Genomic DNA, 115,343 nt, shown 5'->3' with positions numbered 1-115,343 from the left:
CTTTTGAATTAACCGCAGAAGGTTCAGACCCTGATGGAGATGCTATCACCTACTGTTGGGAACAGTATAACCTTGGGCCTAACGATGTTGGCCTGGGCAACCCTCAGGGGGACAGCCCGCTCTTCCGGTCCTTCTCTCCCGTAGAATCCCCAACCCGGGTTTTCCCAAGGCTCAATAAAATCATCAGTAACAACTTCGACAACACCGAAATCCTGCCTGATTACGGGCGTAACCTGACCTTCCGCTGCACCGTTCGGGACAACAACCCTCAGGGCGGAAATGCCGTATGGGATGCCGTAGCCTTCAAATCGGACGAAACCTCCGGGCCATTCCGCGTTCAGATTCCTAACTCCGATACAGTAGTCTGGACCGTAGGCGATTATCAGGAAGTACGCTGGGATGTAGCCAATACCGACAACAACCGGGTGCGCTGCTACCACGTCGATATCAAACTATCCGTAGACGGCGGGCAGACCTATCCTTTCACTTTACTGGCAGGCACACCTAATGATGGCAGCGCATTCGTCACCGTACCTGATGCCGTATCTGATGATGCCCGCATCCGGGTACAGGCAGCTGACAATATCTTCTTTGATATCTCTAATGCCGATTTTGAAATTGTCCCGGCTACCGAGCCCGGCTTTGCGATGACGCTTAACCCTGAATCGCTCACCCCTATTTGCTTGCCGGGAGTAACCAATATTGACATTAGCACTTCTGCTATTCTTGGTTTTGAGCAGCCCGTTACGCTATCCGTAGTTGGTGACCTGCCTGCTAGTGCTACCGTAAGTTTTGGTGAGAATCCTGTTGCCCCCGGCGCTTCTACTACGTTGTCCATCGACTGGGGTACTTTCGTTGAAGATACTTTTGCCCTGGAAATCATTGGAGTTACGGACAGTCTGCCCCCTGCTGTAAGATTCCTGAATTTATCAACCATCTCCAATGACTTCTCAGAGCTGGAGCTTCTGTCCCCGGCAAGTGGCACCGCAGATATCGTTTTGTCTACACCATTCAGTTGGAGTGCAGTCCCGGATGCCGACCGCTATGATTTCGAGATTGCCACGAGCCCTGCATTTGGTGACGCCGTCATCTACAGCGAAATGGACATCCTGGAGCCTACCGATTTTGTACCTGACGATATTATTTTTGAAAACAATGACTTCTTCTACTGGCGTATCCGTCCGGTAAGCGAGGAGTGTGGCCCCAGCGAATGGCTCGATCCTTTTGTCTTTCGTACAGCCAGCATTTCCTGTGAAGACTACGCGGCTTCAGACCTGCCGATTAACATCAGCTCTAATGCCAATGTAAAAATCTCACGGTTGGATATCATCGAAAACGGGACCATCAGCGATATCAACCTTTCTGATGTGGAGATTTCCTATCAGCCGGTCAATAACCTGAAAGTATCGCTGATCAGCCCGGAAAGCACGGAGGTCCTCCTCTTTGATCAGAACTGCCTGAGTACGGGACTGATCCGCCTTGGCTTTGACGACGAAGCGCCCTTTGGCATCAACTGCCCTCCACTAACGGGGCAGATTGCTCAGCCGGAAGGCAGCCTCTCCGACTTTGACGGACAAGGCACTGCCGGCGAATGGCAACTAAAAGTAGAAGCTGTTGGCAGCGGCGGCGGTGGCGCTATCGAAAGCTGGTCTATCGAATTCTGTGCCACAACGGAACCTGCTAAGCCGAGCCTGCTGACCAATGAACCGCTCAACGTACCTCCGGGGGGTGGCAATACCGTTACCACCGAACAACTCAGCGCTACAGATGGCAGTTATGGCCCGGCGCAGCTGAAGTACCGAATCATCACCCTGCCAGCGCATGGCCAACTGTTCCGGGGCGGCGTAGAGCTTGCCATTAATGACCACTTCACCCAGGAGACCATCGAGTCGCTCAACCTGGTCTATGTACATGACGGTAGCGATACCCCGGCTGATGCATTCCTGTTTACACTGGAAAATCCGGATGGTGGCTTTATCGGTGCCGAGACGTTCAATATCATCGTTGATGAAGATGCCGTAGTGAATACACAGAACGAAGGCATTGGCAACAACCTGTCGCTCTTCCCAAACCCTACCCGTGACGAGGTGACGCTTCAGCTCGACCGCCCGGTAGAACAGCAGGCTGAGGTGATGCTCTTCAACCTGCAGGGCCAACTGCTGCAGCAGGTACGCTTCCCAAGTGGCGCCCGTCAGATGCGCCTGGAAACTGCAGACCTGCCCGGTGGCATCTATGCCGTAAGCCTGCGCACAGCTAACGGCCAGCTGACGAAGAAACTGATTATCCGCAGATAATCCATTTGAAAGGTTGACGCCTTGATTTGGAAAATGGTGAAGGGCAATCCCGGCGGGGTTGCCCTTCGCTGTTTTCAGACCCCGCGCTTATTGCCGTAGATGAAGATGTGCAAGCGGCTGGTAAAGTTAAAGCCATGAGTTTTGCAAGCCTCCACCAGCCATGCCTGCTTATCTGCCAGGCTTTCCGGATTGGTGCCTTCCGGCATCAGGTAAACCCGGGATGGCAGGATGGCGTACCGGTCCGTCAGGTCGAGGACTTCCTGTAATTCCGATGGATTGGCAACAACAAACTTGAAGTGGGCTTTGTCGCTTTGGGCAAAGTAGCGGTAGGCCTTAGGGCGCTCCCGCAGTTTTTGGCTATTGTTGGAATTGGACAGTTTTGGGGAGACGTTATACTGATGAATCGCCGCTTCGAAGCCCGGCTCCGGCAGCAGGGTACCATTCGTTTCTACCTCAAACCAATAGTCGCTGCCCAATGCCTGCATAAGTGCGGCCAGCCCGGGCTGCTGCAGCATGGGCTCCCCTCCCGTAAGGATGACATTTTTGCAGGGGTACTGCTGTATGGCGGCAACGACTTCCTCCAGAGGCAGCTCAGCGAGAACCTCCGTTTTTTTAAACTTGCGGTAGCCAGGCCGGGTGTCATTATCGTGGGTAAAACGCGTGCCCTCCCAATTCCAGGTATAGTCGGTATCGCACCAGCTACAGTGCAGGTTGCATAGCGAAGTGCGGACAAAGATGCTGGGTTGCCCCAGGTTTTTGCCTTCCCCCTGAATAGAATAGAAAATTTCCGGTGCCTGGTCCGGTTTTGCAATCTTAATCATCATATCCAATCAGTTCAGTGCCAGTCCTTTTCGGTTGAACAGCCAGTGCTGAAAGCCCCCTCGTGCAACCAGGAAGACCAACATCGCCAGCCAAAGTCCGTGATTGCCCATACTCCGGGCAGCCGTATACGCCAGCAAAAAGGTAACAAACGCCAGCAGCATACTGTTCCGCATGGCTTTCGAAGCCGTAAGGCCGATATAGACGCCGTCCCAGATGTAGCTTGGCGTGCCCAATAGCGGGAGGAGCACCATCCAAAACAAAAAAGGCTGAGCGGCCTGAATCACATCTGGCTGATTGGTAAACAAGCGGAGCAATGCGTTGCCGCCCAGCCCGTAGCCCAGGCTAAACAGCGCAGCCAGCCCCATCCCCCACGCGAAAGACAGCCCGATGGCCCGACGGGTACGCTGCGCGTCTGAAGCGCCTTTGTACTTGCCCACCAGGCTCTCGGAAGCATACGCAAAGCCGTCCACCCCGTAGGACATCCAGTTGAGGTACTGGAGCAGAATGGTATTTACCGCCAGCATCAGCTCTCCCTGCCCGGAGGATTGGGCATAGAAAAACCCAAATACCCCCGTCAGGCACAGGGTGCGCAGAAAGATATCAGCATTGATGCGCAGAAAACCCAGTAGTTTCTCCCATTCACTGATGGCGCGCAACCGGAAGTGTTTCAACAGGTGGCCGTAGCGATAAAAAACCAGCACCAATGCAACCAGCAGGCCAATATACTGTGCGATGAGGGTGCCATAAGCCACTCCGGCAACGCCCATACTCTGATATTCTACAAAGTAAATACTCAGCAAAATATTGGCGACGTTGATGATGATGGTCAGCACCAGCGGGTAGATGGCATTCTGCAGGCCAAAAAACCAGCCCATTAGCGCATAGAGGCCCAGCGTAGCCGGGGCCGCCCAAATCCGGATAAAAAAGTAGTCTCGGACGAGCCCTGCCTGACGGGCTTCCGTATTCATCAGGGCGATACCGGCTTCTCCGAGCGGTTGCTGCAGCAGCAAGAGCAGCGCAGCCACGCCAAACACGATCAGCAGCGCACGCCCAAGGGTATGCGCCACCACTTCATCAGACTGCTGCCCGTAGGCCTGAGCAGTAAGACCGGTGGTGCCCATACGCAAAAAGCCAAAGTTCCAGTAGATGAAATTGAACAGCATCGCCCCGATGCCTACCGCACCAATGTGCAGTTCTGACATACGCCCCATCAGTGCTGTATCTACGCTGCTCAGGAGGGGCACCGAAATATTACTGATGATATTGGGAATAGCCAGCCGAAGGATCTCACGGTTCATAAAGGCAAAATTGAGCTGCAAACATACACATTCTACGTCTGAGCTTCACCTAAGATATTCTGGCAGACTTCCTTACCTTTACAGCCGAAAACCCGCTGGTTTTATGAAAGTAGGTATTCTGTTTGGTGGCCCTTCCCGCGAGCGCAACCGTTCGCTTCCGAACGCAAGGGCAGCCTTTGCCCTGTTAGACCGGGCCCTGTTCGAACCCATACCACTCCTGGTAGATGCACGTGGCCGGCTCTATCTGATGCACCCTGCTGCCCTCGAGGCGGCCGACATACAAGACCTGCTTTCTGCCAATCCGGACAAAGCCAATGGCTTTGTCCGGGCGCAGGAATCATTGCCTGACACACAGGAAGGTAGCCACCTGAGGCACCTCGACCGCCCTCTGGAATGGCCGGATTTGGCGTCCTGCATCGACTTTGCCTGGATTGCGATGCAGGGTACTTTTGCAGAAGACGGACAGCTCCAGGAAAAGCTGGAAGAACTGGGCGTACCCTACAGCGGCTTTGCGCCTGCAGTTTGCCGCTACACAGCCGACCCGGGCCGGCTGCGGGATTTACTCGACCTCCACGACTTTTCCACAACGCCGGCCATCACCCTGACGCGTGAAGACTGGACGAATTCACCTCCTCAGGCCTTGCACCAACGCGTCAGAGAGCAACTCCGGTTTCCCGTCCGGGTAAGCCCCGGGGATATCCCAACGGCTTGCGGGCAGACCGAGCTGGAACACCCCGATGATCTGGAGCGGTTCGAGCTGGCAGTCAACCGGGCTTTCTTTGAGGACATCCTGCCCATAGCCGAGTGGCAGGACCGCAGCACCTTTGAACAGCAGGAAACCATTCAACTGCTGGGAGATTTAGAAGACGGGCTGGGTTTCCCCATTGAGGTGCAAACAGAAGCAGGAACGATTCTGATCCTGGCTCCCGATCAGCTCCTTGAATATTTTAATGAAGCAGCCGCCCTGCAAGCAGTCACCGCTTTCCGGTTGCGGAGCAAGCTGGAAGGCCTGCAGGAAAAAGTTTTGATCAAGCAAGTGCCCGAAGAGGTCCCCTTTAGCTGTACGGTAGTGGCCACCCCTGATGCAGGACTATTGGCACTGCCACCGCAGATTCCGCACGCTTATACCAATGTACGTTTTCTGGACCACATCAGCAACCTGTCCATTGAGATTTTCCAGCGGCTACAGCTACGGGCTTTCGCCCAAATCAGTGGGTACAGCCTCTCGAACGGGCAGTTTGTGATTGACCGCATCACCAGTCAGCCCGACGCCACGATGGGGGCTCCGATCTGGGGCAGTTTCGGGCAAATAGGCCTCACGCCCAGTCAGGCGCTGACTCTTTTAATCCAAGCTTCTCTGAAAAGTACGCCCGCTGCAGGTCATCAACTGGGCCAGCAGCTTCAGCAGCAGCTGTCCATGAGTCGGGCCCGGGAAGAAAAAGGCATCGCTCTTATCTGCGGAGGGTTTGGCTACGGTGGCGGGCTTTCCCTGGAGAGCGCCCGGGAAGTATTCCAGTGGTTGGATGGTATGCAAGGGTATCGACCTCTTCCCATTTGGGAGACGACTTCCGAAACGGGTACCCGGTATTTCCGTTTGCCCGCAGAGGTATTCCTGTCGGCCTCAATGCCCGAGCTTCACCATTTGTGCAGCAGTACTTCTGTCCCACAGCAATACGATGAAGCGCTGGAAACCCTAAGCCAGCAATACGGCAGCAGAGCCTACCCTAAAATACCCGAGCCCTGCCCCGTCAGTAGCTGGCCCGCACTGGCCCAATACGTCTGGCTGACCCTTCAGCAGCCCCCGTCAGCCACGCAGTCATTGCATACACAACTGCAAAGGCTGGGGCTCCCCCACAACAGCGCAACGGATCAGGTCGTCCGGCTCTGCGCCGATAAATACCAGCTTTTGCAGACCCTGGGGCGGAATGGGGTCGCCGTACCTTATCAGTTGAAACTGACTAAACCGGACTATAATGAGAATGCAGCAGGGGCCCTGAGCCGGTTGGAAAACCAGGTGGGTTACCCCATGGTGGTCCGCCCTCTGTATGGGCATTACAGCTCCGGTGTGCAATTATTGAATTCCCGCTCAGAACTACAAGCTTATACCCGCCTGCTTTTCCGCCCCGGCAGTGAAGAAGGCCGGGAAGCCAAACGGATATTGGGCCTCCCTCCGGGAGCCATTTTCCCACAAAACACAGCTCTGGTAGCTGCCCCGCAAATTACCCGTAAAGCTGGGTATCGCCTACTGGAAATCAGCGCACATGTTTACCCGGTCGCTAAGCAAAACGGGGCGGTGCAATACCAATGGCTGCCCATATCCGAAGTCAGGCCCAACGGTCATATCCTACGCCCCGGCGAAAAGTATGAACAAGCCATAAAATACAGCAGTACGCCCGCTCGTTTCGCCTCCGACGAAGGCGTTGCGTGGAGCATTCAGCAGCAACTGGAAAAAGCGGTACGCCTGCTCGACCTGAAAAGCCCGGCCAATCTCGATGCTTTTGTACATTTGCAGGAAGGTAAAGCACCGGAGGTTTATATTTTTGACATCAACCTCCAGCCACCGGTCACAAAGCACAGCCTGCTGGGTGTACAGATCGCAGCAGCGGGACACACGCCGGCGGTGCTTCTGGAAGCGGTGATAACAGGTGCGCTGCAATCATCTGAAACCGATAACCAAAACATACCGGCTGAAGCCGAAGCCTCAGCCCAACCTACTTACAATACGACCACTATGAATGAGGATACCCCTTCTGCCACTCCGGAACCCTCGAACAGTAAGCGTTCTGATGCTGGCCAGCCGAATCCTTTGGCAGAACAGGTAATGGCCAGGGCTAAAATCTACCTAAAGGAAGCCTGGCAATTTCTAAAATCACCGGTCTTTCTGCGCAATTTTGCCGGTATCCTGCTCATGGTATTTGGGTCCGTCTATATCGTGCGGTGGTCCCTCAAAATTTATACCCGCCACGGCGAGTCCATACAAGTCCCTGACTATACCGGTATGGATATGCGGGACGCGGTGCGCAAAGCCGAAAAGCAGAACTTCACGATTGTAGCCATCGATTCCTTTTTCGACAGCAACAAACGCCCCAACACCATTTATCAGCAAGAGCCTATGCCCAATCAGCGGGCCAAGGAAGGGCGCACCATCTACGTCAGCAAGTACCGGGCGCAGGCCGACTCCGTGCTGCTGCCTACGCTCATGCGGGCAGGCTACAACTTCGATCAGTACCGCACGAAGCTGCGCCGTATTGATGTAAGCACCCGGATTCAGGAGCGGATCTTTGACAACAAACAGGAGGAAAATACCGTACTTTACTTTTTCCATAATGGCCGTAAAATCACGGATGACATGCTGCGCCGGGGCGTAAAAGTACCACGGGGCTCTACCCTGGAATTTGTGATTACCGAGCGGATTACCAATGAGGTAGCGCTGCCCGACCTGATCTGTAAGCGCTTTGACGAAGCGAAGTTCCTGCTGACCAGTTCTAACCTCTCCCTTGGGCAGACCTTCGGAGCAGAAGGGGCGGAAGGCAGTGCGTTTATTTACCAGCAAGAGCCGGAGTTTGTGCCCGGAAGGATGGTCATCAAAGGGGCTTCTATTGACCTGTACCTGACCACCACCCGACCGGACGGCTGCCCCGAATCCGTAGGCGTACCCGGAGAGAGCGAAGAAGACTTTTAATAAAAACCAATGCATACCATGAACCTGACACGCATCACTTTTCTACTGGCTTTGGCCGCCACTTTATTCACGGCTTGTACCAATGAGCAGGAAGTTAAATTTGAAGAGTCGAAAAAACAATACGATGAGGTGCGAGCCTCGCTGAAGTACTACCGCAACAGCTTCGATCAGACCCAGCAAGAGTACATGGTGCTCCGCGAGCAGTACGACGGGCAGCCCAACAAAATCAGGAAAGACTCCCTGCATACGCAACTGCGCGAAAACCACGACAAGCTCCTGGCCAAACACGAGACCTTTTTCGGGCATCAGGCCGAAGTCCTGAAAAAGCATGACGATCTGCTCAAGCGCCTGAAAGTGGAAGGCTACCCGGTAGAAAACCGTATTGCCGACTTTGAGGAAATGAATACGGACCTGCAAAAACTCATCGGGGAATACGAATTCATGAACAATGAGCAAAACCTGATGATTGACGAGCAGCGTGGTATGTTGCGGACCATCAAAACGCCCAATTTGCCCACACGCCCCGTTCAATAACAACAGTAAAGCCCGACTATGCAGTTTTCCATACGGATTGCCCGCCGCTACCTGCTTGCCAAAAAGTCCACAAACGCCATCAATATCATTACCGGTATTGCCATATTTGGTATTGCGGTGGGGTCAGCAGCGCTTATCCTGGTGCTTTCCGTATTCAACGGGTTTGAGGACCTCATTGCGACGATGTACAGCAACTTCAACCCCGATGTGAAGATCACGCCTGCGCAGGGCAAAACTTTCAACGCGGATACGGTCATGCTGGAAGAACTGCTGGCCCTGGAAGCAGTAGCCGCGGTAACCACCTCTTTGGAAGAAGTGGCTTTCTTTGAGTACAAAGACAATCAGGACTTCGGTACACTCAAAGGCTTAGCCCCTGGCTATGAGCAGGTAGTGGGCATTGATACGACCGTGCGGGAGGGCACCTACCTGCTCAAGGACGGTCAAAAGGAGCTGGCTATTCTCGGCTTAGGCATGCGCGACAAACTCAACGTCAATATTGGCGACCCCTTCACAGAGCTCGGTGTGTACATGCCCCGCCGCAGTCAAAGCCGGGGGTTGTTCAGCCGGCAGCTACAGCCTTTCCGCCGCCGGTACATTTATCCGGGCGGCACCTTTGTCATACAGCATGAATTCAACAACGAGTACGTACTCGCTCCTATCAGCTTTGCGCGAAGCCTGCTGGAGTCGGACTCCAATGAGGTCAGTGCCATAGAGCTGCGACTGGAAGCAGGGGTGGACTCCCGCGATGCCGTAACACAGATCGCCGCTCTCCTTGGCGAAGGCTATGACGTTAAAGACCGCTTTGAACAGGAAGCCGCCTTCCTCAAATTGATGCAGATAGAAAAATGGCTCAGCTACGCGATTGCCAGCCTTATGCTGTTGCTGGTCTCCTTCAACATGATTGGTGCCCTGTGGATGATCGTGCTGGAAAAACAGCCGGATATTGCCATCTTGCGCTCCATGGGCGCCTTGAAAACCACCATACGCGATATCTTCCTGGCCGAGGGTGTACTCCTGAGCCTGATGGGCCTGGTCATTGGCATTGTGCTGGCCTTAGGGTTGTACGCAGCGCAGAAGTACATCGGACTGATTACCGTGCCCGGCAACTTCATTGTTGAAGCCTACCCCATCAGTCTGCGGTTCGTAGATTTTGTTTCGGTAGCCATCACGGTACTGACCATCGGGCTGCTAGCTGCAATCCCGCCTGCCTTGCGTGCGATGCGGGTTTCTGCTCTCATCAGGGAGGAATAAACCTGTTCTTCTGTAAGCGGCTTGTCCAAATCAGGTTCTCCCCTCAACCAGAGAATCGAAATTTTGTCTTATGTTCGTTTCCGGATTTAGGAATGATTACGAACTTGGTTAAGAAAAAACGACCACATGAGGCAACTGTTACTACCCTTCGCTTTACTCCTGCTGGGAGCCCACCTTCTTTCTGCACAAACTACCTACCACCGGGTACGCATTGACCTCTCCCGCCACAGCATTCAGGAAGTGGGCGCACTCGGCCTGGAGACCGACCACGGCATCATCCGCCCGGGCGCATTCCTGGTCAATGACTTCTCTGAGCGGGAAGTACAACTCCTGGAAGCCGCAGGTATCCCACACCAAATCGCCATTGAAGACGTAGGCACTTACTATCGGCAGCAGCCTCAGCAACTTGGCCTGCGCAACGGTGACTGCGCAACGGATGACCCTTTTGCGGACATCGCTACGCCTGAAAATTATGTGGACGGCACTATGGGAGGCTATTTCACTTACGAAGAAATGCTGGCGGAGTTTGAACGGATGCACGATCAGTTCCCTGACCTCATCACGCCCGTTTCGCCTATCGACACCTTCACTACTTTTGAAGGGCGCCCGATCTACTGGCTCCGGGTTTCGGACAACGCTGCCACGGATGAGCCCGCAGAGCCCCGCGTACTGTACACGGCCCTGCATCATGCCCGTGAACCGAACAGCCTCTCTCAGATCATTTTCTACCTTTGGCACCTGCTCGAAAACTATGATTCTGACCCTCAGGTCCAATTTCTGGTGAATGAAACCGCCATGTATTTCATCCCCTGCCTCAACCCGGACGGCTATGTCTACAATGAGCAAATCACGCCCGAAGGAGGCGGGCTTTGGCGTAAAAACCGCCGCCCCTTTGGTGGCAATGTGTTCGGAGTTGACCTCAACCGTAACTATGGCTTCGAGTGGGGTTTTGACAACAGCGGCTCCTCCCCCGACCCCAACAGTCAGGTGTTCCGGGGCGATGCTCCTTTCTCCGAGCCCGAAACACAGGCAGCAAAAGCCTTTTGCGAACAGCACAACTTCCAGATCATCCTCAATTACCATACTTTTGGCAACCTGCTCATCCACCCTTGGGGCTACAATGATATCCCTACAAGCGAGGATGCCCTTTTCAAAGGCATGGGCAACGTCATGAACCGGTACAACAACTACAAACTTGGCACTGGCACCGAAACGGTGGGCTATGTCGTCAACGGTGGCAGCGATGACTGGATGTACGGCGAAATGGAAACCAAAGACAAGGCGTACTCCTACACGCCGGAAGTCGGGCCGGGCACCTTTGGGTTCTGGCCCCCCGCCTCGGCTATTGACCGCCTGAATAAAGGAGTGCTGTGGCAAAACCTGGCTATGGCAAATTTGGTGCATTATTATCTGGAAGTCCGGGACGAAACCCCGGAAGCCCTCAGCAGTTTGCAGGGTACCATCCCGCTGGAAATACAGCGGTTTGGGCTGGAGGATGGCAGCGCCACCCTGAGCGTTACCGCCGGTAGCTCTAATGTAGTAGTGGCTTCGGCCCCGCAGGTGCTTACACTTGATCTGTTGGAAAGCACGGGCTACTCCTTCGACTATATGGTGATGCCGGGATCAGCCATTATTGAAGAAGTGCGCTTCGCTATTGCATTGGATTATGGCGGATACGTTTACCGCGACACCCTGGAAAAAACCTACCTCAATGGCGAAACCAATACAGTCTTCGCAGACCCTATGGACAGCCCGTCCAACTGGACAACCAGCGGCTCCTGGGCGCTGACCACAGAGGCTTTTGTCTCCGCCCCCAATTCCTTCACCGACAGCCCTTTCAGCAATTACCCTGCCGGAACAACCAACCTGCTGACGCTGAATGAAAACCTGGCCCTGAATGAAGAAGCCGGAAAAGCTTTCCTGCGCTTTCAGGCCCGATGGGCAACCGAAGAGGACTACGACTACGCTCAAGTGCAGCTTTCTACAAATGCCGGCAATAGCTGGATCCCACTCTGTGGCCGCTATACCGTGACCGGCAACGGGGGCTTTCAGCCCGCAGAGCCGCTCTATCAGGGCATTCAAAATGAGTGGGTACAGGAAGAAATTGACCTGACCGAATACCTTGGCGAGTCGGTCTCCATCCGCTTTCTGATGGCATCTGACAACTTCATACAGCTCGATGGCTTTTATGTGGATGACCTGGAAGTGGAAACGCTGGATTCTATCATGGTGAATGCCTCAAGCTTCCAACCAACGGCGCCTGCGTTGCGAGCCTTTCCCAATCCTGTTCGGGAAGAGCTGACGGTGCAAGTGCAGGGCCTGTCAGAAGGCATAAGCACGCAACTGGTACTCCGTAATGCCCTTGGGCAAACCGTATACCGCAGAGCACTCCCTCCTGCGCAAAAGCAGACGCTTGCTTTGGACATGAAGCCTTACGAAACCGGGCTCTATATCCTTTCATTAGAGTCTGGAAATACCGTACTTCAAAGACAGAAAGTCATTAAATAACAGGTGAGGGTAAAAACCACGATTCACGGAACAACCCCTACACCCCAAGATACTTTTTCCTTACGCCTCTTCTACTTTTACAGCAGACGTTTTACATGCTGTTCTGCCGGACCATAGAGCCTGATTTTTCAGAAAAACAAACCGGTAGGCAACAGCAAAACCTGAAAGCTAAAAGTAAAAGAGTGATGAGCAATAATGCAATAGGTCAATTAGAGTCTCTGCAGGCGCGTCGGACCCTTCTATGCTTCTTTTGGTTACTCAACCTACTGCCCTTGCAGGCACAGGAGGTCTTGCACTTTAAGGCTGGAGAGAATGCCAGGCTACCCGAAGCCCGGGTGTGGCTGCCAGATGGCTTTGAGGAAAACCCAGGTCCTTACCCGGTGATGGTTGTGCTAAACAGCAACCGTTACGCAGCGCTCACTTACCATTTAGCGACAGAGCTGGCGCATTCGGGGCAGGGGTTGCCATTGGTCGTGATTGGACTCGATGTGCCAGATAACAACTACTGGAGCGTTAGTGCGTGGCCCTACCGTGCAGGGCAGGGCCCTGAGCAAGCCATGGGCGATACGACTCTAAGCTTTCTGGAACACCGCCTTTTCCCGATTTTGGAACAGCAATACGGCCCCCGGCTTGCGCCCTACCGCATCCTGGCCGGCCACGGAGATGCCGGATACTTCACCCTCTCAACGATGATGCTGCGCCCCCATCTTTTTGATGCCTACCTGGCTGCGGCACCGACGATCCACCGGTTGGTTAATCCGGAGCGGGCTTACCGTACTTTTCTGGTAGGGGAGACGGATTTTGATGGCTTTCTCTACCTGACTAACGGCTTTGGCGATCAGCCCGATATGATGGAGACCCTCAAGCTGGCTCGTTTACTCAAAGCCCACTCTATTGAACGCCCTATGGCCTATCATACTGAAATGATTGAAGAAGAAACCAATGCCGGTATTATGCAGCGTACGCTTTACCAAGGTCTTCAAACCTTATTCGGGGACCTGAGCCTGCCCACCATGCTCCCCAACGGAGGCCCTGAGGCCTGGTGGGAGCGCAAGCAGGAACTCATCAGAAAATACGGTTACGACCCCCTTCAACTAACCATTTCCCCAAGATCAATAGCTCAGGAGATCGCTCCGCTAAAAAAGCAAACAGCGGCAGTCATCACCGCCACTTTGCAGTTGCTGCAGTCTGACACCACCGGCCGCTTCTACCATCACGCCACCGAGGTTTATAATGTCTGCGCAGCCTGGCAAAGCACAGGGCATGCGGATGCTGCCTCCGCCCTTGCTCAGGCAGCCCTTACTTATTATCCGGAAAGCCAGGCATTACAATCCGTAGCCCGCAATCAGAAACCGGACAGCCTCCCGCCTGCCGCCAACGCTTACGGCAAAAGCCAAGATCTGGAACGGGGCCTTGCTATCTACTTGAGCTTTGATACACCAATGCGCCACCCCGCCATACGGTCTGATAACGGCGCTCTTACAGTGGCCGGAATTAAGGGGGAAGCTCTTCAGTTTGACGGGCAGGAGCATTATCTGGAACTGGGCTTGCCCGCGCTCGACAGGCACAAGGGCTCCGTAAGCTTTTCGGCATGGATTAAGGTCGATGAGCTGCGCCGTTTTGACCGGCTCCTGGGCAAATCCATGGATGGAGTCAATAAGCCCGTCTGGCAGTTTGGCCTAGGCCCGCTGGGCGATCTGCAGTGGGGTTTCTCTACTTACACCAATGGCTGGAAAGACTATTGGATCAATCATGCTCTGCCGGAAGACGAGTGGGCACATCTGGTTGCGGTAGCCGACCAAAGCCTGGGGCAATGTACCTACTATGTCAATGGCGAGCAGGTAGGACAGGTGGAGGACCTTTGGCCTTTTCCTGCCTCACAGCAACCTGTACTGCTGGGATGTAATTTTGCTCGCCGCAATTTTTTCAAAGGAGCAATGGATGAGGTGCGGCTATACTACCGGGCGCTATCGCCTGCTGAAGCTCAGGCGCTGGCCTCAATCAAAGACTAAACGAAACGTATGTTTTCCCTTGATGGTGTGCCCATCCGGCTCAATAGCAGTAAAAGCAAGGGTATGCACGCCTGGCTGGAGCTGATCCGGGAGGGGAGCTTTCCAGAGATGGGCACAATCCCTGGCTTTCATCCAGTGTGTATATTCTTCCGGATATTGCTCCAGCATGTGCAAAACGAGTGGGTCTTTTTCCACCGTTCGCTTCATAGGTACCGACGCCCCATCATCAATCTGGCAGGTCACTACCGCTTCATAGCTGGCGGCATAAATATTGGCAACCACCTCCTGCCCATCCGTACAGGCCGCAAGCGGACCTGAAATGGGCGCCCGTACCCCCACCTGCTCATGTGCGGGCTGGCCTGCCGCCTGAAAGCGATAGGTGTAAGCCGCCCCATCGAAATCGAAAATCCAGAAGCCATTGGGTGTCCCATCCATGCCTAAGCGAACGGGCAGCCCTGTCCAGTCTCGGGGCCCTTTCCACCAGGCCCCGCAGGCCGCCCCGCAGACCAGATGCTTAAAGGCTCCATCGCCCGACCAGCCGCCTTCGCGCAAGTCAACGTGCTCTACAAAATGGGTATGAGCAGCCAGCGCCAGCACTTGCTCGCGGTGGTCCAGAATATCAAACAGATCGTCCCGGTTTTGAATATTGCGGTAAGTATCAGCGGGCAGGATATCGGTATAGATAGGAATATGCATGAGCAGCACCACCAGCTTGTCCTCAGGAACAGTCTCCAGGTCATTGCGGAGCCATCGGAGTTGTTGCTGCGAGAGGTAACCCTGGGTAATACCGAAAGTATCGTACTCGGTGTCCCAGCCGGTGTAGCCGATATCATCGAGCACCACAAAGTGTACCTGTCCGTAGTCGAAGGCATAGTAGGTAGGCACAAAATAACGCTGAAAGGTCTCCCGGCTAAATGCCGGGTCTGAAGCCCGCAGGTTGATATCGTGGTTGCCGCAGACCGTGTAGTAAGGCTTTCCAATCCCGGCAAGGGCGTCCCGAATCTCCGGATAGAGGGCAAGCCCGTCCCAGGCAATGTCCCCAAGCGGTACAAAAAAGTCCATGGGCTGATGGAGGAGATGCTTTACCATAAGCTGCCGGAAAAACCCTACTTCCTCCTCCGTCTTAGGCTGAATATCGCCAAAAAAGACTGCCCGGAACTGCTCCTGCTGCCGGCCCGGCAGCAATTCAAAATCAACGGTTTCGGGCAGGGGCGCAGGCTCAAAGCCCTCGTATTCCAGCTCGGCATTATTGGGGCTGCCCTCTGCCCGGATAAAATGGAAAAACTGTGGCTGATTGTGGGCATTGAGCGGCAGCTCGTACCCGGCGGGCTTGGTGATAAAAATGACACCTTCAGCTTTGGGCCTTGGCAAGGTGTAATACCCATCCGCATCCGTTTGCACCACTACTTTGCCATCGGAAACGCCTACGCCGGCGATACCTTTTTGGAGATCGTATTGCTGTACATATACCCTGCCTGTTATGGTCGCTTGCTCCATATTCTGATGTTTCGGTATTGATCAGGGCAACGCAAAGATGGGTATTAAGTTGAAACTTCTGGCTTGTGAGGAAATTAAGTAACGGTTAACTTTTGCTTAAAATACCTTCTCATATAGCTCCCGTTCCCTGGATTCCACCGGATGACGGGATTCCAGTATCTCAAAAACATTACCCCTGATGGTTTGCGCCATATCCCCGGTAGGCAAATCATTGCAGTCGAGCCCAAAAGGGTCCTCTATTTCCTCTCCCAGGAGCTCCACGCCCAATAAGGCAAAGAAAATGAACATAGACAGAGGGATGCTCATCAGGTGGAAGGTATTGACCAGCGCAAAGGGGAGCAAGACAGCATAGGCGGTGATGAAGATTTTCAGGTAGACCGCGTAGGAAAACGGAATGGGCGTTTTCTTAATCCGCTCACAGGCCCCCAGGATATCGAGCAGGCTCTGATGCTGGGCTTTAATATTGATGTAATCACCCTCGTTGATTTCTCCATTGCGGTGGGCTTCCGCCAGGCGCTGGAAGATTTGCAGGGCAATATGATTGGGCACATGTGCTTTGGCGGCATATTCTGCCCGGTCTTCATCCGTCAGATAGATCAGCTGGTCCAGTTTGGTCCCTTCCCGCAAATGTTCCACCAGGGCCAGGCAGAAATTAGAGATGTGCTTGCCCATAACCCGGCGGATGTCGGTATTGTCCTGCGGGAACATACTATGCACGTAGATCGCCAGGTTGCGGGTATTATTCACCAGAGCGCCCCATTGCTTACGGGCTTCCCACCAGCGGTCGTAGGCGGAGTTTGTCCGAAAAACCAACAAAATACTGAGTATCACCCCAAGGAGAGAAAACACAGAAGTATTGAGGTCCACATACCGCCCAAGGTCGAGCCACTCGATCGTCAGGCAAACTATAGCGGCATAAACGCCAATAAACACAACACTGCGCATAATGCGGACCATCGTCCAGCTTTTGGCCAGGTGGCGCAGGTCACCAAACCAGTTGTCATTCGTTTTGTAATAAATCATAGCGGTGTGAGGCTTTTGCAAAAAGTTTTGAAGCCTCAAAAGATACCGTTACGATCCCATTTGACCAAATCCACGCGCCATAAGGGCCGCACAAAGCGGGATCAGCAACAGCAGGGCCAGCTCCAGGCGGAGCATAAGCCGGATGCGGCGGGGCACGTCTATCCAGTCTTCTGCTGCACCTTTCCGGTGCCTGAAGAAGAAGATCGTCGGCCAGACCGACAATATCGCCATGCCGGTAAAGAGCCCCAGTTTGAGGTGGAAAATCCAGTTTTTGGAATAATAGTCAGCCGGTTTACCGACGCCAAACCAAAGCAGCAGGCCGATGCCTACAATCGCTAAAGCACTCAGCCCGTATACGCTATCGAGTACAAACAATTGCTGCACCACCCGCCGCTGCAGGCGTGGGCGGATCAGCCAGGCTTCCCCAACGATTGCACAGACCATCGTCAGGATACTCATAAAGTGAAAGTAGCGGGTAAGGGCTTCGGCAATCATGGTCATCATTTTATAGATGAGAATGAAACACCAATGGGCCGGAAGTGTTAACTCCTCACGCTGATTTTGTAATTTCCCCCACAAAACCGGAATATGCCCGCTCGTATTTTTTCCATCCCCTTTGCATTTGGAGCTATTTTGCTCCTTTTTCTGGCCTGGGAGTTTGATTCCGGCTACAGCATTTATATCGTGCCCTTGGTGGTTGCGCTGGCATTCATCTACATCCTCAGCCCGCAGATCAACTGGTGGTGGTGGACGCGCCGGCCACCGGACATGCTCCCTAAGCTCCGTATGCTCCCTGAGCGCCATTTGCCTTACTATCAGCGCCTGGCTGATCCTGAAAAGCTACGCTTCCGCCGCCGGGTGCGCCTCTATATGGAAGCCAACGACTTCATGGCCAGGGGCATGGAGACCGCCACAGAAGACCTCAAAGCGGTGGCAGCTATCTGCGCCGTACAAATCACCTTCGGCAAGAAGGACTTCCTGCTGCCCAAATTCGAGCACCTCATCTTTTTCCCACAGCCCTTTCCTTCTCCACAGTACCCCAAAAACTACCACGCTTCCGAAATCTACGAAGAAGACGGTGCCATCCTCTTCTCTGCCGAGCAACTGATGAAAGGCTTTCTGGAACCGCACAATTTTTACAACATCGGGCTGCACGAATACGCCAAGGTCTTTGAGCGCTCTTACCCTGAGTCCAACTTCCCGGCCCTCTCCGAAGACCACTGGCTCGAGCTGCAGCAAATCAGCGGCTTTAGCCAGGCCTCGATCCAACAGTGGATCAACCTCGACCCCATTCCGCTCCGCCCGGTGAGCATTGCCCACTTCTTCACCTGGCCCGCCGCTTTTCAGGCACAGCTGCCGGAGCTGTATGCCGCCTATGCCCGGTTGTTTAATCAGTCGCCGGGGAAGGCGGGTACGCCGGTGTTAGGGGAGTTGGGGTAGAGTGCGTTATTGAGCGTTGCGGCTTTGCTTGGTTGGCTATCTTCTTATTTTAGGAGAGGCCCCCTTTTTACTCAACAGGCCGAACCACCAACCGCTCCCCCACAGCCGTTGGCAGCTTAAGCAAAGCGCTACCCTGCTCTACTCCGTTCACCTGACAACCCTTGTAAAAAGGCGTTTGTACATACAGGGGCTTGCCGAATTTACTTTCAATCCCGATACGCTCCACTTTCCCGTTTACTACACTGCCATCAATGACGAAGCCGCCCGCCGTGTGCAAGCCTTCGAACTCAAAGCTCCTCCATTTGGCAGGCAGGTACGGGAGGATATGAAGGACCGAATCGCGCTGTTGAAAGAAGAGGTTGTGGATGGCATCAAGCACGCCAAAGCCTCCGTCCAACTGCATCACTTCATTATGTGCTTCCATAAAACCCACGCCGTTCCAGTCGATGGGCGTGGATGCATTGGCGCGCAAGTCAGGCCCAATGCCGGGTTGGATGAGCGACACGCCTTTGTGGTTGGCATCGTGCAGAGTGCCTCTGCCCAGGTTGGTGAAGTTGTCTTCCCAGTAGTGCAGCCACGCTATGGCTCCATCGGGATTGCCCAGGCGCGCATGAAGGGTAGCCGCCCAGGGCACACACCAACCGGACCATCTCCCCGGCCCTTCCGCTATCCACTGATTGATGGAGTGCCGCACAATGGAGGAATGTGCTTCGTCAAATGGGTCAAAGGACTGGAATGGATAAATGCCGGCCAGGTGGGAATGGTGGCGGTGGCTTTCAATCAGGTCCATTCCTTCCCAAAGGGCAATGCGCTTGCTCTTGTGTTCCGGGTGCTCCAGTCCCTTTGGCCCTTCGATGAGGGCATAATCCGGAAGCTTGCCGAGGACGGCTTCCCAACGTTCATCGACAGGCTGATTGAGGATTTTGCTTGCCTGAATCAGGTTTTTCGCGGTCATCTTGTAAGCGGCCAGTTGGAAGGATGCGTTCCGGCCCCAGGCATCGGGCCTGGCGCCCTTGAATTCCGGGCTTACGGAAACGGGCAGGCTTAGGGTGCCGTCCGCTGCTTTTTCGGTCATGGCATAGTAGCCCTCAAAGGTGCCTTGCATCAGTGGGAAAGCCACTTCTTTCAGTAAGCGCTCGTCCAGGGTGTGCTGATACTGCAGCCACGCCAGTTGTGCCATCCATGCAGCGCAGGCCTGATCTATCATGCCGGTCCAGAAGTTGCCCACCACATGCCCGCGGTTGTCGACAGCATGGGGCATGAGCAAGGCTTTATCATTTTCATAAAAGTAGCTGCCGGCTGCTTCCAAAGTAGGCATCCATTGTTTGAGCATCGCCCAAAGCGGGGTCAAATGCTCGAATTTCCCGGAAGCTAAGACCGGCCAGTAGATCATTTCGATATTGATATTGAAGTGGTAGTCGTTGCTCCACGGAGGTATGCGTTGCGTTTCCATGAAAGCGGCCTGTAAAGTAGCGGGCACTCCGTGCGGCGGGTGCACACTTCCCATTTTGTAAAGCCCGTAATCGTAAGCCTCCTGTAGTTTTGGATCCGGGATGGTCACCTTTGGCAGGCTTTTGGAGAAGGCCGTCCACCAATCCGTAGATTGTTCGTCCAGTTTTTTCAGGTCGATATCCTGAAAGGATGCGATCAGAGCAGACTCAGCGCGCGCGCCCAGTGCTGTTGTGAGGACCAGATGGTCTTCATTTTTCTGAAAGGCGACCGAAAGAGAAGGGTCTTCCGGCAGGGACTGCGTGAACCCCGCAATGGATTGCCCGGCATCAGAAAACCGGGTGGGCAGTTCTACGCCAATCGCAGCAAGTTCTGTTTTGACCTGCTGATGGTCGTAACTCGCTATCAGTTTCACGTCAACATCTGCCAGCAGTGCCGCTTCCATCCTGATCCAGGTGACTTCTCCTGGCACCGCCTGCCCGATATCCATCGTTCTTAGCGTGCCGTCCGGCGCCTTTATCACCACCTGCAGCTTACCGGTATGGAGGTTCAGCGTGCCGGTTTGAAGCACAAAGCCCTCGGGGAAATGCAATTCCAACCGGCCTCCACCTAACTGATAGGGACGGTCAGGCAAGCCTTCCTGTTTTTCGTTTTTGAAAATGCGTTTCAGGGAATCCTGCTGCCCGCTTTCCAAAAGCCGCTTTACGGTTCTGAAGTTGGTGGTGGCACCAAAAGGCTTCCCTCCTCTATGATCCCAGAACCCCGCCCGGCTCACGGTTACATTCAGTTGATGGTCCTGCCCCCAAACCATTAGCCCCTGAATGCCATTGCCGATCAGAATGCCCGTATGTGTCCTTGGGAGGGGAAACGTCCAGGTTAGTGTTTTTTCAGAGGCAGAAGACGCCAGCGGTACCAAAAAGAACAGTAGGATGAATAGCGAAAGGGATACTTGAAAGTTCTTCATAAGGAGGACGGGTTGTAGTCAACAAACGGATGCTCTCTTTATGGTAGCCTGAGATAAAAAGATGTAACGATAATTCTTTCTCCTCCCAGCCAGGGAAAGGACATCAGCTGATACCCGCTCCAAAACAAGCCTAAGCCGGGGCATGGAACTGCCTCAACTGAGCGCCGCGCAAGAGGCGTTGCACCCTACTTCAAATCATGCAAGTTCAAAATCTCCTATACTCCCCTCGGTCACGAGAGGTGAAATTTTGACGACTTTATTTTTGTGCCCTGCAAGGCAAAAAGCACAGGCATAGCCTAGCTACGGCGAGCATTTTTAACGCCGCAGGGTGCAAAAAGAAAAAGTCAAAAATCACTTATTATGCCCGAGGGGAGTATAAATTATGCTTCTTTGATCCCGGCCTGACGGCCTATTCCAGCATCAATTACACCAGCACTGCTGTACTTTTACTTTACTATAGGTTTTTCCTATTTTAGTGTCCAAACCAAGTACTAACTCCATGAAACAACTCTACCCCATAGTACTGCTATTGTTTTTCATCCCCCTGCAGCCGCATGCTCAGGTATATCTGGGCGATGACACCAATTTTTTCAATAAAAAAGCCCGGCTCTACCAGCGCTGGCTCGATGCCAAAGGCTACGGGCAAGTACTAAAAGTAGACGAAGCCAAACTGGCAAAAAACGGCATGGAACTGGAGCTCTGGCTCAGCCTGCGCACTACCGACCCCGACGAAGGCGCTGCCCTTTGGAACGAACTGCAACAAACCTTGACGGAGCAGGAAGGCGGCAAGTCTCGGGATGAAACCCTTTACTACACCTTCGTCCGTTTTATGGAAATCCCGCCTGCGCAGGGCAATGTGCAGGTGTACCTCCCGGCGAAATCTGGCAGCGGCTACAACCCCTGCTTCTACCATTGGATATGGGAGGAAGACAACGCCATACAGACGAAAAGCCGTATCAACGCCTGCAAAGCACAGACGCTCAATATCCCGGTAGAGCTGCCTGGGGTGGAGCAGGCTGTGGGGACATCCGAAGTAGCCATCCACCAACAGCGCAGCCGCCAAGCCGTATTTGATGCCGTACTGCGCTACGCCCGGCAGCGGTACGAACAGCCCCGGGAAGGCTGCGAAAACCGGACCCCCGAGGTGGAAGAAACCGACTTCAATAACGAATATATCCTTACATTCCACGTCTCCGATCTCTGCCGCGAAGTATTGAAAGATGAAGAACAGTCTCTCTGGTGCGATTTCGTAGAGCTGTGGTGGGGCGACTGCAACGATATGCGCCGCGAGCGACTGGAGTTCACCTTCCACTACACGCCCACCGATGATGGCTACCTGCTCACCGGCAGCCTGACCGGCAAGTTTGGCTCCGGTGTGTATAAACCCCGCACGAGCGGCTACATGGATATGGAGCCCGACTTTGAAGAAGATTTCCTTATCCCCTACGTCAACCGCTTTCAGCAAGACCTGAAGCGCTATCTCGAACGCCCCTGATCATGGACCAAACCAAATCCTCCATCCGGCAGCTCATCACGCAGGGCAAGCTCGAAGCTGCCAATGCTGCTGCCCTCGCATACGCCGAATACTCCGGGCTGAGCGATATTGCCAACGCTCTGACCGTGCTCGGCAGTCGCGCCCGGGATCACCACGAGAAGTGGAATGCCGGCCTGATTTCCTACGAGGAGTACTCCCGCGCCCACGCCCAAATCACGCACAGCCTCACCGACTGGCTCAGCCGCCTGCCGGATGAGCCCACAACGGGCAAAAAGCGCCGCCGCCTGCTTACGGAGGCGACTTTTAAGAAGCGCCTGTTCTACCTGCTTTGCCTAATCAAAGTAGCCGTCATACTGCGCCTGACCTACCACTGGAGCACCGGCGGTTTTAGCAACGACCAATTTCAAGGTACGGTAGCTTTGCTGGCCCCTGCCCTGGCCGCCTACATCTCCGTGATGGTAGCCGACTACCTGCGGCAGCACCACAAAGAGCCGGAGCCGCCACGGTATATATCGGGCCCGCTCGTCACTTTCTCCTATTTTTTGATGCCCCTATACGGGCTGCTGCTGTTCCTCTTCATTGAGCTGAAGGCCAAGTCTATTTTCTCCTTCGCGGAGATGAATACCTGGCTGGCACTGGTGGAAAGTGTGCTGGGGGCCTATGTGGGGCAGATTGTGTTTGCGTTTTTTCGGAAGGGGGAGTGAGGGTTTGTTTGTTGCCGCTTTTTTGAATTTTTTCAAAGTATAATTCTGATATTTCCACCCCCTGTATCCCCCGGCAGCGGGGGACAGGCGCTGCGCTTGAGGCAGGGGCGTTGGAGCGGGGCACAAGGTTTTCACCCTTCGTACACGCAGCGCAACGCTTCCCTGGCTTCATGTCCAAAAGCGAAGGACCTAACCTTACTCCCCGCCCCCAGCATCACGGGCAGCGCGTCTCCCCCGTGCCCCGCCGCTGTAGCCAGCTATGGGGTAAGCGATGCCCTAATGATATCATAAGGCACAGAGAAAAAGCAGCAGTAGAACCTTCATCGTCCATGGATTACCAATACTACTGCTGCAAGCAGTTAAAACTACCGTTTTTGCCCGGTTATCGGGACAGGACAGGCATCTGTTCAGCAAAGCCATCCGGCCTTTGGTGAGCTATGGGCAAGGCGGAAGCCGACGTTGTTGTTACGGTTCGTCGGGTTCCAGTTGTTGCGATTGGCGGCACGGCAGTTCTGCGGATTGTTGTTCCAACTGCCACCGCGATTCACGCGGTTAGAGCCCTACGACACCTGACCTTCAAGAGTTGAAATTACACTTTTTCGGAAAGCCCTGCTATCTGAATAATCGATAAATGCTAAAAGGGGAAGCATTTTCCTTTGGCAAGTTTTGTCACCCCATATTCCTAACCCTTTGGCCAGATATATTTTTCCAGCTTTTTCTATAAACCGAAGCTTACTTTTTCGAAGTAAACGGACATGGTATGGAAATAATCGATAGCCAAGTAGCGGTAATCCCTGGTTTGTCTTATTGAGCTGCATAGGCTTGAGAACAATCTGTAATTGCTCATTGCAAAAGGTGGTTATCGATGCATGGGCATCAAGTAACTTTGCCTTGTCTGAATCCCAGAGTACCATATCGTCCATATAGCGGATATAAGCCTTAATACGAAGCCTCTCTTTGATGTAATGATCTAAGCCGGATAAGTAATGATTAGCAAAATACTGACTCGTTAGATTTCCGATGGGTAAACCGCAGCCTGAAGAGGCCTCATAGCTATCTATAATCTGATAGAGAATAGACAATAGCCTTTCTTCCTTAAAGAGTCGCGCCAATTGCTTTTTCAACACAGTATGCTGGATACTCGCAAAAAACTTACGGACATCAAGCTTCAGGTACCACTCATATTCCCGGTTATACACTTTGGCACGATCTAAGGCTGCATAAGTTCCCTTCCCCTTACGGCTGGCATAGCTATCAAAAATTTGTGCCCGATCAAAGTACGCATGACAGCTATTCATCAGTGCATGATGCAGCACCTGCTCGCGAAATGCACTGGCACAGATTTCCCGCTTTTTGGGTTCAAAAACAAAAAAATAGCGGTAATCACCTACCTCAACTATTCCGTTTTCTATAGCTTTTTTTAATGACCATAGGTGTTCTTCCAATCTAGACTGGTAATCGAGTACTGACGCTGAATAACGCTTTCCTTTACTCGCTTTCCAAAAAGCAAGCCGAAGATTATCCATATCTGATATTACTGCCAGTAAATTATTTACCCTTCTCATCTGACAGAGATTTGCGAAAACGTTCGGCGTACTTCCCGACTTTCTTATCCCCTACGCCCGCTACCGATTGCATAGCCGCATCTGATAGTTCTTCCATCTTCGACAATGCAGACAACTGCTTATCTGTAAATACTGCAAATGCCGGTACGCTATCCTCTTCTGCTATTTGCTTTCTTATTTTCCGCAGTATAGAAAAGCGTTCAAATACTTCTGGTGGCAACTCGCTTTTATAATCTTTACGAGACCGCTTTCCTCTTTTTCCAGCAAGAGCGCCTCCTTGTATGTACCGGATACAAAAGCTCCAATAAGTATCCGCTGGCCCAGAAACCAGTTGTTGTTCTACTTGTAAAATTTTATGCCCCCGCAGAAAAGCATTCATTTCTTCATTTGCTGATTCTCCTCCCACCACCGGTACACTAAACACCTTAATCTGCATCTCTATAATTTTTTTCGGGGGGCTTACGCCCCCTCACTTGCTAATCTTACAGCGCTCCTCAGCTGCACGCCCTACGCAAGGGCGCTACCGCCGCCCAGCTCCGGTTGTTGCCGCTGCATCACGTTTGCTCACCAAAGGCATGGAAGGGCTAGCGTGAACTATGGGCAAGGCGGAAGCCGACGCCGCCGTCACGGCGCGCCGGGCCCCAGTAGTCGCGATAGGCGGCACGGCAGCCCTGCGGACGGTTGTCCCAACCGCCACCGCGAAACACGCGGGGAGAGCCCGTACTGGGACCTCTCGGGTTACGACTGGGACTATTTTGGTAATAATCACTGTCGTACCAGTCCCAGCACCATTCCCAAACGTTGCCGGTTAAATCTGAAAAGCCTAGTGTACCTTGCTCAAACATCCCAACCGGAGCCGTACCTGCATATCCGTCCTCATATCCTTCCCAAATAGTCCAGCCGGAATTCTCCTTTTTGGCGCTTTCATCTGCAATATTCCCATTAGGTTTTCCATTGCCCCATGCATATTTGTAATCTTTTCCTCGGCTACGCGCCGCAAACTCCCACTCCGCCTCCGTCGGCAGGCGGTAGCCATCAGCGTTCCAGTCCGCGCTCACGCTCGTGCCATTTATACGGTACACGGGTTGCAGCCCCACTTCTTTGCTCTTCCAGTTGCAGTAGGCTACTGCATCATGCCAAGCCACATTGATCACAGGCCGCTTGCCACGGCCCCAGCCTTCATCACCCGGCTTATCCCGGTTGGTCGCTTCGCAAAACTGATCGTACTCTTCAAAGGTCACCTCAAACCGGTGCAGGTAAAAGTCATCCACCGTGACCGCATGAGGTGTTTCATTGCTGCCTGCATCACTATCCGAACTACCCATCTGAAAAGTGCCCCCCTCCACAAAAATCATATCCGGAAGGTCCGGCCGAGGCTTTATGATCTGTGCCTCTGCCTGCGCCCGGTAGCGGCCATCCGGGTAGGCTTGCAGGTAAAAAGCGTAAGCCTCCTTTGTCTTTAAGCGCTGCGCCTGTGCCCAGAGCTGCTCCTCTTCGGCATCCGTATTGCTGCCACTGCCCTGACAAGCTGAGCGGTGCACAAACACAAAGTCCCCACCCGCCTCGTGCCGGCTGGTAAAGGAGCCGCCCTCAGGTGTGGGGAAAGAGATGCCGCCCAGGTAATAACGCAGATCGCGGGAGGTCACCAGGCCGGTGCGGGCACCGTTGCGCAGGGCTTCCAGCCACTTTTTGGCGAAGAGGGAATTGGCTGGGGTACGCTGTTTCCGGCTACCGGAGGAAAAGTACAGACGGCTATCGTACTGCAGGGCCATCTGCGCTTTTTGCTGGCAGTCGCCTGCGCCTTCCCAGGGCAGCGCATCGGGTGCGCCTTTGTAGCGGTCGCCAAAGGCACCAGAGTAGCAGGCATCAAGGGCGAGGAGGACGTGCTCGGCAGGGTTTTTCGTGATGTAGCTGCCGAGGTCATCATAGCTGAGCCAGGTATCGCCATAGTAATCTTGGCTTGGTATTTTCCCATCCGCTGGCACGAGGTAGCCGCGGTCGGCCGCCTTGTCAAAGTGGCCGTGCATGGAGAAGAAGAACAGGACCTGATCGTTCTTACCGTATTTACGGCTGTTGATCTCGGCGATCTTCCGGAGTATGTCAGCTTTGTCTACTTCCCGGTGGTACTGTACGGTGAAGTTGTAGTCGCTTTCCAATACCTGCCCGATATTGCGGGCTTCACGTCCAGTCTCCGGCAAGTCTTCCCAACCGGGCTGGAAGTCGGTGACGTAGAAGAAGTGGGCGTAGCTTTTGCCTGTGGGCTGAGCGTGCAGGCTCGTGGCAAGGCCTATAGAAAAGAGGGCAAAAAATAAGGTTCGCAGATGGGGCATCATATCGTTAAATGGGTACTTGAGGTGTAAATATACAGATTTGCATTGTCAGTAGGCTGATTTCCAGGCTAAAGGTTGGGGTGACAGGCGCTTTTAGGAATTGACCTTGGGCTTTTCAAAGTGTTTTTCCACCCCCTGTATCCCCCGGCAGCGGGGGACAGAGCGCTGCCCTTAAAGCGGGGCCATTCTAGCTGGACGCGGTAGTTTCACGCATCATGCACACCATGCAGAGCAACGCTACCCCTAGCTACGTGACCGAAGGGCAGGACGAAGTGTGAAATCCCAATAAGCTCTTAATCCTTCTCAAACAACCCATCAAAGCGCAGTCCGCTATTGCCCTGTCCGCGGCCATTCTGCTTGCGGAAGCCGCTCCAAAGCGCGACCCGCCCATTGTGCCAGCGGGTACGCTGCCAGGTGCGGGAAACACGCACACCAGCCTTGGGCACCTCCTCCTCAGGGACAAAGAAAGGTTCATAACCGGGTTTATCCAGCCCGTAGCGCAGCAGGCTCGTGCGGGGGCGGATTCGCTCGATAGGCAGCCCAGGATATACCCGCGGCATAGCGGCGCGCTGCAACCGGATCGCACCGCCCCCATTCGGGACAAGCGTAGCTTTAAACGGTATCCAGTGTTCCGGCACCTCGGTGGCCAGCCGGTAGCGGACCAGGGCATCATTGTCCAGAGGCGGGGCAGGGGGCGTGCCGCCTGTTACCTCCTCTGATAAGGCTTGCAGGTAGGTGGCGGTATTGAGCGCACTGACATTGCCTTCCCGCCGGCCATCAATACCATCTGATATGTAATACTCAATTCCCCAAACCATATTGGCCATCTCGTCGCGGGCCAGGTAGATTTCTTCCTGTGCCTGACTTTCTTTCAAATCGACCACCCCAGGAGGCAACAGCAGGTATTGGTCGTAGCGGCTGCCAGGGTCATTGATCCCGGTGAGCCCAAAGTAATTCCAATGAGGGCTCCCCGCCGCATCACGGTAGTGGGCAGCTTCTGACCACTGCCCGAATACATCCCGGACTTCCAGTCCTTCCACCTCCAGCAAGCCGCCGGCAGGCACCCGTAGCGGCAGCATAAACCAGTCATTGCTGTACATCAGCCCAAATTCCATCAATGCCAGCCGCCCAGACTGTGTTGCACTCGCTTCCAGGGCAAGGAGGTTGACCTTACCGTCTTCCATTTCCCACCAACGGGCGGCGGGCATACCGGGGTATTCCACTTCCGTGGGGATCAAATGCCGGATATGGGGCTCCTGAACTTCATCCCGGCTGCCCCGGCCGGATTCTGCCACTTCAAAACTGTACCAGTCGAGGCGGCCCTCGTAGTACTCCTGTGCACCCAATTGCATTGGAGCTCCATTTCGGCCTTTGAGGTAGGCCTGAAAACGGTACTCCATACGCTCGGGGCGCCAGGCGTCCTTCGTCTCGTCTACAGGCTGATTGTACTGCTCGTCAAACCAGGCTATCCACTGCTCGCCAACCTCATCTGCCTGTGGATGAGACCCCGTCAGGAAGTCCGAAAGGGATTGCCCGGCACGCAGCTTATTGTACAACGCCCCTCCATCGATTGCACCCGTTTGCACTGCAGCGTGTACCCAGGTTTGCAGCCCCCGGTTGCTCAGCTGATGGGCATGCGCCATCCGGTCTTCCGGTGTAGCAGAGGCAGGGAGTTGAAATTGCAAAGCCGGCTGCTGCCGCAGCGACTCTAGCACAGCTGCGGCAGCATTGCCCAATGCCTGCTTCAGCATGCGCTGCAGTTGCCGCCCCATCTCAATGCGCAGGGGAATGCCCGGCTGTATCGCTACGCGCCCCACCTCTGCTTCCATCGGCTGCTCATTGGTATAATTCACCGGAGCATTCTCATCTGCCGATAGCTGCCGGAAAGGGTATTGCTGCCACTTGACGCGCACTTCTGCCGGGGACCCATTATCTGTACCTTCAAATTCTCCGGTTTGCCACTGCCGGCACAGTATCCAGTAGGGATCGTAAAGCTGATTGCCCAGGTTTTCTTCAAACTGCTCGCTGCGTGCGCGGGTTTCCAGCCGGTTCCAAAGTATTGAGTTTGCCATAATGATTCGGGTTATTCAATGGTGTTGCCAAGGTCCAGTCCTGCTAAGTCATCATCAGAAATATCAGTTGGGGGCTCAGCCACAATACGCTGTTCGCCCGGTGGCGGGCCGAACAGCAGTCCATCGTACCGAAGTTCGCCCTCCTCTTCTGTAACGGCCACCTCGCCCAGCGCTAAAGGCAACAACTGATCGAGAAAGCTGGCCCTGATTATATCAGGGTCTACTGCGCGGATTTTGGACAAGTGTAAATTGTCAAGGACCGCCCCCTGCAAAGTGGGCCAGTCCCAGGCAGCGCCAGCCCGGGGTGTCATAGCCAGCAGTACAGCGTTAGGCGCTTCGGTATCAGGCTGATCGTATTGCAATGCAATACCGGCATTGACTTCCGGGTCGGGTACCAATTCCTGCCAGTCGTCTACCAACAGGCCGGAGAAGGTACCGTTGCTGAAGCTGAAATCTTTTTGAAGCTCCAGGGCCATCGCCATCGTATCGCCGTGCGGCACAAAGTCACCGTATTCCCAGCCTACCCAGGGGCCCGGCTTCCCTTCCAGCAGTGGTAATTGTAGTAAGGCAAACCCATCACCTTCTTTTGTACCTCCAAAGAGGTCCGTCAGCATATTGCAACGGTAGTAGATATCCGTTTGAGGGCGCAGGGGGGCTTGCGTTTGCAGCCAGCGCTCTATGGCAAAACCATCAGCGGAGGCTTTCAGCTCCGGATCATTCATAGATTGCTGCAGCACCTCCGGGTCGGGTAGCCGAAAATCGGGGTATATCCGGTAGAATCGGCCAAACAGCAGCTCGGTGATGGCTTCCAGCAGTGCGACCTCGCCGGCTGCGTCCTGACCGGGCGGGGGCTGCCGCATCAGCGCAGACAAAAGCGCAGCACTTCCGCTTGCCCATTGTTCGCGGGCTTGTGCCATCCGCTGCCGGGCATCCTCGTGGATATTGCGGCAGCGCCGGATTTCCTGCTCCAGGGTTAGCTTGTCCAGGCGTTCAATGGCAGGGGGCACGGCTTTTACCCAGCCCAAGCCAGCGTAGAAGAAGGTATCTTCCCGTATGCTGCGCAAGCGCTGCTCCAGTTGCGGGTGGCTTTCATTGCCAGACAGGCTGTCTGCCAGCCCCTGCGCCGTATTGAGTGCATTACCGAGGGTGGCCTCCATGTCTTCCATTTTCAGTACCACATTACGCAGCTGACGGCGCAGGAACTCCGGTGCCCAAAGCTGCCCTGCGGCATCAGCCGACTCCTCGTTCGCCCTCAGAAAATCTTCCGGGCGCAGGCTGCGGGTTTCCATCAGTAATTTGCCCAGCCCTGCCGCCAAAGGCTCCATAGCAAATAGAGTATAATCATCAGCTCCGAAGCCGGTGCGGTCCTGCTCCAAAATCTGAATGCGGGTAGTTAGTGGCAGATTTTGCTGTTGGCGTAAGACCCGCTCAATACGGTACTGCAATTCGCTGGTGTCCGGATTTTCACGCTGCATGTGCATCATGTACACCAGATCGATGGGCTCAATGCCCAGATGGCGCAAGGGCAGGGTGGCCGTCTCAAAAACCGGACTGCCGTCTTCTGCCATGCCCGTTTGCCAGCGCACCCGCACTTTAATGAAACTAAGGTCTGGAAGCTGATCGAAAAGCCAGCGGTTGAGCTTGGGGCTCGTCAGCGCACGGGGCGAAAGCGGTGCACCACCGGTGACAGGCAGCGGGCGGTCATGCAGCAGCACGCCCATGCGGAAAGTCAGGGGCAGGCTACTGCGCGGCTGATCGGCAATCTCAGGGCGGGTAGGCTGCTCTCCGTCTGTCATAGCGTCAAGGGCGGCTTTTGCCCGGTCTACCTGCCCATCTACCAGTTGGTATACGCCTTCGGCAGCGAGTAAGTCCTTGACACTGTCCAGTTGATCGGCCAAATCGGTAATAAAGGCTGCTAAATCGGCTTCCGCAGCATCCGCTACAATCGAACGCCAGCTTTCTGCCTCATCCTCAATCAGCGCGACGGCATCGATTACCCGTTGTGACTGATCTTCTTCTGTATCCGGAGCGCTATTTTGACCGGCAGCAACCACAGGGATGACCTCAAACCGGTACTTGTCACGCAAATCCTGAATGAAGGGTGCCAAGGTTGGTACCCCACCCCTACGGAATTCCTGCATGCTGCGCTCCAGGCGGTAGCCCAGCAAGGCAGACAAATCCTGCCCGTTGCGGACCCCTTCCAGCAGGAAGAGGGCGTTTTTCATCCTGCCGGAACTCAGCCCGACAGCAAAAAGGCCATCGCCAGTACCACTTGAGCGGCTGTTTTGGTAGCCACTTCTCAAGACCGCAGCGGTAGTTGCATGACGGAGGGAAGGGGCAGGGATATACTCGGGTAGTGCGGCTCTTGTCTCTCGTTGCAAATTCTCCAGATACCCCCAGGCACCAATATAAAGGCCCGTGCTGCCCGCGCCGGTACGGATTTCCTGCAAGCGCCGGGCGGCATAACTGCTCAGCCAGGCATCAAGGCGGTAAGTGCAGCAGTCGAGGTGCTCCTGTACCATACGCCGGAGGTAAGGTGCCGGCCAGTCTTTGATCTCCCTAAGCAGGTCTATAGCGCCGGGACCTGTTGATGCCGGCTGCTGAAGGCGGCGGCGCAGCAGATGGTACAAGACCGCATGTGGGGGCTCATCCCCCGGTGGGTCGCCGCTATTTGACTCCTCTGCCAGCCATTGCAGGTAATTCTGGGTACTGCCGGGCAGTGGCGGTATCACGCCACCCTCCATCCCGATCAGCACATCCTCGTCGACCGCTTCCACCAGTTGACCGTCTTCGTTGGTTTCCCAAAGCAGGGGCCGGGCCTGAGTTTCGAAAAGCAGCCCGTTAAGGCGTTCCACCTCTGGCAGATTGTTGGCATTCAGCTGGTCGGATATGCTACTGCCCGCCCGTGCTGCCCGCGGGTCCCCTTCCGGTACCTGAAAAATATTGCGCAGGGCTTCATCGCCCGCTACTTCGGGCCGCAGGGCAAAGCGCTGCCGGTAGGATACGCTCGTGGGGTGCAATTGCAAAATGGACAAAAGCTGTAGCTGAGCCTTACGGGGACTGATACCCCGCTTGATGTGCGCTACCTCGTCCAATTGGTCCGTATACCATTTGTGCAACGGCCACAGGATCTGATCCCAGAGCTGCTGCTGCAGGCTACCTTCAGGATCAGGATGGTCGGTATTGAAAGTGGAAAATGGCAGGGCCGGTAGTATGCCGTAGGGCTGATCATCGATTTGTAAAGCCGGCAAGTGCCCCCGCCCGCTAACCCAGGCCGTGAAGTGCTCGCGGAGGTCTGCCTTCAGCCCGGCATCAAGGCTGGGCTGCCAAAAGTCTAATGCCTGCCCGAGGGTTACATCAAACAAAAGCTCGTGGACCTTTCGGGCATCCGTGATACTGCTCAAACTACTATGGCCTAGATCCGAAAATGTACCGGGCGGCAATCCCAGTGCCCGGGCCAGTTGTGCAGCATCACTACCTGAAGGATTGTCTGTCAGGAGGTTATCCTCTTCCGGGCCCCGGTCTTCGGGGCTGAGTTCTGCATCAGCTCCCCGGGTATTATTGGTTGGGGTACCCACTGCAGCCAGGTCCATACCGCCTACTTTGTAACGGTGGTTTTCCAGCAAGCGCTCCAGTACAGCTGCCCCTTCTTCCGGAGTTTCTCCGGAGCGCCAGCCCAGCACCGTCAGGGAGTCGATGCGGTCATCCACTGCCCATGCCTCCAGTGGAATACGCAGGCCCATGCCCACTTCCACCGCCTTAGGGAAATCGGTCATCCACTTCAAATCTTCCGGGATCCGCCGCCCTTCCGGAGAATCTTCAAACTCTGCCGTACTGCCAGGGTCGAGACCCAGCCGCAGTGCCCCCTCTGCGTCTTTGCTTATGAGGTTGCCCTCAAAATGCCGCTGCGTTTCGTTTCTTTTCAGACTAACGATAAAGCGGTCGGGCAGCACATAGGTACGTGGTGCGCTCGACCAGCTATCGGCCATCGTATCCAGGTCGGGCAATTGGGGAGGCGACTGGGGAAAACCGGCTGCATCAATGCCTCCGGTTGGCTGCGTTTCGCGCAGGATGTACCGGGCACGCACCGGGCCGTAGTCTTCTGCCAAAGACCGCCAGGCACCAGCCTTTTGTTCTTCCCGGTTTGTTGCGTCGGCTGCTGCCCAGAGTAGATTCCAGTATTCAACCGCAGCGGCTAGTTCATCTTCGGTAAGGCGGTCTTCGTGGGTGTGCACGAAAATGTCGTCAGGATAAATACGCACCCATAACTCAACCGGGGGATCGTCAGCCCGGGGCGCAGGCATGTTGCCACTGCCCAACGCATTGACCATTGGCGCAGTCGCGAAGCGGGTTTGCAGCTTGACCGGCAACAGGGCAATAGGCTGCCTGCCCTCCAGAGTGGAAAGGGCGGCATTCAGGTTATTCGGGTTGGTTTCAGGCATCGGTGTTGGGGAGTTTGATCATATCGGTAGCATGGACCGCTGCCCGAAATGGTAGTTGTAGCAATATGCCCGCCATATGGGCGGCGTTGTAACCCCAGGTGTAATTTTGGGCGGCACCGGACTCGGCGGGTATCGACCGGTCAGGCTGACTGTCCACCCGCAAAAACTCGCGTGGAGCCACGCTAAAATGCGGCCAGGCCAGGTCATTCCATTCTTCAATCGTACCGAAAGCACTGCTTTCCTCCTCTTTGCTGATATCCAGCCCGAAGCGGGGCTCTCCGGGGCGTTCCTGTACGACAAAAAACCAGCCGGGGTCGGTCTCACTGCCCATGGCTTCGACCACCGTAATGGGGAAGCCAAAGAAAGAAATTTCCGGGTCGATCTTAGCCTGAAAAATCGGCATACGGCGATTGCTGAAGTCGGTCTCCGTAGTCAGGCCCCGGGGCGCTTTGACATTCTTCGCCTTTTGCATATAAACTAAGGCATTGGGGAATTTTTTGAGCAACTCGCTGCGCATAACAAAAACCACGTGGGGGTTTTCCGGGTCAGGAGGCGGGATGTCCCGGTCAGGAGGGCTATTCTGCCCCAACGGCTGATCCATTTTAGTGAGCAGTTGGATATCCGGGGGCGGGAAGGTCGTCGCAAGGTTGTCCGTATCGTCCCAAAAACTACGGAAGTAGCTGCCCCGCTGATCAGTAGGGAACTCCCGCCATAGCAATTCCCGCGCCATCTCGTGGTTTAACCCTAAGAGGTAAGCTTCGATGAAGCGCTGATTGACCTCAAGCAGGGAAAAGGTGTCCATTGGGATGCGTTGTACATTGGGCAGCATCAACTCGGACGAAATAGTAGCCAGGGCTTCGTAGGTGGCTTCCCGAAACTCAGGGTAGGCGATCAGGGAGCGTGTACGGGTAGCGGAAGCAGGTAGGGTTGCGTCGGTACTGACTTGCAGAGATTGCCGCAACCGCTGATTCAGCCCCTGATAGGCTGCCATGAATTTTTGGATCTGTGCCCGGACCTGCCCGGGCGTGGTGGTGGGAAAGGCCGGCACCCCTGCTACGGCCACCTCTACGAGCCGGAAAGTATCCGCTCCCCATTGGAGTTCCTCCCAGTTGGTAGTCACCTGATTGTTATTGGTCGTAGTAGTAGCAGATTCCTCATTGACCTGCAGAGAGATTTCCACCATAGGGTCTTTGGCTACACTTTCAATACTAGCCCGCCGAAGCAGCGGGCTGTTTGCGCGGGCCACCTTCCGGTAATCCTGCCGCAGGGTAGAAGTAGGAAGGTGCAAGCGGGACAAGCGCAGGATTTCCTGTTCCAGGTCGGCAATATCATTTTTGAGGTTTTGAATCTCTTCTCGTTTGGCCTCTTCGTCATTTTGTAAGCGGGCCAGGTCGTTGTTTAGAATGGCTCGTTCGTTCTGGGCCGCGGTGCGGTCATTTATTTTATTCTCACGGGTCGTTTCTTTTTGGCTTTTTTCCTGTTCAAAACCCCCACGTTCCGTTTCGAGTGTGCTGCGTTGCGTGTCCAGGTCGTTGCGTTGCGTGACGCGTTGATCACGCTGCGCACTCTTCGTGTTCAGCTGAGCGGTAATGGTTGCTACCTCACTACTGTTACTTGCATTAGCCAGGTCTTGCTCAAGCGTGGCAATGTCGGTATTCAGCGTTTCGATTTCGGTATTCAGCGTTTCAATGGCGGTGGTTTTCTCAGCGATTTCGGTACCCAGGTCGGCAATTTGGCCCTGCAGCGTAGCAATTTCCTGGTCCAGGGTATTGATTTCGGTGTTCAGCCCGGCAATCTGTTCTTCCTTGGCGCTGATCTCCGTTTCCTTGCTTTCAATTTGCCCCTCAATAGCAGACAACTCACCCTCTGCTGTATGCTTATCGGTTATTTTTTGAGCTCGTGCTTCCCGCTCTCCATTGAGCTGATTTGACAACGCTCCAGTTTGAATGACCCGTTTGCGGACCACCTGCTCCACCGCTTGCGTACTAGCATTGCTTTCCGGAAAGAGGGAACGGCTGTGCATGGAAGAGGAGAAGGCAGAGTACGTGGCTTCGTCCATACCATCAAAGAAAGAGTGCTGCAACTGCCGGGCGGCCTGAGCCGAAAAGCGGGCCAGTCGAATCTGTTGCCGGGCCGCTAAGATCTCAGCCGCCTGCTCCCAGGCGCGGTCCATATAAACATCCTGGTTTTTGCGGACCACCAGCGTACCGAAGCCTGCTGCCACCCGGTTGCGCGGATCGAGGTTGAGCTCCCTAAACCAGGGTTTGCTCCCTCCGGTTTCCACCCGGGTCTTACCAGCGTGCCACTGCCCGTAGAGAGGCGGCAGGACAAAAGGGTCATCTTCGGCTCCGTTGATGTCCAGGGAAGGATCAATAAGTGGCCCCGGGGCACCACCGGGCTCCTGTGGGTCATTCAGGTTAAGAATCTGTTGCAATTGATCCAGAAAGTCCTGAGCAGCATCCTGTCCAAGGAAGTCCACCCGGTTATCATCTGCATTGATGATTTGCAGGGCACCTTCTACAGGCAGGGTCCCCTGCTGCCCCGTGTAGTTTAGTCCGTACCCCACCTGCTGCATATCCACAGGGCGGCGGCCAACGGGGTCTTCCATCACGCGGGGTTCCATACGACGGACCAGGTACTCAAAGTCGGCCTGATCGCTGGTTTGGAAATCCCATTCAAAATAGACGGGCCAGAGCTGTTGGTATTCATCGTTTTGGTGAGCACCCCAGGCAGGTTGCTGTATGTCTTCGCTCAGGATACGGTCTTCCGGTGCACCCAGGCCCGCCAGCCTGCCCTGCTCAAACGCCGGCAACAAGAAGGCGGTATACCGGGTATTGGCTTTAAGGCGGCGCGGGCAAATGAGGCGGGAGGACGCTAAATTGGGGTTCTCCCGGACCAGTTCCTGCAAAGCTGCTGTTTCGCCACCGGCAGGGAGGGAGCGGTTCGCCTGTACATGCGCCCAGGCCCAGGTTTCTGCTGCTGCTGGAAAAGCCACCGGCAAACGCCCGTTGGTAATTGTAGGCAGAGGCGCACCGGGCAGAAAGCGGCGCTCAAATTCGGCTTCCTCCAGGACCACCAGTACCAGCCAGGGGCGGAGCTTGCCTTGCTGTTCCCGGGCGGGCGTATACCGCCAGGGGAAGTCCTCTTCGTAAAATTCGATATATGGGAAGTAGTTGGGCTCAAAGTTGCCAACGTTGGGCCGGGGCTCGGTACGGACAATGGCTTCAGCTTTGATGCCTGTAACATCACCGGGACCTACCAGCTGCACTTTTTTGTAAACCGGTTTGCCCGGGTGCTGCGGGTCTTCCGTCACGTTTGTGATGGGCTGCATAAGGCTGCCGCCCACCGGAAGCCCGTCCACACGCAAGCTTACGTCTACTGTAGCCCGCCCCGTTTGACCGGCAGTGCCCCCTAGTGCATCTGGTTCGTTAATATCTTTGCTGATGCCCTGCCGCACCCAGGGCAAAAAGGTGTATTGCGCGATGCTCATAGTGTTGCTGTTTCGGTAGCTGGCGCTATGCGCATACGCCGGGCCAACTGTGGTTTAAGAGATTGAAGGGTGCGCAGTACCTGCAGAGCCTCCGCTTCTGATTCGTACTGCAGCAGCTGGCCATTCAACGTGACTGTTTTAAGGTGGTTTTGGTCAACGATACTGTAGACCACAGGGCGCGTCTGCACCGCCTGCCGGACTTCCTGCTGCTTAAACCGCTGCCGCCGCCCCATGGAAGAGCGGCTCACGGCGTTCCCGTTGACGAAAACATCATAGTCGGTCTGCTCCATGCTCGCTACCGCCCGGTCGGCCGGACGCAGGAAAAAGTCGGGCCCGTCGATGACCAGCTGCTCGAACCGGTAGCTGCGCTGTACGCCCCCATCAGGCTGCTGTGTCGTAGCCAGGCCGGTGCTCCCTTGCACACTTTTGCCAGACTGCATCCGCTCAAAAGCCTTACGGCTTAGTCGCTGACTGTCGGACATGCGTATAAATTCAGCGGGTGCAAAGAAATCCTTCGTCGCCGCGGCGCCTGTGTATTGCTCAATCGCAAAACGGAAAGCCACGTAGTCGTTGGGGCGCTCGCTACCTATTTTATCAAAACGCATGCCCAGCGGCAGTCGGTCCTGACGGATCGTCAACTGGCCGGCAGGGTGTACGATCAATGCTTCTTCGGGCAGCTCCCGTAGGGTCACCTGCAAGGCTTTGGCCGGGGGCAGGGCTGCTTCCCAGTTTCGGGTATCGCGCAGGGCTTCCAGTAAAAGGGGGAGTGCCGGGCGGGGTGGCAGGATCTCTTTCTTGCGCTTTCCAAAGCGCTTATTCACCCGCACCTTGATCTTAATAAACAGGATTTTGAAGCTGGCTGTACCCTTGAGGTGCCAGGGCGTCGGGCCTGACAGGGAACCCCGCAGATGAATGCCCAGCAGCTCGCTGCTGCCCAGCATAACGGAAAGCCCAGCCCCGACTTCCACAATAAAGTAGAACGGGCTAAAGCGGAACAAGGCATCCAAATAGAGGTACCCAACGACTTTGAACTTACTCACTTTGAAGTAGAAATCAACGCTGGCGCCAAACTGTACCGTATTGGAGGTCACGGCAAAATACGCCTGTATCGTCAGCCGTGGATTGTCGGTAGGCAGCAGATTGATCGTAAGGCGCTTGAGGTTGCCACTAATGGCACGCAGGGGCGGTGGTTTGAATGCCGGGTGGAAGCCCCCAACGGTAAAGAGGAAGTTCGGGGCATTGCCCCAGTTGAGGGCGAAATACATCTCCCCTTCTATACGGTACTGCGCCAGATTAGACTCAAAAATCGCGGCGAAGAAGAACATCTCCCCCTTTTCAAAATCCACCCCGCCAATAAAGTTGGCCTGCAGGTTGATGATCGGCGCATTCTTATCCGGCAGCTGCACCCGCACCACGCCGATGATGGCTAACTGAACCGGGTCCGGTACTTGGATAATAAGCCCCAGCTCTACCGCGATCAGGGTAGGCGTACCCCAGCCGATGATCGCCATCAGGCCGAAAGTGTAGCGCCCTTCCGCGACTGGGAAGAATTGATTCAGGTCGGCAATAATGCGTGGGGCTTCGGCGATAGGGTCGTCGGGGAACATCACCGCATCAATGGCATTAGTCCGTACGCCAGCTGCCAAAGCATCCAGGTTCATGCCCCGGTTGATGGCGATCAGGCCGCCGACACCATTGAGGGTGAAGCCGAAACCCAGTTGTATGGGTTTGAACTCTGCGGTAATCAGTAAGAGGAAGGAAAAGCCCGGGCTACCGTCCGGTTTTTTAGTTTGAAGGATGCCAATCGCTTTGACAGCGACCATCTGCTTGATCACCAACTCTGCCACACCGGCATATTCTCCCTTTTCGAAATCCAGGAAAAGATAACCTCCGCCTTTTATCGTAGGGGTTTCCAGGGAAAGCCCAATACCTTTAGGTGGTTTGAAATCCATGCCAAAATCCAGGACTCCCAGATTGCCGCCAGTAGCCTGATAGTTGATCAGCGCTTTGATGCCCATTTCCTGGACTACTGCGGTAAAGGGGCCCAGCAGCAATTGAACATCGGTACTGAGCGGAATCTCAAAAGCCGGTGGGCTGCCAGCCTCCAGTTTAGGTTTGAGCCCGAGGCTGATCCCCTGTATTTCTAAAGCGCCCAGTTCAATATGTGCCGGGATTTTCACTTCCAGCCCTGCGCTGCCCCGGAAGTAAATGCCCTGCAAACTCGACCACCCGATGGTCAAGTCGAAGAGCGCTGCGATCCCGTCTTTGGGCATCAGGTTATTGAGAAAGCCATCACTGCCTGCACTGACAATCAGAATACGCCCTTCCTGCAGGTGAATTTCCGTGAGGAACTCCAGTGCATTGCCTGTCGCAACCTGTAAGCCTGCTTTCACAGAAAAGGCTTGCAGGTCGAGCCGGTTGCCCTCAGCAGTCCCCAGGAGCGTCAGCCGGTCGGAAGGCCGGGATGCCCGCAAACCTGCCAGCACTTTGCCGGCTATTGCCACATCGGTTTGCTTCAGCGTAGCTCCATTTGGCGCCACCTCCATCTGAAAACCACCCTCCAGCGCTACCGTAGCCTGGAGAATAAGCTCCAGCAAAAGGGAAGCCGTTTGCGTAAGCTTGACGGCCTGCTCAGCGGTGGCCTCGCCCTGTGGTGTGGCCAGGATACCATCCTGCCCTAACCGGGAAAGCTCGAAGCCAAAATTGGTGGCTACACCCCCCGTGCCTGCTGCCCAGAGGGGGACATACAGCTTTTCGCCATTCTCCCTCAGCTCCGCATCAGCAGGCGGAAAGCCTCTGGAACGCTGTGTATTCAGCCATTCGCCCAGATGGTAGAAAAGAAACGGATACTGCTCCGCAAAAGCCGCAGTACCCCAGCCATGACCTGCCTCGGCAAAAACAGCGGCAGGATCAGTGAAGAACCGGGGCAGGCTGTCCCAGTCGATGGGTGCTGCACCATACACAGGCTCCTCCTCAAAAAAACGATGCTCCTCGTCCAGCTCGAAGCGGATCCAGCCCAACAAACTGGCCAGCTGATAAAATCCGGGCCAGTTGGCACGCAGGTAGTCCGCGAGCAGGTAGTCATTAAAGCGCCGGGCGAAAGCCGGCGCATCGTCAATCAGGCTGCTCAGGTCAAGGCTTTGGGCGTCCTCCACCCATTGCCGGAGCGCCTGAAGCTGTGCAGGCAATTCGAGGTCGGTAAAGTTAGCAGGAAAAACAGGCAGCTGATCTCTGATTGCATTGACCGGCCCGTCGGGGTACATGCGTTGCAGTACGCCTTGGTACTGACCGGGGTCGTATACTTTTCCAAGCTCCTGAGCAAGCTGCAGCAGCGTGGAAGGTTGATTATTGGTAGCGGCAGGCATAGCAGATGGGGGTCAGAAGGAATGAACAGATAATGCTTCAACAATCCACTGCGCTTCTGTAGCTATGCCGACAGGCAAAGAACTGCCTGTTTCAGGCTTTCGGTTTTGGGACATCGTTGGGGTTTTAGGTGTTGTTCGGTTAGTGCACAAAGTACACTTTATTGATTTCCGCTCATCAATTTATGTTTTATTTTGCTTAAATTCAATAAGCAGCCATATATATTTTGTTTTTCACTAAACCAAGATGGATGTTTTGGTTTAACGGAGGTAGAAACGGAGGCAGCCCGGAAAGCACCCAGGCCTTCAGGGGTCTTTAAAGGGAGAGTCTTCACGCTGTTCCAGCAGGAGCAGCCGGGCAAATACGATACTGGCCCCGAGTACCACAAGTGCCAGGGCAATCAGCCCCTCGTAGATTTCCTGCAAGATGAAGAAATCATAAATACCATGAATCACCAGAGGGACGAATAGAGCCAGGAGCAGCCGCTTCCTGCGGACTTTGGGGTCTGCTTCAAATTTAGCTTTCCCAAAGTAATACCCCATGATAACGGCAAAGGCAGCGTGAGCCGGCACAGCGGTAAAGGCACGCAGGATGACCGTTTCCAATCCGTACTGCAGGGCGTACATCAGGTTTTCGAGCGTAGCAAAGCCCATACCGATCATTACGGCATAGACGATACCGTCCATCGGTTCATTAAAGAAGCGGGACCGGTAAGGGTAGATATAAAGGCAAAGGTATTTGACCAGCTCTTCGGTCAGTGCTACTACTATGAAGGAGGAGAATAGCGTAAACAGGATACCTTCTCCCTGCAGCCAGGGTGAATAGGTAGCCCAGGTTTCCAGTTTGATGACCCCCAGGGTGGCCAGTGCGCCCAACCAGAAAGTCGCAAAAAGCGGGAAGGGTTGTTCCCGCTCATATTTATCCATACGATAGATGTACCAGCAGATAAACAGCCCTGGTGCAATAGCGGCCAGAAAAAGGAGCACATCCCACATTCCCATCAGCTCCCGGCTTTCGCTTCGCAAAAGGCTGTAAACTGCCGCACATACCGTTGCGTGGCTTTGCGGGCTTCAAACTGCCCCATGTGCCCGGCTTTCTCCAGAATATGTATGGAAGCCACCTCTGGCAGATGTGTTTGGGCCAGGTTCTTTTCCGCAGGGATAGAACTATCCAATTTGCCCACAATAAAAAGCACCGGCACCTGAATACCGCGCAGGGTATTGGTTTCGTCCTGCCGGTTCATCATGGCTTGTTGGGCAGCGATGATGCCTGAACTGGGGAACTTGGCCGCCCGATAGATCAGTTTTTCCAGCAAAAAGGCATTACTGCGCACAAAATTATCAGCAAACAGCCCGGGAATGAGCTGCTTGACAAAAAGGATATGCCCCTGCCGCTGAATGAATTCAACGCTCTTCTGGCGTATTGCTTTTTTATCGGGCTCATCTGCATAAGGATGAGAATGGAAGAGCCCCAAACCGAGCAGGGCCTCCGGGAATAACCGGGCAAAAGCAAGCCCCACATAGCCGCCCATCGAGTGGCCGATGAGCACTACCGGGCCTGTATTGAGGAACTGCAGGAGCGCATGCACCCGCTGCGCCATGCCTTCTATGGTGACGCCTTCCACCACCTCGGACGCACCGAAGCCGGGAAGATCCAGGACAATGACCTGAAAGGGCTCTTCACGCAGATCGTGCTGAAATTCTTCCCAAATCTTATGGTCTTCACAGAAGCCATGCAGCAATACTACTGTCGTGCCTTTGCCTTCTGCATGATAGGCCAATTCCTTTCCTTCGTACTGGAGTTTTTTCATACCTAATGAGTTGTAGGGCTGTTTGCGTCACCCTGGTCTTGTTGGATTACCGCTTTTCAGCTGTGTAAACCGATTATCATAAGCCCCGGCTAAAATACTCCAATCGTAGCGGGCTACAAAATCAGATAGCATCGTTGGGGCCTTGTTCTGGCTTTCCAGCAGCAGGGTTTTGGTTTTTTGGTACAGCTCTTCTGTGGTGTTGTAGAGATATTGTTGGCATTCTTTCGGTAAGTGCTCCGGGAAAGCCAGCCGTTTGGGCAGGATGGGATAGCAGCCGGCATAGATGGCCTCCACTACGCTGCCACCGAAGAAATCCTGGCAGCTGGTAACAGGCAGGATGTCAGCTTGGCGCAATAACCGGGCATAAGCCTGCCGGTCTTCGGCATACCCCCAGTGCAGGATGTGCTCAGCCAGGCGCTCTTTCGCTTCCGCAAAAACGGGTGGCGCGCCACGGTAGTTTGCGCCAAGCACGATGAGTCGAAAGGGGATGCCTTCAGCTTGCAAGCGAAAGAGTAGCTGAAAAAAAGCCCCCGGGTCTTTATCATACTCCCAGCGGTGGTTCCAGAGCACGACAGGCGGCCCGGGCACTTGGCGGGCATCAGCTTTTAGGGACTGAAGTGGCATACCGAGGTGCAAGACCTCACTCTTGCGCTCTATCTCTGGCAAATGCGCCAGGCCGCGGGTATCCGGAAAGGCACGCAGGAAGCCCGGTAGCGCCTCCAGGAAAGCCCTGCGGTGGTAGTAAGAATTAAAAAAAACTGCATCTGCAGCTAGTGCCGAAGTAAAATTGAGATAGGCATAGTGCCGGTCGCGCTGTTGGTCCACATCCTCATCGGTAGGCGACCAGGGGTAAGTGAGCTGGTTTTCGTGAAAATAAAGCCCCACCGGCACCCTGTGCACTAAGTCGCGCACCTGCCCCAAAAACCCCGCAAGGTCCAGCATATCAGTAGCCAGAATGAGGTCCGGGCGCGCCCCCTGCTCCCGAAACCGGGCTGCCAGCTCTGGTGCGCCCCCGAACATACGCCACTTCCAGTGCCGGCCCGGCAGCGTCATCAGCGTTATTTCGTGGGCACTATGCGCCTGATAACCCTCCGCCCATTGCCGGTGACTGCCCGAGAAAAAAGGTTCGAAAAGAAAAATTTTCATGTTAACAGGTTGCTAAATCTAACATTGGCATTAGGTGCCGAAGCGGAGTTTACTATATTTACTCCATATTGACCGGAACATACCGGAAAACTACAAAATTAACCATGCCTGGTTTCTCAGATTTAAAAAAAGGACTGTCTAGCATCGAATCGCTGGAGCGCGAGCTCAACCTCAAGCAGCTACAGATCAACCGATTGCTGAACATTACCCAAGCCATCAACAACAATGTGTCGGCTGAGGGGCTGTTCAATATGTACCGGTCCTTCCTGAGCTGGGAAATCGGGGTAAAAAAGATGGCGCTCTTCGTGCAGGATGAGGAGGGCGGAAAATGGAAGTGCACGGCCAGTATCGGCATCGAGGAAGAGATCCCCACGGCTGAAGTCAGCAAGCAGTTTTACAAATACACCCGCCTGATCAGCGTAGATGAAGCCGAGCACCCTTTTATCCGCCGGTTTGATGTGGTCATCCCCGTCCGGCACAAGGAGAAGTCTATTGCCTACGTGTTCATCGGCGGCTTTAATGAAGAGGATGATATGTACAATAAGGTGCAGTTCATCACCACCATTACCAATATCGTTGCGGTAGCCATTGAGAACAAGCGGCTCTTCAAGCGGCAACTGGAACAGGAGCGCCTGAAGCGTGAAATGGAGTTGGCCGGCGAGATGCAGCGCATGTTGATCCCCAAGCAACTGCCTTACACCAGCTGCTATCAGCTCGACAGCATCTACAAACCGCACTATGGGGTGGGTGGCGACTACTTCGACTTCATGGAGTTCGATAACGGGCGCATCATCTTTTGTATTGGGGATATTTCCGGTAAAGGCGTGGCTGCGGCCCTTCTGATGGCCAACTTCCAGGCCAATTTTCATACCCTGATCAAGAAGCAGGCGGACCTGGGCGAGTTTGTACAAGACCTCAACCACTCGGTCAACCTGATCACCAAGGGGGAGCGGTTCATCACGTTCTTCATTGCTGCCTATGATATGAAGACTCAGACCCTGAGCTACGTCAATGCCGGGCACAACCCTCCCGTGCTGGTCAATGACGGTCAGGTTCAGCTGCTCGACCGGGGCTGTACGATCCTGGGCTCTTTCCCGAAACTACCGGAACTGGAAGTCGGGGAAGTCAACCTCGATGGGGAAGCCATTGTCCTCACCTTCACGGATGGGCTGACCGACCTCCAAAATGAGAAAGAAGAATACCTGAACGAGCAACAGCTCTACCGTTTTGTCCGCTCCAACTACAAGCTTACCGCAACAGACTTCAACAAAAAGCTAATGGGCTACCTGGAGGCTTTCAAAGGCGAGAACATCTACCCGGACGACTTCACGGTGCTCACCTGCAAAATATTCACGCCCGGCCATAGTCAGGGATAAGCGCTTAATCCACTTCCTCATAATCGATGTACTCATCGTCGTTATCGTCCTTTCGGGGCTTCTTTTGGTGATCGTCGTACCGGATTTGGTCACGATCATTGCTTTGCCCACCGCCGATGGCGTTAGAGCCGAAGAAATACTTGTAAGCGGCATAGATGATCAAACCGGTGAAGAGAAGCTTGAGCATGGTAAAAACGTTGATCCCTGAAATCGCTGTAGCGTATTGAACCTTTAGCATTTTCAGGTTTATGAATGTGCAATAATACGCCTTAGTTCGGACTCAGCCGAAAAAGAAGGCGTAAATCGGGCAACAAGCCACAAGTATTCAAATGGTATTGCTGCCCTGCACTACCAAGATTTTTTTACTTTTGCAGTTCTTCATGCCGGAGCCCGGGCCAAAGTTACCTTAGCCCAACGCACTCGCAAAAAAAAGAATAATCTAAATGGGATCAACAAACCGCTTACACACTATCGCTGGCTGGCTGGTATTTGCTATCACGCTAACGGTCTACTTCTTTTCTGCCGAGCGTACAGGCAGCCTCTGGGATTGTGGGGAATTTATCCTCGGAGCCTATAAGCTACAGGTCGTCCACCCACCGGGTGCTCCTTTCTTTATCCTCGTTGGCCGGCTGTTCACCTGGTTCGCAGAGCTCCTTTCTGACAACCCCGCAGATATTGCCTTTGCCGTCAACCTGATGTCGAGTATCTCCACTGCTTTTGCAGCTACCTTTGTGTGCTGGACCACCATCATCCTCGGGAAAATGGCTTTGGTAGGCCGGGAAGACACCCCTGACAACGGGCAGAATATCGCACTGGCTGGTGCGGGCATCGTAGCAGGCCTTACTACCGCCTTTGCGACTTCCATCTGGTTTTCGGCTGTAGAGGGAGAAGTGTATGCTATGTCTACGTTCTTCACGACCCTCACTCTGTGGTCTATGATGAAGTGGTACAATCTGCCAGACACCCCTTCCGCTGACCGATGGCTGTTGTTCACTGTTTATGCGGCGGGGCTTTCAACCGGCGTCCACCTGTTGAGTTTGCTGACTTTCCCAGCTCTGGCTTTGTTCTACTATTTCAAAAAATACAATGAGTATACCTGGAAAGGCATTTTCATTGCAGCAGCGGTAGGTGTCGCGATCATCGTTGCGGTACAAAACTTTGTGATCGTTGGTATTCCGGGGCTCTGGTCTACGTTTGAGCTCTTGATGGTCAACGGTTTGGGGCTACCTTTCCACTCGGGGATCATCCCGACGTTCATCGTTGTGGCCGCCATTATTGTTTTGTTGCTGATGTATGTGCACGGCAAGATTTCCTCACCGGTACCGATGTACGTCCTGGCCGGTGTATTCCTGCTCATTGGGCTGTACGCCGAGGATACGGTTGGTGGTGGCCGGCTGATCCGGATGGTGGCACGAGCAGCCGTGATCGGTGGGCTGGGCTACTTCATGAGCGCTATTCTCAATCGCTACCGCCGCGAGGCGCAGCTCTTCGCTATTGGTGCAGCGCTGGTGATTGTCGCCTTTTCTACCATCGGCCTGGTGGTTATCCGGGCTAATGCAGGCCCGCCCATCAATATGAACGCCCCTACCGATGCGATGCGCCTGCTGCCTTACCTCAACCGGGAGCAGTACGGTGAGCGTGCGCTGTTGCATGGCCCGCACTTTGATGCGCGCCCGATGAAAACAGAGATTGAGGATCGCTACGGCCGTAAAGGCGACCGGTACGAGATTGTAGATCAAAAGATTTCTTACGTCTACCGGGATCAGGATAAGATGCTTTTCCCACGTATGGGCGACTACAGTCAGGGCCGCCCACGGCTTTACAAACAGTGGGTGGGCATGGACCCCAATAAACCGCTGCCTCCGGGCCGCCCGAATCAGGCCGACAACATCAGCTTCCTGGTGAATTATCAGCTGGGGTGGATGTACTGGCGCTACTTTATGTGGAACTTCTCCGGGCGGCAGAACGGCGAGCAGGGCTACTACCCCTGGGATAAATCGGCCGGCCACTGGATATCTGGCATTAAAGCGCTGGACGAAGCCCGCCTGGGCAATCAGGATAAACTGCCGGAAGCCGAACGGAACGCAGAAGGGCGGAATGTTTACTATATGCTGCCTTTCCTCTTTGGCCTTATTGGGCTCTTCTTCCACTTCCGCAGGCGCTCCAACGACGCGACCGGGCTACTAGCCCTGTTCATCATCACCGGTATCGGGATCATCATCTATTCCAATCAGCCTCCGAACGAGCCCCGTGAACGGGATTATGTACTGGTCGGCTCCTTCTTCACCTACGCCATCTGGATTGGCATGGCGGTACTGGCGCTTTACGAACTGCTGAAAAAACGTGCTGGTCTTGCCGGCCCTGTATCCGCAGCGGTAGCCACAGCGGTTATTCTCATCGCACCGGCTCTCATGGGCACTCAGAACTACGACGATCAGAGCCGTCTTCATCATACTGGTGCCCGGGACTATGCCAACAACTTCCTGCAAAGTGTGGAAGAAAATGCCATTATTTTCACCTACGGCGACAACGATACCTACCCGCTTTGGTACGCACAGGAGGTGGAAGGCATCCGCACGGATGTGCGGGTGGTCAACCTGAGCCTGATCGCCGTAGACTGGTACATTGATCTGCTGCGCCGCAAGGTGAACGACTCGCCACCAATCAAGATGACGATTCCGAGCGAAGCCCTGAGGGGCAACATGCGGAATCAGGTCTTTTACTACAATACAACTGGAAACGACCGGCCCAAGACACTACAGAACCTTCTGGAATTCCTTGGCAGTGACCACCCCATTACCCTGCCCTTCTCTTCGGGTGCCCGTGAGGTAGAGAGCTACTTCGACACCAAGCAGGTGTACATCCCGGTCAACAAGCAGGAGATCCTGTCCAAGGGAGTAGTCAGTGAAAAAGACACGGCAAACATCGTGGATGCCATTCCGCTCAACCTGCAGTCCAAAGACTATCTGATCAAAGACGAGCTGGCTATTCTTGATGTGATCGGTAGCAACCTCTGGGACCGCCCGGTCTACTTTGCTGTGACCGCCCGTCAGGAGAAGCTCTTCGGCCTTGATGACTATATGCAACTGGAAGGCCTGGCTCTCCGAATCGTACCTGTCAAGTCGAGCAGCGAGACCCAATACGGCATCATTGGCAGTGGCCGGGTAGACGGAGAGAAAGTCTATGAGAACGTCATGAACGATTTTATGTGGGGCAACTTTGACCAAGAAAAGCTCTTTGTGGACCGCAGCTACGCGCCAAGTGTGCAGAGCCATCAATTGAGTATGCGCCGGGCTGCTTTACAGCTGCAACAAAGCGGGCAGACGGACAAAGCTGTAGCACTTATCGATAAGTACTTTGAAGTCTTCCCGGATATGAACTTCCCATATGATTACCGGGCGTACTACATGATTAGTGTGTACCTGGAAGCCGGTGCCTATGACAAGGCCAAGCCGCATCTTCAGATTCTGGCCGAACGTACCGCCGACGAGCTGGATTATTACAATTCTCTTGATCCGGATATCCTGGAGAGCAGCTATCAAACAGAATACATGCTGGCGATGCGCACGATGGAGGACCTCATCCGCGCCGCACAGCAAAACAATGACGAGGCATTTGCTCAAGAGCTACAGCGCTTGTTTGAGCCGTTCCAGATGAATATGCCTAATAATATGATGCAACCAGGAAATGGAGGACGCTAAAAAAACAATCGCCATCGGGTGCGATCATGCCGGCTACCCTTACAAAGACCGGATCATTGCTTTCCTTGAATCGGAAGGCTGGACGGTCCGGGATTTTGGCACGGATTCACCGGATTCCGTTGACTATCCTGACTTTGTGCACCCAACCGCTGAGATGGTGGAATCGGGCGAAGCACAACTGGGGATTGTCCTCTGCGGCAGTGGCAATGGTGTGGCGATAACCGCCAATAAGCATCAGGGCATTCGGGCAGCGCTTTGCTGGCTTCCGGAGCTGGCGAGCCTGGCCCGGGAGCACAACAACGCAAACATGCTTGCGCTGCCCGTCCGCTTTATTGAAGAAGCTATGGCGGTTGAAATCACCAAAGCCTTTCTTTCGGCTTCGTTCGAAGGCGGCCGTCATGCCAGGCGGGTTGGTAAAATAGCTTGCGGATAGATTGTTAGAGCTCTCCAAACCAGGGTTATCCTGACCTGGAAGACTGAACTATAAAAGCCCCACCTGCAGTTAAGCAAGTGGGGCTTTTTGCTTTTTAGCGAAGGGGGATAAGAGTCTGGAATGGCTCCAAAATAAAGAAAGGACGGAAGGTTAACCTCCGCCCAGTCTTTGTGTGGCACTTGCTCTTACCCCCCGATAACAAGCAAGCACGCACTTCTTGAACGCCCTACAGGGCGCATAAACATTAAAAGGTCCTATTGCGCGAGCAACGGATCAACTACCCCCCAGTATTGACCACGCTGCTCACAACAATAGACCTTTGCAAGCTACACAAGGCAGCCTGCATCGGCTTTTATCCAGGTGCACGAAGCGGGGGCGCAACACCTGTTGTTCACACACGGTGCCATTCATTTGAAGCAACCGTGCAAACGATGTCTTAGTAAATAAAGAAGTTGGTATGTAGATAGGGTGTACAGCCCGAATCGTTCAGGCGCACCTCTCTTTTGAATAGCTCTTTCAGAACTGGCAAAAATCGTTTCGTTCTGATAACGCAATATTAGAAAATTTCCTAATAAAGGTCAATTTCTGCCTTGGTTTGTTACTCTCTTTTGCTCTTTCTGTCTACTTGTACGCCCCTAAAACAGTAAGGTTACGTCAAATTGTCAGTTTTTTTCGCCTGGCACAGCATTTGAGAGAGTTGTTATATCCAGCATCGACGTAAGGTGCTGTATACCTGTTAGTTATTTGGATACACTCGCAATCAAAAAAAACATAAAAAATTCCTGACCAATGCAGAAAGGTAACATATCTGTACAAACGGAAAACATCTTTCCGATCATCAAAAAGTTCCTGTACTCTGACCATGAGATCTTCCTGCGGGAACTCGTTTCGAATGCGGTAGACGCCACCAATAAGCTCCGCACCTTCGCCAAGCGGGGCGATGTCAAAGGTGATATTGGCGACACCACCATTGAAATCCTGCTGGATGCAGAGGCCAAGACCCTGACCATCCGGGATAAAGGTATTGGAATGACAGCAGATGAGGTCGAAAAGTACCTCAATCAGGTCGCTTTCTCCAGTGCTTCAGAATTCCTGGAAAAATACAAGGATGAAGCCTCTATTATCGGTCATTTCGGACTGGGCTTTTACTCTGCTTTCATGGTAGCTTCCAAAGTAGAAGTCAAGACCCTGTCTTATCAGGAAGGGGCGCAGGGCGTCACCTGGACCTGTGAGGGCAACCCGGAGTACACGCTGGAAGAAAATGACAAGGACTTCCGGGGTACCGATGTAATCCTCCACATCAGCGACGAGGAGAAGGAGTTCCAGGAAAACCACCGCATACAGCAGTTGCTGGATAAGTACTGCAAATTCCTCCCGGTTGAGATCAAGTTTGGCACCCGCACCGAAACGGTGACCGAAGGTGAAGGCGAGGATGCAGAGGAGCAAGAGGTGGAAGTGGACAACATCATCAACAACCCTGATCCCGCATGGCGTAAGCAACCTGCAGAACTGAAGGACGAGGATTACAAAGCTTTTTACAATGAGCTTTACCCCTTCAGTACGCCACCGATGTTCTGGATCCACCTGAATATCGACTTCCCCTTCAACCTCACTGGTATCCTCTACTTCCCCAAGCTGGGCAACAACTTTGAAGCACAAAAGAACAAAATACAGTTGTACAGCAATCAGGTATACGTCACCGATGAGGTGAAAGAAATCGTGCCTGAATTCCTGACTATGCTGCACGGTGTGATTGACTCGCCCGATATTCCATTGAATGTATCGCGCAGCTACCTGCAAAGCGACTCCAACGTCAAGAAAATCACGGGCTACATCACCAAGAAAGTTGCAGATAAGCTTTCAGACCTCTACAAAGAAGACCGGGAAAACTTCGTCAGCAAATGGGACGATCTGGGCGTATTCATCAAGTACGGTATGATTTCCGATGAGAAATTCTACGACCGTGCCCTGCCTTTCACGCTGTTGAAAAGCCTGGACGGCAGCTTTACGCCCGTCGAGGAGTACAAAGAGCAGGTAAAAGTACAGCAAACCGATAAGTACGACAAAGTGGTGATGCTCTACACCCACGCCCCTGATCATCACAACAGCTTCACGGAATCTGCCAAAGCCAAAGGCTATGACGTATTGGTCTTTGACAACGTCATCGACAACCACTTCATGCAGCATCTGGAACAGAAACTGGGTGATATCACTTTTGTCCGGGTGGATTCTGATACCGTGGACAACCTGGTGCAGAAGGATGAGAAAACCGAATCGGTCCTAAGCGAAGAGGAGCAGAACACCGTGAAGGGTGTCTTTGAAAAGATCGTCACAGGCCCGGGCAATACGGTAGTGGCCAAAGCCCTGTCTCCGGAGGATCACCCCGTGACCATCACCCGCCCGGAATTCATGCGCCGGATGAAGGAAATGCAGAACTTGCAAGGGATGAGTTTTGGCGACTTCCCGGACAGTGTAAATGTGGTGGTCAACACCAATCATCCACTCGTTGCTCAACAGCTGCTCAAGGAAACGGACGAAGGCAAGCAACAGGAGGTAGCCGACTACCTTTACAAACTGGCGATGCTCAACCAGCAAATGCTGAAAGGGGCTGACCTGACTGCTTTCATCAACAAGAGCCTCAACTTCCTGAAGTAAATCCTGCCTTAGGCGGGAAGAACAGAAAGCCCTCAGCCCGGACAATGTCCGGTCACTGAGGGCTTTTTATTTTAGCCTCAGGGGTTCAGTTCCATTTCGAGCTGTGCCGCCCGTTCTGCTCTGCTGTCTTGGAATTTGACCTGGTTCAGCACCCTTTCCGCTGCACCAAGTTCGTTATTTTGAATATGGGCTAAGGCCAACAACCAGTAAAGGTCTGCTGCTGCTACGTCAGTCTCCTCAAGTTGATGAAGTAGATGAATGGCGCGTTCGGGCTGCCATTCTCCAAGCAGGGCACTCGCGAGTAGTAAAGAGGCCTGAATATCCTGAGGATAGTCATTCAAGTGCCTTTCCAGAAAGACGATGCTTCCTTCGTAGTCTCCATCCTTGTACAATTTCAGCGCTGCTTGCAATTCCGGCTTACCGGAAAGAGCATTGGCCGCTGCTGCGCCACGCAGATTGAGGTAATCAGGCTGAAGTGGGTCGTAGTAAGCGGCAAATATAGCCTGATGCCTGGTCGCCTCCCGGTACTGCCAGAACGCATAGGTCCCGGCGAGGATGAGCAGAACTGCCGCCGCCCGGTTGAGCCATATCCGGCCAAAGGCCCTTTGCCTCCGGGGCGGCATTTCTTCAATCTCCAATTCTTTAAGCGCAGCCTCATCTTCTGCGGAGAAAGGATGCATAGTGAAACCTTCTACCGCAGCAGCGCACAACGGGCAATCTAACAAATGGGCTTCCACCCCATGCGCCTGCCGGGGGCTGAGTTCGTGGCTTACATACCGCTGAAGCTCCCGTTCTGAAAGACAGGGACGCTCCTTAAAAAATGATTTCATACTCCAGATTTAGGAGCCTTCCAAGCGTTGTGCTCAAAAGGCTAAGACCTCTCCGACTGCAGCTCCTGCAGGATTAAAGACAGCTTGCGCCGCCCGTTCTGTAGATAGCTCTTTACCGCTTTTAAATCATACCCCAGTTTTTCACTGACCTCTTTATAGGTCATTTCTTCCAGGTAAAAAAGCTCGATGCATTGGCGCTGTTTGTTCTCCAGTTGATTCAGCGCCCGGGGCAACAAGTCGGATAAATGAGGGTGTTCTCTATTTATATGTCGCAGCAAACCCTCATTTTCCACAATTTCTCCGGCATTTTTTTCAAAAAAATATTCTTCTCCACTCAAAACGGGCCCTGCGGACTGAGCTCTGTACCTGGAAATGCAAATATTCCGGGCTATTCCGTACAACCATCGGGGAAGCGACTGAATGGGCTTTGAAGCGGGCACATCCATAAGAGCGGCAAAAGTTTCCAGGGTGGCATCCTTGCGGTCGGCGGCCTGCCTGAGGTGCCTGCCGCACATTTTATATACCAAGTGATGGTAGCGGTTAAAGAGCTCCTGAAAACAAGCCTCCTTGCGCTGCTCCTGCCAGGCGGCAAGCAGTTGTTCGTCAGTCCAGTCTGTAAGACTGCGCCGGGCAGATCGGAGGAAGAGCTTCATACTTATGCGGTATATTCTTGCAATATAATGCCGGGAAGCCTGGTATGCAAAAATGAAGAAATAAAGCGCGTTTGGGTCTGACTTGCGAAATGACCAACAGCAACTTGTCGAAGAGGTACTAACCAGGATGCCCAAAGTAGGATCGGTAAATGCGCTTTCGGGGGTAAAACCCCAGGAAAATTGCCGGGTACAGCAAAAGCGTCACTAAAGCATTGGGCCCCCTGAAAGAAATATCATCAATAATACAGGAGGTGTCTTCTGTGATTTTTTCTACGACGTGCCGGTGGTGCCAGTACCGGAGCGGAAAGGGCAGGGTTTCCCCTTCGTCCACAAAGTAGGCTTGGGATTCATCCACCCCATCTGCTGTGATGAGGCTGATCCAATCCGCTTTGATAGGGCTTAGGAAACGGATATGCACACGGTCGCCTTTTTTGGAGCCGGTGAACGCCACAATTTCCATTTTGCCCTGCCTGGGCGCAAGGGCTTCGAAAAGATCCCGGTCGAAGCGGTCCATGATGGCTTTGTAGTTCCCTTTAACCGTGGTTTTGAGCTTCAGATTCATCTCGCAGCTTTAAGAAACTCAACGCCGGGCTTCCGGCTTTGTTTACGGTTGCGGCAACTACAGCTCTGCAAATACCGGCAGGTGATCAGAGGGCAGCAGCAAGATACCGAAGAGTTGAGCTTTCATTTTTCTTTCAAAGGTGAGCGATTCATTAGATTTGCAATATGACCAACCAAAATGAACCTATGCGATTGCTGAGGCCTGTTTTCAACCTCCTGCTTGCCGCTTTGCTTACACCGCTATGGCTATCGGCCCAAAACAACGATGCTGTACCGGTTACTTTGGAAACCCCCTACAACACCGCCCTGGTACATTTGCACTACCTGCAAACCGACTCCTACCAACCGGGTACTGCCGCACGTACGCTTTATGGCGTGGCCGACAGTACCCGAGCCAGCAGGCTAGCCATCCGGCTCAAGCAGGTTTACGACGGGATGGGGCTCTATGTACGCCTAAACCGAATTCCCAGAGACGCCAACTATATGGACTCAACGGTGATGCAGTCCGTTTTTACGCCCTTCCCCAACGAATTGCCGCAAGTGTACCTCGAAAAAGTAGATGGCAAATGGTACTACTCCGAAGAGACGGTCAACCAAATCAACACCTTGCACGAAGAAGTATACCCCTTTGGTACCGACCTTTTGCTACAGCTCATTCCCCGTATTGGCGACCGGGAAGTCCTCGGGATGAAAGCCTGGCAGCTTGTGGGGCTGATCCTGCTGTTGGTGTTGGCCATATTGGTACACCTGGTGCTCAGCCGGTTGCTCAAACCCGTAGTCCGCCAGCTCAGTCATTCCCGGATTTACCCGTCCCTCGTTCCACCAAAACTGATCTGGACGATTGCGCGCCTCATCAGCGTCCTGGTGGTGGTGAGGATGCTCAGGCTGTTTGTGCCGACACTGCAACTGCCCATAGAAGCCGCTAACTTCACCGTCGTCGTCATCAAGCTCATCACCATCATGCTCGTGGTGGGTATTTTATTCCGGGTCCTGGATGTAATCATCCTTTACGCCAACAAGGGCGCACATAAGACCGAGAGCAAAATGGACGAGCAGTTGCTGCCTGTGATTCAGCGCGGGGTGCAATTCCTGATTTTTGCAGGCGCGATCATACAAAGCTTACGTGTATTTCAGGTCGATATCACTACCCTTATCGCCGGCATCTCGATTGGAGGCCTAGCGATCGCTCTCGCGGCACAGGATACGCTGAAGAACCTGTTCGGTTCGCTCACTATTTTTATGGATAAGCCCTTTCAGGTTGGCGACTGGATCAACTTCGCGGGTGTGGATGGCATGGTGGAAGAGGTAGGGTTCCGGTCTACCCGGGTGCGCACCTTTGCCAACTCTCTGGTGTACGTACCCAATGGCAAACTGGCGGATATGGTTGTGAACAACTACGGGCTACGGCATTACCGGCGCTTCAACACCACCCTTTCGCTGACGTATGATACTCCTCCGGAATTAATAGAAAAGTTTGTCGAAGGGCTGAAAGGTATTGTTGCCAATCACCCGCTAACCCGAAAAGACTACTACGAAGTCCACCTGAACGGAATGGGGAGCCATTCTCTGGATATCCTCTTCTATATTTTCTTTGAGGCCCCCACCTGGTCCGAAGAGCTCAAAGGCAGGCACGAAATCCTGCTGGAAGTCCTCAAGCTCGGCAAAGCCCTGGGCGTTCGCTTTGCTTTTCCGACTCAAACGCTACATTTGGAAGAGATGCCCGGCACGATGCCCACAACGCCCCACTACACCACTGACCCCAAGGAGCTCGACCAGCGGCTGCAGGCGTTTATGAAAAAGTAACAAGTCCGTTTTATGGTCAATTGAAAATCCCCCGCCCGGCATACTGCCAGTGCGGGGGATTTTTTATACTGATAAGCGGCTCGAATTAGCCATTCATAGAAGTCAGGAATTCTTCGTTGGAATTCGTATTGACCATATGTTTGCGCAGGAATTCGAACGCCTCGTCCGGCTTCATATCGGCCAGGTGGTTGCGCAGGATAAACATACGCTGCAGGGCATCCTTGTCCAGGAGCAGGTCTTCCCGTCGGGTGCTCGACTTGGTAAGATCGATCGCCGGGTAGAGACGCTTGTTCGCCAGTGAGCGGTCAAGCTGTAGTTCCATGTTACCGGTACCCTTGAATTCTTCGAAGATCACACCGTCCATCTTAGAGCCTGTATCGATCAGGGCAGTTGCCAGGATGGTCAGGGAGCCGCCGTCTTCGATATTACGGGCAGCACCAAAGAATTTCTTCGGCTTATGCAGGGCGTTGGCTTCCACACCACCGGAAAGCACCTTACCACTGGCAGGGGCGACGGTGTTGTAGGCACGGGCCAGACGCGTAATGGAGTCAAGCAGGATGACTACGTCGTGCCCGCTTTCGACCAGGCGCTTCGCTTTTTCCAATACGATATTGGCCACACGCACATGATTGTCTGCAGGCTCATCGAAGGTAGAAGAAACCACCTCCGCATTCACGCTACGCTTCATGTCCGTCACTTCCTCCGGGCGCTCATCGATCAGCAATACGATCATGTAGCACTCCGGGTGGTTCTTGGCAATAGCATTAGCAATATCTTTCAGCAAGAAGGTCTTACCCGTTTTAGGCTGTGCCACGATCAAACCACGCTGCCCTTTACCGAGCGGAGTGAACAGATCGATCATTCGGTTGCCAATATCCTTGCCCGTAGGTGAGCTGGTGAGGGTAAACTTTTCGGTAGGGAAAAGTGGCGTCAGGTAATCAAAAGGCACCCGGTCGCGGATGTCTTGTGGTTCCAGGCCATTAATCCGAGAGACCCGAAGCAGTGCGAAGTACTTTTCACCATCCTTTGGAGGGCGGATCGCGCCCCGAACCGTATCACCGGTACGCAGACCAAATAATTTGATCTGGGAAGGCGAGACGTAAATGTCATCAGGTGAAGTCAGGTAGTTGTAATCCGAAGAGCGTAGGAAACCGTAACCATCCGGCATCATTTCGAGGATCCCCTCCCCTTCAATGATTCCATCTAACTCGATATCAAACGTCTCTTCCGGCTCAGTGTTGGACTCTTTCTCCTTCCGCTTAGACGGCGGAGGGCTTGCTGCACGCTTTTTCTTCTCTTCTTTTCTGTCTCTGTCCCGGTCTCTATCTCTGTCTCTGTCCTGATCCCGGTCTCTGTCTCTGTCTTTGTCTTTGTCTTTATCCTGGTCACGGTCATCCTGCTTTGGAGCAGGGGCCTTTTGCTCCTCACTGACCTTTTCCATGGCTTCCTGAGGTGCCTCTTCTTTAGGCTTTTCTTCCTTTTTCTTATCGGTATTATCGTCATTGGCTACTTTGACGACACGACGAGTAGCACGACGGCGTCCGCCATCTTTTTTGCTATCGTCTTCTCTATCTCTATCCGATCGCTTTGAGCGGCGGTCCCGGTCTGTTTTTGCTTCAGAGGAGCGGCGGCCGGACTTGCTTTCCTTATCCTCATCATTGGAGCCGGTATCGGTATCGGTACTTTCACCGGAAGCAGCCTGATGGTCTAGAATTTTATAGATAAGTTCTTGCTTGTTCAGGCGTTTGTAACCGGAGAGCCCAAGTTTTTCGGCTAACTCCCGGAGCTCAGGAACCAGCATAAAGTTTAACTGTGATATATCTAACATAGTATCGCTGTGTTACTTAGAATTTGATTTGTTGTCGCTAAAGGACGGTTTGTTTGGTTAAATAAAATGAATGAGTTTGGGGAAATAATAAAAGCGGAGGCATGAAAAAATTCTTGCAATTCCATCAATGAATCGTTAGGTAATTAAAACCTGAAAGCCACACCTGAGGTCAGGGGGCTGCCGAAACATTTAAGTATAATGTAAGATGTTTAGGAACATCCAAAACACACGACGTGTCACTTAAAATCTTAACCTTTATAATCTTGTAGGAATAAGCAGGATAGAATTTGTGCGCCTTGAAACGCTCTTACAGAGGTTGTAGTGGCGTGCTTTTGTGCCTTGGTGCAACAAAAATACGTTTATTTTCTGAATTCAAATAGTATCTTTGCAAAAATAAAACTGATTATTCTTCTACAAGTTCAATCGGGAATCGCTGCCCGCCAAAATCTGTAAACGAAAACCGCATCATGCTGGAACTTAACTTTCTGAGAGTCAATACCGAACGCGTAAAAGAAGGCCTTAGGGTCCGTAACTTCTCAGATGAAGCACTATCGATCGTTGATGAAATTATAAATCTTGACGACCGTCGAAAAGCGACTCAGACCCAACTCGACAACAGGCTTGCAGAGCGCAATGCATTATCGAAAGAAATTGGTGAACTCTTCAAATCCGGTAATCGGGAAGCAGCAGAAGTCAAGCGCAACCGCGTCAACGAAATCAAGGAAGAAGCAGCCACCCTGGAAGACGCTCTGAAATCTATTAAGGCAGACCTTGACGAGGCGCTGTACCAGGTACCCAACACCCCGCACCCATCTGTGCCCAAAGGGTCGACTGACGCAGACAACGAGGTTTATAAAGCCTGGCCAGGTGACCTGCCAGAAATGGGCAATGATGCCCTCCCGCACTGGGATCTTGCCAAAAAATACAACCTTTTTGATTTGGAGCTGGGTACCAAAATTACCGGCTCTGGCTTCCCGCTGTACCGGGGTAAAGGCGCCCGCCTGCAGCGCGCGCTGATCAGCTTCTTCCTGGACGAAGCTACCCGCGCCGGGTATGAAGAAATCCTGCCGCCCCTGCTCGTCAATGAAGACTCTGCAAGGGCTACGGGGCAGCTGCCGGACAAAGAAGGGCAGATGTACCACATAGAAAAGGATGGCTTTTACCTCATCCCGACCGGAGAAGTCCCGATCACGAATATATTCCGGGACGAAATCCTTCAGGAAGACGCCTTCCCGGTAAAACTGACTGGGTATACGCCTTGTTTCCGTCGCGAAGCAGGTTCCCATGGTGCGCACGTAAGGGGTCTCAACCGCGTGCATCAGTTCGACAAGGTGGAAATCGTGCGCTATGAGCACCCGGATCATTCTTACGAAGCACTGGAGGAAATACTGCAGCACGTCGGTGGCCTGCTGGATAAGCTGGGACTGCCCTACCGCATCCTCCGGCTTTGCGGAGGGGACCTGGGGTTCACCGCAGCGCTTACCTTTGACTTTGAGGTGTACTCTGCTGCTCAGGAGCGTTGGCTGGAGGTCAGCTCTGTCTCGAACTTCGAGACCTACCAGAGTAACCGCATGAAACTCCGGTTCAAGGATGGGAAGTCTACCCGCCTTGCCCACACCCTCAACGGGTCTGCGCTGGCATTGGCACGTATTTTTGCTGCCCTTTTAGAAAACAATCAAACGGAAAAAGGGATTCTTATTCCCAAGGCACTTCAGAGCTATACGGGCTTTGACCTGATTGATTAAACCAAAAGTAAGATTTGCCCCTGTGCGCAAATCGTAAAACGATGAATCCATGGTCTTTGATATGGGCTATATGATTGTAGCGGGCGTCATGTCTCTGATTGGCATGTTTGTCAGCCAACGATTGAAAAGCAAATTCAATCACTACGGGCAAATTCCGTTGCGCTCCGGTTTGTCCGGCTATCAAATTGCACAACGGATGCTCGACTACTACGGCATTAGCGATGTAAAAATCGTGGAAGGGCAGGGTTTCCTGACTGACCACTACAATCCCGTGAGCAAAACGGTAAGCCTGAGCCCGGATGTATACCGGGGAGGAAGCATTGCGGCAGCTGCTGTGGCAGCGCATGAGTGCGGGCATGCAGTACAGCATGCTAAAGCCTATAATATGCTGCAGGTCCGTTCTGCCCTCGTCCCGGTAGTCAACATTTCTGCCAGGGCGCAACAGTGGCTGCTGATCATTGCTTTCCTGACGCTATCCACGATGCCCTCTATCATGCTGATCACGATTGTGGCATTTGGCATTACCGCTCTGTTCAGTTTTATCACGCTCCCTGTTGAGTTTGATGCCAGCAAACGTGCATTAGCCTGGCTCGAAAGCAGCGGCGTGACCGGAGGGCAAGAGCAGGCCGGAGCCAAAGACGCACTTTGGTGGGCAGCGATGACTTACGTTTCAGCCGCACTGTCCGCACTCGTAATGTTGCTGTACCTCTTCATGCGGTATTCGTCAGCTACGCGGAACTAAGTGCATGCCGGGATAGCTGTTGCTACAGCACCCGGGAAGTGGAATTCCTTATAATTCGCTTGAATTTTATGTATTTTTGCCCTGCCTTTGCTCAAAAAAGTGATTTTCTCTTTGAGCCCGGAGGTAAAAAAATTAATCATCTGCTAAAAACTTACGCTCATGCAACAGGAAGAAGTTGATATTTACATTGATACAGCAGAAGAAGGTATGAAGCACGCCCTGGAGCACTTGCAGAAAGAACTGCTTAAAATCCGTGCGGGTAAAGCTACCCCGGATATGCTCTCGGGTTTGACTGTACCTTATTATGGTTCGCAAACCCCGCTCAGTCAGGTTGCTAACGTAAACGTCTCAGACTCCCGCACGCTCGTTATTCAGCCCTGGGAAAAAACCATGATACAGCCTATCGAAAAGGCGATCATGGAAGCCAACCTGGGCTTCACACCACAAAACGATGGCGAAGTCGTGCGGATCAACGTACCCGCACTTACTGAAGATCGCCGTAAGCAACTGGTCAAACAGGCGAAAGCTGCTGCCGAAGACTCCAAAGTAGGCCTGCGCAGTGCACGCCGCGATGCCATGGAGGAAATCAAAACAGCGGTAAAAGAGGGCTACCCGGAAGATATGGGTAAGCGGATGGAGGAAAAGATAGAAAACATGACCAAGGCCTACTCCGCCAATATCGACAAGATGGTTGAGGGTAAGGAAAAGGACATCATGACCATCTAGCCCCCACCGGCACCGAAAGCACCACCCTGCTATATTGCATTTAATAATCAAGGTTTTGGCTTGGTCTTTCCAACCAAATACCCTACCTTTGTCGCACTTTTGAGAAAAGGTAGAATTTACACAGAAGGATAAAGAAAATACCGCAATGAAGCGTACATATCAACCCTCAAGAAGAAAGCGTAAGAACAAGCACGGTTTCCGTTCACGTATGGCCACAAAAAATGGCCGGAAAGTATTAGCAAGCCGCCGGAAGAAAGGACGGAAGAAGCTAACGGTTTCCAGCGATACACGCCTGAAGTAAGGTTTGCCCGGGGCTGATTTGCCCCATCCCTCTGCGCTTACGCCATGTACCGTATTACCTAAGCGTTTGCGTGCTACTTTAGCCATCGGTCTGCGAATCTCATTTCTGCGATTATGCCTACTCCTGGAAATTCTCATCCGTCCGGATTCGGTTTTCCAGGATTTGCCTAAACCAGAGATCGGGCCCGCTCCAACGGTAAGCGTAGAATTCAAACGAACTCAAGGCATACGCTGCGGTCATAACATAAAAAATGGAGCTAAACAGGAAGTTGCCTGTACTTAGCTCCATTTTTTGTGTTTATGCCCAGCCCTCACGAGCCCATTCCGGACAATGCGCCGCAGCGGCGGCTATTGTATATCGTCCCCTCTCAGTATGCGGTAGCGTTTGCGCGCTTCTACAGCTAGTGTGCTATTGGAGTAGTCGATGAAAAGCGTTTCGTAAAGCGCCTGTGCTTTAGTGGGTTGGCCCAACTGATTCTCATAAAGTTTGGCCAGTTCGAAAAGCGCGTTGTCCGCCCGGATTTCATCCGGATGGTTGTCAACAATCTCCTGCAACAACTCCGCAGTATTTTCGTAATTCCGCTTTTTCTGCTGAATCTTTGCTCTAAGGTACAGCACATCATCCCCTAAGGAATGTTCAGGAAAGCCTGTTTTCAAAGAATCCATTTTCAGGAAAGCCTCCTCAAACCGGTTTTGGAAGACCAGCAGGTCGGCATCGGCGTACAACTTTAGTGCGGTTTCTGTCGTATCCAGCCCCAGGTTGTCCATAATGAAAACGGAGAGGTCCAGGGCATCATTCGCAATCAACTTGGACGTAGAAGACTTCAGGATATCAAACTGTGCCTGCGCCCACTGAAAGTCACCCGCGTAGTAGGACAGGCGGGCATTGCGAAAGCGCGCCTCATGCCCCAACAGGTCTTCCTTAAAGGCTTTGTCCACCTGAGAGTACAGCAGCGTCGCTTCCCAGACCTCCCCCTGCATCAGGTAGTAATCGGCCAGGGCAATTTTCCCTCGTGCCTGAACCTTCGGGTTGACACCAGGGTAGGCAATCATCTGATTGAGCAGGGCGATGGCTTTGTCGAGGTCGTTAATATAAAGCGCCTCAAGCTCAGCGAGCTCCAGGATAATTCTTGCCGTAACCTTTGACTGGCCAAATTCTGTCAGGAAAAACTCATACTCTTTTTCCAGCTCGCGCAGTTCCGCTATGGTATAATCATACCCACTGACGAGCTGCTTGCGCTTGGACTGCAGCGATTGCTGCTTCGCATCCAGGTAATACGGAGACTGCGGCCCTTTTTCGTTCACGATATAATCGTAAGCTTTAATTGCTGCTTCGTAGTCTTTATCATTCGCGGCTATCCCGGCAAGCGCAAAAACCCTGCCGCCATTTTCATTGTACCGGCGGTCGAGGGCACGCATCTGCCGGAGTGCACCACTGTAATCTTTTCGCTGAATGAACACCCAGGACAGCAGCTCCGGGTAGAGCGGGTTGTCAGCATCTTCCTGAATTTTGGCGTAAAGCTGCTTCTGTACCTCCATATAGTCCTCCTCATTGAGGTGACGCTGCAGAATCGACTTCACCCGGGTAATCCGGTTGGGCTCTGCTTCGATGCTAATCAGGTAGTTTTCTATCATCTTGGGGATATCGCCCTTGCGCCGGTAAAGCTCGCCAAGATTATAAGCATAGGGGTCTTGGTTTCTCAGCATTTTCGCTCCCCGCTCGTAGGCCGCAATTGCGAGATCGTATTTGGTAAGCGCCATAAAAGCATTGGCCAGTTTGGTGACCTCAATCGGGTTTTCCGGCAACTTCTCGATGGCCGTTTTGTACATTTCTTCCGCTTCCTCACTTTTGACCTGCCGCTCCAGCAGTTTGCCATAGGTGACGTAAGTCTGCACATTATCCGGGTCCCGGCGGAGGTGTTTTTTGATGGCTTTCTCACTAGCATCGTAATTGTCCATAGCCATGAGAGACTCAATGTACCGGTCAAAGTAGAACCCACTATAATTAGAGGCTTTATAAAGCTGTTCGTACAGCACCGCAGCTTTCTCAAACTCCCCGTCCCGGTAGTATTGGTTGGCCAATTGGCTATCCTGCCCTGCGGCAAACGTTGCAAGGGTGCTCACGAGGAGTAGAGTGCAAAACCATTTCGAGTGCTTCATCATCAATGTATCGTTGTGTCTGTTAGATATCAACGCTTTTCCGGAAGAAAAGGTATCACTTAGTACTCTCAATTAACGGAGTGGCGGCAGGATTGGTTGTGAGGCGTCCGGCGAGAAAATCAAAAACGGCTGATTGCTCCACAGAGCCATCAGCCGTTTTAGAAGAAAACAAATCAATCATGTTTTACTCAAGGCGGAAGCGGACCGGCAGGTTAAACTGCACACGGACCGGACGTCCACGCTGCTTGCCTGGGATCCATTCGATGCCTTGGTCCTTCATCAGGTTGACTACGCGCAGGGCCTCGGAACCGGTTTGAGCACCGGGGTCACGTACAACGCGCGCATCAGTAATAGTGCCGTTCTTCTCTACAACGAACTGTACTACAGCGGTACCTTCCACACCGTTCTCCCGTGCAATAGCCGGGTATTTGATGTTTTTGTAGATGAATTCAAGCATTTTCTTATCCGCACACTGCTTACGCTCTTCCTTGCTCGGCAAGTCTTCACAGCCGGGGAAGCGGGGCATATCTTCCACCACTTTGAAAATTTCCTCCACGGTTGGTTTGGGTGGTGGTGGTGGTGGTGGTGGCGGTGGTGGCGGTGCATCATCAACAACAGGCGCCTCCACGATCGTCTGATCGTCAATTGACTGATCCTCGAAGGTCACTTCTTCGTCTTCGAGAATTTCTTCATCCGGCACCTCTTCAATTACGGGTGGTGGCGGTGGTGGTGGTGGTGGCGGTGGTTCAGCCGTACGAGGAGGTTCTACCTCAATCTCATCCGGCAACTCAAGCGCATCATCCGGAATATAAATTTCCTCTTCATACTGCGTCCAGCCAAAGGCAAGTACAGTGAGACCAACCGCAAGTGCGAGGCCGAGGTTGAAGTAGGTGCCGCTGTACTTAAAAGCATCAGCGCCATCGTACTTGGTTCTGGAGGTAAGCGATGAGCCGGAGTCAGACTGAGCTAACCCTTCTTTCGCACGCTTGGCGTAAGTGTTGCGCATCACTACAATAAATGCAACGATACCCACCAAAATTAACGCCAGGGCGGTGGCTAATCCCCCACCAGTAATTGAAACATCCATACTGACAAGGTTTTATTTTATCAAAAAACTAGACAATAATACACATGCTAGGGAGCCGATAATATTAGCAAGAATATCGTAAAGCTCAAAAAGCCTTCCCGGGAAAAATAAATATTGTACGATTTCCAGGACAAAACCGAACAAGCTGCTGACCCCAATTGCCCATAGGACGGGGTGCTTTTGCAGCCCCCACACTCCTGAACGGGAAAACCCGAAAGCAAGCAAACTGGCCATAATAAAATAAGCAACAGCGTGCGCGAGCTTGTCAGGCTCCAGTAGTGAGGTTAGCTTCGGCGGGGAGACTTGCCCCCCGGTCGAGAAAAAAACAAGCACCCCTGCCCAAATAAGAGCAGGAAACAACATCATTTTGTTGTTGGCTTTATTTGGAAGATGCAGCGCTTTGGATTTTTGGTGTGTGAAGGAAGAAAAAAAATACTTTTTTTTAGCTGACCAGCTTTTTATAAGCCTCGGCATCCATGAGTTCGTCGAGCTCGTCCGGGTTGGTCAATTCGATTTTGATGATCCAGCCCTCTCCGTAGGGGTCTTCATTGACGAGGGTAGGGTTATCGCCATCCGCTTCATCAATTTTGGCGTTAAACTCCAGTATCTTTCCGGAAACCGGCATAAACAGATCAGAAGTGGTCTTAACCGCCTCAACGGTTCCAAAGACTTCGTCCTTGTCCATGGTTTCATCCACGGTTTCAACTTCAACATAAACGAGTTCGTCCAATTCTCTCTGGGCAAAATCCGTAATGCCAACGTAGGCGATGTTACCTTTTTCTACGCGAACCCACTCGTGCTCGTTGGTATATTTGAGCGTATCAGGAAATTCCATATTGCTTTAGGTTATTTTCAATTTAATTGCTCCCCGCCTGTAGGAAATGCTTAGGCTCAGCAGCTGAATGCGGTCAAAAATAAAGGAATTTTGGGAATAAAGGCTTTTATTAGCCGTAAGTTTAAAGGTACCGAAACTGTGCCCAATTAAAAAAGGCAGCTGCCCGGTTGAGCAACTGCCTTTTTTCTTGTGAATTTAAGCTTCTTTTTCCATCTTGGCAAGGGTGCTTTTGACCCATTCTGTCGTTACCGACTTGGGCCGTTCCAGCGGGAAGCCCAATGCACGGGACCAGCAGAGTGCTGACAGTACGCCCAGGGCACGGGAAACGCCGAACAGTACGGTGTAGAAGCTGTACTCTTTCAGCCCGTAGTGCACCAGCAGGGAACCAGAATGCGCATCCACGTTTGGCCAGGGGTTTTTCACCTTGCCCAGGCTTTCCAGGATTGGCGGCACAACGTCAAAGATTTTCCAAACCACCTGTACGACCTCGTCATCCTTGATATAATCCTCTGCAAATCGCTTTTGCGCCATAAAGCGGGGGTCGGGCTGACGCAGTACAGCGTGGCCATAGCCAGGGATCACCTGACCGGAAGACAGGGTGCTGTTGACATAATCAGCAATTTGTTCTTTCGTGGGCGACTTGGTGCCCAGTGCATCCAGCATTTTGAAGATCCAGCGGATTACTTCCTGATTGGCCAGGCCGTGGAGTGGGCCAGCCAGTGCATTCATGCCGCCAGCAAGGGAGTAGTAGGCATCACTCAGGGTAGAGCCTACAAGGTGGGTTGCATGGGCAGAAGCGTTACCACCTTCGTGGTCGGCGTGGATCGTCAGGTACAGGCGCATCAGGTTTTTGAAGTCATTGCCTTCAATACCCAACATGTGCGCGAAGTTGCCAGACCAGTCCTGAGAAATATCGGGAGCAATGTGTTCCCCGTTATGGTAAGTCCGGCGGTAGATGTAAGCCGCGATACGCGGCAGGCGCGCGATCAGGTTCATGGTATCCTCATAGGTTGGATCCCAGTAATCGGCTTTGTTGATGCCCTCGTCGTAGCGGCGGGCAAAGCAGCTTTCGGTTTGCATGGAAGCAATGGCCAGTGAAAACTGCGTCATAGGATGTGTACTGACCGGCATACTGTCCAGCACCTTGAAGGTATGCTCGGGCACGTGGCTGCGGGTCAGCCACTGCTCAGTCAGCCACTTTACTTCTTCCTCGGTCGGGATTTCACCGACCAGCATGAGCCAGAAAAGGCCCTCAGGGCGGGGCTCTTTACCATCGGGGCCTTTGGGAAGAGCTTCCCGTAGTTCAGGGATAGAATAACCACGGAACCGGATACCCTCAATGGGGTCGAGCTGGGAGGTTTCCCAAATCATGGTTTTAATACCGCGGGCACCACCATAAATTTGCTTCAGGGTGACTTCGTCAAATTTCTTGTTGCCATGCTCTTTAAGCATCGCCCGGATTTCAGTCCGTAGCGCGGTTGCTTTTTCGTTGAATTTCGTTTTTAAAGGATCCATTAATGCTTTATAGTTATTATGGTGTCATGTAAAAAGGATGCCGTAATAGTAAAACACAGGACTGCAAATCCTGTTCGTATCCGGCTTTGCGAAAAATAGGGTTTATCGTATTCAGGCTTTTTTACTAAGAGCCTGTTTGGGTGGATTCGTTATACAAACCAGGAAGTTGTCGTCCTGGCTAAACTCTGGTTTGGCCCACTGTCGCCCACTGTTATGATCTCTGCTCCCTGAGCGTATGTCTGGAGCGCGATCCAAAATAGGCGCTAAGAGCGTGTTTAGTGTTACCTATATTTTGCCGTATCGCTAATATTACACTGAAAAGTGTTGAATAGTTGCCCGCAAATAAAAAAAGCGGCCCTTGACGAACCGCTTAATTTTTTTATTCCATCTCCCAAATCGCAAGTTGGATTTCTTCCCGTGTAGCCCCCTGCGCCTTCATCTGCTGAATCAGGCCTGACTCCTGTTTACGGCGCTCTGTGATTTGCGCCCGTAGAATGGGCAATTGCTCCTGATTCAGGAGCCGCCGCAAGGAGACGATCTCGCCCTCACGGATGGCATTTTTCTTTTGCAGGTAAAGCTTGGGGTCAGAAGACTCGAGGTAGGCAATTTCCGCCTTATTGCGCAAGCGGCGCTCAGCTATAGTGTACGCTTCGGTTTCTTGTGCTTCGGTGAGCTGATACGTATCAATAAGGGCTTCCGCTGCTGCATTGACTTGGGCTTTATCTACAGCCTGTGCCTGAAGGTGGATGGATGCGCCCAGGAAGAGTGCAAAAACAACGATATATCTCATAACAGTTTGATTTTGGGCTAAAATACAATTTTTGTCCGTTCTGCAACTGCGTAAGCCCTTTAAAGTGTGTATAACAAATTGCACGGATGCTTGTACATTAACGAATAGCCCCGGCAGATATTCTACAGGTATATGACCGGCAAAAGAAAGGCGTTGACTACTTTTGTGTTTTGGTCATTTGTAAAACCCTAGGTACGCCATGTTGATGATTGAGGACATATTGGTAAGCGACGATGTGGTTACGCAGCAATTTATTTGCAATCTGGACGCCTGTAAAGGTGCCTGCTGTTGGGAAGGGGACTCCGGTGCCCCTCTGGAAGCAGAAGAACTCAGGACCTTAGAGCGTATCTATGATGAGGTACGCCCCTTCCTAAGTCCGGAGGGCAGAGCAGTCATTGAAGCTCATGGCCCGCATGCTTACTACGGCGGCGATGCACAAGAGTTTGGCACGCCACTCGTCGATAATGGCCCCTGTGCTTACATGACTTACGACAACGATGGCGTTGCACAGTGTGGTATTGAACTCGCCTACAAAGCCGGCGCCACTGATTTTAAAAAACCGATCTCCTGCCACCTCTATCCTATCCGCGTAATCAAGCACGAAGCCTCTGGTATGGAGGCCCTGAATTACGACCGTTGGGACATTTGCTCAGCCGCCTGCGAACTGGGCAAAGCTCACCAAGTGCCGGTTTATCGATTCCTCAAAGATGCCATTACCCGAAAGTACGGAGCAGCATTTTTCGAACAATTAGATGCCGCCGCCAGAGAATTGCCGCATCTAAAAAATGAATAGTTTGACAATTCCCTCAAAAATACCTACCTTTACTTCTCATAATAGCACCTTAAAATAGGAAACAGCCACAAAACGCTGTATCTCCACAACATCTAATAGCAGCACTACTACATACCCCCTATTGACTGACGGTACTTCTGGTCTTTCCTAGCCAGAGTTATTTTATATATTTTTATTGTTTGGGTACACGTCATTACTGTTGCTTCTTTTACAATAACATGCTACAGGAGCAATCCGACATATTCCCAAACAGGCACTAGTGGATTATCCCGAAAGTGACTAAGTGTAAAGGTTACAGGCGTGAAACACGCCGCATTATTTCGGACTAGCAGTGCTAAAGAACATGGGGTTAAGATTTGTTACTCTATTCCATAAGATTCACGTCTAACCCCCCTTTTGAAGTTGGTTTTTTGGGCAGCCTCGGAGTTTCATCCGGGGCTGCGCTTTTTTGGTGCCAACCATAAACCAGACCAAGCATTGCAAGCGCATTGAAAGTACCGTGCCAGCGGGGCGTAAGAAAACGGCAATCCAGAAGCTTCCTCGCAAAATGCCCTCAGCTATGCCGCAGTCGGGGGGCGTAGCTTAACTTGCATATTGTCGTTTTTACAAAGCTAAGCTTGACGCTCAATACTTTCAATACTTTATGAAAGTATAGTTTCAATCCCAACTTATCTTCGCCACCAAAACACCTCTCATGCGTTTTACCCTACTGCCGATTGCTCTGCTGTTAACGATACTCCACCTGAATGGACAGCCCTCGCCTCCTCTATTCCCTAACCTGCAAGGCAACGACCTGCTGCAAGCCCTGCAGAACCGGTATACGCCCGGGCAGGTATTGGGGTACGGGCCGGCACGGGACTTGATGTACGGTGAGATCGACAATTTCCAGGATACCGTTTATGGGATTTACTCCGGGCATAAGCTATACCTGCCGCCGGGAGAAGACCCTTCTCAGGCGCTTTATCAGAATGGCAGTGCAGATGGCATCAACTGTGAGCACGTCTGGCCCCGCAGTAAAGGGGCGAAGTCTGGCCATGCCAAGTCCGATATGCACCATCTGTTCCCTACCCGGCTAGCTGTAAATGCATCCCGGGGCAATGCGCCGTTTGCTGAAATTCCGGATGAACTGACCGAGCATTGGTACTTTGAGGACCAAGAGCGCTCCGGCATACCCGAGCGGCTGATCGATGCCTACAGCGAATCCACAGGAGCACAGTTTGAGCCCCGGGAAGACCGCAAAGGTGACATCGCCCGTGCCATGTTCTACTTTTACACCATCTACCGGCAGGAAGCCCTGCAGGCCGATCCGCTATTCTTCCAGATACAGCGGGAAACCCTGCTGCTTTGGCACCAACTCGACCCTGCTGATGAACGCGAAATTGACCGTACCCAGGCCATTGCCCGCTATCAGGATGGCAAGCCCAATCCGTTTGTGTTGGATCCAGGCCTCGCTGAGCGGCTCTATGCTACGGATTGAGGAGGTTAAGAGCCTCATTGCACCGTAGTCCGGCACCGGATGGCCTCAACCTTGCCGGGGCTCATCTCCTCTGCCCGGGGATAACCATGCGACTTCTCCGAAGTCTTGCAGTGCTTACTGGCTTGGCTCAGCGCTTTTTTTCATGCTTTAGAGACCCCTAATTCCCCATGATATTGAAAGAAATACCCAGGAAAAAGCCCATCTCATAAACCGATTTAGTAGGCAGCACTGTAGCGTCGTACACATCTCCGGATTGATAGCCCTGAGCCAGGCGCTCCACTTTACCGCCGGTCAGCCCGGTTGTAAACACCACCCTTTGCCCTTGCCCGAGGATCAGGCTGGGGCCCAAGAAGTAAGTTTGCAGCCCTGCGTTATCCCCTCCTATGCCGATGCCCAGCCCAAAGGTGCCCCCTACAGACACCTGCCGCTGGCTCTGAGGGTAAAAGTGGAAAAAGCTCGAAATAATCGGCAGAAAAGCATCCTGGTCATCCGCAACAATCAGAGAATCCCGGACGCTGTAGGATTGTGGGCGGTCAAAAAAGCGGACGAAGCTCACGCCCACACTGGCATTGACTTTCAGGCCACCGTAAGTGTTCAGTTTGACAGGGCTCAGGGTTTTGGGCCGTACCCCCTGCAGGCGTGCTGAGTCCACCGGGTTAAGCTTGATGCGGAAGGTGGTCAGGTCAGAATCCGGGCTGAAAACAAATTTTTGCTCAAACCGGTGCTCTTTCATCTCTTCGTAGAGGTACCCTAGTTCAGTCAGCTCCTTCAGCTGGAGGCTTTCCAGGCCCGATAGCTCACTGCGGACAACTTTGGCTTTCTCCTCGTAATCCTCAACGCGCAGCGCGGCCGCTTCATAGGCAACTGCCAGCGCAGTGCGGTCCATATCCGGCAGGTCGCCAGCATCAAACAGGGCACTGCGGGAAGCTTCCAGCTTTTGCAACTCCAACTGCAGCCGACTAACCTCTGCTTCATAATCTGTGACTGTGTTCTGCAAGGCATCAGACTGATTTGCGCGTTTTGCAACAGCCCCTATATCCAGTTCTTCGTCACGGCGTACTCCAAGGACCGGCTTCATGTAATCCATCGACAAGGCTTTGATCCGTTTGGGAGACAGGCGGGGGTTCTGCTGGAGTTGCTGTACCTCACTTAATGCGATCTGCTGAAAAGCCTGACTTTCCAGTTCCTCCTTTAGGTAGCCGTTCAGTTCCTGAAGATCTGACTCAATATCTTCCATGGCTTTCAGGTGGCTTGCGAAGCGCCTGGCCATGGCTTTAGTGGAAGCAGAAACATTGGCCTGATCAACCATTCCGCTGCCCTGATTCGCAATTTGAGTACCGTCGAGCCCGAAGCCCGTACCGCCCATGCCACCGGTAAGGTTGCGGAACTGCGCTAATGCCTGTGTATTGTCGCCTGCACCGAAAAAGGGGCTGCCAGAAGCCGGTATATTGAAATCCTCGGTCTCTGTTTCCAGTTCCAGGTCATAGAGGTAGTCGTTATAGTTCAGTACATGCAGCACCACCTGCTGCCCTTTTTTGATGGAAGCCCGCCCAACGGGTTTTCCATTTTGCTGGTAGTAAATGGTATCTTCAAACACATCGTAAAAAATGTGCAGATCCTGAGCGGGCAGCCACAGGGCATTCCCCAAAAGCAACAAAGCAATGCATAACTTCAGTGGGTTCATCGGTAGGTAGATTGATCAATGGAAAAATAAGGCTGCGGGCACTATCGCAGCACCCTCGTCAGGAAAATAATTCCTAAATATAACTATTTGGGAAAGTACCAGTAGGTTACCCCTGAGCAGAAATTTAATTATCGAAGGTAACCATCGGGCGGGTATCAACATTAACAAGATACCTGTTCCTTCTTTCAGAAAGGGCGCAATGGAGCTTTTCTTCACAATATTTAAGGAGATTGTCTAATTTTACCAGAGCATGCTCTACCCAAAGCACATGCCTAAAATAACTAAAACCATGAAAACCCTAATCCTCTGCCTGGCCTTTAGTACCTCCCTTGCCCTTCATCTGTGCGGACAGCCCCGTAATGCGTTCAGCTACATTAGTAAGCCTGCCGAACTGGAGCAGGAGATGGAAGAATTAGTGGGTGAGAAATACGAAAATGCACTGGCCATTTATAACAAACTGGTAGAAACTAAAGGCGACCGCCGGTTTCCGGTCCCTGCTTTCGCAATGACCAAAGCGGCCAACAATGCCGCCTTTCTGGTTTACGGCGGCACTCAAATCGGACTGGAAGAAAAAGCCTATGATATTTGCATGTCTTTGGGAGAAACGCAGGGCGAAGCTGCTATTGCCGGGTTGCTCGGGCACGAGCTCGTCCACTATTATGAAAAACACCAATGGCGGTCGAGCTTTGCCCAGGCTTATACAGAACTTGAGATTGGGCGCCGGCTAAGAGGCATGGTGGACCAGGATAAAGTCAATAACGAAACCCAGGCTGATTACCTCGGCGGCTTTCTGGCCTACTCTGCCGGCTACCCGGTCTTTGATCAACGGGCAGCCCTTCTGGCCAAAATCTACGAAGAATACCCTTTCCCGGAAGTCGATACCACGGGGGCTTACCCGAGCCTGAAAGACCGGCAGGCGCTGGCTAAAAAATCGGAAGAAAAGCTCAAAGAACTCGTCACCATATTTGAAGTCGGCAACCTGCTGGCCGCCATCGGTCGGCACGAAGAGGCGCGGGTCTTCTACAAACACATCCTGATTGACTATCAGGGGCGGGAAATCTACAATAACCTGGGCGTTATTACGGTGCTCGAAGCCCTGGAATACTTCCCCGAATCACAAAGAGCCTACCGGTTGCCCCTGGAGCTAGACCTGACCTTCGGTGCCGGCGGTAGAGATGGCTTCGGCGACAAGATTGAAAAGCGCAACAAACTCCTGCGGGAAGCCATTTCCTACTTCAATAACGCCATTGGGATGGACCCCGACTATGCTCCTGCCTACCTCAACAAAGCCTGTGCCTACTACATGCTGGAAGACAACAACCGGGCAAGGTTTTATGCAGGCGTGGAAGCCCAGCGCAATGCTCAGCAGTACCCGAAAACCATTACCGATGCGAAGGTGCTACTGGCGATGCTGGACGTCAGGGCAGGCGATACCAACAAAGCCATACAACAACTGGAGCAGCTCGAAGCCCCTTCAGCAGTGGCCACCTATAACCTGAACCAAATGAAAGGCACCACAGCAGCAACCCCCAACAAGCCTGATGGCCCCGATGCCTACGATATTGATGGGGTCGAACCCTATAATTTGACTGCTTTTGACCGCCAATACCGGCATCAGCGACGGGAGATTCAACTCTTTGAAGCACTGGATTTCCGAATCTGGTCTAAAGCAACCGTAGAGCAACTTAAAAACTCTACCGTCTATATGGTGAAGTCGCCCAACAACTCCAACCTCTACCTGCACCTCACCACAGCAGGGTATGAAGGGGAACTCTACGATGGCTTCAAAGTCGGTACAAGCCGTTCGGAACTGGTTGAATACTACGGAGAACCCAAAACATCGCTGGAAATGCCCACCGGCGAAATCATGGTTTACGACGAGGTGCTATTATTGCTCAATCAGAAAGGGCAGTTAGCACGCTGGGCCAATTACAAATTCAAATAAGCCTATGCTCAACCGCATTATTCAGCCCCATAGCATCATTATTACGGTGTTAATTTTCCTGTTTATCTGGTTCCTCAACCTGATACGGCTGAACATGCATTACATCGACCCCTTCAACAACGGGCTGAAAAACTATGAGATTACCGACATCGTTTATGCCTACCTGAGAGACTCCACCCGGCAGCAGCCGATCAGCACCCAAGATATGCTACTGGTGCATACCGGTACTCCCGACCGCGAGCGTATTGCGCTGCTGATCGACCGGCTCCGGGAAGCCGGGGCGGCGGCTATTGGTGTGGATGTGCTGTTTGAAAAGCCCAAAACTCCTTACGCAGACTCCCTGTTGCAGGCCGTCATCCAACGGACCCCCAACCTGGTACTTGCCTGTGAAGTCGATCAGATCAATGAACAAGGTACGCGGTTTGAGCGGTGGAAGGGGGTAGACACCCTGTTCGCCAACTACAGCAAGCTCGGGTATGTCAATTTCCCAGCCAATCGCACCCGGGTCATCCGCTTCTTCAGCCCCAGAGAACAGGTCGGGCAGGACACCCTTCCTGCCTTCACCACCGCATTGCTGCAGACCTATGCGCCTAAAAAGGCGGCAGCCCTGCTTGACCGCAAAAAGACCGTAGAGCGCATTTACTATACCGGCCCGCAGTATGCCTTCCCCCGGCAGGAACAAGACCAACTGCTGGATAGCCTCAATATGGACGAAGTGCGCTCCGTTGCGGAAGGGAAAATGGTACTGCTCGGCTACATCCCACGTGAGGGGCAGGGGGATCTGCTAAAAGACCGGCACTACACCCCGCTGAACCAGTCTTACACCAACAAGTCTATACCAGACATGTACGGGCTCGCCATTCACGCCAATGTACTCAATATGGTGCTGAAGGAGCAATACACCAGAGAAATCCCATCCTGGCTGAACGTGCTGCTGCTCATCATATTCTGCTACCTCAATGTCTTGCTGATCCACTGGGTGTACGATGATTTCAACGAAGTTTTCCACGGCATTACCCGAGGGCTGCAGCTTCTGGAGTTCATCCTGCTCTTTTTCCTCATCGCCCTGCTGTTTTACCTATTCCGGATCAACCTGGACTTTGGGGCAGGCATCCTGGCCCTCTTGCTGGCTTACGATATCATTATGATTTACGAAAACCTGGTACGGAAGCGCCTGCCCTGGCTCGACCGCATCCCGGAAACGCTGCCTCTGCGTACGGCCGCCCCTGCGCCAGTGAGCGAGGAGGAAGAGTAGTCTGGAAGTAGCCGTGCAATTTCTGTATATTTGAAGGTAACCCTTTCGGGGCTGAACAAATTCAGCCTTAAAGACCCGTATAATACTATGAGAAACTTACTGCTTTTTTTTGCCTTTTCCTGCCTGACTGCGGTTTCCACAGCCCAAGATGATCTATTCATTATTTTGGATACCAACACCAGTAGTGGCATCACCTACAGTCAGGAAGGTGGTAATGAGCGCCGGGTGTTTGCCGGAATGGCCGTGAAGGCTCCGGGCCGGCTACGGCTACTGGAAGGTGCCACAGCCGTGATCGTATTTGAGGATACCCGGACTGCGCTTGAGGGTGCTGCTTTGTACGATCTCGAACAATTGGGAGCCGATATTCGCAGTCAGTATTCCTCCACTTTCCTGAGCCGATTCTGGTCGTTTATCAGCAATGCTATTAAGGATACGGAAACACCGCAGAAGGTGGAGCAGTCGCACCGGCGCTACCTGACCAATGCCCGTGCGGGTATCAGTGGTTTTGGCAGTCAGTCGTACGCCATTGATGCGCCCCGCTACCTGAGCGGGCTGTTCACAGCACCTCAGGTGACTTTCCGCTGGGACTCCGTTGCCCACCCCGAAGGCTACCGGTTTGAAGTCTGGCAGGAAGGGACGACAAGCCCGGTCCTCTCCGCCATAGTACAAAACGAAGCCTTTACGCTGAACCTCCGGCAGCTACAGCTCGATGGCAGTACACCGGCTTTATGGCAAGTAAGCGCCCGGCAGGCTGACAGTACCTGGCTGAAATCCGCTCAATTCCCTTTCCAATACGACCAAGCTGCCCTCGTAGCATTCGAAGAACAGCTCGAAGCCGATGAAGACTACCTAAGCCTGGAAGCACCGGCCCAGGCCATCTACCGGCTTTATCAGCTCGAGGAAGCCGGGTTGTTCCAGGCTGCTCATCAGGCTTACGCCGAAGCAGCTACCTCTGAGCACGCCACACGCGTACAGCAACAACTTTTCACCAGTTTCCTCTTGCGCATGCATGCGCTGAAGGAAGCCCAAAATCAGATAAAATGAGCCGGCTATTGATTTTTTTGTGGCTGGCGCTACCCATAGGCTTAAACGCTCAGGACAGCCTCTTCGCCTTTGTCGACAACCCCTTCTCCGGGCGGTTTGCCCCGAAGCTGGTAACCAGCTACAAGCTAGCGGTCGTGCAGCGTATTTTTGATGACCTTGTCGAAGCCCGGGGCAGCTTCCGTATGCCTGTGCCCGAGCTGGTCATGAACAACGGCCGCCGCTACATGGCATGGATGCACCCCGGCAAACGGCAGATCGGGCTGGAAGAACAAGCCTATGACATTTGCGTAAGCCTCGGCCCGGACTCCCTCAATGCGCTGGCTGCGATGCTGTCTCATGAGATCATACATTACTATGAGAACCACGACTGGAAGCGCAACTTCATCAACCAGAACGAAGGGTTGGAGGCAGCGGCCCGACTGGAAGAACTATCCGATGGATTGAAGTACGAAACCCAGGCCGACTACTTTGGCGGTATCCTGGCCCTTTCCGCAGGGTACAACACCTACAGCACGCTGTCGCCACTGCTGGTCCGCGCCTATGAGGCCTACGGGCTGCCCAAAGAGATACAAGGCTACCCCAGTCTGGACGAACGGCTCAAGCTTAGCGAGAATACCGCCCGCCAACTGGAGAAGCTCTTTCAGGTCTACCAGACGGCCAACTACCTGAGCCTGATTGGCGGGTATGCCGATGCCCTGCAGTACTATCAGTTTATACTGGGAGAATATCAGGGGTTTGAGCTGTACAATAACGCCGGGGCTACGGCCCTCTTGGCAGCGCTGGAGCTTACCCCAAAGGCAGAGATACCCTTTGTGCTGCCTATCGAACTAGACCTGGAGAGCCGGCTCGCCCAAATCACCACCCGGATCCCCAAAGATGCCGATGCCCGGAGAGCTGCACTACTGGAGCAAGGGCAGCAAATGCTTAAAAATGCCTTGCTGCTGGATGAGGAACAGCCTTCTGCCCACCTCAACCTGGCCAACCTTCATCTCCTCAAAGGAGAATGGCTGGATGCCGAATACCGGGCCCGTAAAGCCCTGGCTATTGCTCAGGCACAGGCTGATCCGATGACTAAAGCAAATGCTATGGTAACGCTCGGGGTGGCTGCTGTTTTGCAGCGCGATACTGCACGCGCCACTGAACACTTTAAATCTGCACAATCTGCCGGAGCAGCGCTGGCCAAAATCAACTTGTCGGTATTGCAGGGCGGAGCGGCAGTGGTCGCACCACAAAGCTACAACGTCAAAGGCGTGGAAGAAATAGCAGCCATTTTCCCGGAGGACTTCCTCATTGCCCCGGCTTTTACTGCCACCGTCAATCTGCCCGGAAAAACCTACTGCGGGTACAAAAACATGCCGCAGTCCAGTATTTTCCAGCATTATGTAGACGATGGCAGCAACCGCTTTGCCTGGTTTCACCGAACAGGGCCTGCCTACGAAGGGCATACCCTCAAAGGGTTGGAAATTGGTGCCAGTGAGGCCGAAATCCGGGCGGTCTACGGCCAGCCCAACCGCGTATTGAGCCTCAGCGAGGGCCAATGCCTGGCTTACGACCAACGAAACTTATTGCTGCTCACCAATGACCAAAGCCAGCTCATCAGCTGGATTGTCTTCAGAGCAAACCTCTAATAAACCTTCAACATTTAAAACTCAAGACCTATGAAATGGCTATCCCTTTTACTAATGACCTGTACGGCATTCGCCCTGAATGCACAGGAAAACCCCGTTGCCTACTCGGTCGACGGCCCCGTCAAATACTCCCCCAGCAGTAAGGGGTGGTTCAATTTTTCGCCTTTGAAAACAGGTATGCCCCTTAGCCAAACCGGGCGGCTGAAGTTGAAGTCCGGCGCCTCCGTCAGCCTGCTGTACGATGAGCAGTATACCACCCTTTCCAAAAAAGGCAAGCATGCTATCGCCACAGTGCTGGCAGACTACGAGCAGTTTCAGGAAAACCCCTACGCCGAGCTGCTGCAGGAGCGGGTGGAAGAAGCCAGCGACCCTTTCTTTTTTTACCTGGACGACGAGCCGGGGCTGGCCGCAAATACCAAACCCACCAAGCCCATATACGAAAGCAGAGAAAGCGACGGCCACGGGGATGCTGATGCAGCACTCCGCCCCATCACGACCAATGGGGGCAAAGTTGCGGGAGAAAGCTTCTTCGTATCCTGGGCGCCCAAACCAGGCACTAAGGCTCCGGCAAAGTACCGGTTACAAATCACTAATGACCAGGGGAAGGTGCTACTGGAAGAGACGACTAGCGAAGGGAGCCTGACCGTTAGTGCAACGGAAGCCGGCCTCAAAGCCGGGCAGTTCTACCGTTGGCAGACAACCGCGGCAGATGAGGTATCCGTAGGTACGCCTTTGGTCACCTTTGAGTACACCAGTGAAAGTGCCCTTGAGGCGGTGCTCAGCCCACTGAAGGCCGACCCTTCCTACCAAGGTGCACAACCCGCCGCCCAGTTACTATTGGAAGCCGTAACGCTGGAAGAGAACGGTTTTCAGGAGCGCGCCGGCCTGCGCTACCGGGCCGCTATGGAACAGGACCCGGACCACGATCTGGCACGGGCACTGTATAAAGCCTTCCTCTGGCGGCAAGGCTTGTAGCGCACAGGATATTTAAGCTTGTTGGGATTTTACACTTTGGGCTGCTCTTGCCAAAAGTAAATTCCCAACAAGCATCTCTTAGCGTTTATGAACATCTGAAAAATGAATATGAAAGCTCCATCAAGCAAATACTCAACACACCTCCCTATGCATTACCTTTTTCGGACGCTGCTCCTGTTGCTGCCAATATCCGCTTTGGCGCAAGCTGTAGAACTCGGCATCCCAACCGGGCATACCGGCATCATTTATAATCTGCGTTTTTCTCAGGACGGGAAGACCCTCTTCTCGGCCGGGGAAGACGCCAGCCTGATGCGCTGGGATGTAGAAACGGGCAAACTGTTGAAGTCCTCAGTCAAAGCAGGAGGAGCGGTGCTGCCCGGCGCTATCGCCTCGCCCGACTTGCAGTATATTCAATACCGCAAAGGCTGGCAAGACGACCGGCCCTTATTCTTCACTTTCCGAAATGCCGAAAACCGGGGATTAAACATGAAGGATGACCCCTTCCGCAGCTTCTCAGCGGATGGCCAATGGGGCATGAAAAGTTCCGGCGGCCTGGCCAGGCTGAATAATCCGGCCGACAGCCTGCCTCCGCCCGAATTCCAACCCGATGGCTTCACTCCGGACGGCCGCTACTTCTACAAAGTATCAGCCGGGCAACTAGAACTCTGGGACGCAGTCAGCCAAAACCCTGCGAAGTTTCAAAGCATCGGGGGGCTCTCCCCTAATGCTACTTTTTGGGCGTATGGGGACATTCTGGGGGAGGAAGTGGAATACCAAACCCTGTTCGATTTTTGGTCGGTCCAAACGGGCCTTCACCTCTACCGGCTGGAAGTCCCGGAGGGCTACCAACTCAAAGATATTGCCCGGGACGGCAGCTTTGTCATTTTGACCAATGAGCAGGGGCAAGTCAGGAAATACAACCCGGGCACCAAAACCTTTACGCTCACTTACCCGTCCACTGGCAGGCGCTCCGAGCCCTATGTCTTCAACGAACCTCCGGACTGCCGCCTTTCTCCCGACGGGCAGCTACTGGCCAATGGCGGGGACGATGGGACCATCTACTTACAGGACGCCACGACCGGTCAGACCCTCCGAAAGCTACAGGCCCATCATCAGGTGCCTGCGGCTTTGAGCTTCAGCGCAGATGGTAAAAAACTAAATTTCAGTGCCCAAAATGGTATGGTCCATACCTGGGACCTGGAGACTTGCAGCCAAAAGGCCCCTGATGCTCCCACCATGGATTACAACAGCATCACGCTAAACGAGGGGCCCTATTGGGAACAAAGGCTATCCGAAGGTGGCATTGAAGCCCTGACTGCCGATAAAAAAACCGGCGTACGCTTTGAGGTAAGCATAGAGAGAGGGCGGCAGTACACCCCTGTACTTGTAGACCTTGACAACATGGAGCCGACCGGGCAGCTGGCTAGAGCCAATTTTGACTACCATACCGTAGAAAAAGCGATTTTTGCCCCGGACGGGAGCCGGTTGCTGGCCATCCCCAGCACCGAGCTGAAGGAAGGCACCACCTCCTTTGTTTGGGACGTGCCCTCCGGGCAGTTGCAGCACCGGCTCTACGACCCGGAGGAAAGCTATGCCCTCTGCGGCGCTTTTTCAGCTGATGGGCGGTACCTGCTGCTAGGCACCTGGAACCGTTCGGTACACCTCTATGACCTTTCCAACGGGCAACGCCTCCACACTTACAAAGGGCACCGGGGCAAGGTCAGAGCTGTTGCTTTTTCGCCCACCGGCAAGTATATCGCCAGTGGGGCAGAAGACGGCATGGTCAAAATCTGGCGTACGGATACCCACCAGGAAGTAGCCACCCTCATCCTGATTGACCAAAAAGACTGGATCGTGCTCAGCCCCAAAGGGCTTTTTGATGCCTCTCCTGATGCTATGCGCTTACTGTACTACCTGACAGAAGATGAAGAAAGTACGGAAATCATAGAATTGGAACAGCTGAAAGCACGGTATTATGAGCCTGGCCTGCTGCAAAAGGCACTCGGGTTCCTCCCTGAGCCCATTCGCTCAGTAGAGGGGTTCACTACGGTCGCTTTATACCCCAAAATGAGTGCAGAGATGGAGGGCAGGCAGCTCCGGGTGAGCCTAAAGGCCCGCTCCGGTGGCATCGGCAGAGTGGCGATACTCATCAACGGCAAAGAAATAGCCTACGATGCCAATCCGGCCCGCAGCACAGCGTTCACCTACGATCTGAGCCAACACGAGCGTCACTTCTGGCGCCACCCGGACAGCACCAACCGCATCAGCCTTTATGCCTTCAATGCTGAAGGCTGGCTGAGAGGCAGAGCTCTCCGCCTGTCGTACGATAGCCCGGCAAGGGCAAGGGGAAATGGCAGTAACGCTGACTCCCCGACCGGCACTCTGGACCCCAAGATGTACGTAGTTGCCGTGGGCACTTCTGACTACAGCGGGGAAAGCCTCGATTTGAAATACGCCACTCAGGACGCCACGGCTATTGCACGCACCCTCGCACTGGTCGGTGCCAACCTTTTCGCTAACGGCATAGAAGTCCACTGCCTGACTACTGCAACGGAAGACCAAACCGGGCTGGAAGACACCAATATTATCTGGCAATACGCCAGCAAAGCGAATGTGGAGGCGACTATCGCGTCTATTCGCCAAAAGGCTAAAGCTGAAGATGTACTGCTCGTGTACCTGTCCGGGCATGGTAAGTCTATCGGGAATGATGATGGCGGGCAATTTTACTACCTGACCCATGACATCGCCAATACGGATATGATCATGGACCCGGAAGTGCGGGCCCGGTACACCATCTCCAGCGGTGAGCTCACCGAATGGATCAATAGTATTCCGGCACTCAAGCAGGTACTCGTGATCGACGCCTGTAATTCCGGCCAGGTGGTCAATGAACTCACCAGTGGGGCCCGCAACCTCAATACCAGCCAAATCCGTGCCCTGGACCGCATGCAAGACCGCACCGGCATGTTTATCCTTTCGGGGAGTGCCGCAGACAAAGTCAGCTATGAAGCCAGCGAGTACGGGCAGGGGCTACTGACCTATTCCCTGCTGAAAGGCATTCTGGGCCTGGCTACCACAAGAAACGCCGATGGGGAATACGTAGACGTAATGGCGCTTTTCCAGCACGCACGGGATGAAGTACCCCGCCTCGCCGCCTCTATCATGGGCGTACAGACCCCCACGCTGGGCTTCCCCGCCGACGCCAGCAGCTTTGATATCGGAATTGTCAAATACGAGCAAGCCTTACCCGTTGGGCAGAAGAAGCCTGTCCTGATCCGGACCACCCTGCTCAATGAACAGACCCTGAAAGACGACCTCCGCCTGATGCCACAACTGGAAAACACCTTCCGACGGGAAAATGAAGAGGGGTCAAATGCCAATTACCTATACATTGATGTAAACAACTACCCCGGGGCCTATGCCCTGCGGGGCCTTTATACCGTTGTGGATGACCAAATCCGCTTCTCTAAAATCCGGCTGTTTAAAGGGGACGAAACTTATTTCACGTTGGACATCCCCACCCCCTTGGACCCTGAAAGAGCGGTCCGGGAAATAGAACGGGCCGTAAGAAAAACGATTAAAGAACAGTAGGGCTGAACAAAATCGAAAGTGATGTTATTTTAATGTTAGAACATCAAAATAGCCATAATGAGTACGCAAAATACCGCTATCAAAATGGTCCGGGCGCTGGGATTCCCCTGGGCCACACAGGACCCTTTCATTTTCTGTGCTTACCACAATGACCGCTATCCGAAGGGCAATGCCCAGCTGGGCCCTGATGCCTCCCTGGGCGGCCGTGCCATCGGGCAGGACTTTGACCCGTCCAACGACTGGCGGATGTACCACGGAAAGACCGTACCTGGCTTTCCGCATCATCCCCACAGCGGCTTTGAAACGGTGACCATCGGTAAGAAAGGACTGATTGACCATGCTGATTCTCTGGGTGCTGCCGGGCGCTTCGGCAATGGGGATGTGCAGTGGATGACCGCCGGAAAAGGCGTACAGCATTCCGAGATGTTCCCCCTCCTGCGTGACGATGCCGAAAACCCGCTGGAGCTGTTCCAAATCTGGCTCAACCTGCCCCAAAAAAGTAAGCGGGTGGAGCCGCACTTTAAGATGCTTTGGGCAGACAACGTACCGGTTTATGAAGCCGATGGCGTGAAAGTTGACATCATCGCCGGCGAACTCGAAGGGCACAAGGCACCGGCTCCCGCCCCGGATTCCTGGGCAGCCGACCCTGCCAATGAGGTAGCCATCTGGACCCTCAAGCTATCAGCAGGCAAGACCTTTACCCTCCCGGCAGCCAGTGCCGGGCTCAACCGTTCCCTCTACTTTTATCAGGGTACTACGGTAACCACAGACGGGCAGGAGATACCTGCACAGAAGATTATCGACCTGCACAGCGATCAGTCCACGACTTTGAAAGCCGGCGCAGAGGATGCCTACTTCCTGTTTTTGCAGGGTAAGCCGATCAATGAGCCGGTCGTGCAGCACGGCCCCTTTGTAGCCAATGACCGGGAAGGCATCATCCAGATCATGCAGGAATACCAGGCTACAGAATTCGGTGGCTGGCCCTGGCCCCGCCCCGATCAGGTGCACGAGCGGTCGCGTGGTCGCTTCGCCAGGCATGTGGATGGCCGGGTGGAAGAGAAGGCATAGTGCGGTTTTGAGGGATACCTGCATGGAACCGGATCAATCCCGGTCGGGAAAATACTGGTCCAGCAGTGCCCGGTAAGCCTCAGTGCTCCGCAGCGGCGCCAGCTGATCGAGACCCTCTAATTCCTCCAAAGAGACTTCCAAACGGGCGAGCAGCGCTTCCAGTGTTGCCAGCCCGTTTGCATTTTGCCCCAGTTGGGCCTGACAGGCAGCCAGCTCCAGGTAGTGAGCCGCTTTCTCTGATGCATGCTGCAGGCGCTGTTCCACAAAGGGCAGGGCTTCCTCATAACGCCCCAGCCCAAAGTAAATATAAGCCAGGTAGTCATTGCTGTAGTCAGAGCCGCCGTCCAATTCGTACATACGCTCCGTACTCGGCAGTGCCGCTTCCAACTGATCGTTGTAGAGGTAGAGGTAAGCCATCATATCGTACCCCTTGATTTCCCCGGGCTCCAGTTGCTGATAGCGGCGCAGCAGGCTCAGGGCTTCCTCATGCCGATTCTCCTCATCAGCATACAGATTGGCAAGGGAGAAAACCGGTGCAGCATAGCTTTCATCCCGCTCCATGGCAGCAGTATACATTTGGATCGCCTCCGCCCGGCGGTCCGTGGATTCATACAGCACGCCCAGGTTGTAGTAAGCGAGTGCCAGGCTGCTGTCCTGCGCGATGGCCTGTTTGTACAGCTCCTCAGCTGCCCCAAACTGCTTTTGGCGTTTGTAAGTGTAGGCCAGATTGGTAAGCGCCAGCCCCCAGGTCGGCGACAGGGCATTGGCCCGCTGAAAGGCATTCAACTCTTCCATCGGGCGGTTCAGACGACGGTACAATAAGCCCAGTTCGTTGTAAATATGAGGGGCAACCGGTGTAAGGTTAAGTGCTTTTTGCTGCAACGCCAGGGCTTCTTCCAGCAAGACGACGGGCAAGCCGGCCCCTTCGGCTTTTAGCCTGAGGTTGACTCCCCGGAAATAATGCTCCCGGGCACTGATCTCCCGGTAGAAGAAGCTGCTTTCGCCCACCAGTTCAGCGGCTTTAGCCAGATAGTCCGGATAATAGGCATAGACTTCCTCATTTTTCCAGCGCTCAGCCACCACCTCCATAGGCGTGGTGATGTAGGCATTGATGGCCGCCTGTGCATCATCCTGCAAAGCACTCGACAAGCTGACCATCATCAGGCGCTGCACGGCTTCGGTACCGGGCATTTGTTTGATTTTCTGGTAAAGCTGGTAAGCGGAGCCCTCCTCCGGGTACAGCAAATGATTGGCAGCAAGGGCCTGCTCAAACCGGGCCAGGTCCGGAAGGTAGCTGGTATCCTGTGCGGGCAGCGGTGGAGAGGCATTGGTTTTGGGCTCGGGCTGCACCCGGCTGATCTTCATATTGCCGGTGCCCCCCCGCCGGATAGGCAGTTGCTCCTGATTCGAAGCCATCAGGACTTCGTCCTGCACATAGCGCTCCAGTTCGAAGAGGTCCACGAAGCGGTTCTCATCCGCATCAGCCTGCCCTCTGAGCCCTTTCACCAGATAGTAGGAAAAGACACCACGGCCCCCGCCCCATTTTTTGTCTTCCAGAGACGTTTGGTCGGACTCGCAGGACAGCAGCTTGACGGTATTGGAAAAGAGCTCAGCCAGGGCTGCTGTCGTCGCTTGCGGCCCCCCGTAAGAACTGCCCGCAAGGGTACCCGACCGGCAGGCATCACTGATGAGGATGACCTGGACATTTTTTTCCTGTATCAGCTGTTGGAAAAAGGCATCCAGGGTGTTGATCATGCACGCACCACCCGAAGCATAGGTGGTCGGCGGCGCATCGTGGAAGAGGAGATAGCCCATGCGTTTGTCAGAGACCTCTTCCACGTCTCCGTGCCCGGAGAAATAAAGAATAAAACGGTCGTTGCGCTCGCATTGCCCGCTTAGCCTGGTAAATTCGCTGATGAAATTGCCGTAGGTGGCTTGTTCGTTGGTCAGCAGGACCAGGTTTTCCTCCTCCACCTTCCAGGGGCTGTCATGGGTAAGAAATTCGGCGAAAGCCGCTGCATCCCGGTCGGCATAGTTCAGTTGCGGAATCCGGTCATCGCGGTATTCGGACACCCCTACCACCAAAGCCTTGATGCTGTTGAAGGGCCGGATAGGCTTAATTTGCGCCGCAGCGGAGATATGCACCAACAAGGCAGATAAAAAAAGAAACAAGTAAGGCTTAGCGGTCATGATTTTCAGATTGCTTCAGTCAGAAAAGATACGTCAAATTGGCCAAACAGCACCATAAAACGGTGCCGGGTAATGCCGTAAGGTATTAAGAGCCGATTTGGTTTAACACTCTACCTTTGCAAGCTACATTTGAGAAGGGGCCACAAGGTTACCCACAGATTTATAAAAAAAACTGTAGCTTAGTCGGTATAAGTTTAAAACTATGCGTCCAGCAGACGAACACTACATCAACGCTATCCGCCACAATGACGGGACAGGGCTGCAACAACTCTATCAGGAATTCCTGCCCCGGATTTCCGCTTTCATCCGCAGGAACGGCGGCAGCGACGCTGATGCCAAGGATATTTTCCAGGATGCCCTCATCGTATTATTCAAGAAAGTACAAGATACTGACTTCCAGCTCACCAGTGGGTTTTATACCTTGCTGTACGGCATTTGCCGCAACCTTTGGGGCAACCGCCTCCAAAAAAAGTCGGGAAACGAGGTATCCATCCCGGAGGACTACAAATACACTGATGAGGCAAACCTGAGCCAACTGCTGGAGCAGCAGGAAGAAGAACAAGTCTTCTGGGATGCTTTCCGGGAATTGGGCCAGGACTGCCAGCAGTTGCTGCAATGGTTTTTCGCCAAAGTAAAAATGGCAGAAATTGCAGAGCGCATGGAATACAGCAGTGTCGGCTACGCCAAAAAACGCAAGTTCCAATGCAAAGAGCAGCTCATCCAACGGGTAAAAGCCGATGCCCGGTATTCTGAACTCATGAATAAATGAAGCCATGCAGGAACAATACGAACGAATAGAAGCCTACCTCGACGGCACCCTGCCAGAGCCGGAGCGCAAAGCCTTTGAGGCCGAGCTGGAGCGGGATCAAACCCTGGCGGCAGAAGTCGAGCTCCACCGCCGCGTACACCGCACCCTGGGCAATGCTGATGAATGGGCCTTTCGCCAAAACCTGGAAGCCATTAGCGAAGCCTATGAAGCACCTGCCGAAAATGGAAAGCCGGAGAACCGCAGCGCACTGCGCCTGCTCCTGGGCATTCTTATCCTCATCATCATAGCGAGCCTGCTCTACTACTTCTTTATGCCGGCCCCGGATGCTGCTCCCACTGAGCCCCCGGCGATCGAACAGCCCGCTCCTTCGCCTACCGCACCGGAGGAAGCACCTGAAGAAGAACCTGTTGAAGAAACCACTACGCCTACAGCACCGGAGGATACGCCAATAGCCAATATCCCCCCCGATCAGCCCAATCCAGCACTGGAAGCGCTCGTAGCCGCCTCCCCACTGAGCGCTACCTACGAACTCGCCGTCGAAGCCCGCTTCTCTGGCCAGGATTTCACGCTGGAAGGCGAAATGCTGAGCGCCCAATACGAAGAGGGGCAGTCCATGACCCTTACCCTCTTCGACAATCGGCCCGATAACTACCCGGATGCCCCCCTCCACACCGGGGAAATCCAGGTAATGGAAATCGACGAGGACGCGCCCATCGCTTTCGCGGCTAAGAAAGCCTACTTCCTGGCCTACGAGGCAGCGCTGGACTTACCGGCTGGCTTGTACTACTACGTTGTCCGTGTGGACGGAGAGGCGGAAGCGCTTTGGGTGGGGAAGGTCGAGCAGTAGAACATTTACCACCAAAACCCCACGGAAACTACCAGCGCCCGGCTACGCAGCTGCGCTTCCTCACTACCATTTACCTTCTCCGTCCGCCAGTCGGTAAAATCGTGGAGGTAACGGGCATCGAATACCCATTCGTGCTGACCGATAGACCGGGAAAGCGACAGCCCGGCTACCAGGCTCCAGTCCTGCGGCTCAAATTCCCCCCTGAGCGGCACCGAAGCTTGCTCTTCGAAGGGTGCCCCATCTGCAGCCAATAGGAAGATTTGGTCTTGATCAGGAAGGTACATTTGATCACCCTCCAAGCGATGTGAAAGGATACGCCCGTAACTGAGCCCGGCGAAGAAGCCAGGTTTCCAAGGACCGTCGAGGAGCTCATAGTGCAGCAGAACGGGCAACTCAATGGTAGCTACCTTGTAGTCTGTTTCAAAGTCCTCAAAAACGGGCTGCGTACCCGTATTCGGCAGCAGGAAGCGCTCTTGTATGCGCCCGCCCTTTTGTAGATACTGGGCTTCTGTGATCAGGGAGAGGCGGTTAGAAAGTGGAATTTTCAGCATCAATGCGGCATTCAGGCCCGGCAAAACGGCCGTGGAAGACTCCGAAGTGCTGTGCAGCTGATGGTACAGAGTGTTGTTTTCCACCGTACTAAGCGACAAGCCGGCCCGGGCGCCCCACTGCAATTGCCCAAAGGCAGTGGTAATGGTGAGCATCAGCGCTAAAGACAAGATTATTATTGGTTTCATTAGATTCAATTTTGGGGCGAGTTGCACTGATTTTAACCCGTAATCAATAGGTCGAGGAAAATTTCGTCGAAAAAAATCGGCCAGTGGAGAAGCGTTTAGGAAGGTGTATGGAACGATTTCTTAGTCTTTCAGGGTTGAAAGCCACGAAACAAGCCAAAAAATCATGACTACGCAAAATGGTTGCGCATTTGCGATTCAACTTTGTATCACCGAAACCTGGCAACCATGAAAATTACCGGACAAACATTAATCGACTTGGGCTATAAGCCCGGCCGCTGGTTTGGCGATGCCCTGCAACATGCCAACCAACACCAACTGCAGGGCGATGACCTCAAAGCTTACCTCGACAGCGTAGCGCAGTGGACGATTGCCCCCCGTAAGGCACCGCTTGCCTACCACAAAAATATCGAAGCAGAAACGGAGGACGAGATCAGTAATGTGGAAGCCGTATTCCACAGCATGGACGAGCTGATGAAAACGCCAACGGTCGTAGCCGGAGCCGTTATGCCCGATGCCTGCCCGACCGGTGGAAAGGGGCGTATCCCCGTAGGTGGCGTAGCGGTGACCGAAAATGCCATCCACCCGGCCATGCACAGCGCGGATATTTGCTGCTCGGTCATGATGACCTCTTTTGGGCATGTTGACCCTAAGAAAGTCCTGGACACGGCCCATCGCATCACCCACTTTGGCGGCGGAGGGCGTACCTCGGGCGGCTTTGAGCTCCCCGCGGAGCTTACTGATCAGATGCAGGGCAACTTCTTCCTGCGGGACGATAAAAGCCAGATACTGGCCCAATCCCACCTGGGCACACAGGGTGATGGGAACCACTTTTTGTTCGTCGGGCAGTCGGAGCAGACCGGGGAGACCATCATGGTGACCCACCACGGGAGCCGGGGGCTGGGGGCGCATTTGTATAAAAAGGGCATGGCACTGGCGGAAAGCTACCGCCGGGAGCTGTCGCCAAAAACCCTGTCGGGTAATGCCTGGATTCCCTACGAGGAGGAGCATGGTAAGCACTACTGGGAAGCCCTGCAGCTCGTGCGGCAGTGGACGAAGCTCAACCACGAGGTACTGCACGAGACCACCTGCCGGCGGCTGAAGGTGGACCACACCCTGCGCTTCTGGAACGAGCACAACTTTGTCTTCAAAGAAGGCAACCGCTTCTACCACGCTAAGGGCGCCACCCCACTAACCGACGCATTTGTGCCGGACTCCCACGAGGGGCTGCGGCTTATCCCGCTCAACATGAGCGAGCCGGTACTGATCGTGAAAGGGGAAGCCACCGCTGGCAACCTCGGCTTTGCCCCTCATGGCGCCGGGCGGAATGTGAGCCGTTCGCAGCACATCCGCAATCAGGGCGGGCGCAGCATGGAGGCGATCTTTGCGGAAGAAACGGCCGGGCTGGATGTCCGCTTTTTCTCGGGCAACATTGATATCTCTGAGCTTCCTTCGGCTTACAAAAATGCGGATGCCGTACAGCGGCAGATGAAGCAGTTTGGGCTGGGGGAAGTGGTGGACCGGGTCATCCCCTACGGTTGTATCATGGCGGGGGACTGGCAGCGGGATGCGCCCTGGCGGAAGAAGCGGAAAAAGCAACGAAAGTAAAGCGGGGCCCTGGATTTGGATGATCCGGGGCCCTGCCTTTTTCTAAGAGCTTGTTCTTAAAAACACTCCTTAGTGATTATGCCCCTCGTGGTCATCATGATCGTGGTCATGGTCACCGTCGTGGTCATGGTCATGGTCACCCGCAGGCATATCTTCGTTTTTCACGTAATCCATACCACAAACCGGGCACTCGCCGGGCGCATCGCTGCCACTCCCTTCGCAGTGCATTGGGCAGATATAGGCAGCCGTGTACTCCTTGCCCTGTTTGCCGGCATCTGCCTCCGCACCCATATGGTCCATGTGGTCCCCGTTTTCCATATGCCCGGTTTCCTCCGTCTGTTCTGTAGCCGAGTCGCCCTGAGTGTTTTCGGTATTGCCACCACAGGCAACAACGAATAAAGACAGTGCAAAAACAGGCAGCAGAAAATTCAAAAATTTCAAATTTTTCATTGTTCTAAAATTTAGGAGCCTCCAAAGAGGCGAATGTATGAATGAATAGAGTAAACTTGATGCGTCGGGGATCATTACAGGGTCAAAACAGCGCTGCCCCTTCCCATCCCGGTTCTACCGAGATGCCTTTATTCTGTAGTCAGCGTCTCTTCTACCGTACCACAGGTCAGCATTTCATCCCCAAAGTAAGGGTTACGGATTTGCGCTGCATCGCTGATCCAGTCCGCTCCATCCCAATCGAAAGCCATCGGGCAGTGCTGCACGTAGTAGGTCTGCTCGGCTGCACCAAACGCCTTTACGGTTCGGATCAGTGATTGGGAGAGGAAGCCAAACTGTGCACGCTGTTCAGCGACCTCGGCCGTACTGGTCATTTGTTTGGCGTGCGACAAGAGCGCTCCCTGCTCTTGCTGCCAGTATTTCAGGGCATCGCCCGACAGTACCCCGCTGTCTATTTGGTTCATTTTTTCGATAAATGCCTCTGCATTCCCTGCGGCTGATTCCGCATCGGTAGCAACGAGTGCATCTTTGAGGCGAAGATACGCTTCTATGGCACTTCCCAGTTGCTGTTTAAAGCCCCGAGGAACTTCTGTGCGGTAATTGGGCAATGCTTTTTTCTCAGGAGCGCCTTTGATTTGGATGTCGCGGTTCATCATACTTGATCGGTTGCTGAGCTGAGCGGCAGCATCGATGGAGAAGTTGCCATAGGTGACCACCTCTTCACCAGCTTCCAGCCCACTGAGCACCCGGTAGCGGTCGGCCAGGGCTTCACCAATCTTTACTTCCCGGTATTGAAAAGTAGGGACCGGGGTGTCGGGCACCCTGACGTAGACGACCGAGCGCTCCCCTGTCCAAAGTACAGCAGATTTGGGTACGGTAAAGGCTAACTGCTCATCAGCTGCTTCGGCCAGGAGTTCACCCGTCACCAGCATTTCCGGCTTGAGCTTTCCGTTGGGGTTGCGGGCTTCGGTGCGCACTGCTACCACCCGCCGGTCTTTGTCGAGGACAGGATCAATGAAAGTGACTCTGCCGGAAAAGCGTTGCCCCGGTACGGCAGGGGTGGAAAAAGTAATGCGGTCGCCTACCTTAATTTGCGGCAGGTCTTCCTCGTAGGCATCGAAGACGACCCAGACGGTACTCAGGTTCATCAGGTCAAACAGCGGTTCTCCCTGCGCCACATAGTCACCAACGGCTACCCGGCGCTGCGTCACCACACCGCTCTGCGTAGCGTACAGCGGGTAGGTTTCCTGAATCTCACCGCGTTCTATAATTTGATCAATCTGCCCGGCCGGGATTTTCCAGTACCGGAGCTTACTACGGGCGGCTTCCGCCAATTTGGGATTGACCGCCTCCAGCTTGACCGCCTCCAGTAGCTCGCGCTGCGCCGTGATGAGGTCCGGGGCGTACAGTTCCGCCAGCTTTTGGCCTTTGTAGACCGGCTCGCCGGTGAAGGATACGTAGAGCTTTTCGATACGCCCCGGCACCTGCGCCACCTGACTCGACGCCCGGCGCTCATCGGCCTGCACTTTGCCGCTGAGTTGTAGCGCAGTGCCCGACTCGGTAGTCGACTCCCCGACTATCGTAGTTTGGATATTGGCCAGACGGGCAGCCTCCCGGGTCATCTCAAAGTTGAGTGGGTCGCTGGAAGCCATCTCGCTCTGTTGGATCAGGTCCATACCGCATATCGGGCAGTCGCCCGGCTCTTCCCGGCGAACCTGCGGGTGCATAGAGCAGGTCCAGGTGGTGCCTGCTGAATCCGTTGATTCCAATGTGTGTTGGTGTTCCGCGGCTTCAGTTGCTGTGCCGCCGCCGAAGAGGAGGTAACCGGCACCCAGACCTACCAAAAGGGCGATCAGGATGAGGAGGGGAACTTTTATTTGTTGCATGGTATTATTAGTTTAGACCTTAAATGTTGCAAATGATGACGCTAAACATATCTGACCAAGTTCTGCAAGCTTCCGGATTGACAGAAGAGGAATTGACGCTGGAAATAGCAGTAGCGCTATATCAGCGCGAAATATTGTCTTTAGGCAAAGCTGCTGATTTTGCTGGTCTGCACCGCATGGCCTTTCAAGCCGCGCTGTACGAGCGGAAGGTGCCGATAAATTACGATATTGAAGACTTGGAAGATGACTTGGAAACCTTGGAAAAACTAGGTTTATGAAGGTAGTAAGCGACACCTCTGTAATTGGAAACTTATTCCTAATCGATAAACTCCAACTGTTAAATACGCTCTTCGAAACAGTGATTATACCTGATAAAGTTGCTGAAGAATTGAAGGGGCTGGAAGCTTTCGGGCATGATGTACATAGTATCTTCCAAACAGACATTCTCAGCGTGAAGTCTGTCAAGAATAAAGAAGATGTTGAAAGCCTACTCGAAGAGCTTGACCCAGGTGAGTCGGAAGCCATAGTACTAGCTCTGGAGCTGAATATTCCTCTTCTGCTTATAGATGAGAAAAAAGGTAGGGCTAAAGCCGAAGCGCTAGGTATTGAGGTCACTGGTCTTCTGGGTATTCTGTTGCGTGCTAAAGCGAAAGGAGTTATTCCTTCGCTCAAACCTATAGTTGATTCGTTAATCAAAGACGCTAAATTCTTCATAAGCGAAAAGTTATATAAAGCTGTTTTACTCAAAGCAGGGGAAGATTAAGCAATAAAAAAACCTTACAACCAGCCCCCCAACCAGCCACACATAACTCACCCAAGCCAAATACTTCAGCGTTTGCTCCAGTACTTTGCTCTTAGGCGCCATCTCCTTATGGTGCATGACATCCTTACGTCGGAAAAGGCCGTGGTAGACCAGGCCCGCGGTAAGCAGCAGGAAGCCGAGGTTGAGGAAAAAGGTATAATCAATTTTAAAGTGTTCCGTTTCGGTGACACTAACGGCTTTCGGGTCGGGCAGGTAGCCCAGCAGGTCGAAGCCATAGTGCAGCGCCAGCGCGGTGCCAATCAGCGAGCTGAACAGCAAAAACAGGATGAACAGCGACATCCGCCAGCCGTAGTACTTGGCGTTGATGCGCAATACCGGAAAGACCACAAGGTCGCTGAAGATGAAAGCCATCACCCCGGCAAAGCTTACGCCTTTGCTAAACAGCAGCGCCGCCAGCGGAATATTGCCCATTGAGCCGATGAAGGTCATAAAGGCCGCCACCGGTCCGATGACCACGTGCTCCAGCAGGCTCCAAAAGCTATACGTAGTCACTTCTGTCCCGCTGTTGATGAACAGGCTGCGGAAAAAGCTGTCCGGCACAAACGCGGCGACAATGCCTGCGATGGTAAAGCCGATGGTCACGTCTTTCCATACCATCTTCCACTCCATCACATACTGCTTGGCGATCTTGGCCCAGCTTTTAGAAGAGCGGATTTTGGTTTTCCAGGATTTATCCGCATCATCGTCCTCCTCCTGCTGTTTGCCGAGGTGCTCCCGGGCCTTTTTGATCAGCTTTTTCGGGTTGATGAGCCGGATGATGAGCCAGCTGATGGCGATGAGCAGCATGCCGCCCACGTACTCGCCGACCACAAACTGCCAGCCGAGAAAGATAGAAATGATAATGCCCAGCTCGATCACCAGATTGGTGGAAGCCAGCAGAAACGCAATTGCTGCCGAAAAGCTCGCGCCCTTCTGGAATAACGATTTGGTCGTCGCCAGTGCCGAAAAGCTGCACGAGCTGCTGATAAAGCCAAAGAAGGTGCCCAGCAGCATGCTTTTGGAACGGGCATCGCCCATCGTGCGCTGCATGCGCTCTTCCGTCACGAGTATCTGTATCAGGCTGCTGAGGAAATAGCCGAGGATGAAGGCCCACAGCGCCATCCAGAAAAATCCGGCGCTGGTGTAGGCGGCATTGCCCCAGTTTTGTAGAAAATTTTGCATCATTTGGCGTTTTGATCGTGTGAAAAATGGGTTTGGCGGAAGTGTTTGTGCTCCAGGAAGGGCGGTACGAGCGCCACGCTTTCGGTATTGATGGAGAAACGGTAGGGTCGCATGTCTTATCCGGTTTTGAGTTAGAAGTCTCCTCAATTTTTATTGATCCCACAGCAGCTGATTAATCCTCGCCACCGCCAAGTGCCCAGCCACCACCGCGTTCAACCGCTTCAGGTCATACTCAATCAGCTCGCTTTCCAGCCGCAGTAGTTCATCGAAGCTGCGGCCCTGCGCACTGTAGGCTTCCTGCAAAATAGCTATAGCAGACTGGGTGAGCCGTCGCTGCCGCTCGTAGAGGTCCAGGCGCAGTTGGGCGGTTTCGAAATCGGCGTAGGCTTGGGCGATGGCAGCCTCAAAACGGGTGCTCAAATCTTTTTTCCGGTCTTCCAGTGCAGCAATTTTCAGTTGCTCTTCCCGTTCTTTGGCCTCAAATTTCGCCCGGTAGATGGGCAGGCTTACGCTCGCCCGCAGCTGCACAATATCCCGGCCATTGGCATTGAGGTTGGCGTCATTGCGTGGGCCGACGAAGATATAGTCTGCGCCCAGTCCGAAGGAAGGTTTGCCGTCCAGTTCGTTGAGGCGCAGGGACTGCCGGGCAGCTTCCTGTTGCCGGCTGAGCTGCCGCAGCTTCGGGTGGGTACGGCGGATGGCCGCGAGCAGGCTGTCTTGCCGAAACGGCAATTGGGCGGGGCCAAGTTCATCCACCATCTGAATTTTTGTCGCCGACGTGCGCTGCAGTAACCGATTGATTGTCGCCAGCGGTTTAAGGGCCTCCCGCTCCAATATAGCCAGTTCCTGTTGCAGCTCTTCCTGCCGGATTTGTACCCGCAGTACATCCGCAGTACTGCCTTTGCCGCTTTCCACTTTGGCGAGGGCAGTAGTGGCCAGCGATTCGAGTAATGGCAGATTGCGGCGCAGGATGTCCTGCCGCTTTTCAATAGCGTAAAGTTGGTTATAGGCTTGTTCCAGCTCGTAGCGGAGCTCCAGGGCGCGGGCGGCAATTTGCTCGTATAGCGCCTTCGCTTTTGTATTCTCCAGCTCTGCCCGTCTTGGCAGGGTGCCGGGCCAGGGAAAGCCCTGCGTAGCCCCCACTCGCAGCAACTGCGGCCCCAAGCGGGTTTCTACCGGCAGCGGGAAGCCACCGACGCCTACTTCCGGATTGGGCAATTGGCTCACCTGTGGGGCGCGTTCCAAAGCCGCCTGATACTCTTTCTCCAGTGCCCTCAGCTCGGGCTGCCGCAGCAGGGCGCTGTCGATGAGCTGTGGGAGGGGCTGGGCAAGGATTGCCGTACTGGCTCCGCAGATGAGCACTACAAAAAGTATTTTCATCCTATTGTTTTTCATAGCAGATTGATTTCTCAGTTGACATTCGTTCTCTTGAGTTCGTCGCCCCCTCTCTTCTTCCATCTACTCTGCACCTCCATCCAAAGCGCGTACAGCACCGGCACCGTAAACATGGTAACCACCTGCAGCACCATACCACCAAAGGACGGAATCGCCATCGGCAGCATAATATCAGCTCCCCGGCCCGTGGAGGTCAGGATGGGCAGCAAGGCGAGAATGGTGGTAGCGGTGGTCATCATCGCCGGGCGTACCCGCCGGAGGCCGCCTTCTACTACCGCATCCCGTATACCTTGTATGCTGTCCGGCTCATTGCGCTTGAAACTGTCTTTGAGGAAAGTAGCGACCAACACGCCATCATCGGTTGCGATACCGAATAGCGCCAGGAAGCCGACCCATACCGCCACGCTGAGATTGACTGCCCGGATTTGGAACAGCTCCCTCATCTCCGTACCGAAGAGACTGAAATTGAGGAACCAATCCGTACCGTACAGCCCGATCATGATGAAGCCACCGGAAAAGGCAATGAAGACCCCGGTAAAGACCATCAATGCCAGGGCTATGGAGCGGAACTGGAAGTAGAGGATCAGAAAAATAATAGCCAGTGAAATCGGCAGCACAATACTCAGCCGCCGGTTAGCCCGTACCTGCTGCTCGTAATTGCCGGCAAAGCGGTAGCTAATGGCGGGGGGCACTTCTAATTCACCAGCTTCGATCTGCTCCCGCAGGTAAGCTTTGGCGTTTTCTACTACCTCCACTTCGGCATAGCCATCATCCCGGTCGAAAAGCACGTAGCCAATCAGAAATCCATCCTCGCTTTTAATCGCCTGTGGCCCGGCTTCGTAGCGGATGTCCACCAGCTGCCCCAGCGGGATCGGCTGCCCGGTAGCGGTAGGGACATACACTCGTTTTAATGCTTCCGGATCATCGCGCAGCTCACGGGGGTAGCGCACCCGTATGGCGTAGCGTTCCCGCCCCTCAACGGTGGTCGTCATCGTCATTCCGCCGATAGCGGCCTGAATGTGTTGTTGCACCTGCTCTACCGTCAGCCCGTAGCGGCTAATGGCCCGCCGGTCGATGTCAAGCAGCAGGTAGGGTTTGCCCACAATGCGGTCGGCAAATACAGCAGAGGCCTTAACGCCTTCCACTTCTTTGAGCAACGTTTCCAGCTTCAGCCCAAAAGCTTCAATGGACTGCAGGTCGTTGCCCTGTACTTTGATACCCATGGGCGCGCGCATACCCGTTTGCAGCATGACCAGGCGGGTCTCAATAGGCTGCAGCTTGGGCGCGGAAGTCACGCCCGGCAGTTTCGTCACCTGCACAATCTCATTCCAGATATCATCTGGGCTTTTGATGTGGTCCCGCCACTGCCGGAAGTAGCGGCCGTCCTCATCGGGAATCAGCTCGCCTTCCTCATTGCGCACATATTCGTCCTCCTCGTAACGGAAGCGGATGCGCTGACCCGCTCCGTTGGTCTTGTACTCCGATTTGTACAGGATGACGTTCTCATACATTGACATGGGGGCGGGGTCGAGGGCGGTATTGGCGCGCCCGGCTTTACCCACCACCGACTTCACTTCAGGGATAGCGGTTACCGCCATATCGAGCAGGCGCAGGTTCTTGATGTTCTCCTGCATGCCCGAGTGGGGCATTGAAGTGGGCATCAGCAGGAAGGCCCCTTCGTCCAGGGCTGGCATAAATTCTTCTCCTATATTCTGATACACCCGAAAGCCGAAGACGACAACGGCACTGACCACCAGGAGGAAGATGAGCTTAAAACGTAGCAAAAACCGCAGGATGGGTTCGTAGTAGTAAATGACCAGATGGAACAGCCCAATCAGGGCACCAGCCAGTAGAGCTACAAACAGGAAATTGGCAAAAGTACTCTGCACCACGCCCAGCGGCATCCAAACACTCGCCAGCAGCCAGGCCACCAGAAGCGCGTACAGGATATTGGTTACCCAGGATGCCCACTTTGCGGAGCGGGCGGTGCCCCTGTTCTTAACCCGGTAATTGACCCACCCGGCCAGCCCCACCAAGGTCAGGGCGGCTCCGAAAAAATGGTACCCGCTCAAGGCGAGTACAATACCGGCCAGGACCGACAGCCCGTTGGCCACATAAACCGTAGCCTGAGAACGGGAGCGCATGGAAAATACACTGTGTGCCACCGCCGGCAGTATAGTGATGGCTACGATAATGGCGGAGAGGAGCGCAAAAGTCTTGGTATACGCCAATGGACGGAATAGCTTGCCTTCCGCAGCTTCCATAGTAAAAACGGGCAGGAAGCTGACTACAGTGGTCGCTACGGCCGTTAACACCGCTGATGCCACTTCCGTCGTTGCTTCGTAGATGGTGTCCATCAGGCTTTCCCCCGGCGGGGCTTCTTCCATGCGGTTGACCATGCTCTCCACCAGCACAATACCCATATCCACCATGGTGCCGATGGCGATGGCGATCCCGGACAACGCCACAATATTGGCATCCACGCCGAAGTAGCGCATGGCGATGAAGCACATCAGTACCGCCACGGGCAGGGAGCCGGACACGAGCAGGGAAGAACGGAGATTGAGCAGCATCAGGATGATGACGATGATGGTGATCAGCACCTCCAGTTTCAGCGCTTCCTCCAGTGTGCCGATCGTTTCATTGATGAGCTCGGTACGATCGTAAAAAGGGATGATTTTCACCTGTGAGGTGATGCCGTCCGCGAGCTGCTTGGAGGGCAGCCCGGGTTCGAGTTCGGCAATCTTAGCCTTCACATTTTCGATTACCTGCATAGGGTTGGCACCGTAGCGGGCGGTCACTACGCCCCCGACGGCCTCTGCCCCGGACTTGTCAAGCACGCCACGCCGGTTGGCAGGGCCCAGGCTGACCCACGCCACATCTCCCACACGTATGGGGACGTTGTCGTTGACCGTGACTACACTCTGCTCAATGTCCTCAATATTCTTCACATAGCCCAGTCCGCGCACGAAGTACTCCACCCGGTTGATCTCCATGGTTTGCGCGCCTACATCAATATTGCTGCCACGCACGGCGTTCATCACCTGCTGCAGGGTGATGCCGTAGGATTTTAACTTATCAGGGTTGATATCTACCTGATATTCCTTCACAAACCCACCTACGGAAGCCACTTCAGATACGCCTTCCGCCGCCGACAGCCCATAGCGCACATAAAAGTCCTGAATACTGCGCAGTTCGTGCAGATCCCAGCCGCCCGTGGCGTTGCCGGCAGAGTCGCGACCCTCCAGGGTGTACCAATAGATTTGCCCCAGCGCAGTGGCGTCCGGGCCCAGGGTAGGCTGCACCCCTTCCGGCAAGGTGTTGGCGGGCAGCGCATTCAGCTTTTCCAGTATACGGCTGCGGCTCCAGTAAAACTCGACCTCCTCATCGAAGATGATATAGATACTGGAAAAGCCAAACATGGAATTACTGCGTATACTTTCCACGCCCGGTATGCCAAGCAGGGCGGTGGTAAGCGGGTAGGTGATTTGATCCTCCACATCCTCCGGCGAGCGGCCGGACCATTTGGTGAAGACAATTTGCTGGTTTTCGCCAATATCGGGTATGGCGTCCACCGCCACCGGGTCCCGGGGCAGATTATCGATGCCAAAATCAAACGGTGCAGTAGCCAGCCCCCAGCCGATGAATCCAAGGAGCAGCAGGTAGGCCACCAGTTTATTGTCGAGGAAGAATTTGATAAAACGATTCAGCATGGAATATGACTTTCCGGTACACAATAGGCGTTGAGCCCTTGCAAAATAGCAGCTTTACACCAGCGGTGCTTACGCAAAAAGCGGACGAAGCACCTAATAGGCGTACAAGCGCGCCGCTGAACAACTGTTAGCGGGCGGGAAAGCCATTTTATAACAAGAAAGATTGGGTGAGGACAGGGATATCCGTGTATATCAAAGGAGGTTTGTAGTGCTGATAGCGTGTGCTGGAAAGGATGGCAGGCTGTGGTAGCAAAAAAGCACAGGTGTACGCCAGCAGAAACTGTTGGGAACTAGGTTTAAGCTCCAGCTCCCCTGAAGTTTGCGTTTGGCGCTCGTGTTCTGCTTCCACTTGGACGGTGTGGTTATCGCAGCAGTTGGATTTTTTCAATGCGGCCTCGCCTTTATCCGCCATCATTTTCTGGTGGTGGGGGCAGGTAATTTTGGCGGTAGCCTGCTCATGACAGCTTGGTGCTTTGCCCCAGAAGCTGATGGATTTCAGCTCGCCTTTGCAGAAATGCATATCTACTGCAAAGCTCACTGAGGAGGTCAGCAGCAATACGGCCATGCTTATGGCAATTATCCGATATGCAAAATGCAGTTTAGGCATAAAAGCAATTGACGTTGCTATAAAAGTACGCACTTGCCCGGACAATTGTTTATCTGGTCCTGCCTTTCTATCCCGATTTATTTGTACCTGCGGTACAGCCTTCCCACCTTCAATCTAAGTCCCATACATTATCCAGCCGCTTTTTTTCTGGTCTTGTTCCCAGTGGGTCAACAACCACATACTGGGGCAGCTCCTCTACAATGATTTCAAAATCGTTTTCCCCGGAGGTTAGTCTGTGCCGTTGATGATATAATGGTTGATCCCCTGCTTTCATCTCCCTGGGGTGCCGTTGAAACACACCGATAGTGATGGGCTCTTTCAGCACTGCCACTCTTGCGTTTCCGTGAGCATCCCATTCCAGACGGTTGGCTTGGAGTTGCCCCCGGATACGATAATTACCATCCGGAAGTGGCTCGACCGTAGCCTGCTTAATCCGTAAGTCATAGGTATAGCGCCCTTTAAACCAGTCGTCCAGTAGTTGCTGCTCCACCCTTGTGCCTTCCGCTGACAGGCGTTCCAGAAAGTCCAGCACCGTTGCCCTGGATTCCACCTGATGGCCAAAGTCGTGTACCATTGAACGAAGTACACGATTAATAGCGGCTTTTCCGAGGAGTTCTTCCGCAGCCATAATCGATAAGTAACTCTTACCGTAAGACAAATAGGACTCGCCCTCGCTTAGATACAGCGGAGGCTCTGAATCCGTAGCGTTGGAACGCCCCTGAAAGTACCGGTTATTCGCCGTTTGACTGATTTGCCAGGGGGCGCTCCAGCCGTGGTCTTGTCTCATTACCGCTGCTTCGGTGTACTTCGCCAGGCCTTCGATAATCAGACTGGCACCGGGTGTGTTTTTGGGGCTAAGCACCCCGCCCCACCATTGGTGTGCGACCTCATGGATGGTCCGTTTGGCTACCAGGTCGAATGCTGGTGAACCTCTGGGGTCGGTCAGGTAAAGCCGGTCCGCTACCATGCTTATCGTGCCGGGCATCGCTTGCCCCCCAAAGTGCCAATGGGAAGGAATTTCGGCGATACGCAGGTGATCATGTGGATAGGCACCAAAGGCTTTTTCACAGTACACCAGTGCCTGAACTGCATAGGTTTCGACCTCCGCTATGTTGTAGGCATGGCCTGAGTGAAAGTAGAGCTCCATGCTCACTCCGTTTACCATAGTATCCCGACGGGCGTAGTGGGCGGATAAATAATTCAAAATCGGCAGCAAGGGCGTCGTACTTCGGTAGTGAAAGTAAGCCCGGCCATCGGTTTTCCACTGATCTATCAATTTACCGGGGGCAATGGCCGTTTGGCCTTCTACGGTAGAGAGCGTGCAATTAAAGTCGATTCGCCCTATCGTAGCTTGCTGGTCAATATGGGTTTCCAAAACCGGTTCTTCCACCAGCGGAGGCAGCCCCCGTTGATGGCGTTCGGTGGGGTCCTGGATTTCCAAACTGCGCCGGTAGTTGAGCACCGGGTCATACTCACCTCGGGAAAGATAGGTGCCATTCTCCAGCAGACTTTTACTGCTTTCATATCCCTTGCGTTCCCACGATAACTCGTATTGGTAATCCAGGCAGTCCCCCGGTTGCAAAACTGGCTCAAGCTGGTACAGCCAGGTGCCAAAAGTAGAATCCCGTTCTAGCAAGCGTGCGCCCTGCACTTCTAAACGAGTAAGTGGCAGCCGCTCGGTGATAAACAGTCGGGTGAGGACAGTGTCACTTTTGTTCTGAACGGTGTATCTGGCTTTGACCTTGTATTTCCCCTGATGGGGATACAACTCTACTTGCTGGTCAATAGCCCTAGGGAACAAGTAGTGGTCGGTTTGCAGGTGTTTGTACTGCCGCTCGTATGCCGCTTTGAAGTCGAGCTGCTCCTGCGGACTTTGGTACTCATTTGCGATGTGAAGTTCACGGTAAATCCTGAGGCTGGACAACAGAAATAAGAGGCCTGCCCCGGCAAGCAGGATTGTATTCCTAGTCCGCCACTGTTGCTGTAAGTTTTGCCAGCGTGCGCTCAGGCTGCTTTCGTAAGACCTTGGCCAAAGCTGGTAGCTCAGGAAAATGAAAATGATTCCAAGTATAGACCAATGCAGGGCAAAGTGATGGAAGGGACGGCTCGTATCCCCAAAACCATTCATATCCGTATACATCAGGTTTGGAAAGAACCCCAACTGCAACAAGGGATGGTGGACCCCCAACTGCCCCATAAGCGAGGGACGGGTAACAAGAAAAACGGTAAAAGCGGTTGCCATCCCAAGGTACTTACGAGGCATCAGAATTTGCACCAGCAAAATGATCGTTGTGTAAAAGAGTATGGGCAAGCCACTGTAGTACAGCATAGCCAGATAGCACTGTAGTTCGTAGTTTGAATAGTTGTAGGCTACCTGAAATCCAAGAGCAAGCAATACGCTCGTCAGTATGAGCAGTAACGGAAGGCTAAAAAGAGTTAACGCCCGCGCCCAGAACATCGCCTGATTAGTCGCTGGTACACTACCCAGAATACCTGCAATTTTATGCTCCCGGTCTCGCCACAGTAGCTCTCCGGTGTACAACAGTATGAGCAAAAGCGAGATATAAGGCAGTGGATCTTCAATCAGCCAAACGAGCAATGCTGTTGTCGGGTAAAGGCTGTCGTTGTAGGGTCCTCCACTATTGATCCGGCTGTAAATTTCGGTAAAGACGATAACCAGCCACAGCCCCATGATCAGCAAAAACGGCCAGGAGAATAGCAGTTGCCGCAACTCAAAGCTGAAGATCGACCTAAAGCTTTTCCATTGCCGAGCCCTCAATTGGATAGGGGGGCGGGTTGGGACTTCAGGAGTGGTCCCCGTAGCCATAGTTGTTGCTTTGCCGGTTGATTTTTCCAGCTTTGGCCTGAAGGCAAACCGGGTGTAACTAAAGCCTAGCAGCAAAAGCGCCAGACCAATCCATAAACAGCGGTTGAGCAGGAAGTAGCCGCTCAAGGCAGGTAGATGAGTATTTTTTTCCGCCGGGGTCCAGTACAGACTTTGCTCGAGAAATGCACTAATGCCAAAAGGGTCGGCAAGGGCAGCCCAAATTATATTTTCGGGGTCGGGCGGCTGAGCGGCAGCCATAAGCGGCGAGTTGAAAAAGATGGCACATAACCAGTAAATCCCGTAGATGCTTATAGCAGTTGCGTAAACAGCCAGGCGGTTGCGGCTCAATAAGCCCGCCGCGAAGACCGTTACCGTACAAATCAGGCCGTTGGGCACAATGAAAACCAGCCACAGGTAGAAGTACGACCACCCTTGTCCGGGCAAGATCCGCCCCGGCTCCACTTCAGCTGTGGCCACGCCCAGCATCATCCCAGGCAGGATCATGCTAAACGCCAGCACACTCATACTCAACACTCCAAAAAAGCGGCTCCAAAAGAAGGAAGACCGCTGAACCGCAGTACTGTAGAGTATTCCCTGAAATTGATACAACTGGTCGCGCAGCAGCCCGCTTAGGGTGAAGAACAGCACCGGAAATACGACAGATAATGACAGGAGAGCAATATTATGGGCCAGCATGTAGGGGCTGTTGAGGAACAGGTTGGGTGGTGTAAATCCTTTTATCCCCATAAGCCACCCCAGCCCAAGAAAGAGTATGGAAAAGAACAGCATGGTGCGCTGGCGCATTTGGTAGACATATTCGAATTGCAACAGGGAAGCAAGCATAAAGTAAATTTTTTATGGTAATAGAACTTGGTCGATGGCGACCTAAGCATCAACGGCGGAGAAGTACAGGCTCTCGAGATCAGGCTCAACGGACACAAACCCATCACCCGGCGCCGTGTCAGACAGTACCCTCACCTGTATTTTACCCGCCTGTAATCGCTGAGATAGGATAGGCAACGTTCCCCTGAAAGCATGGAGTTCTGGTTTGCTGAATTGCTTCTGCCACAGCTTCCCTTCTAATGACTGGCAAAGTGCTGCGGGGCTCCCTTGCTGAACGATATGCCCGTTAGCCATGATGGCCATCTTCGTACAGAGTTCTTGTACGTCTTCTACAATATGGGTAGAGAGGAGGACTATAATATGCTCGCCAATTTCGCTGAGCAGGTTAAGGAAACGGTACCGCTCCTGCGGATCGAGACCAGCGGTAGGCTCATCGACGATGATCAGGCGGGGCTGCCCAAGTAGTGCCTGTGCAATGCCAAAGCGTTGACGCATACCGCCGGAGAAAGTGCTCACAGCTTGTTTACGGTGCGCGTACAGGTTGGTTTGGTTCAGTAGGTAGGCGATTTGGTCCTGGCGCTCTTTTTTATTCGTCACGCCCTTGAGTACGGCAATGTAATCGAGCAGCCGCTGGGCGGATACCCGCGGGTATACTCCAAACTCCTGTGGTAGGTAACCGAGGGCTTTCCGAACCGCCATAGGCTCAACCGCTATATCAGTACCGTTGAAACAGACCTGCCCACGATCTGCCCGCTGCAGAGTGGCAATAATCCGCATGAGCGTTGACTTCCCCGCGCCATTGGGGCCCAGCAGCCCAAACATACCATTGCCTAATTCGAGCGCTACACCGCTTAGGGCCTGGGTACCGTTGGTGTATGTCTTATGTAAGTCCGTAATTTGAAGGAGGTTTTCCTGCATAGCGATTTGTGTTTTCAACAAACCTATACCTTCCTTTTTTACGCTCCAACATTTAAGGCCCAACCCCACCTCATTCCAAATAAACACCTGTGTTTTAGCCTTGAATACGGTTGATACCCAAAACCATAGTGTATATACCTATTTAGTCGGTGTTCGACCAAAGCTTTAGCAATCGCGTATATTTCCGTATAATTTCGTTGGCGAAACTTACTTACAGCCTTTATGAAAAGTATCCTACATCGTTTTCGCCCACTATGGTTGGGCCCTCTGATTGCGCTGTTGGCAACCGTGCTGTTGGCTAACCTAGGTGTAGTGTTAATAGACCCTGCAGCCGTAGGGGAGAACGTTGCAATTTTCACGCTTTGGTCGCTGGTGATTGCCTTTCTCATCTATCGGTATGAGCAGGTAAAAAACAAGGGCCGTTTACTAATCCACATCGGAACACTGCTGAGCTTACTGGCCGGTGTGTTCATAGCCGAAGCGTACGTAGAAATGGCGGACAACCCACTGTCTTTTGGTTTCCTTACAGCGATTTGGATATATCTTTTGTTCTGGGCCGTACCAAAGTTCTTTAACAAGTATCGTACACTAATCATTGGGCTTTATACCTTGATTTTACTGACCTTTATCTACGGTCGCCTGTTCTCCGGTGACTACTTTGCTTACAAAGAGCCGTTGATTTTCGCCTTCCTCTGGCCAATTCCTTGCTTTATGGCCCTTTGGGTATACGAGCAATGGAAATGGTTCCGGTCCTTACAACATGAGAAGTCAGCCGCAGAACTCGCCCTGCTGAAATCACAGATTAACCCCCACTTTTTCTTCAACACCCTCAATAACCTGCACGCCCTTACCGTCAACCAAGCTAAAGAAGCCCCCGAGGTGATTGTGAAGCTGTCAGAAATGATGCGCTACACGATTTATGAGGGCAAGAAGGAAAGGGTGCCGGTAAGCGAGGAGGTTGTCTATTTACAGCATTACATTGAGCTGCACGAAATCAGGCAGCATCAGAAGGTAAACATCAAGTTTGTGGATGAAGTAGCGGAGGGGGTAATGGTTTCGCCTTTATTATTTATCGTACTGTTGGAAAATGCCTTCAAGCACGGGGCTGAACGCCTGTTGACTGATGCCTTTATTGAAGTACAGCTTAAGGCTACACCGGCACAAATCCACTTTGAAATTCGTAATAATTTTGACCCTGAGGAGCAGCCGTCCGCACCGGGCATCGGTCTGGCGAACCTTCGCCGCCGGCTGGAGCTGGTCTATCCTGAGCAGCACCAACTGCTCCTGTCGAGCGACAATAACATTTACAATGCCGTTCTCACTATAGACCTAATGCAAAAATGAAGATCAAATACCTCATTGTCGATGATGAACCGCTGGCTCATGACCTGATTAAGAGCTTCGCTAAAGAGCTGCCCCATTTACAGCTGGTCCACCAATGCTACAATGCGCTGGAGGCTATAGCGTACCTTAAGGCGGAACGGGTAGACTTGATGTTTCTGGACCTCCACATGCCGAAGTTAAAAGGCTTTGACTTTTTGCGTACACTGAGCCATCCTCCCAAAGTCATCGTAACCACCGCTCACAAAGAGTTTGCCTTGGAAGGATACGAGCTACAAGTAGCCGACTATCTCCTCAAACCCTATTCATTTGCCCGCTTTCTCAAGGCGATTGACAATGCCTTCCCACCCCAGGCTGGTACCTCCACCCAGGCGCCAGGTACGAAAGCCGATGAGCAACAAAAACTTTTTATAAAGGGCGACAAACAGTATCACCGCCTGCGCACTGATGAGATCATATACATTGAGGCGTATGGTAACTACACCAAGGTCTACCTGCCAACCGGTACGCTCCTTACGCATGTTTCCATTTCATATTACACAGAAAAACTGCAAGAGCCTGAATTTCTTAGAATACACAAGTCCTTTCTGGTTGCCCTGGATAAGGTGGACCGCCTATCCGGCAACCGATTATTTTTGGGGGAGCATGAGGTCCCGATCGGGCAAACCTACCGGCAGAAGGTGATGGGACTGATAGGGTAGGTTAATTGGCTTGATAACCCGGATTTCCCCATGCTTTTTCAGACTGGGTTATCTTACGGCCGCTCGCTTTATTCCGGGTCGACTAATTCCGGAACAATGTATTAGCAGCCGTGACTGAATAACAGACCTATGCCCAGCTCATGGAAATCAGAGTCCCTACTTTTTCAAAAACCGCTCCACCACCTGCGACTGCCCAGCCGTAAGATTCAGCAAGTAAGCACCTGCCGGCAAATCTTCAATGCCAAGGGTAGCCGTTTGCCCTCCGGCGCCCAGATACCCCAAATCAGTCTGCCGGATGATTTTGCCCTGATAGTCTACCATCGTAGCCAGCACAGTAGAAGCTTCCGCCAGTTCAAAGGACAGTTGCAGTTGGTCGGCTGCCGGATTAGGCGAAAGTAACAGTGAGTTTAGTTTGGGCTGAGCGGGTACCTCCTGATTACTGCTGACCCCCTCCGGCTTGAGGTACACCCGGAATAAGCTGTTCGTGGCCACGCTTTGGGTACCGTCATTGATGAAGAAAATATTTGGTTGTGTGCTTTCAATGCCACCCACCAGGTAGCCGATGAAGAGGCTGTCTCCAACGTCCGGCAGATTGAGTACTTGTATGTCCGGTTGGAAGTCCAGCGTGTTGCCCACAGGGATAAATTCTGACCCTGCGCCCAGGAGCGCCGGCAATTCGCCCACACGCTGCTCAATAATGCTGCCATCGGTATGCCGCGTCACCCGCCCGATTGTGGGTACGAAGGGGACGGCCTGATCCTCCCGCAGCTCGCCTTCCGCATCGAGGTAAAACTGGCTCATGCCGCCAAAGAAGAGGGTATGCATATCGCCGGTCGTGGTGTCGTAAATCGGGGCCGTGCCACAGTGGTAGTGGTTGAGGTGCTGCTCAAAATCGTTGTTGACGGTATAGCCGGCACTTGTGATGTCTACAGAATTGAGGAAAGGGAGGTCAGCGGCATGCTGAAAGACGCCGGAGAAGGCGGTCATGCCCAGTTGTTCGCCCGGGAAAATCTGCTTGACCAGGTTATAGTCCCGGCGGTGGAGGTTCATCTCGTCCGTCCAGGCTTCATAAAAGTCTATGACGGGGTCCGAATCTATGTTTCCGATCGTAAACCGGCGGATGGAATTGGTGTATTCCTGTACAAAGGAAGGGCCGTTGTGCGGGTTGTAGCGCCCGGTAAAGCGGTGCCCGCCCACGAGGTAGAAGGTGTCCTGCAAATGCTGCAAGTAGCCACCGGCCGCCGCCATGCGGAAGTCGGGCACATACTGAAAAGCAGGAGCGATATTCCCGCCATTCAGCAGGGCATTAGCAAGGGCAGGTACATCCACCACCGTAAGCATAGCATAGGTGATGTGGTCGTTCATGCTTGGGCTAAAGCCATACCCCCCGGTAATAATCAAATGATCGTCCACCTGATGGAACTGCATATTGGTAGACTGCAACTGTTCCTGTAGCGGTTCCGGCAGGGCAGATACGCTTTCAGACCAGTGCCCACCGGTCTCCGGGTGGAGAAGGTGGATAGTCGTGTTGTTATCTGAGGCCAGGAAGGAGGCAAAGGGCTGCCGTTGGTGCAAACCATCCTTGCGCCCGCCAATGATTAAGATGTGGCCATCGTGCGTAGCGGATACAAAGGACTGTACCCCATCGAAGCCGTCGATGGTGAAAGGGTGGACGGTAACTGAAAAGTCAGACTGTGCAAAAGTGGAAGTCAAAAGGCTGCTGAGGAGTAACACCAGGGTAAAGGACCGCATGTTTTTATGCTATTTGTTTAGCACAAAAAACCAGAATTCTTTACAGACTTTGTGTGATAAAAATCACTTCCTATTGAATCATAAACTTGCGGACCTCTTGACTGTTCCCATTTCCCAGCTTAAGGACGTAAGCACCGGGCTGAGCCATGCTCAGGTCAATAAAGTAAGAGTGCCCGGAGAAAACATCCGATTTCACCAGTTGCCCATTGAAGTTGTAGACCTCCAGCTCAAAGGGGCCTTCCCAGTCATCATCGAGGCGCAGTCCGACCCAGCCATTGCTCGGATTGGGGTAAACGATAAGCTCGTGCACCTTGCCGGCGTCTTCCGGCAGCCCGTCAATCCACTCCGCGAGGTATTCAATGTAGGGTTCATCGATGATGGAACGGGCTAAGGGGGGCATCTGATTACTGGACAAGCTTGCGTCCCGTACCCAGATTTCAGAGTTGGCGTGGTCCCCGGGCTTGACAATCATTCGGTTGGGGTCAGAGTTGGAGCTGCTGGTGGGTTCATTAATGAGGTTTTGTAAATGCAGCGGCAGCTGGAACCGGAGGTCCATTTTCAGATCTTGAACTCCGCCTAACCTATGGCAGGAAGCACAGTTGGCATCCAGATAGGAGCGGACGCGCAGCTCCAGGTCAGCATCTGTATCATCAATGGCATAGGCCCGTGGGTAACTATCGGGATTAACGATGGAGTGATCGAGCATGCCCACATCGCTCAGGTAGGCGAGCTGATTCAGGGTTTCGCCGGAAGCGGGATAGGTGAGATCACTGTTGAGCTGATGGGTTTTTACGCCAAGTACGAAGTTGGCGTTGGCAGTATGGCAGCTCAGGCACTGATCCCGGCTGGGGTAGTCCCAGGTTTGTTCAGCTACGGGCATACCTCCTTCATAGAGCGTAAACGTTTTCGAGGCATCAGCCTTAAGCAGGAAGGCATCCGTCCCCTCATCATTCCATTGATAGGTTAGGCCGTAGCTTTTGCCATCCGTGCCCAGCACAAAAAAGCGGGTTTCCAGCGGGGCTGCCTGCCCGTTGGGGCGTGCTTCAGGCAGCTCAAAATGTTTGATGAAAACCGTACCTTCCGAAAACCGCCAGTCTTCCCGGCTGCTGAATTGAATTTTTTCCGCCGGGCTGTCGAAGACCCCGTCATTAGGGATGGCCATCCACCGGCGCTTGGCTGCTCCATCAGACCAAAGTGGGGAGTTGACCTGATAAGGCAGAATGCCCGGTACCGTCTTTAGCGTGGAGAGGTCGGTAAATACCCCCAGGTCCGACAGGCGTTCGGGTGGGTCGGCGATAGTTTCCTGTGCAGTCAGGCGAAGGATTTTACCGGGTGCAAAAAAGTCATTTCCGCTTTGTAAAGTTAGCAGGATATCTCCGTTCGGGCGGGAAGAAATCCCCGTGATAGCCGCACTGCTGGAAAGGTCAAGCCCAAGGTTGCGTATATCTGCAATCAGGATATCCCGTTCCCCCTGTTGGTTATCAAAATCGTAGTCCAGCGACATGAGTTTACGCTTGCCGTAGTCAGCAAAAAGATATTTGCCCCAAAGATTTGGGAAGAGGTTGCCCCGGTAGACCTGCCCGCCAATGATGCAGTTGCCAAAGTCACGGCTGTACTCATGCAAAGGCGGCTGTTCTTCTCCAATCACCTCGTCCGGGCGGGCGTATTCTTCAGAAGGCACGGTGCCCTCCAGAAAAGGCCACTGCAGGTTTTGTCCTTTACCGATGATAGAGATTTCTTCCCGCAGTACCTCGCCCACATCAGCCAGCCAGATCCGGTCCTCCACCGGGTCATAGCTTACGCCATAGGGGCTTCGGATGCCAATGGCGTAGAATTCCTCCATGAGGCTGCTGTCGGGGCTCTGCCAGGGATTGTCGTTGGGGATAGAGTAGCCTTGGGAGTAGGTGTCTCCCCAGGTTGGGTCCTGGGGGCCCCACTCTGAGGGCTGCGGCTGCCGCCGGATGGAATGGCTGCGCTCCGGGTCGTTGTCCACGTCAATGCGGATCAACCCTCCAAAGAGGGCCCGGTCGAGGCGCTGATTGGAAATTTCCTTGAAGTGAAAATGCCCTTCATCTCCCAGGCCGAGGTAGAGAAAGCCATCATCCGGATGGAAGAACATACCACCACCGTTGTGCCAGGTGCTGCGGTCGTATTGTTGAAACAGGATTTGTTCAGTACTGGTATCAAAAGTGCCGCTGCCAGCATCCCACCGGAATTTAGAGAGCCGGTTGAAGCCTTTCTCGTCCCAGCTGTCGGGCTGTGGCTTGTAGCGGTAGAATACGAAAATCAGCTGCTTATCCGGAGCATCGGGGTTGCCAAATTCCGGGTGGAGTGCGATGCCCGTAGTGCCTGCTTCACCCTCTTTGAAGGCCCGGTCTTTGATGTCGAGTACCAGCTGCTGGGTCTGTTGAGCCAGGTTGACGCGCCACACTTCACCAATTTTGCTAAGCACCAGGACATCTTCGCTGCCCGGAAAGGGGATAATCCGTAGCGGAGATGGAATGCTGAGCCCCTCCGAGACATCTTCCAGGCTCCAGGCACCATTAGCACCGGGTGTCTTCGATGGCAATACTCCATTTAAAAACGGGCCTATAGCGCCCGGAGGCGTAGGGCCAGGCGGAACGAGGGTAAAGGCCATAAGGCCGGAAAATAATAGAAAAACAAGGAGGTATCGCCACTGGAGCATTGCTGAGTTTTTTGGAAAGTTGCCCGGCGTATTTTGGGTACGTTGAAGCCCCCGGGCACAAAAGATACAACCTCAAATATAGCAGAAAGCAAATAGAACTATGACGCGCTTTGCTGTAAAACTTCAGCAATGTCATCTATCCGCTACCCGCTCCAGGCCTACCCAATCTGGCGCAGCATATCTTCCAGGCTTTCGTTATCCGTTCCGGCTGCAGTGGTGAGTTTCTTTTTCAATCGGTATTTACCCTTACGTACACTTTCCGGTTGGATATTTAAAAGCGCAGCTGCTTCTGCGATGGTTGTGCCCAGCCGGAACAGGTAAGCCAGGCGTTTTTCAGTTATACTCAGTGAAGGGAATTTTTGCTCCAGTTGTTCAGAGAAATTGGCATGCACAGCCTTGAAGTAGGAGGTGAACGTGTCCCAGTCCTTGTCCAGGGTGTCCTGAGTCCGGAGGCTATTGAGTAGTTTCTGGTGCCCCTCGTCCCCGGAAGTGGTAGTCTGATTGCTCAGCTGATCCTCTACCTGTTGCAGGATATTGTTCTTCTGCAACAGGTGCAGGCGCTGGGCCGCTAGTTCCCGCTCCCGGTGCCGTACTTCAGCCTTTAGGGCCTTTTGCCGCAACCGGTATGTGTAGTATCCTCCCCCGAGCAGGAGTAGCGTTGCCAGCAGGCTCAATCCCAGCAACCGGTTTCTGAGCAGGGCATTTTCTTTTTCACTGGCCAGCCGGTCGATTTGGGCGGCCTTGAGGGCAATTTCCCGCTCTTCGAGTTCTGTATCATACTCCAAATGCAGCTCGGCAATAGCCTGGGACTGCTGAATGGAAAACAGGCTGTCACTTAGGGCTTGTGCCTGTTCGTAGACCGATAGAGCCTGGGCTGGGCGGCCGAGTTTGGATAAAAGGGCTGCTTTTAACCTTAGGGCGTTCCGAAGGTAGCTTGCTCCTTTATGGTCTTCAAATATTGAAATGCTATTGTCCACCCTGTCCAGCGCCGGAAGCCACTGTTGCTGCGCGGAGTCAATCCGGGCAAGGAGCATCTGGCAACTGCCGGCCATTATGGGCAGGACTTCTTCAAAAACAGGCTGTGCTGCGGACGCATCCGACGCTGCTTGTCCAAGTTGGTGCCCGCGCTCCAGCCAGCTCTCTGCCCGCAGTAATTGGGCATGAGCGATATTGTAGGGCTGCTGCAATTGATTGCTCAGCGCAATCGACGCGGCGAAGATAGAATCGGCGAGCCTATACTTTTGCAGCCTGTGGTAATTGGTGCCCAGCAGAGTCAGTACTTCTGCGTAGTACTGCTGTTGGCCGGCATGTTGATAATGCTTCGCAGATGCAACAAAATAAGGGAGTGCTTCCTCGTAATTGGACTCATCGAAGAGGGTCTTGCCAATATGCTGCTCGGCCTCAGCAACCCGCGCTGTTTCCTGTAGCGCCAGATGGACTTCCCGGGCGGTTTGGAAATCTTTTAGTGCCAGCCTGCGGTAGCCCTTTTGCTGATAAAGCAGTCCTCTTTGTACGAAGTGTTGGGCCAGCAGGGAACTATCCTGATGGGCCACCAGGTATTGCATGCTTTCTTCAATGGCTTCCAGCGCCCCGTCTATATCGCCTGCCTCTGAGCGCAGGATGGTCAGGTTCTTACGGATACCGATCATGTGCAGGCTGTCGCCATCAAGGGCAGCAAATTGCATGGCGGTATCCAAAGAGGAACAAGCGGCAAGTGGCCGGCCGCCCATGTAGTGATAATTGGCCCGAAAGTTATGCACATCGCTGAGCCCCCGGTAGTACTGCTGAGGGCCGAGGTAGCTTTCGGCAATCCGAAGCAGGGAATCTGTTTTGGCAGGATTTTCCCAAAACCAGGCTTTGGCTAATTCCAGATAGCGCATGCCCGTGATGGTGTCATGGGCGGGCTGTTGTACCAGTAGGGTCAGACTGTCAATAGGATCTGCCGGCAATTTTTGCGGCAGCAGCAACACTGCTGCCTGTAGTAGGATGAAAAAGAGCCTTCGGGATTTCATACGGTGAATATAGGGCAAAACCACAGTATTTACCAGCTGTCCACGATTTGTCCATGCCTGAATTTTGGACGGAGGCACCGCCGGAATATACTTTTGAGGCATACCAAAATCCATTCTGCAATGACTATTCGATTCACTGCCTTGCTATGCTTATTGAGCCTCTTCCTTTTCCAATCCTGCAATAAGGACAAGGAAGAAACACCCTCTATTCCCGAAAACCCTATGGCTACAGATATCAATGCCTACATCCGTAGCCTGACCTACAACCCCGTGGACATGCTTAATATCAATAATACGCCCGGGGATTTGGCGCAGAAAACACCGGGGGAGCCGAACACAGAATCCGGCCCACTAGATCGCGGGTACCGCAATACCTGTGTTAGCCAGCCTTACGAGCTGGAGAGAGATTTTTCAGAAATTGCGATTCTCAATCCGGGCAGTGGAAATGTATATCCGGGCGCCCTGGTTTTGGCCAATGCTGATTTGTTATCGGGTACACCCCGGCCATTGGGCCTGGAGCGCAATCCGGTGACGCTAACCATCGATCTGCCCGGTATAGGGGAAAAAGGTTCCTTCACAGTAGCTGATCCATCGAATGCAACGGTAAGCCCCGCTATCGATGAGGCATTGGAGCACTGGAACAACACAGCCTTTCAGCAGGGTTATTTCAACGGTGCCCGCTCTTATTATGAGGCCAGTGAAGCCTTCGAGCAGCGGCAGTTGGGCATTGAACTGGGTATCAATGCAGAGTGGGTGACAGGGTCCGTATCCTCACACCTCAGCACCAGCACGACTACAGACCGGCGGGTGGCCCTTCTGGCGTACCGGCAAATCTTTTACACCATCACCGCCCAGTCGCCCTTTGAGCCTACGGACTATCTGGGGCCCGATGTCACTTTGGACCAGGTTCAATCTTCTACTGATGATGACAACCACCCGGCCTACGTGAGTGCCGTAGACTACGGCAGGATCATCCTGTTCCGCATGGAAGCCACTAATGTGGAAACGTCCATTGACCTGAACGCTGTGATGAACTACGCCGCCGGCGGGGTAAGCGTGGCCGCCGACGTAGCCAGCCGGTACGATGAAATCCTGAGCAACTCCTCCATCAGTGTGCTCACCATTGGAGGGAGTGCTCAGAGCGCTGCCCAGGCATTGGAGAATATCAGCGGCCCGGGAAGCCTGACCCCGCTAATTGTCGAGAATGCCGTCTACTCCCGGGAGAATCCGGGGCTGCCTATTGCCTACCGGGTCAACTTGTTAAGTGACAACCGTATCGTCAAAATGGGATTTAGTTCCGATTATACAGATGTACGTTGTGGAAAAATCGCCTACAATCATCCAAGAATTGACTTCTACAATGATTTCGATACCTACAACTTACGGATTAAGCTGACTTACGATCACGATTATCCGCCCGCAGATGATACGGGCAAAACCACAGAGCTGCAAATAAACGATGAAAGCTCTGCTACCTTGCCGGACGTGCCAGACGGCGCATTCGATGTGCGCATGATCGTAAGGCGGATCGATGGATTGACCTGGCGGGAGTGGGAAACGAGGAATCTTTACCACATCTCTTCAAGCCAAAATGAGGATTGCTGGCGGGCCTATCGAGGTGGGTTTTCCACTGGCTTCGCCACTTTTTTGGAAAAGTGTGACTAACAGAGCGGTAAAAAGCGCCTGTTTGTACTTCTGCTGAGGTACGAACAGGCGCTTTATCGTTTGCGCCAATATCAGGCATATATCCCTGGCGTCATCTGGCTTAAGCCGGGCTCCAGGCCCTTGCCGTTTGCCGGCTGCTGCCCAATCCGTCAATCCCTAATTCGACCATATCACCAGGTTTCAGGTAGCGCTGTGGGTCTAAGCCCAGCCCCACGCCAAATGGTGTACCGGTAGAGATGATATCGCCGGGCAGCAGGGTCATATACTGGCTGATGTAGTGCACCAGATAAGGGATATTGAATACCAGGTCAGCCGTGGTGCTGTCCTGCATGGTTTCCCCATTGACCTTTAGCCAGAGGCGGAGGTTATGAGGGTCCTGGATTTCGTCTGTTGTAGCTATGAATGGCCCAATGGGCGCGAAGGTGTCACAGCTTTTGCCTTTGACCCACTGCCCGCTTTGTTCCAGCTGAAAGGCCCGCTCACTCACATCATTGTGCAGCACGTAGCCCGCCACATGATTCATGGCATCCGCCTCTTCTACGTAGGAAGCGCGCTTGCCGATCACAATGGCCAGTTCCACCTCCCAGTCGGTCTTTTCGCTGTTTTTGGGGATAATGATGTCATCGTTAGGGCCGCAGATAGCCGTAGTGGCCTTGAAGAATAAGACAGGGGCTGTGGGCACGTCCATGCCGCTTTCTTTGGCGTGTTGGGCGTAGTTGAGCCCCACGCAGACAATTTTTGAAACCTCTGCCACCGGTGGTCCAAGCCGGGTTTCGGTGGGTAGCACGGGGCAACCGTCCAGGTTTTGCTCCAGCCAGGAGCGCAAGTCTTCAAGGCCGCTGCCCCCCAGAAAAGCTTCGTCAAAATCCTGTCCAAAGGCACTCACATCGCGGTAATTACCATGTTGATCAATAATGCCGGGTTTCTCGGCTCCGGCCGCTCCAAATCGGATTAATTTCATGCTTAGGTATTCAAGTTTACGAACCCACCATCAATCGGGTAATTGGTGCCCGTAATGAAGCCTGCGGCATCCGAGCATAAAAAGAGGGCCAGTTTAGCAACCTCCTCCGGGGTGCCCATGCGCCCGATCGGCTGGGTTTTGGATAATTTATCGAACATTTCAGCCTCCTTCCCGGGATAATTGTCAGCCAGGAAGCCATCCACAAAGGGCGTGTGGATGCGGGCAGGAGCAATACAATTGCAACGGATATTGTCTGCCAGGTAATCACGGGCCACGGTATAGGTCATGGTTAGCACAGCGCCCTTGCTCATAGAATACGCAAAGCGGTCGGGCAGCCCCAGCATAGAGGCAATGGAAGCCATGTTGAGGATCACTCCGCTCTGCTGCCGCTGCATGTGTTTGATAACGGCGTACATCCCATTGTACACCCCCTTCACATTTACGGCGTAAATGCGGTCAAAATCGGCTTCGGACGTGGCATCAAGGGTGCCTACATGAGCAATACCGGCATTATTAACGAGGACGTCGATTTGCCCGGTAATTTCTACAATATGATTGACTAACTCAACCATCTCATCCTGCTTGCTGACGTCTGCAACTTTGCAGGTGGCCTGCCCGCCAGCTTCCCGTATAGCCTGGGCTACAGCTTCGCCCTTACCGGCATCGCGCTCCAATACAAAGACGTGAGCACCCGCCTCTGCGAATACCCGGGCGATCGCCTCACCGATACCACTGCCGGCCCCGGTGATCAGCGCCGTTTTGCCGTCGAGTCTGATTTTCATAAAAGGTTGATTTAACGAAGCGGATACGGCCGCTCTGCTAAAAAGAGTATCCTCAGTAAAGGTGTAATCGTTTAGGGGTGTATTGGTGGAAGCAAAAAGCCCAAAAAGGTGTAGAGGTGCTACCTTAACATCCCAGCAAGCTCTTAGAGCGTGTTGGGACTTTGCTTTTGGAGCGAACGCAGCCAAATTTTGTTCTGATCAAGGCGTGATACATTCAAGAATGGGATTAAAGGGGCCCATTCTTGAATCACATAGCCTTAGCTACGTGACCGAAGAACAACGAA

80 protein-coding genes (1 of these 80 running past the window's edge) are annotated in these 115,343 nt (G+C 53.4%); 35 read left to right on the top strand and 45 right to left on the bottom strand.

What is annotated here, in order from left to right; all coding sequences use genetic code 11:
• Positions 1-2,294: the 3' portion of a reprolysin-like metallopeptidase gene (locus tag RIC19_RS19320; protein WP_350180005.1), read on the top strand. The gene continues 1,321 nt to the left of window position 1, outside the view; the window shows 2,294 of its 3,615 coding nt (coding positions 1,322-3,615); the start codon falls outside the window, past its left edge; it ends in the stop codon at positions 2,292-2,294.
• 74 nt (positions 2,295-2,368) lie between these two features.
• Here RIC19_RS19320 and RIC19_RS19315 read toward each other — a convergent pair whose 3' ends face one another.
• A complete protein-coding gene (locus RIC19_RS19315; RefSeq protein ID WP_350180004.1) occupies positions 2,369-3,118 on the bottom strand; it encodes a 7-carboxy-7-deazaguanine synthase QueE in 750 nt (249 codons plus the stop codon).
• Between the two features lie 6 nt (positions 3,119-3,124).
• Positions 3,125-4,414 carry an MATE family efflux transporter gene (locus RIC19_RS19310; protein ID WP_350180003.1) on the bottom strand — a complete coding sequence of 430 codons (1,290 nt, stop codon included), beginning with the start codon at positions 4,412-4,414 and terminating at the stop codon, positions 3,125-3,127.
• Positions 4,415-4,517: 103 nt separating this feature from the next.
• Between RIC19_RS19310 and RIC19_RS19305 the strand changes: the two genes are divergently transcribed.
• The 5 genes from RIC19_RS19305 (at position 4,518) to RIC19_RS19285 (ending at position 14,401) form a co-directional block, all read left to right on the top strand.
• Positions 4,518-8,096, top strand: a complete 3,579-nt coding sequence (locus RIC19_RS19305; protein ID WP_350180002.1) for a PASTA domain-containing protein — start codon at positions 4,518-4,520, stop codon at positions 8,094-8,096.
• Positions 8,097-8,114: 18 nt separating this feature from the next.
• A complete protein-coding gene (locus RIC19_RS19300) occupies positions 8,115-8,630 on the top strand; it encodes a hypothetical protein (protein ID WP_350180001.1) in 516 nt (171 codons plus the stop codon).
• An 18-nt stretch (positions 8,631-8,648) separates the two neighbouring features.
• Positions 8,649-9,881, top strand: a complete 1,233-nt coding sequence (locus RIC19_RS19295) for an ABC transporter permease (protein ID WP_350179999.1) — start codon at positions 8,649-8,651, stop codon at positions 9,879-9,881.
• A gap of 126 nt (positions 9,882-10,007) precedes the next feature.
• Positions 10,008-12,389 carry a M14 family metallopeptidase gene (locus RIC19_RS19290; protein ID WP_350179998.1) on the top strand — a complete coding sequence of 794 codons (2,382 nt, stop codon included), beginning with the start codon at positions 10,008-10,010 and terminating at the stop codon, positions 12,387-12,389.
• Positions 12,390-12,574: 185 nt separating this feature from the next.
• Entirely contained in the window at positions 12,575-14,401 is a 1,827-nt protein-coding gene (locus tag RIC19_RS19285) for a LamG-like jellyroll fold domain-containing protein (RefSeq protein ID WP_350179997.1), read from the top strand.
• Here RIC19_RS19285 and RIC19_RS19280 read toward each other — a convergent pair.
• From RIC19_RS19280 to RIC19_RS19270, 3 genes are all read right to left on the bottom strand, one after another.
• The gene (locus RIC19_RS19280) at positions 14,387-15,898 is read right to left on the bottom strand and encodes a calcineurin-like phosphoesterase C-terminal domain-containing protein (RefSeq protein ID WP_350179996.1); all 1,512 of its coding nucleotides are present in this window, start codon (positions 15,896-15,898) and stop codon (positions 14,387-14,389) included. The genes RIC19_RS19285 and RIC19_RS19280 overlap by 15 nt on opposite strands.
• A gap of 96 nt (positions 15,899-15,994) precedes the next feature.
• Entirely contained in the window at positions 15,995-16,921 is a 927-nt protein-coding gene (locus RIC19_RS19275; RefSeq protein ID WP_350179995.1) for a bestrophin family protein, read from the bottom strand.
• Between the two features lie 48 nt (positions 16,922-16,969).
• Positions 16,970-17,416, bottom strand: coding sequence for a DUF2214 family protein (locus tag RIC19_RS19270; protein ID WP_350179994.1), 447 nt, complete (start codon positions 17,414-17,416; stop codon positions 16,970-16,972).
• Positions 17,417-17,509: 93 nt separating this feature from the next.
• Between RIC19_RS19270 and RIC19_RS19265 the strand changes: the two genes are divergently transcribed.
• Positions 17,510-18,361: a zinc-dependent peptidase gene (locus RIC19_RS19265; RefSeq protein ID WP_350179993.1), complete on the top strand. Its 852-nt coding sequence runs from the start codon at positions 17,510-17,512 to the stop codon at positions 18,359-18,361.
• Between the two features lie 67 nt (positions 18,362-18,428).
• Here RIC19_RS19265 and RIC19_RS19260 read toward each other — a convergent pair whose 3' ends face one another.
• Positions 18,429-20,774: a glycosyl hydrolase family 95 catalytic domain-containing protein gene (locus tag RIC19_RS19260; protein ID WP_350179992.1), complete on the bottom strand. Its 2,346-nt coding sequence runs from the start codon at positions 20,772-20,774 to the stop codon at positions 18,429-18,431.
• A gap of 499 nt (positions 20,775-21,273) precedes the next feature.
• Between RIC19_RS19260 and RIC19_RS19255 the strand changes: the two genes are divergently transcribed.
• Positions 21,274-22,269 (top strand): hypothetical protein, encoded by a 996-nt coding sequence (locus tag RIC19_RS19255; protein WP_350179991.1) that lies wholly within the window; start codon positions 21,274-21,276, stop codon positions 22,267-22,269.
• A gap of 2 nt (positions 22,270-22,271) precedes the next feature.
• A complete protein-coding gene (locus tag RIC19_RS19250) occupies positions 22,272-22,973 on the top strand; it encodes a hypothetical protein (RefSeq protein ID WP_350179990.1) in 702 nt (233 codons plus the stop codon).
• Between the two features lie 407 nt (positions 22,974-23,380).
• On the opposite strand, the gene RIC19_RS19245 is transcribed toward RIC19_RS19250, so the two are convergent.
• The 11 genes from RIC19_RS19245 to RIC19_RS19195 form a co-directional block, all read right to left on the bottom strand.
• The gene (locus RIC19_RS19245; protein WP_350179989.1) at positions 23,381-23,521 is read right to left on the bottom strand and encodes an SUMF1/EgtB/PvdO family nonheme iron enzyme; all 141 of its coding nucleotides are present in this window, start codon (positions 23,519-23,521) and stop codon (positions 23,381-23,383) included.
• Positions 23,522-23,533: 12 nt separating this feature from the next.
• The gene (locus RIC19_RS19240) at positions 23,534-24,538 is read right to left on the bottom strand and encodes an RNA-directed DNA polymerase (protein ID WP_350179988.1); all 1,005 of its coding nucleotides are present in this window, start codon (positions 24,536-24,538) and stop codon (positions 23,534-23,536) included.
• Positions 24,522-24,974, bottom strand: coding sequence for an HRDC domain-containing protein (locus RIC19_RS19235; RefSeq protein ID WP_350179987.1), 453 nt, complete (start codon positions 24,972-24,974; stop codon positions 24,522-24,524). Before RIC19_RS19235 ends, RIC19_RS19240 begins: the two co-directional genes overlap by 17 nt.
• A 148-nt stretch (positions 24,975-25,122) precedes the next feature.
• Positions 25,123-26,871, bottom strand: coding sequence for an SUMF1/EgtB/PvdO family nonheme iron enzyme (locus tag RIC19_RS19230; RefSeq protein ID WP_350179986.1), 1,749 nt, complete (start codon positions 26,869-26,871; stop codon positions 25,123-25,125).
• A gap of 290 nt (positions 26,872-27,161) precedes the next feature.
• On the bottom strand, positions 27,162-28,940 hold the full coding sequence (locus RIC19_RS19225; RefSeq protein ID WP_350179985.1) for a hypothetical protein: 1,779 nt from the start codon (positions 28,938-28,940) through the stop codon (positions 27,162-27,164).
• Between the two features lie 11 nt (positions 28,941-28,951).
• Positions 28,952-33,382 (bottom strand): hypothetical protein, encoded by a 4,431-nt coding sequence (locus tag RIC19_RS19220; RefSeq protein ID WP_350179984.1) that lies wholly within the window; start codon positions 33,380-33,382, stop codon positions 28,952-28,954.
• Complete coding sequence (locus tag RIC19_RS19215) at positions 33,375-36,872, bottom strand: murein hydrolase activator EnvC family protein (RefSeq protein WP_350179983.1); 3,498 nt, start codon at positions 36,870-36,872, stop codon at positions 33,375-33,377. The genes RIC19_RS19220 and RIC19_RS19215 overlap by 8 nt, the downstream gene beginning before the upstream one ends.
• On the bottom strand, positions 36,869-40,237 hold the full coding sequence (locus RIC19_RS19210; RefSeq protein ID WP_350179982.1) for a DUF6603 domain-containing protein: 3,369 nt from the start codon (positions 40,235-40,237) through the stop codon (positions 36,869-36,871). The genes RIC19_RS19215 and RIC19_RS19210 overlap by 4 nt, the downstream gene beginning before the upstream one ends.
• Before the next feature lie 303 nt (positions 40,238-40,540).
• Complete coding sequence (locus tag RIC19_RS19205) at positions 40,541-41,236, bottom strand: PrsW family intramembrane metalloprotease (RefSeq protein WP_350179981.1); 696 nt, start codon at positions 41,234-41,236, stop codon at positions 40,541-40,543.
• Positions 41,236-42,045, bottom strand: a complete 810-nt coding sequence (locus tag RIC19_RS19200; protein ID WP_350179980.1) for an alpha/beta fold hydrolase — start codon at positions 42,043-42,045, stop codon at positions 41,236-41,238. Before RIC19_RS19200 ends, RIC19_RS19205 begins: the two co-directional genes overlap by 1 nt.
• Positions 42,046-42,072: 27 nt before the next feature.
• Entirely contained in the window at positions 42,073-43,191 is a 1,119-nt protein-coding gene (locus RIC19_RS19195) for a tRNA-queuosine alpha-mannosyltransferase domain-containing protein (protein WP_350179979.1), read from the bottom strand.
• Between the two features lie 104 nt (positions 43,192-43,295).
• Between RIC19_RS19195 and RIC19_RS19190 the strand changes: the two genes are divergently transcribed.
• Complete coding sequence (locus tag RIC19_RS19190; protein WP_350179978.1) at positions 43,296-44,567, top strand: GAF domain-containing SpoIIE family protein phosphatase; 1,272 nt, start codon at positions 43,296-43,298, stop codon at positions 44,565-44,567.
• Positions 44,568-44,571: 4 nt separating this feature from the next.
• On the opposite strand, the gene RIC19_RS19185 is transcribed toward RIC19_RS19190, so the two are convergent.
• Positions 44,572-44,805, bottom strand: coding sequence for a hypothetical protein (locus RIC19_RS19185; protein WP_350179977.1), 234 nt, complete (start codon positions 44,803-44,805; stop codon positions 44,572-44,574).
• Between the two features lie 205 nt (positions 44,806-45,010).
• Between RIC19_RS19185 and RIC19_RS19180 the strand changes: the two genes are divergently transcribed.
• The 3 genes from RIC19_RS19180 (at position 45,011) to htpG (ending at position 51,356) form a co-directional block, all read left to right on the top strand.
• Positions 45,011-48,268, top strand: coding sequence for a protein O-mannosyl-transferase family (locus tag RIC19_RS19180; RefSeq protein ID WP_350179976.1), 3,258 nt, complete (start codon positions 45,011-45,013; stop codon positions 48,266-48,268).
• On the top strand, positions 48,255-48,701 hold the full coding sequence (gene rpiB, locus RIC19_RS19175; protein ID WP_350179975.1) for a ribose 5-phosphate isomerase B: 447 nt from the start codon (positions 48,255-48,257) through the stop codon (positions 48,699-48,701). The genes RIC19_RS19180 and rpiB overlap by 14 nt, the downstream gene beginning before the upstream one ends.
• Before the next feature lie 789 nt (positions 48,702-49,490).
• Positions 49,491-51,356, top strand: coding sequence for a molecular chaperone HtpG (gene htpG, locus RIC19_RS19170; RefSeq protein ID WP_350179974.1), 1,866 nt, complete (start codon positions 49,491-49,493; stop codon positions 51,354-51,356).
• 77 nt (positions 51,357-51,433) lie between these two features.
• Here htpG and RIC19_RS19165 read toward each other — a convergent pair whose 3' ends face one another.
• The 3 genes from RIC19_RS19165 to RIC19_RS19155 all read right to left on the bottom strand — a co-directional run bounded on the left by RIC19_RS19165 (position 51,434) and on the right by RIC19_RS19155 (position 53,401).
• On the bottom strand, positions 51,434-52,186 hold the full coding sequence (locus RIC19_RS19165; RefSeq protein ID WP_350179973.1) for an anti-sigma factor family protein: 753 nt from the start codon (positions 52,184-52,186) through the stop codon (positions 51,434-51,436).
• A 41-nt stretch (positions 52,187-52,227) separates the two neighbouring features.
• Positions 52,228-52,839: an RNA polymerase sigma factor gene (locus RIC19_RS19160; RefSeq protein WP_350179972.1), complete on the bottom strand. Its 612-nt coding sequence runs from the start codon at positions 52,837-52,839 to the stop codon at positions 52,228-52,230.
• A gap of 118 nt (positions 52,840-52,957) precedes the next feature.
• Complete coding sequence (locus RIC19_RS19155; RefSeq protein ID WP_350179971.1) at positions 52,958-53,401, bottom strand: hypothetical protein; 444 nt, start codon at positions 53,399-53,401, stop codon at positions 52,958-52,960.
• Positions 53,402-53,586: 185 nt separating this feature from the next.
• Here RIC19_RS19155 and RIC19_RS19150 point away from each other — a divergent pair, with 185 nt between their 5' ends.
• Complete coding sequence (locus RIC19_RS19150) at positions 53,587-55,203, top strand: mechanosensitive ion channel family protein (RefSeq protein ID WP_350179970.1); 1,617 nt, start codon at positions 53,587-53,589, stop codon at positions 55,201-55,203.
• 85 nt (positions 55,204-55,288) lie between these two features.
• On the opposite strand, the gene rho is transcribed toward RIC19_RS19150, so the two are convergent.
• Positions 55,289-57,031, bottom strand: a complete 1,743-nt coding sequence (gene rho / locus RIC19_RS19145) for a transcription termination factor Rho (protein WP_350179969.1) — start codon at positions 57,029-57,031, stop codon at positions 55,289-55,291.
• Between the two features lie 467 nt (positions 57,032-57,498).
• Between rho and serS the strand changes: the two genes are divergently transcribed.
• From serS to rpmH, 4 genes are all read left to right on the top strand, one after another.
• Complete coding sequence (gene serS, locus RIC19_RS19140) at positions 57,499-58,776, top strand: serine--tRNA ligase (RefSeq protein ID WP_350179968.1); 1,278 nt, start codon at positions 57,499-57,501, stop codon at positions 58,774-58,776.
• 49 nt (positions 58,777-58,825) lie between these two features.
• Entirely contained in the window at positions 58,826-59,518 is a 693-nt protein-coding gene (locus tag RIC19_RS19135; protein ID WP_350179967.1) for a zinc metallopeptidase, read from the top strand.
• Between the two features lie 159 nt (positions 59,519-59,677).
• Positions 59,678-60,244, top strand: a complete 567-nt coding sequence (gene frr / locus RIC19_RS19130; RefSeq protein WP_350179966.1) for a ribosome recycling factor — start codon at positions 59,678-59,680, stop codon at positions 60,242-60,244.
• A gap of 145 nt (positions 60,245-60,389) precedes the next feature.
• Complete coding sequence (gene rpmH, locus RIC19_RS19125) at positions 60,390-60,545, top strand: 50S ribosomal protein L34 (RefSeq protein ID WP_350179965.1); 156 nt, start codon at positions 60,390-60,392, stop codon at positions 60,543-60,545.
• A gap of 117 nt (positions 60,546-60,662) precedes the next feature.
• Here rpmH and RIC19_RS19120 read toward each other — a convergent pair whose 3' ends face one another.
• The 7 genes from RIC19_RS19120 to RIC19_RS19090 all read right to left on the bottom strand — a co-directional run bounded on the left by RIC19_RS19120 (position 60,663) and on the right by RIC19_RS19090 (position 66,931).
• Positions 60,663-60,833: a hypothetical protein gene (locus RIC19_RS19120; protein WP_350179964.1), complete on the bottom strand. Its 171-nt coding sequence runs from the start codon at positions 60,831-60,833 to the stop codon at positions 60,663-60,665.
• A 59-nt stretch (positions 60,834-60,892) separates the two neighbouring features.
• Positions 60,893-62,707 (bottom strand): tetratricopeptide repeat protein, encoded by a 1,815-nt coding sequence (locus RIC19_RS19115; protein WP_350179963.1) that lies wholly within the window; start codon positions 62,705-62,707, stop codon positions 60,893-60,895.
• Positions 62,708-62,888: 181 nt separating this feature from the next.
• Positions 62,889-63,791, bottom strand: a complete 903-nt coding sequence (locus RIC19_RS19110; RefSeq protein ID WP_350179962.1) for an energy transducer TonB — start codon at positions 63,789-63,791, stop codon at positions 62,889-62,891.
• Positions 63,792-63,803: 12 nt separating this feature from the next.
• Positions 63,804-64,265 (bottom strand): VanZ family protein, encoded by a 462-nt coding sequence (locus tag RIC19_RS19105; RefSeq protein ID WP_350179961.1) that lies wholly within the window; start codon positions 64,263-64,265, stop codon positions 63,804-63,806.
• Positions 64,234-64,626 (bottom strand): glycine cleavage system protein GcvH, encoded by a 393-nt coding sequence (gene gcvH, locus RIC19_RS19100; RefSeq protein WP_350179960.1) that lies wholly within the window; start codon positions 64,624-64,626, stop codon positions 64,234-64,236. Before gcvH ends, RIC19_RS19105 begins: the two co-directional genes overlap by 32 nt.
• A gap of 195 nt (positions 64,627-64,821) precedes the next feature.
• Positions 64,822-66,141, bottom strand: coding sequence for a citrate (Si)-synthase (locus RIC19_RS19095; protein WP_350179959.1), 1,320 nt, complete (start codon positions 66,139-66,141; stop codon positions 64,822-64,824).
• A 379-nt stretch (positions 66,142-66,520) separates the two neighbouring features.
• The gene (locus RIC19_RS19090) at positions 66,521-66,931 is read right to left on the bottom strand and encodes a hypothetical protein (protein ID WP_350179958.1); all 411 of its coding nucleotides are present in this window, start codon (positions 66,929-66,931) and stop codon (positions 66,521-66,523) included.
• A 199-nt stretch (positions 66,932-67,130) separates the two neighbouring features.
• Between RIC19_RS19090 and RIC19_RS19085 the strand changes: the two genes are divergently transcribed.
• Together RIC19_RS19085 and RIC19_RS19080 are read left to right on the top strand one after the other, a co-directional pair.
• Complete coding sequence (locus tag RIC19_RS19085) at positions 67,131-67,724, top strand: DUF3109 family protein (RefSeq protein ID WP_350179957.1); 594 nt, start codon at positions 67,131-67,133, stop codon at positions 67,722-67,724.
• 694 nt (positions 67,725-68,418) lie between these two features.
• A complete protein-coding gene (locus RIC19_RS19080; RefSeq protein WP_350179956.1) occupies positions 68,419-69,201 on the top strand; it encodes an endonuclease I family protein in 783 nt (260 codons plus the stop codon).
• Positions 69,202-69,358: 157 nt separating this feature from the next.
• On the opposite strand, the gene RIC19_RS19075 is transcribed toward RIC19_RS19080, so the two are convergent.
• Entirely contained in the window at positions 69,359-70,885 is a 1,527-nt protein-coding gene (locus RIC19_RS19075) for a hypothetical protein (protein ID WP_350179955.1), read from the bottom strand.
• A gap of 289 nt (positions 70,886-71,174) precedes the next feature.
• Between RIC19_RS19075 and RIC19_RS19070 the strand changes: the two genes are divergently transcribed.
• The 7 genes from RIC19_RS19070 to RIC19_RS19040 all read left to right on the top strand — a co-directional run bounded on the left by RIC19_RS19070 (position 71,175) and on the right by RIC19_RS19040 (position 82,391).
• Positions 71,175-72,830, top strand: a complete 1,656-nt coding sequence (locus RIC19_RS19070; RefSeq protein ID WP_350179954.1) for a hypothetical protein — start codon at positions 71,175-71,177, stop codon at positions 72,828-72,830.
• A 4-nt stretch (positions 72,831-72,834) separates the two neighbouring features.
• Complete coding sequence (locus RIC19_RS19065) at positions 72,835-74,085, top strand: CHASE2 domain-containing protein (protein WP_350179953.1); 1,251 nt, start codon at positions 72,835-72,837, stop codon at positions 74,083-74,085.
• An 87-nt stretch (positions 74,086-74,172) separates the two neighbouring features.
• Entirely contained in the window at positions 74,173-75,129 is a 957-nt protein-coding gene (locus tag RIC19_RS19060) for a hypothetical protein (protein WP_350179952.1), read from the top strand.
• Positions 75,126-76,757, top strand: coding sequence for a M48 family metalloprotease (locus RIC19_RS19055; protein ID WP_350179951.1), 1,632 nt, complete (start codon positions 75,126-75,128; stop codon positions 76,755-76,757). The genes RIC19_RS19060 and RIC19_RS19055 overlap by 4 nt, the downstream gene beginning before the upstream one ends.
• Before the next feature lie 30 nt (positions 76,758-76,787).
• On the top strand, positions 76,788-77,732 hold the full coding sequence (locus tag RIC19_RS19050; RefSeq protein ID WP_350179950.1) for a hypothetical protein: 945 nt from the start codon (positions 76,788-76,790) through the stop codon (positions 77,730-77,732).
• Positions 77,733-77,879: 147 nt separating this feature from the next.
• On the top strand, positions 77,880-81,323 hold the full coding sequence (locus RIC19_RS19045; RefSeq protein ID WP_350179949.1) for a caspase family protein: 3,444 nt from the start codon (positions 77,880-77,882) through the stop codon (positions 81,321-81,323).
• 57 nt (positions 81,324-81,380) lie between these two features.
• Positions 81,381-82,391 (top strand): pirin family protein, encoded by a 1,011-nt coding sequence (locus RIC19_RS19040; protein ID WP_350179948.1) that lies wholly within the window; start codon positions 81,381-81,383, stop codon positions 82,389-82,391.
• Positions 82,392-82,424: 33 nt separating this feature from the next.
• Here the strand turns inward: RIC19_RS19040 and RIC19_RS19035 are convergent, their stop codons facing one another.
• Positions 82,425-84,581: a caspase family protein gene (locus RIC19_RS19035; protein ID WP_350179947.1), complete on the bottom strand. Its 2,157-nt coding sequence runs from the start codon at positions 84,579-84,581 to the stop codon at positions 82,425-82,427.
• A gap of 202 nt (positions 84,582-84,783) precedes the next feature.
• Between RIC19_RS19035 and RIC19_RS19030 the strand changes: the two genes are divergently transcribed.
• Together RIC19_RS19030 and RIC19_RS19025 are read left to right on the top strand one after the other, a co-directional pair.
• Positions 84,784-85,350, top strand: coding sequence for an RNA polymerase sigma factor (locus RIC19_RS19030; RefSeq protein ID WP_350179946.1), 567 nt, complete (start codon positions 84,784-84,786; stop codon positions 85,348-85,350).
• Positions 85,351-85,354: 4 nt separating this feature from the next.
• Positions 85,355-86,197 carry an anti-sigma factor family protein gene (locus RIC19_RS19025; RefSeq protein ID WP_350179945.1) on the top strand — a complete coding sequence of 281 codons (843 nt, stop codon included), beginning with the start codon at positions 85,355-85,357 and terminating at the stop codon, positions 86,195-86,197.
• A 5-nt stretch (positions 86,198-86,202) separates the two neighbouring features.
• On the opposite strand, the gene RIC19_RS19020 is transcribed toward RIC19_RS19025, so the two are convergent.
• Positions 86,203-86,934 carry a porin family protein gene (locus tag RIC19_RS19020; protein ID WP_350179944.1) on the bottom strand — a complete coding sequence of 244 codons (732 nt, stop codon included), beginning with the start codon at positions 86,932-86,934 and terminating at the stop codon, positions 86,203-86,205.
• A gap of 225 nt (positions 86,935-87,159) precedes the next feature.
• On the opposite strand from RIC19_RS19020, the gene RIC19_RS19015 reads away from it, so the two are divergent.
• Positions 87,160-88,539, top strand: a complete 1,380-nt coding sequence (locus tag RIC19_RS19015) for an RtcB family protein (protein ID WP_350179943.1) — start codon at positions 87,160-87,162, stop codon at positions 88,537-88,539.
• 69 nt (positions 88,540-88,608) lie between these two features.
• Here RIC19_RS19015 and RIC19_RS19010 read toward each other — a convergent pair whose 3' ends face one another.
• Complete coding sequence (locus RIC19_RS19010; RefSeq protein WP_350179942.1) at positions 88,609-88,989, bottom strand: heavy metal-binding domain-containing protein; 381 nt, start codon at positions 88,987-88,989, stop codon at positions 88,609-88,611.
• Between the two features lie 128 nt (positions 88,990-89,117).
• Positions 89,118-90,872, bottom strand: coding sequence for an efflux RND transporter periplasmic adaptor subunit (locus RIC19_RS19005; protein ID WP_350179941.1), 1,755 nt, complete (start codon positions 90,870-90,872; stop codon positions 89,118-89,120).
• Between the two features lie 32 nt (positions 90,873-90,904).
• Here RIC19_RS19005 and RIC19_RS19000 point away from each other — a divergent pair, with 32 nt between their 5' ends.
• Positions 90,905-91,150, top strand: a complete 246-nt coding sequence (locus RIC19_RS19000) for a UPF0175 family protein (protein WP_282773865.1) — start codon at positions 90,905-90,907, stop codon at positions 91,148-91,150.
• On the top strand, positions 91,147-91,635 hold the full coding sequence (locus RIC19_RS18995; RefSeq protein ID WP_350179940.1) for a PIN domain-containing protein: 489 nt from the start codon (positions 91,147-91,149) through the stop codon (positions 91,633-91,635). Before RIC19_RS19000 ends, RIC19_RS18995 begins: the two co-directional genes overlap by 4 nt.
• Here RIC19_RS18995 and RIC19_RS18990 read toward each other — a convergent pair.
• The 6 genes from RIC19_RS18990 to RIC19_RS18965 form a co-directional block, all read right to left on the bottom strand.
• Positions 91,612-92,856, bottom strand: a complete 1,245-nt coding sequence (locus RIC19_RS18990; RefSeq protein ID WP_350179939.1) for a permease — start codon at positions 92,854-92,856, stop codon at positions 91,612-91,614. The genes RIC19_RS18995 and RIC19_RS18990 overlap by 24 nt on opposite strands.
• A 150-nt stretch (positions 92,857-93,006) precedes the next feature.
• Positions 93,007-94,236 (bottom strand): TolC family protein, encoded by a 1,230-nt coding sequence (locus tag RIC19_RS18985; protein WP_350179938.1) that lies wholly within the window; start codon positions 94,234-94,236, stop codon positions 93,007-93,009.
• A gap of 29 nt (positions 94,237-94,265) precedes the next feature.
• A complete protein-coding gene (locus RIC19_RS18980; RefSeq protein ID WP_350179937.1) occupies positions 94,266-97,964 on the bottom strand; it encodes an efflux RND transporter permease subunit in 3,699 nt (1,232 codons plus the stop codon).
• 148 nt (positions 97,965-98,112) lie between these two features.
• Entirely contained in the window at positions 98,113-98,571 is a 459-nt protein-coding gene (locus tag RIC19_RS18975; protein ID WP_502930848.1) for an HYC_CC_PP family protein, read from the bottom strand.
• A 109-nt stretch (positions 98,572-98,680) separates the two neighbouring features.
• Positions 98,681-102,241 (bottom strand): ABC transporter permease/M1 family aminopeptidase, encoded by a 3,561-nt coding sequence (locus RIC19_RS18970; RefSeq protein WP_350179935.1) that lies wholly within the window; start codon positions 102,239-102,241, stop codon positions 98,681-98,683.
• A 42-nt stretch (positions 102,242-102,283) separates the two neighbouring features.
• The gene (locus RIC19_RS18965; RefSeq protein ID WP_350179934.1) at positions 102,284-103,159 is read right to left on the bottom strand and encodes an ABC transporter ATP-binding protein; all 876 of its coding nucleotides are present in this window, start codon (positions 103,157-103,159) and stop codon (positions 102,284-102,286) included.
• 222 nt (positions 103,160-103,381) lie between these two features.
• On the opposite strand from RIC19_RS18965, the gene RIC19_RS18960 reads away from it, so the two are divergent.
• On the top strand, positions 103,382-104,503 hold the full coding sequence (locus RIC19_RS18960) for a sensor histidine kinase (RefSeq protein ID WP_350179933.1): 1,122 nt from the start codon (positions 103,382-103,384) through the stop codon (positions 104,501-104,503).
• Positions 104,500-105,201, top strand: a complete 702-nt coding sequence (locus RIC19_RS18955; protein ID WP_350179932.1) for a LytR/AlgR family response regulator transcription factor — start codon at positions 104,500-104,502, stop codon at positions 105,199-105,201. Before RIC19_RS18960 ends, RIC19_RS18955 begins: the two co-directional genes overlap by 4 nt.
• Positions 105,202-105,357: 156 nt before the next feature.
• On the opposite strand, the gene RIC19_RS18950 is transcribed toward RIC19_RS18955, so the two are convergent.
• The 3 genes from RIC19_RS18950 to RIC19_RS18940 form a co-directional block, all read right to left on the bottom strand.
• Complete coding sequence (locus RIC19_RS18950; protein WP_350179931.1) at positions 105,358-106,953, bottom strand: T9SS type A sorting domain-containing protein; 1,596 nt, start codon at positions 106,951-106,953, stop codon at positions 105,358-105,360.
• Positions 106,954-107,023: 70 nt separating this feature from the next.
• Positions 107,024-109,639 carry a PQQ-dependent sugar dehydrogenase gene (locus tag RIC19_RS18945; protein ID WP_350179930.1) on the bottom strand — a complete coding sequence of 872 codons (2,616 nt, stop codon included), beginning with the start codon at positions 109,637-109,639 and terminating at the stop codon, positions 107,024-107,026.
• Positions 109,640-109,797: 158 nt separating this feature from the next.
• Positions 109,798-111,651 carry a hypothetical protein gene (locus tag RIC19_RS18940; RefSeq protein ID WP_350179929.1) on the bottom strand — a complete coding sequence of 618 codons (1,854 nt, stop codon included), beginning with the start codon at positions 111,649-111,651 and terminating at the stop codon, positions 109,798-109,800.
• Between the two features lie 120 nt (positions 111,652-111,771).
• On the opposite strand from RIC19_RS18940, the gene RIC19_RS18935 reads away from it, so the two are divergent.
• Positions 111,772-113,316 (top strand): thiol-activated cytolysin family protein, encoded by a 1,545-nt coding sequence (locus tag RIC19_RS18935; RefSeq protein ID WP_350179928.1) that lies wholly within the window; start codon positions 111,772-111,774, stop codon positions 113,314-113,316.
• 100 nt (positions 113,317-113,416) lie between these two features.
• Here RIC19_RS18935 and RIC19_RS18930 read toward each other — a convergent pair whose 3' ends face one another.
• Both RIC19_RS18930 and RIC19_RS18925 read right to left on the bottom strand, forming a co-directional pair.
• Positions 113,417-114,277 (bottom strand): fumarylacetoacetate hydrolase family protein, encoded by an 861-nt coding sequence (locus tag RIC19_RS18930; protein WP_350179927.1) that lies wholly within the window; start codon positions 114,275-114,277, stop codon positions 113,417-113,419.
• Between the two features lie 2 nt (positions 114,278-114,279).
• On the bottom strand, positions 114,280-115,059 hold the full coding sequence (locus tag RIC19_RS18925) for an SDR family NAD(P)-dependent oxidoreductase (protein ID WP_350179926.1): 780 nt from the start codon (positions 115,057-115,059) through the stop codon (positions 114,280-114,282).
• Positions 115,060-115,343 lie beyond the last annotated feature (284 nt).

This window comes from Phaeodactylibacter sp. (assembly GCF_040219495.1).
GTDB lineage: Bacteria > Bacteroidota > Bacteroidia > Chitinophagales > Saprospiraceae > Phaeodactylibacter.
This window is presented reverse-complemented; position numbering and strand designations above follow the sequence as displayed.

Bases quoted from the DNA above. Each gene is read 5' to 3' on its own strand.
- rpiB (WP_350179975.1), top strand. From the start codon at position 48,255: ATGGAGGACGCTAAAAAAACAATCGCCATCGGGTGCGATCATGCCGGC.
- RIC19_RS19305 (WP_350180002.1), top strand. From the start codon at position 4,518: ATGAAAGTAGGTATTCTGTTTGGTGGCCCTTCCCGCGAGCGCAACCGT.
- rho (WP_350179969.1), bottom strand. From the start codon at position 57,031: ATGTTAGATATATCACAGTTAAACTTTATGCTGGTTCCTGAGCTCCGG.
- RIC19_RS19115 (WP_350179963.1), bottom strand. From the start codon at position 62,707: ATGATGAAGCACTCGAAATGGTTTTGCACTCTACTCCTCGTGAGCACC.
- RIC19_RS18980 (WP_350179937.1), bottom strand. From the start codon at position 97,964: ATGCTGAATCGTTTTATCAAATTCTTCCTCGACAATAAACTGGTGGCC.
- RIC19_RS18985 (WP_350179938.1), bottom strand. From the start codon at position 94,236: ATGAAAATACTTTTTGTAGTGCTCATCTGCGGAGCCAGTACGGCAATC.
- RIC19_RS19020 (WP_350179944.1), bottom strand. From the start codon at position 86,934: ATGAAACCAATAATAATCTTGTCTTTAGCGCTGATGCTCACCATTACC.
- RIC19_RS19290 (WP_350179998.1), top strand. From the start codon at position 10,008: ATGAGGCAACTGTTACTACCCTTCGCTTTACTCCTGCTGGGAGCCCAC.
- rpmH (WP_350179965.1), top strand. From the start codon at position 60,390: ATGAAGCGTACATATCAACCCTCAAGAAGAAAGCGTAAGAACAAGCAC.
- RIC19_RS19250 (WP_350179990.1), top strand. From the start codon at position 22,272: ATGGACCAAACCAAATCCTCCATCCGGCAGCTCATCACGCAGGGCAAG.
- RIC19_RS19035 (WP_350179947.1), bottom strand. From the start codon at position 84,581: ATGACCGCTAAGCCTTACTTGTTTCTTTTTTTATCTGCCTTGTTGGTG.
- RIC19_RS19260 (WP_350179992.1), bottom strand. From the start codon at position 20,774: ATGAAGAACTTTCAAGTATCCCTTTCGCTATTCATCCTACTGTTCTTT.
- RIC19_RS19105 (WP_350179961.1), bottom strand. From the start codon at position 64,265: ATGCCGAGGCTTATAAAAAGCTGGTCAGCTAAAAAAAAGTATTTTTTT.
- RIC19_RS19185 (WP_350179977.1), bottom strand. From the start codon at position 44,805: ATGCTAAAGGTTCAATACGCTACAGCGATTTCAGGGATCAACGTTTTT.
- RIC19_RS19075 (WP_350179955.1), bottom strand. From the start codon at position 70,885: ATGAACCCACTGAAGTTATGCATTGCTTTGTTGCTTTTGGGGAATGCC.
- frr (WP_350179966.1), top strand. From the start codon at position 59,678: ATGCAACAGGAAGAAGTTGATATTTACATTGATACAGCAGAAGAAGGT.
- RIC19_RS19010 (WP_350179942.1), bottom strand. From the start codon at position 88,989: ATGAAAAATTTGAAATTTTTGAATTTTCTGCTGCCTGTTTTTGCACTG.
- RIC19_RS19315 (WP_350180004.1), bottom strand. From the start codon at position 3,118: ATGATGATTAAGATTGCAAAACCGGACCAGGCACCGGAAATTTTCTAT.
- RIC19_RS19295 (WP_350179999.1), top strand. From the start codon at position 8,649: ATGCAGTTTTCCATACGGATTGCCCGCCGCTACCTGCTTGCCAAAAAG.
- RIC19_RS19090 (WP_350179958.1), bottom strand. From the start codon at position 66,931: ATGAGATATATCGTTGTTTTTGCACTCTTCCTGGGCGCATCCATCCAC.
- RIC19_RS19060 (WP_350179952.1), top strand. From the start codon at position 74,173: ATGAGAAACTTACTGCTTTTTTTTGCCTTTTCCTGCCTGACTGCGGTT.
- RIC19_RS18995 (WP_350179940.1), top strand. From the start codon at position 91,147: ATGAAGGTAGTAAGCGACACCTCTGTAATTGGAAACTTATTCCTAATC.
- RIC19_RS19045 (WP_350179949.1), top strand. From the start codon at position 77,880: ATGCATTACCTTTTTCGGACGCTGCTCCTGTTGCTGCCAATATCCGCT.
- serS (WP_350179968.1), top strand. From the start codon at position 57,499: ATGCTGGAACTTAACTTTCTGAGAGTCAATACCGAACGCGTAAAAGAA.
- RIC19_RS18965 (WP_350179934.1), bottom strand. From the start codon at position 103,159: ATGCAGGAAAACCTCCTTCAAATTACGGACTTACATAAGACATACACC.
- RIC19_RS18935 (WP_350179928.1), top strand. From the start codon at position 111,772: ATGACTATTCGATTCACTGCCTTGCTATGCTTATTGAGCCTCTTCCTT.
- RIC19_RS19210 (WP_350179982.1), bottom strand. From the start codon at position 40,237: ATGCCTGCCGCTACCAATAATCAACCTTCCACGCTGCTGCAGCTTGCT.
- RIC19_RS19065 (WP_350179953.1), top strand. From the start codon at position 72,835: ATGCTCAACCGCATTATTCAGCCCCATAGCATCATTATTACGGTGTTA.
- RIC19_RS19220 (WP_350179984.1), bottom strand. From the start codon at position 33,382: ATGCCTGAAACCAACCCGAATAACCTGAATGCCGCCCTTTCCACTCTG.
- RIC19_RS18975 (WP_502930848.1), bottom strand. From the start codon at position 98,571: ATGCCTAAACTGCATTTTGCATATCGGATAATTGCCATAAGCATGGCC.
- RIC19_RS19310 (WP_350180003.1), bottom strand. From the start codon at position 4,414: ATGAACCGTGAGATCCTTCGGCTGGCTATTCCCAATATCATCAGTAAT.
- RIC19_RS19235 (WP_350179987.1), bottom strand. From the start codon at position 24,974: ATGCAGATTAAGGTGTTTAGTGTACCGGTGGTGGGAGGAGAATCAGCA.
- RIC19_RS19030 (WP_350179946.1), top strand. From the start codon at position 84,784: ATGCGTCCAGCAGACGAACACTACATCAACGCTATCCGCCACAATGAC.
- RIC19_RS18925 (WP_350179926.1), bottom strand. From the start codon at position 115,059: ATGAAAATCAGACTCGACGGCAAAACGGCGCTGATCACCGGGGCCGGC.
- RIC19_RS19205 (WP_350179981.1), bottom strand. From the start codon at position 41,236: ATGGGAATGTGGGATGTGCTCCTTTTTCTGGCCGCTATTGCACCAGGG.
- RIC19_RS19135 (WP_350179967.1), top strand. From the start codon at position 58,826: ATGGTCTTTGATATGGGCTATATGATTGTAGCGGGCGTCATGTCTCTG.
- RIC19_RS19190 (WP_350179978.1), top strand. From the start codon at position 43,296: ATGCCTGGTTTCTCAGATTTAAAAAAAGGACTGTCTAGCATCGAATCG.
- RIC19_RS19300 (WP_350180001.1), top strand. From the start codon at position 8,115: ATGAACCTGACACGCATCACTTTTCTACTGGCTTTGGCCGCCACTTTA.
- RIC19_RS18960 (WP_350179933.1), top strand. From the start codon at position 103,382: ATGAAAAGTATCCTACATCGTTTTCGCCCACTATGGTTGGGCCCTCTG.
- RIC19_RS18940 (WP_350179929.1), bottom strand. From the start codon at position 111,651: ATGAAATCCCGAAGGCTCTTTTTCATCCTACTACAGGCAGCAGTGTTG.
- RIC19_RS19285 (WP_350179997.1), top strand. From the start codon at position 12,575: ATGAGCAATAATGCAATAGGTCAATTAGAGTCTCTGCAGGCGCGTCGG.
- RIC19_RS19120 (WP_350179964.1), bottom strand. From the start codon at position 60,833: ATGGAGCTAAGTACAGGCAACTTCCTGTTTAGCTCCATTTTTTATGTT.
- RIC19_RS19055 (WP_350179951.1), top strand. From the start codon at position 75,126: ATGAGCCGGCTATTGATTTTTTTGTGGCTGGCGCTACCCATAGGCTTA.
- RIC19_RS19160 (WP_350179972.1), bottom strand. From the start codon at position 52,839: ATGAAGCTCTTCCTCCGATCTGCCCGGCGCAGTCTTACAGACTGGACT.
- RIC19_RS18990 (WP_350179939.1), bottom strand. From the start codon at position 92,856: ATGCAAAATTTTCTACAAAACTGGGGCAATGCCGCCTACACCAGCGCC.
- RIC19_RS19015 (WP_350179943.1), top strand. From the start codon at position 87,160: ATGAAAATTACCGGACAAACATTAATCGACTTGGGCTATAAGCCCGGC.
- RIC19_RS19200 (WP_350179980.1), bottom strand. From the start codon at position 42,045: ATGAAAAAACTCCAGTACGAAGGAAAGGAATTGGCCTATCATGCAGAA.
- RIC19_RS19040 (WP_350179948.1), top strand. From the start codon at position 81,381: ATGAGTACGCAAAATACCGCTATCAAAATGGTCCGGGCGCTGGGATTC.
- RIC19_RS19255 (WP_350179991.1), top strand. From the start codon at position 21,274: ATGAAACAACTCTACCCCATAGTACTGCTATTGTTTTTCATCCCCCTG.
- RIC19_RS19080 (WP_350179956.1), top strand. From the start codon at position 68,419: ATGCGTTTTACCCTACTGCCGATTGCTCTGCTGTTAACGATACTCCAC.
- RIC19_RS18970 (WP_350179935.1), bottom strand. From the start codon at position 102,241: ATGCTTGCTTCCCTGTTGCAATTCGAATATGTCTACCAAATGCGCCAG.
- RIC19_RS19265 (WP_350179993.1), top strand. From the start codon at position 17,510: ATGCCCGCTCGTATTTTTTCCATCCCCTTTGCATTTGGAGCTATTTTG.
- RIC19_RS19150 (WP_350179970.1), top strand. From the start codon at position 53,587: ATGCGATTGCTGAGGCCTGTTTTCAACCTCCTGCTTGCCGCTTTGCTT.
- RIC19_RS19155 (WP_350179971.1), bottom strand. From the start codon at position 53,401: ATGAATCTGAAGCTCAAAACCACGGTTAAAGGGAACTACAAAGCCATC.
- RIC19_RS19085 (WP_350179957.1), top strand. From the start codon at position 67,131: ATGTTGATGATTGAGGACATATTGGTAAGCGACGATGTGGTTACGCAG.
- RIC19_RS19270 (WP_350179994.1), bottom strand. From the start codon at position 17,416: ATGATTGCCGAAGCCCTTACCCGCTACTTTCACTTTATGAGTATCCTG.
- RIC19_RS19240 (WP_350179988.1), bottom strand. From the start codon at position 24,538: ATGAGAAGGGTAAATAATTTACTGGCAGTAATATCAGATATGGATAAT.
- RIC19_RS19215 (WP_350179983.1), bottom strand. From the start codon at position 36,872: ATGAGCATCGCGCAATACACCTTTTTGCCCTGGGTGCGGCAGGGCATC.
- RIC19_RS19110 (WP_350179962.1), bottom strand. From the start codon at position 63,791: ATGGATGTTTCAATTACTGGTGGGGGATTAGCCACCGCCCTGGCGTTA.
- RIC19_RS19225 (WP_350179985.1), bottom strand. From the start codon at position 28,940: ATGGCAAACTCAATACTTTGGAACCGGCTGGAAACCCGCGCACGCAGC.
- RIC19_RS19025 (WP_350179945.1), top strand. From the start codon at position 85,355: ATGCAGGAACAATACGAACGAATAGAAGCCTACCTCGACGGCACCCTG.
- gcvH (WP_350179960.1), bottom strand. From the start codon at position 64,626: ATGGAATTTCCTGATACGCTCAAATATACCAACGAGCACGAGTGGGTT.
- RIC19_RS18930 (WP_350179927.1), bottom strand. From the start codon at position 114,277: ATGAAATTAATCCGATTTGGAGCGGCCGGAGCCGAGAAACCCGGCATT.
- RIC19_RS19050 (WP_350179950.1), top strand. From the start codon at position 76,788: ATGAAATGGCTATCCCTTTTACTAATGACCTGTACGGCATTCGCCCTG.
- RIC19_RS19195 (WP_350179979.1), bottom strand. From the start codon at position 43,191: ATGAAAATTTTTCTTTTCGAACCTTTTTTCTCGGGCAGTCACCGGCAA.
- RIC19_RS19095 (WP_350179959.1), bottom strand. From the start codon at position 66,141: ATGGATCCTTTAAAAACGAAATTCAACGAAAAAGCAACCGCGCTACGG.
- RIC19_RS19180 (WP_350179976.1), top strand. From the start codon at position 45,011: ATGGGATCAACAAACCGCTTACACACTATCGCTGGCTGGCTGGTATTT.
- RIC19_RS19005 (WP_350179941.1), bottom strand. From the start codon at position 90,872: ATGCAACAAATAAAAGTTCCCCTCCTCATCCTGATCGCCCTTTTGGTA.
- RIC19_RS19230 (WP_350179986.1), bottom strand. From the start codon at position 26,871: ATGATGCCCCATCTGCGAACCTTATTTTTTGCCCTCTTTTCTATAGGC.
- RIC19_RS19165 (WP_350179973.1), bottom strand. From the start codon at position 52,186: ATGAAATCATTTTTTAAGGAGCGTCCCTGTCTTTCAGAACGGGAGCTT.
- RIC19_RS18950 (WP_350179931.1), bottom strand. From the start codon at position 106,953: ATGCGGTCCTTTACCCTGGTGTTACTCCTCAGCAGCCTTTTGACTTCC.
- RIC19_RS18955 (WP_350179932.1), top strand. From the start codon at position 104,500: ATGAAGATCAAATACCTCATTGTCGATGATGAACCGCTGGCTCATGAC.
- RIC19_RS19070 (WP_350179954.1), top strand. From the start codon at position 71,175: ATGAAAACCCTAATCCTCTGCCTGGCCTTTAGTACCTCCCTTGCCCTT.
- RIC19_RS19280 (WP_350179996.1), bottom strand. From the start codon at position 15,898: ATGGAGCAAGCGACCATAACAGGCAGGGTATATGTACAGCAATACGAT.
- RIC19_RS18945 (WP_350179930.1), bottom strand. From the start codon at position 109,639: ATGCTCCAGTGGCGATACCTCCTTGTTTTTCTATTATTTTCCGGCCTT.
- htpG (WP_350179974.1), top strand. From the start codon at position 49,491: ATGCAGAAAGGTAACATATCTGTACAAACGGAAAACATCTTTCCGATC.
- RIC19_RS19275 (WP_350179995.1), bottom strand. From the start codon at position 16,921: ATGATTTATTACAAAACGAATGACAACTGGTTTGGTGACCTGCGCCAC.
- RIC19_RS19000 (WP_282773865.1), top strand. From the start codon at position 90,905: ATGATGACGCTAAACATATCTGACCAAGTTCTGCAAGCTTCCGGATTG.